Raw genomic sequence first — 114798 nt, 5'->3', positions numbered from 1 at the left:
CGTGCAGGGCGCCGTTGGCCTTGCCGCGACCGCGCGGGGTGCGGATCGCGTCGTAGACGAATGCTTCGGTACTCAAGACAGCTGCCTTTCGAGGGTGGTGGCGCGAGCGTGGTCCGGGAAGCGGGTCAGGCGAGCAGCGAGCGGCCGATGATCTCCTTCATGATCTCGGTCGTGCCGCCGTAGATGGTCTGGATGCGGCCGTCGGTGAACGCCCGGGCCACCGGGTACTCCGCCATGTAGCCGTAGCCTCCGTGCAGCTGGAGGCAGCGGTCGGCGACGCGCTTCTGCAGTTCGGTCGCCCACCATTTCGCCATCGAGGCGTGCACGGCGTCGAGGGTGCCGTCGGAGTGGTCCACGATGCAGCGGTCGAGGAAGGCCCGGGTGACGGCACACTCGGTGGCCATCTCCGCGATCTCGAAGCGGATGTGCTGGAGCTTGGCGAGCGGCCGGCCGAACGCCTCGCGCTCCTTGACGTACGCGGTGGTGATCTCCAGGAGGTGTTCGGCGGCGGCGATCCCGGCGACGGCTATGCCCATGCGTTCCTGGGCGAGGTTGGTCATCAGGTGGATGAAGGCGCCGTCGCGCTCGCCGAGCAGGTTCTCCTTCGGGACGCGCACGTCGTTGAAGAACAGCTCGGCCGTGTCCTGCGACTTCTGGCCGATCTTGTCGAGGTTGCGGCCCCGCTCGAAGCCCTCCGCGCCCCGCTCCGCCACGATCAGCGAGAGGCCCTTGGCGCCGCCCTCCGGGGTGGTCTTCGCGACGACGACCACCAGGTCGGCCAGGATGCCGTTGGAAATGAACGTCTTGGAACCGTTGAGCAGCCAGTGGTCGCCCTTGTCCTCGGCGGTGGTGCGGATGCCCTGGAGGTCGGACCCGGCGCCGGGTTCGGTCATGGCGATGGCGGTGATGGTCTCGCCGCTGCAGAAGCCGGGCAGCCAGCGCCGCTTCTGCTCCTCGGTGGCGAGACCGGTGAGGTACGGGCCGATGATGTCGTTGTGCAGTCCGAGCGCGATTCCGGGGGTGCCGGCCCGGGTGAACTCCTCGGCCAGGACCGCGCTGTAGCGGAAGTCGGGATTGCCGCCGCCTCCGTACTCCTCGGGCACCGCGAGGCCGAGGAGGCCCTGCCGTCCGGCGGCGCGCCACGCCTCGCGGGAGACGATGCCGTCCTTCTCCCACTGCTCGTAGTGCGGAAGGACCTCCTTGGCGAGGAAGGTACGCACGGTCTCGCGGAACGCGTCGTGCTCTTCGGTGAAGATCTGCCGCTGCATCAGGGAGTGGTGTCCTTCCGGGTGGTCCGCAGGCCGGGGACGTCCCAGTCGGCGGCGACGGCTTCGGTGTCCGCGCCCGGCAGGACGGGCCCGCTGCGCACGGACGCGGGCGTGGCCGAGAAGCGGGGCGCGGGCGCGGGCTGGGTGAGTCCGCCGTGCTCCACGAAGGTGGCGCGGGCGGCGAGGTGGGGATGGTGCGGGGCCTCGCGGAGCGAGAGGACGGGCGCGACGCAGGCGTCCGACCCGTCGAAGACCTCGGTCCACTCGGCGCGGGTGCGGGTGCGGAACCGGTCCGCGACGGCGCCGCGCAGTTCCTCCCAGCGGGCCAGGTCGTTCCGGTCGGGGGCGGTGTCCGCGATGCCGAGGAGCTCGACGAACTCGTCGTAGAACCGCTGCTCCAGCGGGCCCACCGCCATGTACTGCCCGTCGGCGGTCTCGTACGAGCCGTAGAACGGGCAGCCGCCGTCCAGCAGGTTGGCGCCGCGCCGGTCCTGCCAGCCGCCGGCCGCGAGCATGCCGTGGATCATCGTGGCGAGGTGGGCGGCGCCGTCCACGATCGCCGCGTCGACCACCTGTCCGGTGCCGCCGGGCGTACGGGCGTGCTGGAGGGCGGCGAGGACGCCGATGACGAGGTAGAGCGAGCCGCCCGCGTAGTCGCCGACCAGGTTGGCGGGGACGGTGGGCGGCTCGTCCGGCCGGCCGATCATGGAGAGGGTGCCGGTGAGCGCGATGTACGCGATGTCGTGCCCGGCGCGCTCGGCGAGCGGCCCGTCCTGGCCCCATCCGGTCATCCGCCCGTAGACCAGGTCCGGGTTGCGGGCCAGGCAGGCGTCGGGGCCCACGCCGAGGCGTTCGGCGACGCCCGGCCGGTAGCCCTCGATGAGGACGTCGGCGCGGGCGGCCAGGTCCAGGACGGTGGCCGGGCCGTCCGGGGCCTTGAGGTCGACCAGCACGGAGCGCTTGTTGCGGTTGGTGAGGTCGCGGGCCGGGTCGATGCCGAGCCCGGCGCCGCCGGGGCGGTCGACGCGCACCACGTCGGCGCCCAGATCGGCCAGGAGCATCGCGGCGAAGGGGCCGGGCCCGATGCCGGCGAGCTCCACCACCCGTAGCCCGTCGAGGGGACCGCGCGGGCCGCGCGGGCCGTTACCTGTACTCGCCATCGAGCCCCCAGCGGTATGACACAACTGATGTAACATCGATGATGCTAAGAACGCACCGCGCTCCGCACAACCCCCTGGGCCGAGCAAGCGCTTAGTTCTTCTCGCGGATACTCATGGATACTCCCCCATGACCCCCTCCCGCCCGCACACCGCCACGGGGGGCCGCGCTAACCTCTGCTCGCTCCGTCCGGCGCCGTCCTCCGTGGAGGCTTTCGTGAACAGGCAGAACGGGCCCGCACGCCCCTATGACGTAGTCCTTTTCGGCGCCACCGGCTTCGTGGGCGCGCTCACCGCCGAGTATCTGGCCCGGCACGCCCCCGAAGGCTTCCGCTGGGCCCTGGCCGGACGCGACCGCGCGAAGCTGGAGAAGCTGCGCGCCCGGCTGACCGCCCTCGATCCGCGCTGTACGGACCTGCCCCTGCTGGAGGCGGACGCGGCCGACTCCGACTCGCTGCGCGTGCTGGCCGAGTCCGCGCACGTGGTGGCCACGACCGTCGGCCCCTACGTCTGGTACGGCGAACAGCTGGTCGCCGCCTGCGCGGAGGCGGGAACGGACTACACGGACCTGACGGGCGAGCCGGAGTTCGTGGACCGGATGTACGTGGCGCACGACACCCGGGCCCGGGAGACCGGCGCCCGCATCGTGCACGCCTGCGGCTTCGACTCCGTGCCGCACGACCTCGGCGCCTACTTCACGGTCCGGCAGCTGCCGGCGGACGTGCCGCTGCGCATCGACGGCTTCGTCCGCAGCAACGCCGTCTTCTCCGGCGGTACGTTCGCCTCGGCCCTCACCGCGATGGGCCGGGGCGCGCAGACGGCGCGCGCCGCGAAGGAGCGCCGGCTGCACGAGCCCCGGCCGGCCGGGCGCCGCGTCCACGCCCCGCTCGGCCGCCCCCGCTTCAGCCCGGAGACGGGCACCTGGGCGCTTCCGCTGCCGACGCTCGACGCGCGGATCATCGCCCGCTCGGCGAAGGCGCTGCCCCGCTACGGCCCCGACTTCCGCTACCGCCACTACGCCTCGGTCAAGCGCCTCCCGGTGGCCCTCGGCGGCACCGCCGCGCTCGGCGTACTGCTCGGTGCCGCGCAGGTGCCGGCCGCGCGGGAGTGGCTGATGGGGCGTTACGAGCCCGGCGCGGGCCCGGACGCGGAGCGCAGGCTGCGCAGCTGGTTCACCGTGCGGTTCGTCGGCGAGGGCGGTGGGCGGCGGGTGTTCACGGAAGTGTCGGGCGGCGATCCGGGGTACGACGAGACGGCGAAGATGCTCGCCGAGTCCGCGCTGTGCCTGGCGCTGGACGAGCTGCCGGCCACCTCGGGGCAGGTCACCACGGCCGCCGCGATGGGCGACGCGCTGCTGGACCGGCTGGTGGCGGCCGGTCTGCGGTTCCGGGTGGCGGCGGTGCGCTGAACGGTCGCGGGGGGGCGGTCGCGGGAGGGGCGGTCGCGGTCTCAGCCGGTCGCCTCGCGCAGGGCCCTGCGGCACAGGGCGTCCGCCCTGCGCGTCGTCTCGGGCTGCCGGAAGTCCCGGGCGAGCGCGAGGGTGTGCGCGACGGCGTTGTCCAGTCCGGTGCGGTGCCCGACCGAGACGTAGACCGGCTTGGTGCCCGCCCGGGTGCGCAGGGCCCGGCCGACCTCCTCCGCCCCGTCCAGCAGCGGCGACTGGTCCCCGCGCTCCGGGCCGGGCTGCTCGTAGGTGAAGGTGAACGGATTCTTCGCGACGCCGATGACCGGGAGCCCCGTGAGGACGCCGAGGTGGCTGGCGAGGCCGAAGCGGCGGGGGTGGGCCCTGCCGTACCCGTCGCAGACGACGAGCCCGGGGTCGGCGGCCAGGTTTTCCAGGGCGGCCAGGACCGTCGGGATCTCGCGGAAGGCCAGCAGCCCCGGGACGTACGGGAAGCTGACCCGGCCGACGGCGGTGGCCTCCTCCACCACCTCCAGCGTCGCGGCGTCGAGCACGACGGCCGCCGCCGCCACGATGTCGCGTTCGTCGTCATAGGCGACGTCGACCCCGGTGACCCGGCCGGTCGCCGGGGGCGGACCCGGCTCATCGAGGATCACCCTGCCGCGCAGGGCGTCCTGGAGGGCACGGGCTTCGGCGGCATCGGAGGGCATGTGGAGCGCTGTCATGGTGCGTCCACCCTAGGCGGTGCCCCCAACACCCCCGCCGGTAGCCTGAGATCATGTTCGTACTTGAGCTGTCCTACACCGCCCCGATGGACCGCGTCGACGCGACGCTGGACGCGCACGTGGCCTGGCTCGACCGGAGTTACGAGGCCGGGGTGTTCATCGCCTCCGGGCGCAAGAACCCCCGGGACGGCGGGGTGATCCTCGCGGTCGGGGACGACCGGGCGGCTATCGAACGGCTGGCGGCCACCGATCCGTTCGTGGTCGAGGGCGTGTGCGCGTACCGGATCACCGAGTTCATCGCCACCAAGACCTCGGACGCGCTCGCCCCTTACCGCCAGCAGCTCTGACGGGTGCTCCGCCCGTAACGGGGCAGGTGAACGGGCAGCGGTGTGCGGTGATACAGCTCACGCCGCTTCCTGGTGCACGGATCGGCGGCTTCCGTCGTCTCTACGGGTGCCGGGAATCGTTCGTCCGGTCGCGAGAGGGAGCAGGTTCGTGTCCACGGTCATCGAACAGTCCGTAGAGGCCCGCATGGTGGCGTCCGCGCCGCAGATGGAGACGCTGCCCGCCGTCCTGAGCTACGACCGGGCGGATCCCTTCGCCGTACGCATGGCGTTCCCGGCGCCGGCGACGCTGGAAGGGACCGAGGTGTCCTGGCAGTTCTCCCGGGATCTGCTCGCCGCCGGGATGGAGGTGCCGTCCGGGCTCGGGGACGTACGGATCAGGCCGTTCGGCTACGACCGCACGGTGCTGGAGTTCCACGCCGCCGAGGGGATCGCGATGGTGCACGTGCGCACCGCGGATCTGCGGCGGTTCCTGCGGCGGGCCCAGGAGCTGGTGCCCTGCGGCCACGAGCACCGGTTCCTGGACCTGGACCGGAATCTGACCGAGCTGTTCGGCCCCCACTGACTCCGTTCCGGGGCGGCCGTTAATTCGATTGCTCCCGCTGCCCGCCCCGCGTACCGTTTCCGGTGTCCTTGTCGTCGTCGAATGGAGCAGGCCGTTGAAGGTCTGAGGTCCCGAGACACCGTGTCGCGTGCCATGACCGGCTTCTGCCGTGTCCGCGCGCCCGAGTGCGACCTCAGCTCTCCGAGCCGTCCTCCGCGACCAGGGCCTTCCCTCCGCATGACCGGGTTTTCCGCCGGAATGCGTCGAATGCCAGTGGCCGGTGTCTCGCCCCGTTGCCCTGTCCTTCCTCGCAACCGGGAGATTCCTCATGTCTACCCCCACCACCCACATCACCTGCTCCGCCCTCTCCCTGGTCTGGCCCGACGGCGGCCGGGCCCTGGACGGCCTCCAGCTCTCCGTGGGCCCCGGCCGCACGGGGCTCATCGGCCTCAACGGGGCCGGAAAATCGACCCTGCTCCGGCTGCTCGCCGGGGAACTCGAACCCACCGCGGGCCGGATCAGCGTCTCCGGTGAAGTGGGCTATCTGCCGCAGAACCTGGTCCTGGACACGGAGCTGCGCGTCGACGCGGCACTCGGGATCGACACGGCCCGCCGGGCGCTGCACGCCATCGAGGCCGGTGACGTCGGCGAGGAGCACTTCGCCGCCGTCGGCGACGACTGGGACGTCGAGGAGCGCGCCCGCGCCACCCTCGACGGGCTGGGCCTCGGCCACATCGGGCTCGACCGCACGATCGGAGAGATGTCGGGCGGCGAGTGCGTGCTGCTGCGGCTGGCCGCGCTGCTGCTGGCCCGGCCCGATGTGCTGCTGCTCGACGAGCCGACCAACAACCTGGACCCGTACGCCAGGCAGCGGCTGTACGCGGCGGTCGACGCCTGGCAGGGGGTGCTCGTCGTCGTCAGCCACGACCGGGAACTCCTGGAGCGGGTCGACCAGATCGCCGACCTGCGGGACTCCACCGTCACCTGGTACGGCGGCAACCTCTCCGCGTACGAGGCCGCGCTGGCCGTCGAGCAGGAGGCGGCCGAACGCATGGTGCGCGTCGCCGAGGCCGACATGAAGCGGCAGAAGCGCGAACTGGCCGAGGCCCAGGTGAAACTGGCCCGGCGCAAGCGGTACGGACAGAAGATGTACGAGCAGAAGCGCGAGCCCAAGATCGTCATGGGGGCGCGCAAGCGGGCCGCCCAGGAGTCCGCGGGCAAGCACCGGATCATGCACGCGGAGCGGCTGGCCGAGGCGAAGGAGCGCCTGGACGACGCCGTCGAGCTGGTCCGCGACGACGACGAGATCCGGGTCGAGCTGCCGCACACCCGGGTCCACCCGGGCCGCGGCGTCCTGGTCCTGCGCGATCTGGAACTCGCGTACGGGGCACGGGTCCGGGGCCAGTACGAGGTGCGCGGTCCGGAGCGCATCGCACTGGTGGGCCGCAACGGGGCGGGCAAGACCACGCTGCTCCGTACGCTCGCCGGTGAGCTGGCACCGGTGTCCGGGGAGGCGGTGACCGAGGTTCCGCTGCGCTTCCTGCCCCAGCGGCTCGACGTGCTGGACGACGGGCTGAGCGTGGTGGAGAACGTGGCGCGGTTCGCCCCGGACGCCACCAACAACCACATCAGGGCGAGGCTCGCGCACTTCCTCTTCCGGGGTGCGCGGGCGGACCGGGCGGCGGGGACGCTGTCGGGCGGGGAGCGGTTCCGGGCGGCGCTGGCCGCGCTGCTGCTGGCCGAACCGGCGCCCCAGCTGCTGATGCTGGACGAGCCGACGAACAGCCTCGACCTGGCGAGCGTACGACGGCTGACCGAGGCGCTGGAGGCGTACGAGGGGGCGCTCGTCGTGGCCAGCCACGACGTGCCGTTCCTGGAATCGCTGGGGATCACCCGCTGGCTGCTGCTCGACGGCGAGCTGCGGGACACCACGGCAGAGGAGGTACGCGCCGGTCTGTGACGCACGAACGAGGGGGTGGGCGCCGGGCCGGGAGCCCACCCCCTCCGCCTCCGATCACGCGGAGTGAGCGGCGCTCGCCCGTTCGGGCTTGGCCAGAGCCTTACCGCCGCTTTAACCTACGGTCTCGTAACCTACGAAGCCGTAGGTAAATCTCCCGTCCCCAGGAGCCCTCGTGACCATTACTTCTCCCCACCTCGGCAGTTCACAGGCGTGGACCGACGCCCATCTCCTGTTCGCCCTGGAAGAGGTGGTCGAGAAGGAGCTCAACCGGCACCTCAAGGTCGCCAAGGACTGGATGCCGCACGAGTACGTCCCCTTCTCGGACGGGCGCAACTTCCCCGGCGTCTTCGAGGACGGCGAGGCGTGGCGGTCCGACCAGTCCAAGGTCACCGACATCGGCAAGATCGCGCTCGTGGTCAACCTCCTCACCGAGGACAACCTCCCCAGCTACCACCACGAGATCGCCACGCTCTTCGGCCGCGACGGCGCCTGGGGCACCTGGGTGCACCGCTGGACGGCCGAGGAGGGCCGGCACGGCATCGTGATGCGGGACTACCTGCTCACCTCGCGTGCCGTCGACCCGGACAAGCTGGAGCAGTTCCGGATGGCGCACATGGCGGAGGGCTTCGAGTCCGACAACCGGCACTCGATGCTGCACTCCGTGGCCTATGTGGCCTTCCAGGAGCTGGCGACCCGCGTCTCGCACCGCAACACCGGACACCAGTCGGGCGACCCGGTCTGCGACCGGATGCTGGCGCGCATCGCGACCGACGAGAACCTGCACATGGTCTTCTACCGCAACCTGCTGGGCGCGGCGTTCCAGCTGGCCCCCGACCTGACGATGCAGTCCGTGCGCGACGTCGTCGTCAACTTCCGGATGCCCGGCCACGGCATGCCCGGCTTCGAGCGGGCCGCCGCGCAGATGGCGATCGGTGAGATCTACAACATGCGCATCCACCACGACGACGTCATCCAGCCGGTGCTGCGCTATCTGAAGGTCCTCGACATCGACGGCCTGGGCCCGGAGGGCCTGAAGGCGCAGGAGGAGCTAGGCCTGTACATGCACGGCCTGGACACCGAGGCCGCGAAGTTCGACGAGAAGCTGGCCGCCCGCAAGGCCCGGATGGCCGCCCGCGCCTAGGCCCGACCGCGCCGAGGTGACGCTCCGGGAGACCGCTCACTCCCGGACCGTCACCTCCGCGTACGCCGCGTCGCGCACCTCCGCCTCCGGGTGGCGCCGCAGCAGCCGCAGCTGGGTCCGCCACGGACCGGTCCACCCCGTGTGCCGCCCGCCGGCTGCGACCAGCCGCACCGCCAGCAGGCCGTGCGCGAGGCCGCCGTCCTCGGCGAGGCGCCCCGCCACCGCGACCAGCGTCGCCGCCCCGTCCTCGCCCTGCGGGTCGCCGTGGTGCGTGGCGTACAGGAGGGCGATGCGGGCGGCGAGCACGGGCCGGCCGGTGAGCAGCAGGGCGATGCGGTCCAGTTCCGCGTGCAGCGCGTCCGCCCCGCTCTCCGGGTCCACCGCCCTGGCCAGCAGCTCCGCGGCCTGCGGTACGTAGTCGCGGTGGCGGGCCAGCCGGTCGCCGGCGGCGGCGAGCACGGAGCGCAGGGTCGCGTCGGGGCGCGCCCCGGCCGCCGAGGCGAGGCGGTTCACCAGGTGCACGGCCCTTTGCCGTTCGGGCCGGTCCCGGTCGCTGCCCGCGTCGTCCATGGCCACGGAGTCCGTGAGGGTGCCCAGCGCGCCCATCAGCGCCCGCGCGGCCTCTCCGGAGGCGGCGGGCGCGGCACCGGCCAGCGCGTCGGCGGCCGAGCGCCAGGAGCGGCGGCGCGCCAGGTCCGTCGTGGCGGCGGCCAGCACCTCGCAGATGCCCGGCTCCCACGGTATCCAGCGGGCCACCACGGCGTGGGCGGCTGCCGCCAGCTCCTCGTCGTCCGTGCCGCACACCTCGCGCACCAGGCGCGCGTAGCCGGTGCGGTGCGCACCGGGCAGGTCCATGGGCCGCACGCGCAGGACGGCGGTGCGCAGCACGGCGGGCCCGGCTGCGGCGTCCGCGAGCAGCCCCCACATCCGCGCGTCCCCGAGCAGCCCGATCGCCCCGGCCACGCAGGCGGCCCGGACGTCCGGGTGCTGGCCGGGGGCCTCGTAGCCCTCGGTGACCAGGTCGGCGGCGGTCTCCCGGGGCAGCCGGGCCACGGCGAGCCGGACGGCCTCCTTGCGGCTGGTGACCTTGCCGGTGCCCGGGGCCAGCCGGGCGCGGAGCATCGGGGCGAGGACTGAGGGGCGGACGTCCTGGGAGGCCCGGCCGGCCGCGAAGACGGCGACCCGGGCGCGGTCGTCCCCGGTGTGCGCGAGCAGCGTGGGCAGCACCTCGGGGGCGCGGTCGGTGTGGCCGAGCGCGGTGAGCGCCGCCTCGGCGAGCACGACGTCGTCGGAGCCGGTCCATTCCCCCAGCGCCTCGGCGCCGGTCCCGGGGATGCGGGCCAGGGCGGCGACGGCGCGCGCCCGCCCGTGCAGCGGCAGCTTCCCGTCGCGCGCCGCGTGGCGCAGGGCGCGTGCGGCGGCGCGGTGCTGGCGGGGCACCCAGCGGCGGATCTCGGGCCCGGGGTGGACGGTCCAGGGGCGGCCGGGGGTCAGGAAGCGGCCGTGCGGCGGCGGGGTCGCGAGGTACGGGTCGAGGAGATCGGTCCGGGTGCGGGTGAGGACCGCCAGCACTTCGGGCAGGGTGCCCGCCGAGGGGTCGAGCGCGAGCAGCCGTTCGACGCGCTCGCCCCGGTCCGTGTCCGGTTCGAGCCACAGCCGGACGGCGGTCCGCGCGGTGGTGACCGAGCCGTAGCGGATCGCCTGCCACAGCAGGTCCTGGAGCTCGGGCAGCCCGGCGGCGCGACGGCCCAGCGCCCGGACGAGCGCGAACGCGAGCCCGTAGTCGCTCTTCTCCGCGCCCGCCTCCAGCCAGGGCCGCAGGGCCTCGAACACGTCGTGCTCCTGGTCCCGGCGCAGGGTGCGGTCGAGCCGGCCGAGGTCGGCGCCGCCGGTGTTGCCGGAGATCCGGACCAGGGTGCGCAGCGACCAGCTGACCAGGCCCTGTCGTCGCATTCCCGTCCGCCCGGCAGACGGGAATGCAGCGTCGGGGCCCGGGGCCCGGCGGCCGGTGGCGACGTGTTCGCGCAGCAGCCGCACGGCGAGGGTGCTCAGGGCGCGGCGGGTGGCGTAGGAGGAGTCCCGGGCCTCGACGGCGTCGGCCGCGATCCGGTCCAGGGCCGGTTCCATGGCCTCGGTGAACAGTGCGGCGGGGATGTCCGCCAGGGCGAGGAGGGCGGCCGAGCGGACGGGGTCCTGCTCGTTGCGGAGCCTCGCCATGTCGTCCAGGAGTACGGCGACGGGCCCGGGCGCGCCGGTGCGCCCGGCGTTGCGGACGAGCAGCGGCCAGACGAGGGCCCGGTCGCCGGCGGCCGGTCTGCGGGTGGCGGCGAGGAGCCGGTCCCACACCTCGGCGGCCGGGAGGTAGGACTGGGCGAGCAGCACGGTGTGCCAGTCCTCGCCGCGTTCGGCGGCCCGGTCCGCCATGCGCCGGGCCTCGTCGGCGACGCCGCTGCGGGGCAGTGCGTCGAGGAGGTCCGCGTCGACGGCGGGGCCGCCCGGGCCGCGCCCGGCGGTGACCGAGGCGTGCACGCCGGCGCGGCGGCCGGGCGGGAGGGCGGCGAGGAGCCGGGCGAGGCCCGCGGAGTCCTGGGCCATGGCGAGGCCCAGCTCCACGACGAGCCCTTCCGGGGCGGTGCGGGCGAGGCGGCGAAGCACGCCGTCGGGCACCCGGCGCGCGCCGTGCTCCAGCATCGGCCGGGTTTCCGGGCGCAACAGCAGCCGGGCGGTCCGGGCCGGGTCGGCGGCGGCGAGGGCGCCGAGGCGGCGGGCGAGCGGCCAGGGCAGGGTGGCGGGGCCGAAGCGGTCGAGCAGTTCGAGGACGCGGGAGGGGCGGGCGGCGGCGGTGGCGGCGATCCCGGGGGCGTACCGCTGCCACCACTCCGGGCGCTGCGGCTCGGGCAGTTCGGCGAGCTGCCGTTCGACGGCGTCCAGGAGGGGACCGGGGTGGCGGCGCCCCAGGCCGCTCCAGCCGCGTACGGCGTACAGCAGCTCGGGCAGCAGCCGGGCCACGGTGCCGGCGGAGCAGCCGGGCAGCAGCACGGCCGCCTCGGCGTCGCCCCAGTCGGCGCGGACCTGGTCGAGGAGCCGGGCGGCGAGGTCGGTGCGCCGGTCGTGGACGACCGCCCGCAGCAGGCGGCGGCGCGCGGCGCGGGGCAGGTCGTCCAGGGCCTGTGCGTACGCCTCGTCGGGGACGCCGAGGCTCCGGGCGACCCGCAGGGCGTGGCCCTGCACGAAGGGGTCCGGGTCGGCGAGGTGCGCCGCGATCCACTCCGCGTCGCCGCCGACGGACGCCGCGACGACGGCGAGGCCCCGCTCGTAGGGGCCGCGCCGGTCCAGCTCGTCCAGGACACGACGCAATTCCCCCGAAGCGGACAGAACGCGGGCCCGGGTGGCGAGTTCGCGCATGCGCCGGGGATACGGAAGCGGGTCGAGGGACTTCAGCAGGGCGTCGGTCATGCGGCGATTCTGCCGTGCGGGGGTGTGCCACCCGGGGGCGGGCGGGGACCGTACGCTGTGCCGGTGAAACCTGTGACCCGCTTCGTTCTCATCGGTGCGCCGCTGGCGATAGCCGTCGCCCTCGTCTTCAACACCGGCGACGACGCCGGGCTTCCCACGGACTCCCCCAAGGCCGCCGAGGCGTCGGCCACCGGGCCGGTGAACCCGGACCCGTTCGCGGCCGCGGACGACGAGGAGCGCGCGGAGATGAACGAGCGGGTCGACGGGGCGCCGGCCGGGCTCGCCGCGCCGAAGATGCGCGAGATCGCGTGGCAGCTGCTGGCCAGCGCGGAGGGCTCGACGCTGGACTGGCGCACCCAGTACGCGACGATCGAGGACAGCGGAGACGGCACCGGATACGCGGCGGGTCTCGTCGGTTTCTGCTCCGGTACGCACGACATGCTGGCGTTCGTCGAGGCGTTCACGAAGGACCACCCGGACAACCCGCTCGCCCCGTACCTGCCCGCGCTGCGCAAGGTCGACGGCACCGGGTCGCACGAGGGCCTGGACCCGGGGTTCACGGGGGCGTGGAAGAAGGCGGCCGGGGACCCGGCGTTCCGCAAGGCGCAGGAGGAGGTCCGCGACAAGCAGTACTTCGAGCCGGCGGTGCGTCTGGCGAAGCTGGACGGGCTCGGCGCGCTGGGCCAGTTCATCTACTTCGACACCATGGTGCTCCAGGGCCCCGGGCACGAGGCGGACTCCTTCTACGGCATCCGGCAGGCGGCGCTGGCCGAGGCGGACACGGTCGCGGAGGGCGGTGACGAGTCGGCGTACCTGGACATCTTCCTGGACACCGCGCGGGCCGTGATGAAGTCGAAGAAGAACCAGCAGCACGACACCTCACGCATCGACACCGCGCAGCGCGTCTTCCTGGAGGACGAGAACTTCGGTCTGGAGCCGCCGCTGACCTGGAAGATGTACGGGGACACGTTCCGCATCCCGTCGTGATCCCGGACCTTCCGCTACACCCGTCAGCCCCGGGCGTCCTGTCTGATCAGTTCGGCGGCCCTCTCGGCGATGGCGACCGTGGGCGCGTGGGTGTGCCCCCGGGTGATGCGCGGCATGACGGAGGCGTCGACCACGCGCAGGCCCCGGACGCCGCGCACCCGGAGCCGGGGGTCGGTGACCGATCCGGGGTCGTCGCCCATCCGGCAGGTGCCGACGGGGTGGTAGAGGGTTTCCGCCCCGGTCCGGATCGCCTCGGCCAGGCGGTCGTCGTCCACCGCCCCGGGGTAGTGGCCCATGGGCGTCGAGGTGTGCGGGGCGAGAGCCGTGTGGGCGAAAAGCCGTTCGGCGTGGCGGACGCCGTCCATCATGCGCCGCAGATCGGTACCGGCCGCGAGGTAGCCCGGGTCGATGCGCAGGGCGGAACGGGGGTCCGGGTGGTCCGAGTCCAGGGTGATGCGGCCGGTGCTCTCGGGCTGGAGCAGGACCACGCCGATCGTGATGCCGTGTTCGGTGGGCGGGGTCAGCCCGTGGTCGATGAACGGGGCCGGGGCGAAGATCAGTTCCAGGTCCGGGGCGGCCGGTGCGGAGGCGCTGCGCACGAAGGCGACGGCCTCCGCCAGGTTGGAGCTGAGCGGTCCGCGCCCGGTGAGCAGGTAGCGGGCGATGTTCACCGGGGTGTCGGCGCCCGTCATGGTGACCGGGCGCGGGCAGCGCAGGGTGACCGCGAAGGACAGGTGGTCCTGGAGGTTGCGGCCGACGTCCGGTGACGCCGCGCGCACCTCGACGCCCGCGCGGCGCAGTTCGCCGGGGTCGCCGATACCCGAACGCAGCAGCAGGTGCGGGGAGCCGATGGCACCGGCGCTGAGGATGACCTCCCGGCGGGCGGTGAGCGTGCCGGAGCTCTCGGTCTCCACCCCGGTGGCCCGGTCTCCCTCGAAGGCGAGGGCGCGGACGCGGGTGTGTGTGAGTATGTCCAGATTGGCGCGCCGGGCGGCAGGTTTGAGGTAGCCGTCGGCCGCGCTCCAGCGCCGTCCGCGCCGCTGGTTGACCGGGGTGAGGGCGACCCCGCTGTGGTCGGGCGCGTTCAGTTCGGGCAGGAACGTCAGGCCGTCGTCGCGGCAGGCGGTGACGAAGTCTTCGGTGAGCGGGGACGGGCTGCGGGGCGGCGCGATGTGCAGCGGGCCCTCGGTGCCGTACACCGTGCCGTCGCCGACCGGGCCGGACCAGCGCTCGGCGCGCCGGAAGTAGGGCACGATCGCGTCGTGGCCCCAGTCCGGCCCGGCGGCCGCCGCCCACGCGTCGTAGTCGTCGCGGTGTCCGCGTACCCACATCATGGCGTTGATCGAGGAGGAGCCGCCCAGGGTGTGGCCGCGCGGCCAGAACAGCTCACGGCCGCCGAGCTCCGACTGCTTCACCGTGCTGAAGTCCCAGTCGAACGGGGTCTTGAAAAGCTGCGGGAAGGCGGCCGGGACGCGGATCTCCTGCTTGCGGTCGGGTCCGCCCGACTCGACCAGCGCGACCCGCACGGTGGGATCCTCGGACAGCCGAGCGGCCAGCACGCAGCCGGCCGAACCCGCCCCGACGACGACGTAGTCGTACTCGCTCAACTCGGCTTCTCCTCCAGGTCGACGCGGGTTCCGTCGCGGTCACGGGGTCCGCGTACGGAAACGGTGGCGGCCGAAGTCTCGCACGTACGGGGCTGTTTCAGGCCCGCTCGCGGCCAACTCTGCGCAGCCGCTCCCGCTCCTTCTCGGACAGGCCGCCCCACACGCCGAAGCGCTCGTCGTTGTCGAGGGCGTACTCCAGGCACGCCTGCCGTCCCTCGCAGGCGTTGCAGAGCTGCTTGGCCTCACGGGTGGAGCTGCCGGGGGCGGGGAAGAAGAACTCGGGGCCCGCCTGGGCGCACAGTGCTGTCTCCTGCCAGGAGAAGGCGGGGTCGGTCGCGGTGTTGATCAGCATGGCGACCACATTGCCCCGTCGCGATAAACGACTGATCAACGCCGCGTCAATGGGGCGTCCGCCGGCCATGATCCGAACAAGAGGCCCTAGCCGTCGTGTCCGGGTACGGTGCCGTCCCGGTCGGCCACGAGGAGCATCCCGCCCATGCCCCGGTCGGCGTGGCTCTGCACGTGGCAGTGGTACATCCAGGCGCCCGCGCCCACGTGTTCGCCCGCGATCACCTGGAAGCCGAAGGAGTCCGCCGGTCCGACGATCTTCGTGTCGACCACCCGGCTCGGGTCGTCGGGCCCCGTGAGCATGCCCGTACGGTTGTCCGCCCAGCGGTGACCGTGCATGTGGAACGTGTGGTAGAAGTCGCCGTGCGTGATCATGACGACTTCGAGCCGGTCCCCGAGCGTGGTCGTGAAGTCCGGGCTCTTCCCGGCCGGGGTGTTGTTGATCGACATGCCGTTGAAGACGATCGTGATGGTCTTGTCCGGCAGGACGTCGCCCCGGCGCCGGACGACCAGCGGCCCGTAGAGCCCGTCGCGGATGCCACCGGTGCCGTGGTCGGAGCCCACGGCGTGGTCGTGGTAGTGCCAGTAGCCGGCGCTCCCCGGCTGCCAGGTGCCGTCGCGGCGCGGGCCGGGGGTGTGGGTGCGCCAGGTGTACGTGCGGGTGGCGCCGGGTTCGACGGTGCTGTGGTTCATCCGGGTGCCGTCGCTGGCGATGTCGTAGTCGACGCCGTGCGCGTGCAGCCCGGCGGGCACGTCCAGGGTGTTCACGAACTCGATGTGCAGGGTGTCGCCCTCGTTGAGCTCGATGAGCGGGCCCGGCACGGTGGCCTTGCCCTTCTCCAGGCCGTAGCCCATCCGGCCGTCCGGGAGCTTCTCCACGTACATCCGGATGTGCCGGACCACTCCCCCGGCGGGTGCTCGCCGTGCCGGGTGGGGCAGGGCGGCGGCGGGTGCCGGGAGGGACAGGGACGCCACCCCCGCCGCCGCCACGGCCCCGCCGCCCATCAGCATCCGCCGGCTGATACTTCTGCGGTCCATGTCGAACTCCCCACTGCTGACGGGTGCTGCCGAGGATGTGGCGACGGGCCGTGACGGACCCGGGAAAATCGCTTACCCACAGTAAGGACAAAGTCCGCCTCAGGGCCGTCAAGGCCGGTGGGCGAGTCGCGGAATGCGTCCGCGGATCAGGTGACCGTCGCCGCGTGCTGCGGCATGTGCTCGCGGCCGCCGGGGTGCCGGTGGCGCCACACCCAGAAGACCGTGCACGAGACCAGCGCCCAGACCCCGAGGACCAGATACGGGAAGACGCGCTGGTGACCCTGGTAGTAGACGGCGGTGTGCTGGGCGTTGACGGAGGCGCCCGGGGGCAGCCAGCGTCCGATGTGGCCGAGGAGCGAGGGCAGCAGCGGCCAGGAGACGGCACCGCCGGACGACGGGTTGCCCAGGAGCACCATGACGCCCCAGGTCGGCAGCATCGCCCAGCGGCCGATCAGGGTGTTGAACATGGTGAAGACCATGCCCGAGGTGAACATCGTGAAGGCGAGGATCAGCCAGGACTCGACGAACGGCAGGTCGACCGCCCCGAGCAGCCAGTCGACCACGGCGGCGATGGCGAAGGCGCCGAGCAGCGAGTAGAGGACCGTGAAGCCGATCCGTTCGGCCGGGATCAGTGCACGGGCGTGCACACTGAGCTGGATGGCGCCCACGAAGCCGACGATGACGGCGGCGAGCGAGATGTAGAAGAGCGCGAGCCCGCGCGGGTCGCCCTTCTGGAGGGGTTTGACGTCCTGCACGGCGACCGGGATGTCCAGCGTGTCCCCCACCTTCACGGCCGACTCGGCCAGCAGCTGGGCGACCGCCGCCCCGGAGGCCGCGGCCACGTCCAGCGACACGCCCCGCTCGCCGGACCGCACGATGGCGAAGACCCGCTGCTCCTCCAGGGCCTCACGCGCGGCGGCCGCGGTCGGGTAGACGTGGATGACCAGGGAGGCGTCGAGGGCCTTGTCCATCGCGGCGACGAACTCCCGGCCGCGCGTGGTGTCCGGCTCCCTGACCACGGCGGTGGGGACGCTGTGCGGGGTGGGGTTGGCCATGGCGTACGTGTAGGAGCCGGCGAAGAGCCCTGCGGCGGCGGACAGGATGAACAGCAGGACGATCGCCGGGAAGTACGGGGACTCCTTGAAGCCCTGCCACTTCTGGCCCCGGGTCAGCGGCCGGCCGTGTGCCCCGTGCTCGGGATCGCTCACGCCTCGTCGTCCTTGTCGCGGCGGGCGCGGCTCGGCTGCACGCGCTTGGGCTCGCCGGGCATTTTCGGGTACTCGGGCGGGTAGGGCAGGTCGCCTGGGCCGCCGTCGCTCGCGTGGCGGTCGGCGAGTTCGAGCAGCGAGTCCAGGCGGAAGGCCTCCTGGTCCATGTCGGCGTGCACGTCGCCGTGTTCCGCGTACCGCACGGGCATGGTGCGGAGGTCGAAGTCGCGGGGCTCGGCGTCGTCCACCTCCTCCCAGCGCAGCGGGGCGGACACCGGGGCGTGCGGGAAGGGCCGTACGGAGTAGGCGGAGGCGATGGTGCGGTCGCGGGCGGTCTGGTTGTAGTCGACGAAGATCCGCTCGCCGCGCTCCTCCTTCCACCAGGCGGTGGTGACCTGGTCCGGCATCCGGCTCTCCAGCTCCCGCCCGACCGCGATGGCCGCGCGCCGCACCTCGGTGAACGTCCAGCGCGCCTCGATGGGCACGAAGACGTGGATGCCGCGCCCGCCGGACGTCTTCGGCCAGCCGCGCAGCCCGTGCTCCTCCAGGACGCCGCGCAGTTCGTGGGCGGCGCGGACCGCGTCGGCGTATCCGGTGCCGGGCTGCGGGTCCAGGTCGATGCGGAGTTCGTCGGGGTGGTCGGTGTCCCCGCCCCGGACCGGCCAGGGGTGGAAGGTGAGGGTGCCGAGGTTGGCGGCCCAGAGGACGGCGGCCACCTCGGTGGGGCACATCTCCCGGGCGGACCGCCCGCTCGGGAAGGCGATCGTGGAGGTGGGGATCCACTCGGGGAGGTTCTTGGGGGCGCGCTTCTGGTAGAAGAACTCGCCCTCGACGCCGTCCACGAACCGCTGGAGGGTGGTGGGCCGGTCTCGCAGGGCGCGCAGGATGCCGGGGCCGACGGCGAGGAAGTACTCGGCGACGTCCCTCTTCGTGTAGCCCTTCGCCGGGAAGTAGACCTTGTCGGGATTGGACAGCCGGACCGCCCGCCCGGCCGCGTCCAGCTCCACCGCTGTGCCCGCTGCTGCCATGTCGGCCACCGTAGGCCGGGCACACATATGCCGCACATCGGGAGACTCCGGTCGCCTTACGGGTCACAATCGGGCCATGGACCTGCCGGTGATGCCACCCGTGAAGCCGATGCTCGCCAAGTCCGTGAAGCGGATTCCGCCGGGCATGCAGTACGAGGCGAAGTGGGACGGCTTCCGGGCGATCGTGCACCGGGACGGTGACGAGGTGGTGATCGGCAGCCGGACCGGCAAGCCGCTCACCCGGTACTTCCCCGAGGTGGTCGATGCCGTCCGGGAGAATCTGCCGGAGCGGTGTGTGGTGGACGGCGAGATCGTCGTCGCGCACGACGGCCGCCTCGACTTCGACCGGCTCAGCGAGCGCATCCACCCCGCCGAGTCCCGGGTGCGGTTGCTGGCCGGGCAGACACCGGCCGCGCTGATCGCCTTCGACCTGCTGGCGCTGGGCGACGACTCGCTCCTTGACACCCCGCAGGCGGACCGGCGCACGGTCCTGGAGGCGGCGCTCGCCGGGGCGTCGGCGCCGGTGCATCTGGCCCCGTCCACGACCGACCCGGCCCGCGCCGAGGAGTGGTTCGAGCGGTACGAGGGCGCGGGCCTCGACGGGGTCGTCGCGAAGCCGCTCGACGCGCCGTACCGGCCGGACGTCCGGTCCATGTACAAGATCAAGCACGAGCGGACCGCCGACTGCGTGGTGGCCGGATATCGCTTCCACAAGAGCGGCCCGGTCGTCGGCTCGCTGCTCCTCGGCCTGTACGACGACGCCGGCGCGCTCCAGCACGTAGGGGTGTGCGCGGCCTTCCCCATGAAGCGTCGCGCCGAACTCGTCACCGAGCTGGAACCCCTGCTGACCGACGCCGACGACCACCCGTGGCGTGCCTGGGCCGAGGCCGAGGCGCACGCGGGTGCCCGGCTGCCCGGCGCCCCGAGCCGCTGGTCCGGCAAGAAGGACATGTCCTGGGTGCCGCTGCGGCCGGAGCGGGTCTGCGAGGTGGCGTATGACCACATGGAGGGCGACCGCTTCCGGCACACCGCCCAGTGGCGCCGCTGGCGGCCCGACCGTACGCCGGACAGCTGCACGTACGCACAGTTGGAGGAGGTCGTCCGCTACGACCTCGCGGAAGTGCTGGCGGGCGGCTGAGCCGTCGTGAACAGGCCTTAGTCCGCCGTGGGGGGCAGGGTGGGGGTGGTGCAGGGTTCGCCGGTCTCCGTGGCGTCCGGTGAGGGTGAGGCGGTGGGCTCGGTGGTGTCGGTCGGGTCGGGCGCCGGGGTGGTCGTGCAGCCCGGGTCCGGCTTCGTCGTGGTCGGGTCCGGGTCGGGGGTGGTGCTCGGGTCCGGGGAGCCGGGAGCCGACGGGTCGGGCGAGGGACCGGTGGTGTCCGTCGGGTCCGGGTCGGGCGTGGTGCTCGGGTCGGGGTCGTGGGTGCCGGGAGTGGTCGGGCGGGTGCTGGTACCGGGCTGAGGGCCGACCTCGATGCCACCGCCGTCGTCCTTGGAACCGGAGCCGCCGACGGGGTGCTTGGGCTTGCTGGGGCTGCCCGCGCCGGGGCTCCTGGGGATGGGGCCCGTGCCGTCGGTGACCGGGTGGATGCCCTTGCGGTAGAACTCCAGCCAGGACAGCACCGTACGCAGGTAGGTCTCCGAGTGGTTGTAGCTGAGGATCGCCCGGTTCGTGTCGGAGGGGATCGACAGATCGCGGGTCCCGGCGCACAGGTAGGCCCCGGCGGAGAGCGCCGCGTCGTACACGTTGTTCGGATCGCGGCGCCCGTCTCCGTTGCCGTCGCGGCCCCAGCGCGCCCACGTCGAGGGGATGAACTGCATCGGGCCGACCGCCCGGTCGTACGTCGCGTCCCCGTCGTAGGCGCCCCCGTCGGTGTCCGCGATGTCGGCGAAACCGGCGCCGTTGAGGACCGGCCCGAGGATCGGCGAGACGGTCGTGCCGTTCCTGTCGACCCGGCCTCCGGCCGCGTGCCCGGACTCGACCTTGCCGATCGCCGCCAGGAGCTGCCAGGGCAGCCGGCAGCCGGGGTCGCTGCGGCCCATCGTGGTCTCGGCCCTGCGGTAGGCGGCGAGCACGGTGGCCGGGATGCCGGCCTCGGCCCAGGACTGCTTGGCCGCGGGGCTCTGCTTCTCGCCCTTCCTGGGCGGCTTCGGGCTTTTCAGGGGCGGGAGTTCGGTGTGGTACGAGTCGTCGTTGGGGACCTCGGACCAGACGACGTCGTCCGTCTTGTGACGCGGCTTCGCGGTCTCCTCGTGCGCGGCGAGCTGGGGTGCCTGCGACGCCGTGAGCGCGGCCATCACGGCGACGGCGGCTGCGGTGCCGCCGAGTCCTCGGCGCATGGTGCCGTTGAACCTCATGCGTGCTCTCCTTGGTGGGGTCGCCTGGGTCACCGGGTGAAGGTGTCGATCGCGGAGATCCGCCAGCTGCCGCCCTTGCGGACCGCGTCCACGCTGAACATGGCGGCGGCGTAGGTGGTCTCCTCGGACTTGCCGGTACGGGTGTTGCGCTGGTCGGCGTAGATCAGCAGCCGGGCCCGGTCGCCGTCGAGCATCTCCACACCGCTGTCGGTGACGGTCGTGGTGAGGACCAGCTTCTGCTTCGGCGCCTGCTCCCGGACCTCGGCGAGCATGTCCGCGTGCTGCTGGACCGCCTTGCCGGTCAGATACTTCGTCACCGCCGCCTCGGCCTTGGTGGGTGAGGCGTAGTCGTACGAGAAGACCGCGCCGACCGCCTCGGTGATCTGGCCCTTCACCTCGCTGGTGCGGCTGATGTCGGTCAGCGCGGTGTTCTGCCTGCTCGGGTCGTCGCGCAGGCTCGCCGCCGACGTGAACGCCCAGGCGGCGACGGCGCCGAGGACGAGGGTGAGGACGCAGAGGACGGCGGGCAGGCTGAGACGCGGCCTGCGCCGGGCGGTGGCCTTCCCGGCCTCCGGCCCGGCCGCCTCCTCGTCCTCCTCGGTCTCCGGCGCGGCCTCGTCCTGCGGGGCGTCGGGCTTCTCCGGGTCCGGGCCGCGTCCGGTGCGGGGGCGGGGCGGGGCGGTCGTCGCGGCGCGTTCGGCGGCGGCCACGGTGGCCAGGCGGCGCTGACGGTTGACCAGGTGACGGGTGGTCGACATGTCCGGGTTCCTCTCGGTGCGGGGGCGGGGGTGTCAGCCGGCGGTGTTGCCGACGGGCGCCTGGCCGAGGGCGCTGAGCTTCCACCCGTCGGGGGTGCGGGTGAGCTGGCCGAGCATCCGGCTCTCCTTCACCGCGGGCTTGCCCTTCGGCGCGGTCACGGTCACCCGGAGCGCCACCATGACCCCGGCCTTCCCGGCCCGGTCGTCCAGTTCGGTGACCGCGCCGGCCAGCACCTTCGCGGTGCTGACGGTCTTCGCCTGCTGGATCTGCTTCACGAACCCGCCCCGTCCGTCGACCAGTTGCTGGTGCAGGTCCCCGGTGGTGGAGTCCTCCCAGCTGTCGAGCCCCTTCTCCAGCTGCGCGTGGTCGAGCGTGTTCATGTTCTGCACGGCCTGCTCCCCCGCCGCCAGCACCTCGTCGCGGGTCTGGGCGTACGCGGCCGAGCTGTCGTGCCCCGCCTGGTACCGGGACACCCCGCCCCAGCCCGCGGCGCCGGCCGCCGCGACCGTCAGCACGATCGCCGCCGCCACCAGCGGATTCCTCGTCATCGCTACCCGTGCCATCGCTGCCTCTCCCTGCCGGCGGTCCCGCCGCGCTGTGCTGTCCGTGCTCGGTGGTGCGGTGGTGCTCCTCGCGGGCTACCGGGAGGTGATCTCCACGATCGTCCAGTGCCCTTCGCGCAGTTGGGCCGTGACGGAGAGCTGCGCGGCCGCCTTGCTCGCCGCCTTGCCCTTGCGCTCGTAGACCTGGTCCAGGAAGACGAGCAGGTGCGCGCTGTCCGGCGTGAGCCGGGTCACCCCGGCGCGCACGACATGGGTGGTGAGCGTGAGCTTCTGGTCCGCCGACTGCTTCTCGACCTGGCCGAACAGCGCCGCGTACTGCTGGAGCGCCTTGCCCGCGAGCAGCTTCTGCGCGGACGCCTTGGTGGCGGCAGTGCCGTCGGGGCTGTACGAGAAGACCTTGCCGAGCGCGTTGGTGACCTCGCCGGCCACCTGGGCGGTCGCCGCGCTGTCGGTGAGGGCCCGGTTGGACGTGGCGGGTGTGTCCCGCAGCTGCCTCCCCGCCACGTACATCACGGCCCCGGCGGCGAGCAGGGCGGCGACGAGGATTCCGGCGAGGACGCGCGGCCACCGGCGGGCCGGGCGGGTGCCGGTGTCGTCGGTGTCCTCGGGCGGCTCGACGGCGGCCTCCGGCTTCTCCTCGACGTCCGTGGTCATGCGCCGCTCCCTATGCCGAGCGCCGTGAGCGCCTTGATCTTCCAGCCGTCCCCGGTCCGGGCGAGCGTGGCCTCGAACCGTTTGCGCTCAGTGCCGGGCCGGCCGGTGCGCGGGGTGACCTCGACGTCGACGGTCGCGATCATCAGCGCGGTGCCGGTCCGCTGGTCGAGCTCGGTGAGCGCGGCGTCGGTGACCTTGCCGCGCGCGGTGGCGCCGGACGCCTTGAGGTCGGCGGCGTCCTTCTTACGGGTCCGCTTCAGCTGGTCGTACAACGGTCCCGTCGCGGACTCCAGCCACCCGGCCAGGCCCGCGTCCACGCTCGTCGCGTCCTTGCCGTCCATGGTGTTGAGCCGGGCCACCGCCTGGCGGCCGTCCGCGAGGGCGGCGTCCCGGCTCTTGGCGTAGGCCAGGTCGTCGTCACCGCGTGCCTGGGCGTAGGACCAGCCGCCGAGGGCGCAGACGAGGGCCGCGATCAGCAGGACGGCCCATCCGCCGAGGCTTCGCGTACGGGGGTTCACTCGCCGTCCTCCTGTCCCAGGCCGAGCAGCCCGGCCATGCCCCGGGCCTCCGGTGCCGCGTCGGCGGCGGCTCCGAGCACTCCGGGCAGCCGGTCCTCCTCGGTGTCCCCGAGGAGGAGCGCGCCGGCCTTCGCCGGTTCGGGCAGCGGGCCGCCGGTCGGGGCGTTGGCGCTGCCCCGGACGTCGATGCCGGTGCCGGGCGAGGCGGAGCAGCGGGCCTTGGTGTTGAGGGCGGGGGCGGGTGAGAGGTCGAGGCCGTTGCGGTAGGTCGTGCCCTCGTAGCCGGCGGTGCAGGGCAGCGGTTCGAAGAAGGTGATCGACATGCCGAACCGGGCCCCGTCCTCGTCCACCGCGCTGGCCCCGGCCGCCGCGACGGCGGGGAGCTTCACGAGCAGTTCCTCCAGGCCGCGCTGGCGGGTGACGGCGACGTCGGAGGTGGTGAGGAGGTTGGCGACGACGACCCCGAAGCTGGGTTCGACGTCCCGGAGCAGTCCGCTGATCTGGTTCGTGGCGTCGGGGGCGGCGGCGATCAGCTTGCGCAGATCGGTGTCGGACCCCTTGAGCTGGGCGGCCAGTTCCTTCGCGCCGGAGGCGAACCCCTTGAGCGCTTCGCCCTGCTCGACCTGGGTGCGCAGGACGGTCTTGCCGTCCTCCATCAGCCGGGTGTTGACGGGCAGCGCGTCGTCGGCGGCGTCCACGAACTCGCTGCCGGTGTCCAGGAGGACCTGGAGGTCGTCGCCGCGCCCGCTGAACGCGGTGCCGAACTCGTCCACGACGGTACGCAGGGACTCCAGGTCGACCGAGGAGGTGAGGTCGTTGACGCTGGTGAGCACGTTGGTCACGGGCGCCGGGACGGTGGTCTCGGCCTGGTCGATGACCGAGCCGTTCGCCAGGTAGGGGCCCTCGGTGCGGGTCGGCCGCAGGTCCACGTACTGCTCGCCGACTGCGGAGAGGTTGGCCACGACCGCCTTGAGGCCGTCGGGGATGCGGGGTGCGGACTTGTTGATCCGCAGCTCGGCCTCGACACCGTCGTCGGTGAGTTCGATGGGCCCGACCCGGCCGACCGAGACCCCCCGGTAGGTGACGTTGGAGTGGGTGAACAGGCCGCCGGTGCGCGGGAGTTGCATCTTGACGGTGTAGTAGTCGCGCATGCCGACGTAATGGCCGAGGTCGGCGTAGCGCACCCCGAGGTAGCCGAGCACCAGCACGGAGATGATGAGGAAGGCGATGTTCTTCAGCCGGATGGCGAGGGTGATCATCAGTTGCTCCCCTTCGAGTCCGTGGGCCGGCTCGTCGTCGGCGCCGAGGTGGCGGGGAGGGGCAGCGGCAGTCCGGCGCCGGCGACCGCCCGGGACTGGGCGGGCGGGGTCTCCGGGTCCGGGTCGTAGGCGGGGATGATCTGGGTGCCGGGTTCGGCCGTCAGGTCCAGGTACACGTTGAGGTAGTCGCCCTTCACGCCGCGCAGCACCTCGTCCGTGAACGGGTAGGTGAGCAGCACCTGGAGGGAGTCGGGGAGGTCGTTGCCGGAGTCGGCCAGGGCCCGCAGGGTCGGGGCGAGGGCCTTGAGGTCGGCGATGGTGTCCGCCTTGCTCCGGTTGATGGTGGTGACGGCGACGCCGGAGAGCGTGTCCAGGGAGCGGAGCATCGTCATGAGGGATCCACGCTGCTTCTCCAGGACCTTCATGCCGGGGCTGAGTTCGGTGAGGACGGTGCCGACCTGCTGTTTGCGGCCGGCGAGCGTGCTGGAGAGCCGGTTGACGCCGTCGAGCGCCGCGGTGATGTCGCCGCGGTGGTCGTCCAGGTTGGTGACGAGCTTGTCGACCCGGTGAAGCATGGACTTGACCTGCGGCTCCTGCCCGCTCAGGGCCTTGTTGAGTTCGGTGGTGATGGTCTTGAGCTGCTGGACGCCGCCGCCGTTGAGGAGCATGGACAGGGCGCCGAAGACCTCTTCGACCTCGGGGTTGCGATTGGTACGGCTGAGCGGGATGCGGTCGCCGTCGGCGAGGGTGCCCTGCTCCTTGCCCTTGGCGGGCGGGCGGAGCTGGACGTACTTCTCGCCGAGCAGGCTGGACTGCTCCAGATGGGCGTAGGCGTTGGCGGGCAGGTCGATCTTCCCGTTCACCTTCATGGTGACCCGGGCCTGCCAGCCGTCGGGCGCCAGCGAGATCTTGGTGACCCGGCCGACCGCGACGTCGTTGACCTTGACCGAGGACTGCGGGGAGAGGCTGAGCACGTCCCCGAAGTCCGCGGTGATCTCGTAGGGGTGGTCGCCGAGGTCGGCGCCGCCGGGCAGCGGCAGGTCCTCGATGCCGGAGAAGTGCGGGGCTCCGCATCCGGTGACGAAGAGGGTGCAGCACAGGCCGAGCGCGACGAGTGCCGGTCCGCCGGCGGTGCCGAGGGCCGCGGGTCTGCGCGGTCGACGGTTCATCGGTTCGCCCCCTTCGTGTCCTTGGCGTCCTTGGCGTCCTTCGGGGTGCCGTAGACCGTGCCCACCGCCGGGAGCGGCAGCGTGGGAAGCGCCCGTTGCCGTTCGGCGTCCACCGGGGAGAGACCCTGGAGGGCGAGGCTCGATTCGAGGAGCGGGCCGCCCATGCTGAGCTCGTTGAGGTTGGTCCGGCCGTTGAGCGTGCGGTGCTCGGGGTCGTACGCGTTGAGGACGTTGCCCGCGGAGAGCGGCAGGACGTCCATCGACTCGGCCAGTGAGGCGCGCTGGTCGACGAGGGCCTGGGTGATCGGCACGAGGGCGTCCACGTTCTTCTTGAGCTCGCCCCGGTTGTCCTTGATGAAGGACTTCACCTGACCGAGCGCGGTGCCGAGTTCCTTGAGGGCGGCGCCGAGGTTCTTCTTGTCGTCGGCGAGGAAGCCGGTGACGGAGTTCAGCTGCTCCTCGGCGGCGCGGACGTTGCCGTCGTTGTCCTTCAGCATGGTGGTGAAGGTCTGGAGGTAGGACAGCGTGTCGAAGAGGTTGCCGCTCGACTTGTCCAGGGTCTTGGTGGCCTTGCCGAACTGCTCGATGGAGTCGCCGATGTCCTTGCCGTTGCCCTTGAGGTTCTTGGCGCCGGTGTCCAGGAGCCCGGCGAAGGCCCCTTCGGCGTTCGCCCCGTCGGGGCCGAGCGCGGTGGAGAGTTCGGTGATGGAGGCGTAGAGCTGGTCCACCTCGACCGGGACGGCGTTGTTGGCGGCGGGCAGCTGGGCGCCGTCCGCCATGGCCGCTCCCCCGGTGTAGGCGGGGGCGAGCTGGACGTACCGGTCGGCGACCAGGCTGGGGGCGACGACGACGGCGTGCGCGTCCTCGGGGACCTGGATGCCCTTGTCGATGTGCAGGACGACCTTGACGTCCTTGCCGCGCGGTTCGACGGATTCGACGCGGCCGACGCGTACGCCGAGTATGCGCAGGTCGGACCCGGCGTAGACGCCGGTGACCTGGTCGAAGTAGGCGGTGACGGTGGTGCCGCCCTGCTCCTCCAGGGCCGAGACCCCGGAGGTGGCGGCGACGGCCACGACGACGAGGCCGGCACCGATGCCGATGACGCGGGTGAGTCTCATCTCAGTGCCCGCCTTCCTGCTTCGGAGGCATGCAGCCGGTCGCCGGGGGTGTGTTCGCGGGCAGGTAGTTCTTCGGGACGACCCCGCAGACGTAGTTGTCGAACCAGCGGCCGTTGCCGAGGGTGTTGCCGACGAGCCGGTTGTAGGAGCCGGCGAGCGCGAGCACCTGGTCGAGGCTCTTGCGGTTCTTCTTGAGGACCGCGGTGACCCGGCCGAGCGCCTTGAGGGTCGGCTTCAGCTGCTTGTTGTTGTCGGAGACGAGACCGGTGAGCTGGGTGCCCAGGTCGCGGGTGCCGGTGAGCAGCAGGTGGATGGAGTCGCGGCGGGCCTGGATCTCGCCGAGGAGCAGGTTGCCGTCGTCCAGGAGGGTTTCGAAGCCGCTCTTCTTGTTGGCGAGGGTCTTGGTGAGCCTCTTGCTGCCCTTGAGCAGGGTGGCCAGCTGGGCGTCGCGTTCGGAGACGGTCTTCGACAGCGCGGAGAGCCCCTGGGCGGCGCTCTTCACGTCGGGCGGGGAGTCCTTGAAGGTGGCGGAGATCGTCTCGAAGCTCTTGGCGAGCTGTTCGGTGTCGATCTCCCCGATGGTCTCGCCCAGTCCGTTGAACGCCTGCGTGACGTCGTACGGGGAGGTGGTGCGGGAGGCCGTGATGCGCTCGTCCGGGTCCTGCGGGGAGTCGCCGAGCGGGTCGACGGCGAGGTACTTCTCGCCGAGGAGCGTCTTGATGGCGATGCCGACGGTGCTGGCGTTGCCGATCCAGGCGTCCTTGACCTTGAAGGTGACCTTGACCTTGGCGCCGTCCAGGGAGACCCCGGTGACCTTGCCGACCTTGACGCCGGCGATGCGGACCTCGTCGCCCTCACCGAGTCCGGCGGACTCGGTGAAGTCGGCGCTGTAGGTGGTGCCGCCGCCGATGAAGGGCAGCGAGTCGGCCCGGTAGGCGCCGAATCCGATGAGGGCGAGCAGGAGCAGGCCGACGATGCCGACGGCGACGGGGTTGCGGTGGCGTATCGGCTTGATCATGACAGGCACCTCGGCTGGGTGATCTCGATGCCGGTCGGCGGGGTGCTGCCGTCGCTGGTCGTCACGCCGCTGACCCTGGCCTCGCAGAGGTAGAGGTTGAGCCAGGAGCCGTACGAGGTGAGGCGGCTGATGGCCTCCATCTTGGCCGGGGTCTTCTGGAGGAAGTTCTCGATCTCCGGGGTGTTGTCGGCCAGGTTTCCGGAGAGCCTGCCCAGCTCCTTGATGCCGTCCTTGAGGGGTTTGCGGCCGTCCTCGAAGAGGTCCGCGGTGACCGTGGTGAGCGCGCCCATCGCGGTGACGGCCTCACCGAGGGGCTTGCGGTCGCCCGCGAAGCCGGTGACGAGGGCCTGGAGCGTGTCGACCAGGTCGTTGAACCCGTTCTCCCGGTCGTTGACGGTCTTCAGGACCGAGTTGAGGTTCTTGATCACCTCACCGATCACCTTGTCCTTGGCGGCGACCGTGCCGGTCAGTGAGCCGACGTGCTGGAGGATGGAGTCGACGGTGCCGCCCTCGCCCTGGAGCACCTGGACGATGGAGCCGGCCAGCTCGTTGACGTCGGGCGGCGAGAGCCCTTCGAAGAGCGGCTGGAAGCCGTTGAAGAGCTGGGTCAGGTCGAGCGCCGGGGTGGTGCGCGACAGCGGGATGGTGGCGCCCGGGGCGAAGCTCTCGCCGACGGGGCCCGCGCCCTGGTCCAGGTCGATGTAGCGCTGTCCGACCATGTTGAGGTATTTGATCGACGCGGTCACGGAGGCCGGGAGCTTCTTGCTCCTGCGGACGCTGAAGGAGACCTCGGCGACCCGGCGGTCCGCGACCTTGACGGACTCGACCTGGCCGACCTTGACCCCGGCGACGCGGACGCTGTCGCCGACGATGAGGCCGGTGGCGTCGGTGAACCGGGCCTTGTACGAACGGGTCTCGCCCACACCGGTGTTGGCGATGGACAGGGCCAGGACCGTGGTGGCCAGGCTCGTCACCACGATGAACACGATCGATTTCGCGAGCGGTCCCGCGACGGAACGGCGCTTCACTTGAGCTTCACCTCCACACCGCGGAAGGCCGGGCCGATGAGCACGCTGCTCCACTCGGGCAGGGCCTGCGGCCGGACTTTCAGGGAGGGAGCGACCAGCTCGTTGACGAGCCGGCTCTCCTGCGGCGAGTTGGGCATGCCGAGCGACGGGTCGGCCGCGGGGACCTCGACCGGCGTGGCCGGGTCCGGATCCGTCCGGGCGGTGTCGGCGGCGGTCCTGGCGTCGGCCGTCGGCACGGTCTGGCCGACGTACGGGATGGAGTAGCAGTGCGGTCCGCCGGTCGCGTTGTAGACCGGGGTGTCCTTGCCCGCGACGTACTTCCCCTTGGACGGCACGGTCTTGAGGGTCACGTGCAGCCCGGGCTCGTCGGTGCCCTTGCCGAGCGCCTTGTCCATGGCCGGGATGAAGTTGGCCACGGTGCGCAGGGTGCAGGGGAACTCCGAGGAGTACTTCGCCAGGGTCTCCAGGGTGGGCCTGCCGCTGGCGGCGAGCCGGATGAGGTTGTCCTTGTTCCGCTGGAGGAAGGCGGTGACGTCGCGGGCGGAGGCGGTGGTGGAGCCGTACACGTTCGCGAGGTTCGCCTGCTGTTCGGCGAGGGTGCCGCTGGTGGTGGTGAAGTCGGTGAGGGCGTCCAGGATCTCGGGGGCGGAGTCCGCGTAGAGCCGGCTCACCTTGACGAGCTCCTTGATGTCCTCGTTGAGCGTGGGGAGTTGGGGGTTGAACTTCTTGAGGTGGGTGTCCAGCTTCACGAGGGTGTCGCCCAGCTTCTCGCCCCGGCCCTCCAGTGCGGTGGAGACCGCGTTGAGGGTGGCGGACAGCTTCTCCGGCTTCACGGCGGTGAGCAGCGGCAGGACGTTGTCGAGGACCTCTTCCAGCTCGATGGCGTTGCTGGACCGGTCCTGCGGGATGACGTCGCCCGCGCCGAGGGTCTTCGCGGAGGGCACAGGGGGCGGTACGAGGGCGACGAACCGTTCCCCGAAGAGGGTGGTGGGCAGCATCTGGGCGGTGACGTCGGCCGGGATGCGGTCCAGCTTGTCCGGTTTGATCGCGAGGGTGAGCCGGGCCCCGTCGCCGTCGGCCGCGATGTTGCGGACCTGGCCGACGACGACGCCGCGCAGCTTCACGTCGGCGTTCTCGTGCATCTCGTTGCCGACGCTCGACGTGTGCACGGTGACGGTCGCGTCGTGCGTGAAGTCCTTCTCGTACACCGCGACCGATACCCAGATGAGGACGGCGGGCACGAGGAAGAGGGCGACCCCGGCGGTTCTGCGGGAGGTGGTGCGGATGGCGCGTGAGGACATCAGCCGGCCACCTTCACCGTCGTCGTGGCGCCCCAGATGGCGAGCGAGAGGAAGAAGTCGGTGACGCTGATCAGCACGATCGCGTTCCGCACGGACCGGCCGACGGCCACACCGACCCCGGCGGGGCCGCCGGTGGCGTGGAAGCCGTAGTAGCAGTGGGCGAGGATCACCATCACGCTGAAGATCAGCACCTTGAGCACCGACAGGAGCACGTCCGCCGGGGACAGGAAGAGATTGAAGTAGTGGTCGTACGTGCCCGCGGACTGGCCGTTGAACAGGACGGTGACGTAGCGGGACGCGACGTACGAGGAGAGCAGCCCGATCGCGTACAGCGGGATGATCGCGACGACCCCGGCGATGATGCGCGTGGTGACGAGGTAGGGCATCGAGCGCACGCCCATCGATTCGAGGCCGTCGACCTCCTCGTTGATGCGCATGGCGCCGAGCTGCGCGGTGAATCCGGCGCCGACGGTCGCGGAGAGGGCGAGTCCGGCGACGAGCGGGGCGATCTCGCGGGTGTTGAAGTACGCGGAGACGAAGCCGGTGAAGGCGGCGGTGCCGATCTGGTTGAGGGCGGCGTAGCCCTGGAGTCCGACGACCGTGCCGGTGGCCAGGGTCATCGCGATCATGACGCCGATGGTGCCGCCGACGACCCCCAGGCCGCCGCTGCCGAAGGCGACCTCGGCCAGCAGGCGCTGGACCTCCTTGAGGTAGCGGCGCAGGGTGCGCGGGATCCAGATCAGTGCCCGCACGTAGAAGGTGAGCTGGTCACCGGATCTGTCGAGCCAGCCGAGCATTGACATGGGTCAGCTCCCCTTCGCGGGGACGATCTGGAGGTAGATCGCCGTGAGGACCATGTTCACGAAGAACAGCAGCATGAAGGTGATGACGACGGACTGGTTGACCGCGTCGCCCACGCCCTTCGGGCCGCCGCGCGGGTTGAGGCCGCGGTAGGCGGCGACGATCCCGGCGATGAAGCCGAAGATCAGCGCCTTGACCTCGCTGACGTAGAGGTCGGGCAGCTGGGCGAGGGCGGAGAAGCTGGAGAGGTACGCGCCCGGGGTGCCGTGCTGCAGGATCACGTTGAAGAAGTAGCCGCCGAGGGTGCCGACGACGGAGACGAGGCCGTTGAGCAGGACGGCGACGAGCATGGTGGCGAGCACGCGCGGGACGACCAGGCGCTGCACGGGCGAGACGCCCATGACCTCCATGGCGTCCAGCTCCTCGCGGATCTTGCGGGAGCCGAGGTCGGCGCAGATCGCGGAGCCGGCGGCGCCGGAGACCAGCAGGGCCACGATGATCGGGCTGGCCTGCTGGATGACGGCGAGGACGCTGGCGCCGCCGGTGAAGGACTGGGCGCCGAGCTGCTGGGTGAGTGAGCCGACCTGGAGGGCGATGACCGCGCCGAACGGGATGGAGACGAGGGCGGCGGGCAGGATGGTCACGCTGGCGACGAACCAGAACTGCTCGATGAACTCCCGCACCTGGAAGGGCCGTCGGAAGGTCTCCCGGGTCACGGTCCCGGCGAGCGCGAACAGCCGCCCGGTCTCGCGCAGCGGCGCGGCGAGCTTGCTGGGGCGCGGGGCCCCGGGCGCCTTCGCGGGCTCCGGGGCGCGGTCCACCGGCTCCGGTTCGCCGGGGGGCCGTACGGGCATGGGGGCGGTCACAGGCGTCCACCGCCCACGGCCGGGCTGTAGCTGTTGAGGATGGCGGTACGGGCGGCGTCCGGCAGCTCGCCGAGCATCGACATGACGCGTTCCCGGCGGCGCAGGGCGCCCTGGCGCACCGGCAGGCCCGGGGAGGGCTCCAGCTGGGGGACGACGGTGCGCGGGGCGTTGGCCGAGCTGATGCCCTGGCTGTAGCCGTTCAGTTCCTCGGCGGCGAGGGTGGCGGCGTCCTTCTCCTCGGACATGCCGATGGGGCCTTCGCAGCGGCCGGCCAGGAACTGGTTGACGACGGGCAGGTCGCTGGTGAGCAGCACCTCCCGGGGCCCGAAGGTGACGAGGTTGCGGCAGAACAGCATCCCCATGTTGTCCGGCACGGTGGAGGCGATGTCGAGGTTGTGGGTGACGATGAGCATCGTCGCGTCGATCTGCGCGTTGAGGTCGACGAGGAGCTGGGAGATGTACGCGGTGCGGACCGGGTCGAGGCCGGAGTCCGGTTCGTCGCAGAGGATGATCTGCGGGTCCAGCACGAGGGCGCGAGCGAGGCCGGCGCGCTTGCGCATACCGCCGGATATCTCCCCGGGGAGCTTGTTCTCCGCACCCAGGAGGCCCACGACGTCGATCCGCTCCATGACGATGCGGCGGATCTCGGATTCCTTCTTGCGGGTGTGCTCCCGGAGCGGGAACGCGATGTTGTCGAAGAGCGACATCGACCCGAAAAGGGCGCCGTCCTGGAACATGAGACCGAAGAGCTTGCGGGTCTCCATGATGTCCCGCTCGGAGCCGTTCACCATGTCGACGCCATTGACGAGAACGCGCCCGCGTTCGGGTTTGAGGAGGCCGATGATGGATTTGAGGAACACCGTCTTTCCCGTCCCGGACGGGCCGAGCATGACACTGACCTCGCCTGCGGGAAGCGTGAGCGACACATCCTGCCAGATGTTCTGCTTGCCGAAAGACTTGGTGAGCCCTTCGACCACTACTTCGATTCCCATCCCACCTCCTGCATGCGCTCACGAAGTGACAGAAGTGCGCCGAGGGGCGCACGTTAAGTTCACCGGCACCGCCAGGACAAGCCCTTGAACAGCCCATTCGCAAAGATCCGGTCCGTTTGTCATCGGATGACAAATTCCGGTTCCGATCTTGTGAAGTACTGCGCACTGCCATCCGTCGGTGCAGGCCGGAACCCCGCGGCCCAGGGGGCCGGACCTGCGTCCGGACTCCCTGCCGACGGGTGAGCAATCTCCGGACGCGCCGGAGGAGTTGCTGACGGAGGTGACGCTACGGGTGGGTAACCTGGGCCGCAATACCAGGTCATCAAGTTTTCGCGCGAGTGCGCGAAGGGGTTGGTTCCTTCTCATCGACTGAGCAGAGCGGCCGGAAAAACTGTCTCCGGGTGACAAGTTCCGGGGCCGGCCGGCAGGACCCGTACGCCGCACGGCGCGTCGAGAAGCGCTCGGGACCGGCTCGAATACACAAGTGGCAGGCGAGATTCCGCATATCTGGCCGGCCGGAGTCACCGCAGGGCCCGCGAGGGTCTGCGCAGGAAGTGACAAGAAGGCCGGATCTCGTACTCATCCCTGACGGAGATGCGCGACCCGTCCATGGATTCTCATACGGCGGCATTGTGTACCTGTGTTTCCCGCCAGTAACCTCACGGCTCGGTGAATGGGATTTCGTATCGGACCCGTCCGGCGCCGTCCCGGCACCCGCATTCCGCATTCCGTGCTCAATTCGCTGCGCACATCGGAAACAAGGGGAAGACATGAGAACCACGAACCGGGTACGTGTGGGGCTGTTGGCCTCCTTCACCGCTCTCGCCGCCGTCGCCTCCATCGGGTCGGCCACGGCCGCCACCACACTGAACGGCGACTGGGCGCCCTTCAGCCGCTGCCCGGTGGACGACCCGGCCATGCTGGCGGCCGACGGGGCGACGGACATCGCCATCTGCGTCACCTCGCACTCGGAGAGCGGCTCCATCAAGCTGGGCAACACCGTGGTGCCCTTCGGCGCAAGCGACCTCCAGATCGGCGTGGTCAACCACCCGGGCGCCGTCTCGACCGTGGTCTCCCCGAAGGGGGGAGCACTCGTCGCGGACTCCGCGAAGGTGCCGGGCGGCCTGCTCGGCCTGATGTGCCCCAGTGACATCCCTGTGGTCACGGGCATCTGCAACACGCTCACCGACGTCGATCTGAACCGGGTGACGGCGACCCTCGAGTCGGTCAACACCCCGACCGGCTTCCAGCTCCTGGCGGGTGCGACCACCGGCAAGCCGATCATCACCCTCCCGGTCCGCATCCACCTCCAGAACCCGCTCCTCGGCGACAAGTGCTACATCGGCTCCGCCTCGGACCCGATCCTGCTGAAGCCGCAGAACCTGACCCAGCCGGCCGTCACCAGCGAGAACTTCGCCGGTGACGGAACCCCGGATCCGAACGGCCCGATGAGCCGGCTCAGCCTCCAGGGCGCCACCCAGACCGACACGACGTACGCGGTCCCCGGCACCAACGGCTGCGGCCTGCTCGGCTCGTTGAACTGGGCGGTCAACCTGAAGACGGGCCTGCCGGCGGCCGCGGGCAAGAACAGCGTCACCCTGAACAACGCGCAGACCGACGTTGCGGCGATGGGCGCCCCGGGTGACATCGCCCCGAACGCGGGCAAGGTCATGTCGCAGTACTGGCACTCGGCGGTGCGGTAGCCGTCCTCGCGTCCGGCGCCCGAAGGGGCCACCTCCCTCGCGGAGGTGGCCCCTTCGGGGTGTGCCGGCCGGGCGGCGGGCTAGGAATTCGGCTTCGTGCCGGGCAGTTCCGCCGGAGGGGGCGGGCAGTAGGAAACCTCGACGTTGGTAGGAATACAGGTCGAAGCCTGGTTCATGAAGACCCGGTTTCCGGGCCCCGAGATCGAAGCGGTGAAGAGCGGATTCAGATCCTCGCCGCCCGTCCCGCAGCCGGTGAAAGGCGGGATGGTGACCTCGCCTTCCAGGCGTCCGCCCACTCCCACGTTCACGTACGCCGCGCCGCCGTTCAATACCACCTTGAACGGCTTCGCTGTCCTGCAGTTGCTGCCCACATCCAAGGGCGTTCCGTTGATCCTGACATCGTGGAGGCGCAGGGACTGGTGGAAGGAGGCCGTGGAGAACGCTTCGGTGCCCACGTTGCCCGTCGAGATGGTGATGGGGCCGTTCTCGAACGACACCTTCGCCGTCACCGGCTGAAAGCCGAAGGCGAGAAAGGTGGACTCGGCATCCGGGAGTTCAAGGTTCGCAAGGTTGTCGATCCGGATGTAATACCCGCCCGCCGCGTCGGGCGGTCGGTTGGTCACGTGCGTCAAGGTCTTCACACTGATGAGTGCAGGATGATCGGCCGGATCATTGATGGTCATGGCCCCGTCCATCTTCCACACGTTGGCCAGACCCGCCGCGTTGGCGCAGCTGGCCTGCGCGTTCGGGTTCTCAAACACCGACACGGGGTCACCCGGCGGGGGCTGCGGTGCATCGCTCGGGTCCTCCACTCCCACCGGCGGTTCGACAGGGCAGTAGTCGGGGTCCTCGCCGTCCTCGGCTGCCGCCGGTTCCACTGCGATGTCCTTGTCCGTCGCCCGCCCGGAGCCACCCACCGGAGTCGTGGGCGTTTCGGGGGTGGCCGACGGCTCGGTGCCGGTGCCGTCGGTCACACGCGTGGTCGCGAGGTGTCCGTTCTCGCCCTCTTTCAACCGGCACGTCACCGTGGTGAGAGGCAGCGAGGTCTTCTCGGGTTCCGCCGTGGCGGACCGCAGCTCGATCGTCAACTCCTCGACGGAGAAATCGACATCACCTGCGGACCCCAGCGTCACGTAGGGGACCTCCCCGGAGTGGACGAGCGCTACGTCACCGTCGGCGGGAAGGGGGGTGCTCGGCGCGTGCAGCTCCCACGGGGCCTTGGTGGATTCGCCGTTCTGGGCGACGTTCACCCTGAGCGCCGCCCGGCTCACGAGCGCCTCGGTACCTTCCGGCAACAGCCCCGCGAGATCCGCCCCCGAGAGGGTGACGGTGAGCGTCACCGGTCCCGGCTGCACCGGACGGCCGACCTCACCGGTCACCGGGACATCCACCGCCACGGCGACCGTGGCCGCCACGGTCGCCGTGCCGCTGTCCTCGGTTCCGCAGGCGGCGGCGAGGCTGACGGGCCCGGTGCTCTCGTCGGCGGCCGAGCCTCCTCCGGACAACAGGCCGGCGAGCAGGGCGAGACCGGCGACGGAGGCGACCCTCACGGAACGCCCCGCACGGGTCACAGGTATCTGAGTGTGCATATCGGGCCTGTCCTCCACGGGGTGCGATCGGTAGTACGGCTGCGGTGGCGCCCGCCCGCGGGCGCCGGGATCAAGCAGACCGGGCCGGCCCGGAGAGCCCCCGCGGTCGGCCCATGCCTGCTCCTTGAGGTCTACGAAACCTTGATCAGCGGCGCCTTGCCGGTCGACGCCATGGCCATGTGCCACGAGGCTTTGAGCGTGACGACGTCGCCGTTGTTGATGAGCCCCATGCAGTTGGCGTTGGACGCGATCAGGCCACCGGACGTGTCACTGATGACGAGGTTGCCGGTGTCGTTCTCGTAGTGCCCGTAGAGGGTGCCCTTCACGTCGGCGACGCAACCGAACCCCGCCCAGTGGGTCGAGACTCCGCTGATCCTGACGTCCACCCAGTTCGCGTGGGAAGGGTTCTGCCCGACGAGGTCGATGGCCCACGCCGTAGCGCTCTTCGTTACGGTGTACTCGATGCCTCCCACGGGGCAACTGGCGACAATGGCGTCAATCGTGCCGACCCTGCTTCCCGTCGCCCCGGTCGCTTCGAGCTTCCCAGCCGTCACGCCGAAGGAGGCACACGTCCAGTACAGGGCCGGGAATCGGAACGTGGGATAGTTGGCTCGTGGGGCCGTGAACGCCCCCGCCGGCGTCACGCTCCACATGCCCGTCGTGGCGGCCGAGGCCGAGGACACCACTGTCCCGAGGGCTGAGGCCAGGGCGGCGGCCACGACGGCGAAACGTCGCGAGCGGAAGTTCACGAACTCACATCCTCAAGATCATGGCGGCGCGTCCGCGCCCCCCAACGAGAAGGCCGGGCCGGCCGCGGAGAGGCTTCGCGGCCGGCCCGTACCCGTGTGCTGCTGGGGCCTTACGGCGTCGTGATCTTCGGCGAGGTGCCCGTCGAGGTCACCTTGACGAGGTACGAGGCCTTGAAGGAGGCCACGTCGCCGTTGTTGATCAGGCCGAGGCAGTTGGCGTTGGACGCCTTCAGCTCCGTGCCCGAGCCGTCGATGACCAGCCTGCCGGTGCTGTTGTCGTAGTACCCGTAGGCCTTGCCCGTGAAGTCGGCGACGCAGCCGAAGCCGGTGATGTGGGCGGAGATACCGGTGACGTTGCCCTTGACCCGGTTGGCGTTGGAGGGGTCCACCCCGGTGACGTTGATCGCCCACGGCGTCGCGGTCATCGAGACGGTGAAGCTGATGCCACCGACCGAGCAGCCGGTGAAGCCGATCGTGCCGATGGTCGCCATGTTGGCCCCCGTGGCGCTGGTCGCGGCGACGTTGCCCGCGGTCACGTTGGAGGAGGTACACGTCAGGGTCGCGGCGGGGACGGTCAGCGTGGGGCTGGTCGCGCTGGCGGTGTACGCGCCGTTCGGGGTCGCCGACCACGAGGCGGTGGCGCCGGCGGAGGCGGTGGTGGCCGCCATACCGAGGGCGGCGCCGGCGGCGGTGGCGATGATTGCGGCTCTACGTGCAAGGGTGTTCACGGAATCCGGTTCCCTTCGAGGGTGTGTGACCTACACCGGGGGGCCACTTCCGGCCGGGTGAGCGGCGCTCCCGGAGTGGGGGGTCACGAGACAGGAATGTGGCAGTCCGGCCTGACGGACTGCTCGACCTCTTGCGTTCGGCGATGACGCTACGGGCGAGTAATGTCGCTCCGCAACATGCTGGAACAAAGAATCTCCACAATCATCGCCCTTCCTCAGAAATTGCTTGCGGGGCGAGTACGGCCCGCCGGTTCTTTAGCGAGAAGTGAGTAGTTTCCCCCGAGCCGACCCCGCCGATTCTGCGCAACCGATGACGGTGCGGCCTCCACCGAGACCCAACGCCCCACGTCACAGCCCTCTCCCCCTCGGCCGTCCCGGCTCCGCCCGCCCACCACCCAGCCGCCCCCTTGACTTCCTCTCGCCGACCCAGTGGAATTCACCGCGAAAAGCGAGAGGGACATTGTCCGGTGGCCGTCGCGAGCGCCGGAGCCATCGCCGCATTACCGGAATCCGCGCCCCCGCGTCAGCACCGCGCGAGTGATCCGCGAGTCGGTCGCGAGTGCGGAGACCCACCGTAGCCATGGCCGAAAACAGTTGATACATGGCCCATACATTTCGTCTTGTCCTGCCTGTGTTCAGAGCCACACACGTGGACTATCTTCGGCAGCCGAAGTTGGTACGCACCTGAGAACGGCTGGGAGCGCTCTCCCGTCCGTCACCCCCCATCGGGCGCCGAAGAGCAAGAAGGGGTCAAGGTATGCCGGGAGTCGCGCAACCCTCGGAGCTGGGAGAGCCGCTGGGACCGCTGCCGCAGGAGTTCGCCACGATCGTGCGGCCCGAACTGCCCAGCCTGATCAAGGAGATCGGCCTTGAGGTGACCCGCGCCTATCCCGAGTACGCGCGACTCCTCGACGGCCCGTACGGCCAGGGCATCCGGGTCGGTGTCGAGCAGAGCATCTCCGTGTTCGTGGACCAGGTCGCCGAGCCGGCCGCCCCCTCCGCGCTGCGCGACGAGATGTGCCGCCGGTTCGGCCGGTTCGAGGCGTACGAGGGGCGCAGCCTGGACCAGTTGCAGGGGGCGTACCGGCTGGGCGCCCGGGTGGCTCTCCGCCGGGCCAAGAAGATCGGCAGGCGCTACAACCTCTCCCCCACCATGATGCTGACGTTCGCGGACGCGCTGTTCAGTTACGTGGACGAGCTGGAAGCCCTGTCGCGCGAGGGGTACTTGGAGGTGAGGTCGGCCTCCGACGACCACACGGACACCCTGCGGCGCAGGCTTCTCCACCTGATCCTCGCCGGGCGCCCCGTGCCCCGGGTGGCCATCGCCGAGCTGTGCGAGCAGACCGGCTGGACGCTGCCGGACGAGGTGACACTCGTGGCCGTGCGGCCGTCCCCCGATCTGGACCGGCTGGCGATCGACCGCGACGTACTGGTCGACTTCACCGACCCGCAGCCGCACTTACTGATCCCGGGGCCCTTCGACGACATGCGAAGACGCATGCTGGAACACGCGCTGCCGGGCGTCCGCGCCGCCATCGGCCTGACCGTCCCCTCGTCGCTGGCCTCGGACTCGATCCGCTGGGCCCGGCGAGTGCTGGAGCTCGTGGACGCGGGCGTCATAGACGACGCGCCGGCCATCCTCTGCGACGACCACCTCATCACCCTGTGGCTGCTCTCCGACCCGGTCCTCCTCGACCAGCTCGCGCGCCGCGAACTCGCCCCGATGGCCAACATCAGCGCCAACCGGCGCGAACGGCTCATCGAAACCCTCAGGATCTGGCTCGACACCCGGGGCACGGCGGCCCAGATGGGCGAGCTGCTCGACGTACACCCCCAGACCGTCCGCTACCGGATGCGCAATCTGGAATCGATCTTCGGCGATCAACTGGTCGATCCGGAGGCGCGGTTCTCGACGGAGACCGTGCTCCGCGCCATGCAGCTGCGCGCCCGCAGCAACGACACACCCATCTGAACAGCGCGCGACGCACCTTCGGCCCGACGAGCACTTCACGCGACGTCAACCTACTTGCAGGTAAGGGGAAATAGCCGGTCATTCCCAAACGGTTGCCACACGGAGACGTACTCAACGAGAAACCAGGAACTGCGTCTCGTTATATGGAGTGGAGTCGGCCCGCCCACCCGGCGGTCCGACGCCCGACCTCCTGGCCACCATCGAGAGGGAACCCCCCATGACCGCCTCACACCTCCTCGTCCCCGTCCCGATCCCGGACCGCATCGCCGCGCTCATCGGCGCCTGCACCCCCGCGCACATCCTCCGGGCCGAGTTCGACGCCGACTGCGCCGCGCGCGAGGTCCGCAGGTTCCGCGGCCCCCGGCTGGGCATCGAGGACCAGGCCGACCGCGAGCTGGCCCTGTCCGAGCTGGCCCGCGCCAACAAGGTGCTCGCCGCCCACCACCCCCGCCTGGTGGTGCGCCCCGGTTCCGCCTGGTGACCCCGGGGAACGCTCCGCGCCACACCTTGCGAAGACACCGCCGCACCCTTACCTTACTCAAAAGTAAGTTTACTCCAGAGTAAGGAACTGGCGTGGCCGACAACAGCAGCGGCAAGGTCACCGACGAACTGGCCGCCCTCGACTTCGCGGCCGTCTCCCCCGAGGAGTTCGCTCGGATCGTGAAGGGGCTGTCCTCCAAGCAGCTCGCCGAGATCATGCACGGGGAGCTGCGCGCCCGCGTGCTCGGCGAGGTCTTCGGCCGGATGAAGCAGCAGTTCCGCCCGGAGGCGGCCGGAGCGCTCAAGGCGCTGATCCGCTGGAAGATCACCGGTGACCCGGAGGTGGTCTACGAGACCTCGATCGCGGACGGCACCTGCACCGTCAGCGAGGGCCGCTCGGACGCGGAGCCGCGTACGACGCTGGTCATGGCGGACGCGGAGTTCCTGAAGCTGGTCTCCGGCAACGGCAACCCGATCACCATGTTCATGATGCGCAAGCTGAAGGTGGCCGGTGATGTCGGCCTGGCCTCGGGCCTCACGCGCTACTTCGACATCCCGAAGGCGTGAGCCGATGAGCTACTTCTCCCTCGCGCTGACCGAGGAGCAGCAGGACCTGCGGAACTGGGTGCACGGCTTCGCCGCCCAGGTGGTGCGCCCGGCGGCGGCCGAGTGGGACGCCCGCGAGGAGACGCCCTGGCCGGTCATCCAGGAGGCCGCCCGGATCGGCCTCTACGGGTTCGAGTCGCTGGCCGACATGTACGGCGACCCGTCGGGGCTCTCCCTCCAGATAGCCAACGAGGAGCTGTTCTGGGGCGACGCCGGGATCGGCATGGCTCTGTTCGGCACCTCGCTCGCCGTCGCCGGGATCTTCGCCTCCGGCACCCCGGACCAGCTGGCCGAGTGGGTGCCCCAGTGCTACGGCGACGAGGACGACCCGAAGGTCGCGGCGTTCTGCGTGTCCGAACCGCAGGCCGGCTCCGACGTCTCCGCGATGACCACGAAGGCCCGGTACGACGAGGCGAAGGACGAGTGGGTGATCTCCGGCCAGAAGGCGTGGATCACCAACGGCGGGATCGCCGAGGTCCACGTCGTCGTCGCCTCGGTGGACCCGGCGCTCGGCGCGCGCGGGCAGGCCGCGTTCATCGTGCCGCCGGGCACGGAGGGCCTGGCGGCGAGCCGCACCATCAAGAAGCTGGGGCTGCGCGCCTCGCACACGGCGGACGTCTTCCTGGACGACGTACGGGTGCCGGGGCACTGCCTGCTCGGCGGCAAGGAGAAGCTGGACGCCCGCCTCGCCCGCGCCCGCGAGGGCACCACCGCCAAGGGCCAGGCCGCGATGGCCACCTTCGAGGTCAGCCGCCCCACGGTCGGCGCCCAGGCGCTGGGCATCGCGCGCGCCGCGTACGAGTACGCGCTGGAGTACGCGGGCGACCGCGAGGCGTTCGGGCGGCCGATCATCGAGAACCAGTCGATCGCGTTCGCCCTGGCCGACCTCCGTACCGAGATCGAGGCCGTACGGCTGCTGATCTGGCAGGCCGCGTGGATGGCCCGCAACGACCGCACCTTCGACGCCGGACAGGGCTCCATGTCCAAGCTCCGCGCGGGCGAACTCGCGGTCGCCGCCACGGAGAAGGCCGTCCAGATCCTGGGCGGCGCCGGATACAGCCGGGAGCACCCGGTGGAGCGGATGTACCGCGACGCCAAGATCTACACGATCTTCGAGGGGACCAGCGAGATCCAGCGCCTGGTCATCGCACGGGCGATCTCGGGGCGCCACATCCGCTGAGCGCGGGGGCGGCGGGCGGGCGCGGGACCGGACCGGCGAGGATGGGCGGGTCCGTACCGCCGCCGCACCCGGGGGAAACGCCATGCCCGCCGTCCCGCGCCCGTCCGTCCTCTTCGTCACCGACCTCGCCTACGAGGCGCGCGGCCGGCGCTACTGCGACGAGGACATCGGGCTGACGGCGCGGCTGCGCCAGGACTTCGACCTCGCGCTCTGCCACCCCCGCGACGCCGCCGCCCTGCTGAACGGATTCGACGCCGTCGTCGTACGCAACAGCGGTCCGGTCCTGCACTACCAGGAGGCGTACGGCGCGTTCCGGGAGCGGGCCCGGGAGCTGGGCACCCGGGTCTACAACCCGCTGACCGGGCGCGGGGACATGGCGGGCAAGCAGTACCTCGTGGACCTGAGCAGTGCCGGATACCCGGTCATACCCACCGTGGACCGGGCGGCGGACCTCGGGCTGCTGCCGGACGCCGAGGGCTATGTCGTCAAGCCGAAGCTGGGCGCGGACTCGGTGGGCCTGCGCTTCGTGACGACGCCGGAGCTCGGCCCGGGCGCCGACGGCACCCTGCTCGTCCAGCCCCGCATCGACTTCCGCTACGAGGTGTCCTTCTACTACGTCGACCACGACTTCCAGTACGCGCTGCACGCCCCGGACCCGGAGCGGCGGTGGGTGCTTGAGCCGTACGAGCCGAGCCCGGCGGATCTGGCGTTCGCCCGGTCCTTCGTGGAGTGGAACACGCTGGACCACGGCATCCAGCGGGTGGACGCCTGCCGGACGGCGGACGGCGGCCTGCTCCTCGTAGAACTGGAAGACCTCAACCCGTATCTCTCGCTGGACCGGGTAGCCGCCCCCGTACGGGAGGCATTCGCCACCCGTATGACGGCGTCGCTGCGGGATCTGCTCGCCTGACACGTCCGGGCGTTCCCCGCATGCGGGTGACACGAGGCGATGTGAGGGTGCAAAGGTGACCACTGCCAGCGAGACCGCCCCCGCCGCGCAGAGTGCCGCCGCGCCGCCCGTGCTCGATCCGCGCCGCCGCAACATCGTCTTCGCCACGATCGTGCTGGGCATCCTGCTGGCCGCGCTGGACCAGACGATCGTGGGCACCGCGCTGCCGACGATCGTCTCGGACCTCGGGGGCGCCGCGCACATGTCGTGGGTGGTCACCGCCTATCTCCTCGCGGAGACCGTGGCGACGGTGCTGGTCGGCAAGTTCGGCGACCTGTTCGGCCGGAAGATCGTCTTCCAGCTCTCCGCGGTCATCTTCATCACCGGTTCGTTCCTCTGCGGGCTGGCGACGAACATGACGCTGCTGATCGTGTGGCGCGGCCTCCAGGGCATCGGCGCCGGCGGTCTGATGGTCACCTCGATGGCGCTGATCGCCGACGTCATCCCGCTGCGCGACCGGGGCAAGTACCAGGGCGCGATCGGTGCCGTCTTCGGTGTGTCCACGGTGATCGGGCCGCTGCTCGGCGGGCTGTTCACCGACCACCTCACCTGGCGCTGGGCGTTCTACGTCAATGTGCCGATCGCGATCGTGGTGGTCATCGCGGCGGCCCGGACGATCCCGTCCGTGAAGGCGGCCGGGCGGCCGGTCATCGACTACCTGGGCATCGCGATGGTCACGATCGGGGCCAGCGCCCTGATCCTGGCCACCAGCTGGGGCGGCAACGAATACGCCTGGGGCTCCGGAGTCATCATCGGCCTGTTCGTTCTCGGGATCGTGGCGCTCGCGCTGTTCTGCCTGGTCGAGTTCCGGGCGAAGGAGCCGATGCTGCCGATGCGGCTCTTCGGCAACCCGGTCTTCACGGTCTGCTCGATCCTCAGCTTCATCGTCGGGTTCGCCATGCTCGGCGCGATGATCTTCCTGCCGACGTACCTCCAGTACGTGGACGGCGACTCGGCGACCCTCTCGGGTGTACGGACACTGCCGATGGTCGTGGGGCTGCTCGCCGCGTCCATCTTCAGCGGCAACGTGGTCAGCAAGACCGGCCGCTACCGGATCTTCCCGATCATCGGCTCGCTGGTCATGGCGGTGGGCCTGTTCCTGCTCTCCCGGATGGGCCCGGACAGCGGGGTCTGGCTGGAGTCGCTGTACATGCTGGTGCTCGGCATCGGCATCGGGCTCTCCATGCAGGTCCTGACCATCGCCGTGCAGAACACCGTGGACTACGCGGACCTGGGCACGGCGACCTCGGGCGTCACTTTCTTCCGTACGCTCGGCAGCTCCTTCGGCACCGCCGTCTTCGGGACGATCTACGCGAACGCCCTCGGCCCGCACCTCAGGGACGGGATCACCGAGGCCGCGCGGGCGGGCGGCGACCCGGCCGTGCTGGCCAAGGCGTCCCAGAGCCCGGAGGGGCTGCACGCACTGCCCGCCGCCCAGTCGGAGCCACTGGCCCAGGCGTACGCGGACACCCTGCACACGGTGTTCCTGTGGACGGTGCCCGTGGCGCTGCTCGGGTTCGTCGTCGCGCTGTTCCTCAAGCAGGTGAAGCTGCGGGACACGGTACGGGCGGGCTCGACGGACATGGGTGAGGGCTTCGCCTCGCCGAACACCCAGGACCCGGCACAACTCCTCGAATTCTCGGTGGCCAAGGTGCTGCGACGGGTGGACCCGGAGACGGCACGGCGGATCGTCGTGGAATCGGACACCCGGCTCGACGTGGCGGGCGCCTGGGCGGTGATGCAGGTCGAGCTGTTCACGCGGATGGTCGGCCACGCGGGGCTCCGGCTGATCGCGTCCCGGCACCGGATTCCGCCGGAGGTCCTGGTGCCGGTCTTCGACCGCATGATCGAGGAGGGCTTCCTCACCGGGGACGGCCATCTGTTCCAGCACACCGCGGCCGGCAGCCGCGAGGCCCGGACCATCAACGACGCCTGGGCGCGCTGGCTCAACGACCAGCTGGGCGAGCACGGAGAGCGCCCGGACGACGCCCGGCTGCGCGCCGCGGTCGACGTGATCGCGAAACGGCTGCTCGCGGAGGACCTGACGCAGGAGCTGGCACCGGTCGCCCCGGCGGGCGCGCCGGTCTGAGGCCCCTGCTTCGGTCCGCTCTCAGTCCGCGAAGACGGCGGTCTCGTACACCCAGGCGCCCTCGTGCCGCACGAAGCGGCTCTTCTCGTGGAGGGAGCCCTGCTGCCCGCCCGCCGTGTAGTGGGCGCGGAAGGTGACCGTGCCGGTGCTGTGGAAGGCGCTGCCCTCCGTGGTCTCCAGGACCTCCAGGCCCTGCCAGCGCTGCCCGGGGTCGAGGTCGAGGACGTCGGGGCGGTGGTCCGGGTGCCAGGTGCGCAGCAGATACCCGGCGTCCCGGACGGCGAACGCGGCGTACCGCGACCGCATCAGCGCCTCGCAGGTGGCCGCCGGAGCCCCCGCGTGCAGCCGGCCGCAGCACTCGGCGTAGGCGGCGGGCAGCCCGCAGGGGCACGGCGAAGCCGCGCTGATCTCCGGGAGAGGGGCGGTGCGGGGGCTCGCGGCGGACGGGCGCCGGGAGCGGGAGGTGCGTCGGGACATGGGTCCATTGTGACGTGCGCGGATGCGCGGGCCCGACGTGAGGGGCGGCTCAGGTCAGCAGGAAGTCGGCCTGACCGGCCTTGGCGCCCTGGATGAAGGCGGCGATCTCGTGGTGGGTGTAGATGAGGGCCGGACCGTCGGGGTCCGCGGACTGGCGCATGGCGATTCTCCCGTCGGCCAGTTTCATGGCCTCGACGCAGTTGCCGCCGTTGCCGCCGCTCCAGGGCTTGTACCAGCCTTCGGAGCCGAGGTCAGCGGCGGGCATGCCGTTGTATATGGGTGTCATCACAGCTCCTTGCGGAAGTCCCGGAGGAGTTCCTTCGTGCGTTGTGCAGTCGCGGCCTGGGCCGCCATGCGGTCCATGACCTCGAGGTAGGAGGCCACCTCCGGTCGCGCGTCGAAGTAGACGGCCCCGGTCAGGTATTCGCTGTAGACCATGTCGGGCAGTTCGGGGACGGCGAACCGGAAGAGCACGAACGGCCCGTACGTTCCCGGGTGGTGACCGGTGGAGAACTCCGCGATCTGCAGGGTCACGTTGGGCATCTCCGTCGCTTCCAGGAGCTTGTCCACCTGGGCGCGCATGATCTCGGCGCTGCCCACCGGACGGCGCAGAACGGTTTCGTCCATCACCACCCACAGGCGCGAGGCGTCCGGCCTGGTCAGCAGGGACTGCCGCTCCATCCGCAGCGCCACATGGCGCTCGATGTCCTCCGGCCGGGTCTGGCCGACGGCTCCGGTGCGCATCACCGTCCGCGCGTAGTCCTCGGTCTGGAGCAGTCCGGGGACGAAGTGCGGCTCGTACATGCGCAGGAGGCTGGCGGCCCCCTCCAGGCTGACGTACATGCTGAACCAGTCCGGCAGCACGTCGTGGAACCGCTGCCACCAGCCCGGCCTGTTGGCCTCCTCCGCGAGCTCGACGAACGCGTCGTTCTCCGCGTCGGAGATCCCGTACGCCTTCAGCAGCGCCTGGACGTAAGGGATCTTGAGCGCGACCTCGGCCGTCTCCATCCTGCGGACCGTCGCCGCGGTCACACGCAGCACCTTGGCGGCCTGGTCCCGGCTCAGGCCGGCCCGCTCCCGCAGTTCCTGCAGACGCTTGCCGAGAACGACCTGGCCCACGGTCGGGGCGGACCGCGGTTCGCTCACTTCAGACCTCCCCCATGCGCTGTATGTGGGTGCAGTGTGCCATGCGCCTGCTTCCAAGGACACAGCCACTCTGGAATTTTCAGAGTGCCCCTTGCCAAGTGTTCGCGACAGGTGGAGAGTTGGGGGGCGAAACCAGTTGACCTGTCGCGCCCTCGGCCTTTTCGAAGATCGCGAAGCGTGACGCAGCCCCCACTGTGAGGATTCGGTCGTGGCACCTGGCAGTGCGCTCATCCCCCGGCTCGCGGAGACCGGCCCGGGGACCGAAGCGCTCCGGTACTGCTTCGCGCTGCCCGCGCGTCCCGAATCGGTCGCCATCGCCCGGCGCCTGACGAAGGCCCGGCTCGGCGAGTGGCGCACCGGCGGCGACGCCCTCGACGCCGCGGTCCTGATCGTGTCCGAACTGGTCACCAACGCGGTCGTGCACACCACCAGCGCACGGGTCCTGTGCGAACTGCGGTGCCTCGGCGGACGGCTGCGCGTCTCCGTTCAGGACCAGGGGAACCAGCCCGACGGACCTCGCCTCGGCAGAGGCGCGGACGACGAGCACGGACGCGGCCTGCTGCTCGTCGACTCCCTGGCCCGCTCGTGGGGTTCGCGCGACGCCGGGGACGGCTCGGGCCGCATCGTCTGGGCAGAACTGCCGCACGGCTCGGAGCACTCATGCTGAAGAACGCCATGAACCACTTCCTCGGACACCGCCGCTCCCGCGAGCCCGGCGGCTCCCCCGGCTCCACCGGCCGGGTCCAGCTGCCGCTGCCCACGACCCTCTCGGCGAGCCTCGGCTACGACGCGGTCGGGGTGCCCGCGCGCCACGGCTTCCGTCTGATGTCCCATCTGCCGCGCACCGGCTGCGTCTTCGCCGACGGCGAGCGCTGGTGGTGGATCGTGCCGGCCGGCTCCGACCTCGACCTGGACTGGCCCGAGCAGGTGGCCTACGCCCGCGGGGCGTGCGTGCCCGCGGTACGCCCCCGGCTCATCCACCAGCCCGACAGCCGCACGCCCTACACCCCGCCGATCCCGCTGTTCCTGATGGTCTGCCAGGTGACGGGCGTGACGCCGTCGTGGACCCAGGCGTACGGGCCCCGGGCCGTCTCCGCTCCCTGATCCGGGCCGCGTCCCCGTCCCCTCCCGCCCCCGTCACCCTGCGTTGTCAGTGGCCGGTTCTACTGTGGAACCACTGATCGAGACCCGTGGAATACGGGGTCAACGGGTGTGAAGGGGGCGGTCCGGTGCGTGCTGTGGAGCCTTTCGAGGGCGGTGCGTCGCAGATCGGGGAGGCGGGGACGGACGAGGACACGTTCGTCTTCCCGGAGGGCTGGCGGCGCCTGGTCCACCCGCGGCGCGGGGGCATCGCGCGGACGCCGGCCCGGGTCGACAAAAAGCTGGTCGACGCGGTCGCGCAGCGGACGGTCGAGGAGCACGCCTGGATCCAGGAGTATCTGGACGCGCCGCGCAGCGACGCCGCGCTGGTCGCCGAGGTACGCCGGCATCTGAGCGGGGACCCCTCACCCGTCGGAGCGGCGGCGGTGGCCGTCATGGTCGGGATGTACGCACCGCCCGGGAACGCGTGGGCGGACAGCTGGGTGCGGCTCCACGGACTGCCGTTCGCCGCCCGCGCCGCGGTGGAGCTGTTCATGATCCGGCCGCACTACATGCAGAGCGGGACGCACCGCTACGACGCCTGGCTGGAGGCGGGGTTCGCGGCGGACGAGACCTCTTCCGGGCACTACGGCCGGATCGCCGCCGACCGGGTGCGGGCCCTGCTCGCCGCCGCGGACGACGAGACGTACCGGGCCACCGTCGACGCGCTCTCCGTGTGCCGCACCGACCCGCACCGGGAGATCATCACGGCCTACCTGGCACCCAGCGAGTCCGGCTGGGTCGCGGAGCTCTGCGCCCGCCCCGAGACGACCGGGAAGCTCGGCTCCGGACTCCTCTCCCTGATCTTCTGCACGCTCGACGCACCGGAGCAGGCCGCGCTCTACCCGCCCGTCCCCGGCTTCGACCGGTCCCCCGCCGTGATCGCCACGGCCGCCGAGGGCATCGGAACAGCGATCGTGCCCATGCTCACCGAGGCGCTGGAGCGGGGTTACTTCTACGCGGACGGGATGAAGAAGCTGGCCGAGGCACTCGCCGAGTTCCCCACCGACGACGCCTTCGGCGCCCTGCTCGCCCACGCGGACAACAAGCAGGTCCGCCCCGCCCTCCTGGACGCGATGGACCGCTTCCCGGCCCGCGCGCTGCGGCTGCTCGCCGCGGACGCCCGCGACCGGGCGGACCTTCCGGCCGCCTCGGCCTCCGGCCTGCTCCGCACGCACATCGCCCGGCACCGCCCCCTCGTGGAGCGGGTGCTGCCGACACTGGACGAGGAGCCGGCCGCCGTCGTGGAGCCCCTGCTGCACCCGGCGGGCCACCTCGCGGACGCGCCCGCCGACGCCCTTCCGGCCGTGCTCACCGCGCCGCCGTGGACCCGGCGGCGGACCGCGGCGCGCCCTCTCACCGTCACCGGTCTGACGCCGGACGAGGGGAAGGCCGTGCTGTGGGCGGCCGGTGAGCGGGAGGAGTGGGCGGCCACCAGCAGCTGGTACACCCGGCGCGAGGCGGTGGACGACTGGGAGCAGACGCTCGACTCGCTGCGCTACGGGCTCGACGCCTCGGACCTGCGCCCCGCCTGGGTCTATGTCCACGGACCCGAGGAGCGCGTCGCGCCCCTGCTCGACACCTGGGACCCGACCGACGTGTGGGAGGCCGCCGACACGCTGAAGCCGGTGGCCGCCCGCTTCGGCCTCGGCGCCCTGCCCCTGCTGCTGCGCGTCGTGCCCCGTCGGCCGAGCTCGCTCGCCCCGCTGCTGATGCCGTACGTCGACGCGCGGGTGGCCCGGCACATGGCCGACTGGGCGGTGCGCCTCAAGTCCACCGCCGCCGTCGCCCGTTCGTGGTTCGAGCGGCACGGCGTCCGGGCGGCGCCGCTGCTCGTGCCGGACGCGGTCGGCAGGGCCGGGGCCGCGCGCCGCGCCGCCGAGCAGGCGCTGCTGCTGATCGCCGGGCTGCACGGCGACGCGGTGGTGCGCGCGGCTGCCGAGGGGTACGGCGAGAAGGCGGCGGCCGCGGTGGCCGGGCTGCTGGCCGCGGATCCGCTGGAGCGGGCGCTGCCCACCACCATGCCGGAGCTCCCCCGGTGGGCGGACCCGGTGCTGCTGCCGCAGCTCGCGGTGGCGTCGGGCGGGGCGCTGCCGGCGGAGTCCGTCCGCCATCTGCTGACCATGCTCGCCGTGTCCGCGCCCGGCGAACCGTATCCGGGGCTGGCCGAGGCGATCCGGGCGGTGGACGCGGCCTCGGCGGCCGAGTTCGCGTGGGCGCTCTTCGAGCAGTGGCGCGCCGCGCTCCTGCCCGCCAAGGAGACCTGGGCCCTGCATGCCCTGGGGGTGCTGGGCGACGACGGCACGGTGCACCGGCTGGCCCCGGTCATCCGCGCCTGGCCCGGCGAGAACGCCCATCACCGGGCGGTGGAGGGGCTCGACGTCCTCGCGGCGATCGGCAGCGACGCGGCGCTGCTCCAGCTGCACACCATCGCGCAGCGCGTGCGGTTCAAGGCCCTGAAGGCGCGGGCCACGGAGAAGATCGCCGAGGTGGCGGCGGGTCTCGGCCTGACGGGCGAACAGCTCGCGGACCGGCTCGTCCCGGATCTCGGTCTCGACGCGGACGGCTCCACGGTCGTGGACTACGGCAGCCGCACGTTCACCGTGGGCTTCGACGCACAGTTGCGGCCCTACGTCCGGGACGGCGACGGCAAGCTCCGCAAGGACCTGCCGAAGCCGGGAGCGCGGGACGACGCGGAGCTGGCCCCGGCCGAGCGGAAGCGGTTCGCGGCCCTGAAGAAGGAGGTGCGGGCGATCGCCTCCGACCAGGTGCGCCGGCTGGAGGCCGCCATGCTGGCGGACCGCTCCTGGACGGCACGGGAGTTCAGGGAGCTGTTCGTCGGCCACCCGCTGGTGTGGCACCTGGTGCGCAGGCTGGTGTGGCTGAGCGAGGCGGACGGGGCGACGACGGCGTTCCGGGTGGCGGAGGACCGCGGCTTCGCCGGTGTCGGGGGCGAGGAGTTCGCCCTGCCCGAGGGGGCGACCGTGCGGCTGCCGCACCCGTTGCGGCTGGGCGAGGCGGTGGCCGGCTGGTCGGAGGTGTTCGCGGAGTACGCGATCGTGCAGCCGTTCCCCCAGCTCGGGCGCCCGGTGTACGCCCTGACCGAGGAGGAGGCCGCCGGACACCGCCTCCGGCGCTTCGAGGGGTTCACGGTGCCCACGGGCAAGGTCCTCGGCCTGGAGCGGTACGGCTGGCAGCGCGGCAATCCCGAGGACAACGGGGTGGAGCGCTGGATCTCCAAGCGGCTGGGCGACAACCGCCACCTGGTGATCGCTCTCGGCGGGGGCATCGCGGTGGGCGCGGTCGACGTCTACCCGGAGCAGACGCTGGAGACCGTCTGGCTCGACGTCGAACCGGACGACTACTGGCACAGCCGCCGTCACGACCTGCGGTTCGGCTCCCTGGACGCGGTGACCGCGTCGGAGCTGCTGGCCGACCTGACCGCGCTCACCGAGGACGCCGCGTCATGACCGTGCGGCCCCCAGATACGCCAGCCCCGGGTGCGCCTTCACATAGCCGTCCACGAGGCGGTGGGCGACGGAGACCGAGTCGACCAGGGGGTGCAGGGCGAAGGCCCGGACCGCGTCCGCGCGCGATCCGCTCCCGGCCGCTTCCAGCACCGCGCGCTCGACGGCCTTCACCGAGGTGACCAGGCCCACCGCGTGGTAGGGCAGGGGGTCGACGGCGACGGGGAGGGCGCCGTTGGCGTCGACCAGGCAGGGGACCTCGATCACGGCGTCCGCGTCCAGCACCGAAAGAGTGCTCCGGTTGCGGACGTTGAGGATCAGGGTGGTCCGCTCGTCCCGGGCGATGGCCCGCATGAGGGCGAGGGCGACCTGTTCGTAGCCACCGGATTCGAGGTCGCTCTCCTCGCGCTCGCCTGCCCCGGCGACGTCCCGGTTCTCCGACATGTAGGTCGCCTCGCGCTCCGCGCGGGTGCGGTCCCAGGTCGCCAGGGCCGGGCTCGCCGGGTCCTTCATCCGGCCGTAGAAGCCCTCCTGCTGCTCGCGGAGGAAGGCGCCCCGGGTCCGCTCGGCCTCCTGGTAGGCGCGGACGGCCTCGCGGTTGAAGTAGTAGTAGTGCAGGTATTCGTTGGGGATCGCGCCCAGCGAGCGCAGCCAGTCGGCGCCGAACAGCCGCCCCTCCTCGAAGGAGCCCAGCAGTCCGGGATCGTCCAGCAGCCGCGGGAGTTCGTCGCGTCCGTCGACGTACAGCCCGCGCACCCACCCGAGGTGGTTGAGCCCGACGTAGTCGACACGGGCCAGGTCCGGATCGGCGCCGAGGACCCGGGCGATGCGGCGGCCCAGGCCCACGGGCGAGTCGCAGATGCCGATGACGCGGTCGCCGAGGTGCCGGGACATCGCCTCGGTGACGAGCCCGGCCGGGTTGGTGAAGTTGATGACCCAGGCGTCGGGGGCCAGCCGCGCGATGCGCCGTGCCAGGTCGACGGCGACCGGCACGGTGCGCAGCCCGTACGCGATGCCGCCGGCGCCGACCGTCTCCTGGCCGAGGACGCCCTCGTCCAGCGCGACGCGTTCGTCGGCGGCCCGGCCCGCGAGGCCGCCGACGCGGATCGCCGAGAAGACGAAGTCGGCGCCGCGCAGGGCATCGTCCAGGTCGGTCGTGGCGTGGACGGCGGGCGCGTCCGGGACGGGCCCGGCCTGCTCGGCGAGGACCCGGGCCACGGCGGCGAGCCGGTCGGTGTCCGTGTCGTAGAGGGTGACGGCCGTGACCCGGCCCTCGGCGTGGTCCGCGAGCAGCGCCCCGTACACCAGGGGAACCCGGAATCCGCCGCCGCCCAGAATTGTCAGCTTCACGCTTCCGCATGGTACGTGTCGCCCCGGGGGCGTCCGGCGGATCTTCGCCGGTCCGCGAGGCCGGGGCGCGGGGCCGACCGGTGGACGGGGCGTCGTGTCCGCCGCCGGCCACCGGTCGGCCGCCCGGCCGGAGCGGGGACCTCAGTCGCCGTTCCACCAGCGGGTCACGACGCGCCAGAGGCGGGCGGGGCCGCCCGGCTTGCGCTGGCGCGGGACCCGGCCGGACAGTGCGTCCGCCGATCCGTCGACCGTCGTGGTCGCCCCGGCCGGGGCGCCGGACGACGGCGCGTGGGCCCCGTCCAGGGGGGCGCGGACCGGGGTCGGGGCGGTGTGGCGTACGGCGGACTGGACCTCCCAGTCCTGGCGGGCCGCGTTGGGCCGGCCCATGGAGGGCGGCTCACGGTCGTCCTGCGGGGAGCGGGGAGCGAATTCCGCGGGGAGTTCCACCAGGTGACGGCTCATGAAGTTGCCGACCCACTGCAGTTCCTTCTCGTCCACCGCGAGTTCGAGGTCGGGGAGCCGCATCAGGAGGGCGTCCACACCGACGTCCGCGATGGCGCGGCCGATGTCCTGTCCGGGGCACTCGTGGGGGCCGCCGCTGAACGCCAGGTGCGAGCGGTTGCCCTCCATGTTGGCGGTGAGGTCGGGGCGGACCACGGGGTCGGTGTTGGCCGGTGCGATGCCGACGATCAGGGCGTCGCCCGCCTTGATGTGCTTGCCGCCCAACTCGGTGTCGCCGACGGCCCAGCGGCCGAAGACGGCGGTGAACGGGGGCTCGTCCCACAGGGTCTGCTCGACCGCCTCGGGGACGGTCATGTGGCCGCCGCTGAGCCGGGCCCGGAAGCGGGGGTCGGTGAGGACCATGCGCAGCACGTTGGCGATCAGGTTGGCGGTGGCCTCGTAGGACGCGATCAGGATGAGCCGCAGGTGCTCGGCGACTTCCTGGTCGTTCATGTTCGCGGGGTGCTCGACCAGCCACGTCGCGAAGTCGTCGGCCGGTTCGCGGCGGCGCCGCTCGACCAGGCGGGTGAGCGCTCCCACCACGTAGGCGTTGCTCTGGACGGCGGTGGCGGTGCCCTTGATCATGTCGCGGGCCGCCTCGACCATCCGGTCGTTGTACTCCTCCGGCATGCCGAGGATGGCGCACATGACCATCATCGGCAGCCGCTCGGCGAACTCGGCGACCAGGTCGGTGCGGCCCTCCCGGCAGAAGCCGTTGACGAGCCGGTTGCTGTACCGGTTGACGTGGCGCCGCACGCCGCGCGTGTCGATGCGGGCCATGGAATCGGTGACGGCACCGCGCTGGCGTTCGTGGGTGGCGCCGTCGGCGAAGACGCAGATCGGCTGCCAGGTGAAGATCGGCGCCAGCGGGTGGTCGGGGGCGACGCTGCCGTCCTGGAGGGCCCGCCAGCGGCGCGAGTCGCGGGAGAACTGCGAGGGCGTACGGGTCATGTGCAGGTTCTCGCTGTGGCCGAGGACCAGCCAGGCGGGCACGTCGCCGTGCAGCAGGACGGGGGCCACCGTGCCGTGTTCGGCGCGCAGTCTCTCGTACAGGCCGTGCGGGTCCTGCTCGGCCTCGGGGCCGTAGAGCCTGCGCAGGCCGCCGGGGCCGATGCCCAGGCCGTGGGCCGGGCACTCGGGGGGCGGAACCTGGCCGTGCTCGTAGGGAAAGGGGGTTGTCACGATCGCTCCAGGGGTCGGGCGGGGTGCCTGACGGTCGGGGGCGCGGTGGGGGCGCGCGGAACGGGTTCGGGAAGGGTGCGCGGGAGGGGTCAGCCGAGCGGGCGGGCGATGCCGTGCAGATAGCGCATCAGGGTCATCAGCACATCGCGGCTGGAGCCGCGCAGCCGGGCGTCGCAGTCGATTATCGGGACCTCCTCCGGGAGGTCCAGGGCTCCGCGCAGCGCCTCCACGGGGTACTTCGGGGCCTCGGGGAAGGTGTTGATGGCGACGACGAACGGCACCCCGCGCTCCTCCAGGCGTCCGATGACGTCGAAACTGGTTTCGAGGCGGCGGGTGTCGACGAGGACGACGGCGCCGAGCGCGCCCTCGAACAGCCCGTTCCAGAGGAACCAGAAGCGTTCCTGGCCGGGGGTGCCGAAGAGGTAGAGGATCAATTCGTCGCTGATGCTGATCCGGCCGAAGTCCATGGCGACGGTGGTGGCGGTCTTGCTCTCCACGCCGAAGTTGTCGTCCACGCCGACGCCGGCCTGCGTCATCGTCTCCTCGGTGGTCAGCGGCCGGATCTCGCTGACCGAGCCGACCATGGTCGTCTTGCCGACCCCGAACCCCCCGACGATCACGACCTTCACCGCGGCGGTGGCCGTGGTGGGCAGGACGTCCTCGCTGCGGGGGCCCGTGATCGTGTCAGAGTTTCTGAAGTCCATGCATCACCGCTTCGAGGAGGGACCGGTCCGGGAGCGTCGCGCGGACGATCGGCGCGCGCGATTCGATCAGACCGGTGGCGAGGAGTTCGGTGAGGAGCGAGGTCACCACGCTGAACGGCAGACTGAGGTAGGCGGAGAGTTCGGCGACTGATAACGGGGCCTGGCAGAGCCGCAGGATCACGGCCTGCTCGGGCTGCACCGTCGGTGACGGCTCCGACTTCGAGACAATCATCGTGACCAGGTCGAGCGCTGCCCGCTCGCTGCCGTCGGGATCGCCGGTGATGACGTAGAGCCTCTCCGGATCGCTCAGCGCCGGGTCGGCCTTGCGGCGTTCTCGTCGGGGAGAGTTCATCCGGCCTGCCCGTCGTGGCGGGGCGGGCTCGTGAGGTGTCCGCCGATGCGTACGACCATGTCGCGCATCCGGGCCCCGACGTGCCCGGCGTCCACCGTCTCCCCGGCGAGCACCGCGAGGTAGGCGCCGGTGCCCGCGGCCATCAGATAGAAGAAGCCGCCGGTGACCTCGATGACGACGAGCCTCATCCGGCCGTCGCTGTACGGGATCTCGGAGGCGACGGCCGCCGCCAGGCTCTGCAGGCCGGCGCAGGCCGCCGCGAGCCGGTCGGCGACGTCGGGGTCGCCGCCGTGCTGGGCGATACGCAGTCCGTCGGCGGAGAGCACGACGATCTGGTGGATGTCCGGGACGTCGTCGGCGAGTTCCTTGAGCATCCAGTCCATGTTGCCCCGCTGCTGGATCACCGCTGATCTCCCTTGTCCCACGCGTCGTCAGAGCCTTCGTCCGCCCTGGGCTCCTGAGGCACGCCGTTGGCGGCCTTGGTGAACGCCTCCAGCCAGATGCCGGGGGGCGGTTCCTTGCTGTTGTCCTGGCCGGGGCCGTAGCTCTGGCCGTGGCCGTTGGTGCGGCCGGCGGTGGGGTCGGCGGCCTGTGCGGGGAGGTTGTGCGAGCCGAGCGGGGCGCGGCCGCGGCTGCGGCGCTGCGGGAGTCCGCCGGCGGTCCACTCGGTCACGATGGGCACGTCGTCCTGCATGGCGACGGCCGGGGTGGGCGGGACGGCCGGGCGGGGCTCGGAGACCACCGGGCCGGTCGCGGGCCGGGCGGCCACCGGGCTGGGCTTGCGGCGCTTGCCGCGGGGCGGCACGACGTGCTTCATGTCATCGAGGTCGATGTCGCTGGTGGGCCGTGAGGTGGCGCCGATGCCGTGGGCGATGCCGGGGGCCGGGCCGGTGGTGATCATGGCGCGGGGCACGATGAGCACGGCGCGAACGCCGCCGTACGCGGACTGCCGCAGCGAGACCTGGAGGTCGTACATCCGGGCGAGGCGGCCGACGACGGCCATGCCGAGACGCGGGGACTCGCCGAGGTCGTTCATGCTGGACCCGGCCTGGGCCCTGGCGAGCATGTTCTCGGCACGGGCGCGGGCCTCCTCGCTGAGGCTGACCCCGCCGTCCTCGATCTCGATGGCGATGCCGGTCTGCACCTCGACCGCGGTGACGTGCACCCGGGTCTGCGGGGGCGAGTAGCGGGTGGCGTTGTCGAGGAGTTCGGCGCAGGCGTGGATGAGCGGTTCGACCGCGGTGCCGATGATTGCGACCTTGGCGATCGAGTGCAGATCGACGCGCGGGTACTCCAGGATGCGCGACATGGCGCCGCGCAACACGCTGAACAGCGGTACGGGCTTGGGCCACTGGCGGCTGGGGCGAGCACCGCCGAGGACCGCGATGGAGTCGGCGAGACGGCCGATCAGCGCGGTGCCGTGGTCGATGCGGAGCAGGTCGTCGAAGACGTCGGGGTTGCGCCCGTGGTGCTCCTCCATCTCCCGGAGCTCACTGGCCTGGCGGTGGACGATCGCCTGGACGCGGCGGGCGACGTTGACGAAGGCGCGCTGCGCGGAGTCCCGGGTCGCCTCCTCGTTGTCGATGATGTCGAGCACCGTGTAGACGAGGGAGCGCTGGGAGTCGGGCAGGTGCCGGTAGACCGGGTCGGAGTCCACCACGTCGCGCAGCACCTCGTCGGGCGAATTGCCCACGCGCAGACGGTGGATGGCCGACGGCAGCAGCTCCTTGCTGATGCGCACGGTCTCTTCGTCGTGGTCGGCGATGCGCCGTTCCAGGACGGTGACGCGCTGTCGGTACTCGGTCTCCCGACGGCGGATCGTCCTGCCGCGCCGGGCGATCTCCACGGCGAGCGCGGCGACCACGACGGTGGCGAAAGCTCCGCACCAGACGACTGGTATCCGCGCGGGCTCGGCAACCAGCGCCGCTGCGGCGGCGGTTGCTCCCGCCATCACGACGACGGGAAGCAACAGGGCGCGGGCGACGGGGGCTTCCCTGCCGGCCGGCGGTGATTCAACACGGGCCATCTGAACCTCTGGCGGTTGATTCGGTAGGTATTCCGGAGATTCGGCGCTTGCATGAACATAGGGAACAAGCGCGCGAATTCACCTCAACTCGGCTTCACTGCGCGTGAGCTTAGTCAGATCGAATCAGCGCTTTCGCACATTCCTCCAACCCCCTGCGCGAGCGCTCCCGCAGGAGTACGCTCACGAGTTTTTGCACGCACCGCCTTCGGGCGTGTGCGGGGAGTGACGGGGCGGAGGAATAAGGAAGAATCGCCCCGCAGGGCGATGGATGGGCACATATGAACGAAGACGCCCGTACGAGTGGTACCGGGGGAGCCTTCCAGGACACCCCTCAGCGGCGGGCGCCGCCGATGCGCCCCTCCAGTTGCACCAGGAGTTCGCTGAGCTGTTCGCTGAGCCGGTCGCGGGACTCGGCGTCGAGGCCGGAGAGCACCGCGCGTTCGTACGCCAGCTGCCGGGGCAGCAGTCCGTCGACCAGATCGCGGCCCTCGCCGGTGAGGCGCACATAGGCGACCCTGCGGTCGCGCTCGTCGCCGCGCCGGGCGATCAGGCCGCGCTCCTGGAGCACCCGCAGCCGCTTGGTGACAGCGGCGCCGGAGGAGAAGGTCTCCCGGGCCAGTTCACCGGGGGTCAGTTCGCGGTCGGTACGGCGTACGGCTCCGAGGAGGTCGAACTCCGCGCGGGTCAGGCCGGCCGCCCGCAGCGGGGCGTCCTCGGCCTGCTGGAGCAGCGCGGAGCAGCGGTTGATCCGGCCGATGAGCTCCATGGGCCCGGTGTCCAGCTCCGGGTTCACGGCCCGCCACTGCCGGACCACCGAGGCGACGATGTCGTCGGTCACACCGCTCCGTTCTCCTGGGCGGGGACCAGCAGCCCCCGCCGTTTCGCTGTCGCCGCGAGCGTACGGTGTCCGGCCTGCTCGGCGGCGAGCACCGCCTCCTGGGACAGCTCCGGCTGCCACCACTCGCCGGCCGCGGCGTCGTCCGCCTCGCGCAGCTCGACCAGTGATCCGGTGAGCCGGCGGCGGGCGGCGTCCAGGGCGGCGGGCGCGGGCTCCGGAGCGGCGAGGGTCTGCACGGCGTGCGCGCGGGCGCGTTCGGCGTCGGCCAGCGCGCGTTCGACGCGGCCGGTGGCGCGGCGGTTGGTGACGAGGACGGCGGCGAGGAAGCCGACGGCGGCGCCGATCACGGTGTCCAGCAGCCGGTCGCCGATCAGCTCACCGGCCGGGTGGCTGCCCGCGTACTCCAGGACGAGGAGGGCCATCGGGGTCACGGCGACGGAGCCGAGCCAGTAGTTGCGGGTGATCAGCGCCTCGGCCGAGAAGGCGAAGAGGAGGCAGAAGCCGATGAGGGCGAGCGGCGCGGTCCGGGCGACCGGGAGGACGGCGGCGAAGACCAGGACGCCGATGAGGTTGCCCAGGGTGCGCTGCAGGGTGCGGTTCCAGGAGAGCGTGACGTTGGCCTGGTAGAGCGATGCGGCGGTGACGATCGCCCAGTACGGGCGGCCGACGCCCAGGGCCGAGCAGGCGTACCCGGCCAGGGCGCAGCCGACGAGCGTGCGCGCGGCGACCGGGAGCAGCGGGGAGCCGGGGGCGAGGCCGCGCAGCAACGCACGGAAGGAACCGCGACGGGCGGTGCGTTCGGCGTCGAGACCGAAGAGGTCGGCGCCGGTGCCCGGGGCGGGCGGCGGGGTGGGCACGGGCCCCCGGGCGCGGGTGAGCCGGGCCCACTCGCGGAGCGGGCCCGCTTCGGCGGGGTCGGGGGTTCCGCCGAGGACCGAGGCCTCGGCGTGGACGACGAGGCGTTCGAGGGCGCGGCGGGCCGGGGTGGGGCGGCCGGCGGCGAGGAGGGTCTGCCACGCGGCGTGCACGGCGGCGACGGCGGCGCGCCGGGTGGCGTGGCCGGGGGCGGCGGCGTGCGCGGCGGCGGCGTTGAGGGCGCGGGCGGTGGCGCGGCGTTCGGGGCCGTCGCGGCGGACGAGCGCGGGGGCGACGACGGCGACGAGCCAGGCGACGGCGCCCGCGCCGAGGGTGAGGGCGAGGTGGCCGGGGACCTGGGCGAGCGTCTGGGGGACGAAGAGGGCGGCGGAGGTCACGAAGGTGAAGATCACCGGCCCGGGCGGGCCGATCCTGGTCGCGTCGCAGAGCAGCTTCTGCCCGGCGGCCAGGAGTGCGCCGACGGCGATGAGCACGGCGGTGGACGTGGTGAGCGAGGCGACGACGAGGGCCGCGCCGAGGCCGGCGGTCATGCCGAGGACGACTCCGGCGACGGTGCCGGCGCGGCGGGCGTACGGAAGGTTGTGGCCGTACAGCGCGCACAGCGAGCCCGCCATCGTGTACATCACCAGGTCGAGCCGGCCGAGGGCGAGCAGCACCAGGTTGGGTATCGCGGTGGCCACGACCACGCTGGTGGCGGGCTTGAACCACATGTCGGACGGCCGGTTCAGACGCAGTGGGCCGGTCAGCGGGAGCCTGCGGACGGCGGGCCTGGGGGACCTGATGGTTGTATCGCTCACTCATTTACTTTAACAGGTATTACACAAGTAAAACACCTGGATCGAGACCGGCCCCCGGACATGACGCCGCCCGCGCTCCCCGGACGGGGGGCGCGGGCGGTCGGACCTACGGGAGCGGGCTCAGCCGAGGCCGCGGGCGTCCTGCTTGAGGGCGGTGTCCACGGTCAGGGCCGTCGCCACCACGAGGCTCAGCAGCGGCTCGGGCAGCTGGTAGTGGATCTGGAGGACATAGTTGTCGGCCGTCGTGAACAGCGTCTTCGCGAGCCCCTCCCAGGTCTTCGTGATCCGGGCGACCTCCTGGTCGTTGTGGTCCACGATCGCGAAGTTCCAGGCGCGCCAGTTCTCGGCCTTGATCGCGCCGATCTGCTGTCCGCCGGCCATGATCGCGAAGTTGATCTTGCCGATGGCGTTCTGCTGGACGATCTCGCCGACCGCCTGGCCGTCGGGGCGCTCCACGATCACCCGGGACTTGATGAACTTCGCGGGGCGGGTCAGCAGCAACTGCGGCCGGCCGTGCGCGTCCCGGATCTCCAGGCGGTGCGTCAGGTACTGGTCGACGCTGGTCAGGAAGCGCAGCACCTTGCGCATGGCGCCCTGGCCGACCTGGACGACCGAGCCGATGGTGTTGCCGTGCTGGTCGAAGACGCTGTACTCGTTCGTCAGCTCGATCAGTTTGGCCTTCTGGTTCACGACCAGGACCTGCTGATCGAAGAGCGAGCCGCCGGGGGCGCCGCCCTGCGGGTGCTGCGGGGGGCCCTGCTGGGGGACGGCCGCGGGCTGCTGCGGCACCTGGGCCTGCTGCTGCGGCTGCGCGGGGACCTGGGCCTGCCCGTCCGCGGGGTGGGTGTGCTCCGTCCACCGGGAACCGTCCCAGTAGCGCAGCAGCTGAGGGGCGCCGTGCGGATCGGGATACCAGCCCGCGGATACGTTCGAGTGCGTGGTCACCGAGGCACACTATCCCGCCATGGCTGGAATCGAACCGCTCGCCCGAGGATCCACAGGTTCACCGCTCCCCCACGCACTGCTTGAAACTTCAACGCGCCGCGTACGATGTGCGGGATGAACAGGGTGAGCGAGGTGGCGGAGCGGCTGCGCGGCACCGGTGCGCCGGTCGTGCTCGCCTGGCTGTTCGTCCTGGTCGCGCTCGTCTCGTGCTGCGCACCCCAGTCCGTACGCCCTCACTCCTCCCCCGAATACGCCCCGGCCTCGGCCCTCGCGACGCTGACCGACCTCACGGTGGTCCGGGTCGTGGTGGCCGACGCCCCCGGCGACCGGGGCGTGGGTGATTCCTGCCATGACGCCCCGGAGCACTCGGCGCCCGTCGTGCTGCCCGGCCAGCCGGGTCCGGCGGCGGTGCCTTCGGCGGCCGTGGCGCTCCTCCCGCACCGCCCCCTGACCGGCGGCGGATCGATCCGGGGCCCCTCCAACGACGCGGTCGGCGAGGTCGACCCCCTGCGCCTTCAGGTTCAGCGGACCTAGGACGGCCGGGAGCCGCCCCGTGCCCTTTCCCGGGTGCGGCGGCTCCCCCTGCCGTAAGCACTCCGTCCCACGATCCGATGAACCGAAGGACCCGTCATGGCTTCCGCCAACAAGCAGAACACCGGCAAGCAGAACACCCCCGCCGCCGCCCGTCGCGCCAAGCTGGAGGAGGCCCGCCGTCAGGAGCGGGCCCGTGAGCGCCGCTCCCGCGTCATCACGCTCTCCGTCGGCGTCCTGGTGGTCGCCGGCCTCGTCGTCGGGGGCGGTTATCTGATGAACGCGGCCGATGAGCAGGACAAGGCCGAGGCGCAGGCCAAGACCTCGCCCGTCACCGGTGAGAAGAGCTGGGACAAGCTCACGCAGAACCATGTGGAGAAGACGGTCGACTACCCGATGAACCCGCCGGTCGGCGGCGACCACAACCCGGTGTGGATGAACTGCGACGGTGACGTCTACACCGAGGCCATACCGAAGGAGAACGCCGTCCACTCCCTTGAGCACGGCGCGGTGTGGGTCACGTACACCGACAAGGCGAAGCCCGCCGACATCAAGAAGCTGAACGAACGGGTGTCGTCCACGCCGTACTCGCTGATGAGCCCGGTCGAGGACCAGGCGGCACCGCTGATGCTCAGCGCCTGGGGGAAGCAGCTCACGGTGAAGAGCGCCGCGGACGCCCGCGTCGCGCAGTTCTTCACGAAGTACGTGCAGGGCCCGCAGACCCCGGAGCCGGGCGCCGCCTGCACCGGCGGGATCGCCAAGTGACGGCCGCCCCGCGCACCTCGCGGCCCCTGGTGCTGGCCGGCGGCGCGGTGCTGCTGCTGGCTCTCGCGCTGATCGCGCTGACCTTCGTACGCCCGTCGACGTCGGCGCCGGCAGCGGCGGCGTCCGCGTCCGCGCCGGCCGAGTCCTCGGCCGATGTGGGGTTCGCGCGGGACATGGCGGTCCACCACCAGCAGGCGGTCGAGATGGCGTTCATCGTCCGGGACCGCACCTCGGACGAGGCGGTGCGCAGGCTGGCGTTCGACATCATCAACACCCAGGCCAACCAGCGCGGCATGCTGCTGGGCTGGCTGGAGATGTGGGGCCGGGCGAAGAGCTCCCCCGGGCCTCCGATGGCGTGGATGGGGCACTCCTTCACCCCGCGCGGTGACGGCGCGCTGATGCCCGGCATGGCCACCGACGCAGAACTGGACGAGCTGCGGGCGGCCAAGGGCAGGGACGCCGAGATCCTCTTCCTGAAGCTGATGACCGCGCACCACAAGTCGGGCGCCGAGATGGCTCGGGCGGCGGCCTCGGCGGCGAAGACCGAGGAGATCAGGAACCTGGCGTCGGGCATGGCCCTGGCCCAGCAGTCCGAGATCGACCTCATGGCGGACATGCTCAAGGAGCGTGGGGCGTCCGCGTCCTGAGGCGGGCCGGGGCCGGGCGGCCCCGGCCCGACCGTACTGGCGTACGGAATCGCATAGGCTCGGGTCCGATATGAAGAGCAACCTCACACCGCTGGGGCCCAAGGCCGACAAGGACACCGTCCGGCGCAGCAATCTGAGCCTCGTGCTGCGGGCCGTCCGCGACGAGGGCGAGGGCGAGGCGACCCGGGCCGGTGTCGCCGCGCGCGTGGGGCTGACCCGGGCCGCCGTGTCCTCGCTGGTCGAGCAGCTGCTCGAAACCGGCTTCCTGACCGAGTCCGGCAAGACGTTCAGCGGGCAGGCCGGCCGCCCCGGGACCGCGCTCAAGACGGCGCGCACCGGGCCGGCCGGGCTCGGGGTCGAGGTCAACATCGACTACGTGTCGGTCTGCGTGGTCGACCTCGCCGGGACCGGCCGGGTCCGACTCACCGAGCACCTGGACAACCGGGGCACCCCGCCCGCCGAGGTGCTGGCCCGGGCGGCCCGGATCGCCGCGCGCACCCTGGACTCGGCGCGGGAGCAGGAGCTCCACCCGGTGGGCGTGGCCCTGGCGCTGCCGGGCCTGGTCTCGGGCGGCGCGGTGCGCCAGGCGCCGAACCTGGGCTGGAACCAGGTCCCGGCCGAGGAGCTGTTCGCCGCCGCCCTGACCTCGGAGCACCCGGGCCACCAGGAGCTGCCGGTCCGCTCGGAGAACGAGGCGAATCTGGCGGCCCTGGCCGAGCTGTGGTTCGGCGGCCTGGAGCGCATCCGCAGCTTCCTCTATCTCACCGGGGAGATCGGGGTGGGCGGTGCGCTGGTCATCGACGGCGAGCTGCTGCGCGGGGCGCACGGCTTCGCCGGGGAGATCGGCCACGTGGTGGTGGACCCGAGCGGTCCGCAGTGCCGGTGCGGTTCCCGGGGCTGCCTGGAGCAGTACGCGGGACAGGCGGCGCTGCTGCGGGCCGCCGGCGTCGACGGGGGCGGCGGGCTCGGGGTCGCGGAGCTGGAGAAGCGGGTGCGGGCGGGCGACGAGCGTGCGGTCGGCGCGGTCGCGGAGGCCGGGCGGATGCTGGGGCGGGTGCTGTCGGGGGCCGTCAATCTGCTGGACCCGGACGCGGTGGTGCTCGGCGGGATCTACCGGAACCTGATGCCGTGGCTGGCCGGGCCGGCCGACGAGGAGCTGACGGGCCGGGTCGTGTCCGGCCTCTGGGCGCCCGGCGGCGGCCGGCTGCGCGCGTCGTCGGTCGCGGGGGACGCGGCGCGCGGTGCGGCGGCGCTGGTGATGACGGACGTGCTGGCCGACCCGGTGGCGTACGCGCGTCCTGCGATGGCCTGAGACGTACACAGCGGGAGAGGGGGCGGACGCAGTGTGCGTCCGCCCCCTCTCCCCTTGCCCGTGGTGTCAGCGGACGCCGAGCAGGTGGTCCATCGCCAGCTGGTCCAGGGCCTCGAACGCCATGCCGCGCTCGGCCGCCGCGTCGACGTCGAACTCCTCGAACGCGGAGCGGTCGGCGAGCAGGCCGGCCACGCCGTCCTCGGCGGTGCGCTGGGCCAGCTCGTCCAGGCGGGAGGCGCGCAGGGCGTCCTGGACGGCCGGGTCGGCGCGGAAGGCGGCGGCGCGCTCCTTGAGGATGAGGTAGTTGCGCATGCAGCCGGCGGCGGAGGCCCAGACGCCGTCGTAGTCCTCGGTGCGCGGCGGCTTGAAGTCGAAGTGGCGCGGGCCGGTGTAGTCGGAGTTCTCCAGGAGGTCGACCAGCCAGAACGCCTGGCGCAGGTCACCGGCGCCGAAGCGGAGGTCCTGGTCGTACTTGATGCCGGACTGGCCGTTGAGGTCGATGTGGAAGAGCTTGCCCGCCCACAGGGCCTGCGCGATGCCGTGCGGGAAGTTCAGCCCGGCCATCTGCTCGTGCCCGACCTCCGGGTTGACGCCGACCATCTCGGGGCGCTCCAGGCGCTCGATGAAGGCGAGGGCGTGGCCGATGGTGGGGAGGAGGATGTCGCCGCGCGGCTCGTTCGGCTTGGGCTCGATGGCGAACTTGAGGTCGTAGCCCTGCTCGGTGACGTAGTCGCCCAGGAGGTCGAAGGCCTCCTTCATGCGGTCGAGCGCGACGCGGATGTCCTTGGCGGCGCCGGACTCGGAGCCCTCCCGGCCGCCCCAGGCGACGTAGGTGGTGGCGCCCAGCTCGACGGCCAGGTCGATGTTGCGCATGGTCTTGCGCAGGGCGTAGCGGCGGACGTCGCGGTCGTTGGCGGTGAAGGCGCCGTCCTTGAAGACGGGGTGCGTGAAGAGGTTCGTCGTGGCCATCGGGACGACGAGACCGGCCGCGTCGAGCGCCTGGCGGAAGCGCTTGACGATGCCCTCGCGCTCGCTGTCCGAGGAGCCGAACGGGATCAGGTCGTCGTCGTGGAAGGTCACGCCGTACGCGCCCAGCTCGGCGAGGCGCTGGACCGAGTCGACCGGGTCGATCGCGGCGCGCGTCGCGTCACCGAAGGGGTCGCGGCCCTGCCAGCCCACGGTCCACAGGCCGAAGGTGAACTTGTCCTCGGGGGTCGGTGCGAAGCGTTCCGTCATGGTGGTGCCGCCTTCGGGGCCGTGGGTCCGCAGCCGGTCGGGCGGCCGAACCTCAATTTGTTCACTGTCATGACTAATCATGCACGGGCAGCCCGGTGAACGTAAAGCCCCTGGAGCCGAGCGGTCCGCACACCGCTGCCGTGATCCAGGAACGGGGCCTGTTCCGGACGGGTTCGATCACGTAATTTGTTTTGCGTACGATCAAATACATCAGCGAATGAGGTCAGCCATGCCGCCGCATACCGTCGTCATCGGTGTGGACAGCTCCACCCAGTCCACCAAGGCGGCGTTCACCGACACCGCCACCGGCCGCCTCCTCGCCGTCGGCCGCGCCCCGCACGTGGTCACCGGCGAGGGCGGTGCGCGCGAGAGCGATCCCGAGGTCTGGTGGCAGGCCCTGCGCGACGCGGTCGCCGCCGGGCTGAAGGAGTCCGGGATCACACCGGCGGACGTGGTGGGCATCGCGGTCGCCGGACAGCAGCACGGCCTGGTCGTCCTGGACGCCGAGGGCCGCCCGCTGCGCCCGGCACTGCTCTGGAACGACACCCGGTCCGCCCCGCAGGCCGCCGCCCTCACCGCCGCGCTCGGCGGCCCGGAGGCCTGGACCGCGCGCACGGGTTCGGTGCCGGTGGCCGCGATGACCGCGTCGAAGTGGCAGTGGCTGCGGGAGAACGAGCCGGAGACCGCCGAGGCCGCCGCAGCGGTGCGCCTCCCGCACGACTTCCTGACCGAGCGGCTGTCCGGGCGGGCCGTCACCGACCCGGGCGACGCCTCGGGCACCTGCTGGTACTCCACCGCGACCGGCGCCTACGACCCGGAGCTGCTGGAGCTCATCGGCCTCGATCCGGCGCTGCTCCCCGAGGTGGCGCCGAGCGGCGGGGCGCGCATCGGTTCGCTGACGGAGGAGGCCGCCGAAGCGCTGGGGCTGCCTGCCGGGATCGCCGTCGCGGCGGGCACCGGGGACAACATGAGTGCCGCCGTCGGGCTCGGCCTGGGCGGCGGCGGGCTGCTGGACCACCCGGTGCTGAGCCTGGGCACCTCGGGCACGGTCTTCGCGGCGTCCCGGACCCGGCCGGCGTCGGCCGCGCTCTCCGGGTTCGCGGCGGCGGACGGTACGTATCTGCCGCTGGCCTGCACGCTCAACTGCACGCTCGCCGTGGACAAGGTGGCCGCCCTGCTGGGCCTGGACCGCAATGACGCCGTGCCCGGCGGCGAGGCGGTGCTGCTGCCGTACCTGGACGGCGAGCGCACCCCGGACCTGCCCACGGCGGCCGGTCTCCTCACCGGACTGCGGCACGACACGACCCCGCAGCAACTGCTCGGCGCCGCCTACGAGGGCGCGGTGGTGACCGTGCTGCGGGCGCTCGACGAGCTGTCGCGGGCCTGCGGTCTGGACCCGGCGGACCCCGAGGTGACGGGCCGTCCGCTGCGGCTGATCGGCGGCGGGGCGCAGGGGCGCATGTGGGTGGAGACCGTACGACGGCTCTCCGGGCGGCCGGTGATCGTGCCGGGGGCCGGGGAGCTGGTGGCGCTCGGCGCCGCGGCGCTCGCCGCTTCGGCGGCGACGGGGGCGGACCCGGTGGCGGTCGCGGCGGGCTGGGACACCGGTGAGGACGTCCTTCTGGAGGCGGTGGAGCGGGATCGGGCGGCGTGGGAGCGCGTCGGCTCCGTACTGGAGCGGGCGGCCGGGCCGCTGCTCGGCGGGGACCGCGAGGGCTGATCGGTCGTCAAGGGCCGCTGTGCGCACGTACAGCGGCCATCAGCCGTTTTGGATAGCGAACTGATGTTCACTACTATCCGGCGATGATCATAAGAAGAAGGCTGACGGTCGGGGTGGGCATCCTGCTCGCCACCCTGACCGCCGGGCTCGGCTCGGCGCTGCCCGCATCGGCCGACGAAACCCCCACGAAGGCCTCCCCGAAGGTCGAGCTGGTCCTCGACGTCAGCGGTTCCATGCGGACCCGTGACATCGACGGCCAGTCCCGGATGAGCGCGGCGAAGCAGGCGTTCAACGAGGTGCTGGACGCGGTGCCGGAGCAGGTGCAGCTCGGCATCCGCACCCTCGGCGCCGACTACCCGGGCGACGACCGCAAGGTGGGCTGCAAGGACACCAAGCAGCTGTACCCGGTCGGCCCGCTGGACCGCACCGAGGCGAAGACCGCCGTGGCCACGCTCGCCCCCACCGGCTGGACCCCGATCGGCCCTGCGCTGCTGGGTGCCGCCGACGATCTGGAGGGCGGCGACTCCACCCGCCGGATCGTGCTGATCAGCGACGGCGAGGACACCTGCGGACCTCTCGACCCGTGTGAGGTCGCCCGCGACATCGCGGCGCGCGGCATCCACCTGGTCATCGACACGCTGGGCCTGGTGCCCAACGCGAAGATCCGCCAGCAGCTGACCTGCATCGCCGAGGCCACCGGCGGCACGTACACCGCCGTCCAGCACACCGACGAACTGTCGGGCCGCGTGAAGCAGTTGGTGGACCGGGCGGCGGAGCCCGTGGTCACCCCGGTCGCCACGAAGGGCGCCGACAGCTGCACGGACGCACCCGAGCTGAAGCCGGGCCTCTACACCGACCGCGAGAAGTTCGCCGAGCACCGCTGGTACAAGGTCGAGCTGCTCGCGGGTCAGGAACTGCGCGCATCCGTCAGCGTGTTCGCCGACCGCGCCGTCAACAACGACTACGGGATGCTGCTGCGCGCGGTGACCACGCACGGCCGCGAGATCGTCCGGGGCTCCGAGTCCGGGACGGGGCGCACGGACGCCATCTCGTCCGGGCTGCGCTACCCGAAGCCCGAGCGGGACGACGACGACGCCAAGCCGGCCGCGGAGACCGTGTGCCTTCAGGTCAGCAACTCGTTCTCGGCCCCCGCCTCGGTGAAGACCACCCCCGGCATGCCGCTGGAACTGACCGTCGACGTGGTGGACGCCCCCGACGAGGCGGCGGACGTCGCCGCGTTCGGCCTGGGCCGCGGCTGGTGGCTGCTGGGCCTGCTCACCCTGACCGGCCTGATCGTGGGTCTGCTCTTCGGGTGGATCTCGCGCTGGCGCATCGCTGTCTGGAGGACCCGCTGATGTCCCGTACGAGACGTGTGCTCGCGGGCGCGCTGCTGACCGGCCTGGCCGTACTGACCGGGGCGGGCGCCGCCGCGGCCGACGACGCGTCGCCGAGCCCCAGCGCCTCCGGCGACGCTTCGGGCCCCACGGAGGCCGGCACCACCTTCCGTACCGCCACGGCCATCCAGCAGGGCGAGACCGCCACCGCCGGGGCCTCGACCGGCGACTACCTGTACTGGGTCTTCCCGGCCGACGCCGGGCAGCGCGCCACGGTGACGGCGAAGGTCACCCTGCCGGAGAGCGCCACCCGGCACGGGGCGCAGACCTGGCAGGTCGACGTGTACGACGGGCTGCGCCGCCGCCAGGCGTGCATGTACGGCAAGCAGACCGGCACCGCCGCGGCCGACGCCGCCACGGTGGAGCTGACGTGTGTGCTGCGTACCGTCCGGGCCAACGCCGAGCCGTGGGCCAACGATCCGCTGCCGGGCAGCTACTACGTGCGCCTCACGGTCGTGGACCTGGCCCAGAACGACCTCGGTCTGCCGGTACGCACCGAGGTGGAGGTCAACTCCAAGGACCAGGGCGGCTCCGCCGACGTGGACGGCAGCCTGTCGAAGCCGCTGGTCCCGGGGGTCTCCTCGGCCGAGCAGGCTTCGGACGACGGCACGGACGCCTCCGCCGCACCGGTCGCGGCGGCCGGTGAGCCGGAGGACGGCTGGTCCTCCGGCTGGTGGACCAGCCGCTGGCTGTGGACGGCCGGCGGCGGCGTTCTCGCCGCGCTGGCGGGCGTCTTCGGCTACTCGGTGACCCGGGGCCGGGGCCGCCCGTCCCACGTGCCGCCGAGCGCCTGACGGCGTGCCCACCGCCGGACCGGTCCCCGCCTCGGGGGCCGGTCCGGCGGCGTTACGGGGCGCACGGCCGGGCCTCACGAACGCCCGAACGCCCCCTCCGCCCCGAAGGCCAGGCGCGCGAAGCGGTCTCCCATGCGGAGGTGGGTGGCGGCGTCGGGGTGGAGGGCGTCGGGGAGGGGAAGCTCTTCCGTGTCCGCGTCGCCGTACAGTTCGCGGCCGTCCAGGTAGTGCAGGTGCGGGTCCTCGGCCGAGCGCCGCTCCACCAGGCGGGCCAGTTCGTCGCGGATGACGCGGAGCGTCAGCTTGCCGGTGGCGCGGCCCTCGGGATCGCCCATCGCCGCGAAGCGCACCCTGCCCTCGCCGAGGCGGCTGAAGTCGGGGACGCTGGGGCCCGGAGTGTCCTCGTGGATGGGGCACAGCACGGCTGAGACCACCAGGAGCGGGGCGTCCGGGTGGCCCTCGCGGATGGTGTCGAGGAAGCCGTGCACCGCCGGTGCGAAGGCGCGGAGGCGCATCACGTCGGCGTTGACGAGGTTGATCCCGATCTTCACGCTGATCAGGTCCGCGGGGGTGTCCCGCATCGCGCGGGCCGTGAAGGGGTCCAGCAGGGCGCCGCCGCCGAGGCCGAGGTTGACCAGCTCGACGCCTCCGAGCAGGGCGGCGCGCGCGGGCCAGGTGGTGGTGGGGCTCGCGGCGTCGGAGCCGTGGCTGATCGAACTGCCGTGGTGCAGCCACACCTTGCGGCCCGTGTCCCGGGCGGGGGCGACGGGCGCGTCGGTGTGCAGGGCGACGAGTTCGGTGCGCTCGTTGTACGGCAGCCAGAGCTCGACGTCCTTCTCGCGGTCCGCGAGGCCGTCGAACCGCACGGACCCGACCGGCCCGGAACGGAAGTCCGTCGACCCGGTGGACATGTCGACATTGAGGACGTTGCCCCCGCTCGCCGATCCCTGACCCGCGAGGACGCCGTCCACCAGCAGGTCGTACAGGCCGTCGGGCCTCGGCGGGACGCCCTCGTAGGCGGTGCGGGTGCGCCGCGCCTCCAGCTCGACCACCGTGGCCCGGGTCCGGAAGGCGAGCCGTACGCCGGAGGGCTGGGCCTCGGCCAGGGCGATCTGGCCGTCCGGTGCCTGGGCGCGGGCGGCGGCGGGCAGGCGGTGCGGGAGCAGCCCGGCGTCGGTGCGCTCCACATCGAGCGCACCGCGCAGCAGGGCCGGGGTGACGGGGGTGGCGAACGGGAGGGATGCGGGCGTGTCGGTGCTCATGGCTCCACCTGGGTCGCGGGGTTACGAGTGGGAGGGCGCGGGCCAGTTGCGCAGGAGGGCGTTCAGCGCGTCCAGGGTGCGTGACCAGGACACCTGCGAATCCGGGGCGCTGTGGCTGAACCCGCCCTGTGCCTCCAGGCTGACGAACCCGTGGAACACGCTGCCCAGGAGCCGTACGGCGTGCGTCTCGTCCGGCTCGGTCAGGTCGTAGCCGCGCAGGATGGCGCGGGTCATCCGTGAGTGCCGCCCGCCCGCACTGGCGGCCGCCGCTTCGGGGTCCAGCTTCATCTGGGCCGCCGCGTAACGGCCGGGGTGCTCGCGGGCGTAGTCCCGGTACACATCGCCGAAGGCGCTCAGCGCGTCCTTACCCGCCCGGCCGGCGAGGGCGGCGGCGCCCCGGTCGGCCATCTCCTCAAGGGCGAGCAGGGCGATCCGGGTCTTCAGGTCGTGGGAGTTCTTCAGGTGCGAGTAGAGGCTCGCCACCTTGACGTCGAACCGCCGCGCCAGCGCCGAAACGGTCACCTGCTCGAAGCCGACCTCGTCGGCCAGTTCGGCGCCCGCCCTGGTCAGACGTTCGGCGGTCAGGCCCGCGCGCACCATGGTCGTCTCCTCGTCCGGGGACGGCCATCATGCTCCCGCCTAATAGCTTTAGGCAAATCCGGAATACCTCAAGGCGATCGGCGGCCCGCGGCACGTTGCCGGATCGATATGTCTGATTTATCGCCATCCTTCCGGCGAACGGTTCAGACTGTCGGAGACTGGTTCCCACCGGCCTCAAGGGGAGGAACACCATGCGTCCGTGCACCGTTCTCACCGCCGCCGTCAGCATCGCCGCCGCCACGGCCCTGACCGCCTCCGCAGCGTCCGCGGCAACCGCCGCCCCCGCGGCGGCCCGAGCGACCGCGTCCTGCCAGGAGCGGGACCTCCGCGTCTCCGCCGGACCGGGGCCGCGGCAGAACACCGCCCGGATCTCCGTGGTCAACGAGGGCGGCCGGGCCTGCGCCGTGGACCGCGTCCCGACCGTCACGTTCCGGGGCCTGGACGGCTCGGCTCAGCCCGTACCGCCGACGACGAGCGGCCCGTACGTGCTGTCCCCGGGCGAGCACGGGTACGCGGCGGTGCGCACGGCCGCCCCGGGGACGACCGAGGGCCATGTGGTGAGCAGCCTCTCCGTGGCGGCGGACCCCGCCCACTACGGGGTGACGTTCGGGGCGGAGGCCCTGGGCATGCCCGACGGGATCCGGGTGTGGGAGCCGGTGACGACGCTCTGGCACACCTCGCGGGGCGCCGCCGACCGGGCGTTGGAGGCGGGCACGCGCTGAGGCGGGGCGGAGGCGGTGCGGCCCCCTCGCGCCGCACCGCCTCCGCACCACCGGTCAGGCGCCCCGCACCGTCACCGTGCCCGCGCCCTCCCCCGCCGCCCCCGTCGCCTCGGCCACCACGCGGTACGGGCGGTCGATGCGTTCGGAGGTGACCGTGAGGGTTCCGCCCTCGCGCACCACCCGGAAGGTGGCGGCGGTGGCGCCCGCGTGGTCCGGCACGGTGACGGTCGTACCGTCCCCCTCCGCGCCGCCGCCGAACACCCGCAGCGTGAGCCCGTCCAGCCAGTCGCCGTCCGGCCGCTGGTCGTCGCCGCCCCAGGGCAGGACCGCGCCGGGGCGGACGAGGACCGGGAGGCTGTCGAAGCCGTGGGTCTCGTGGCGCCAGCCGGGTCCGGTGACCGTCTCGCCGGTGAGCAGGTGCGTCCAGGTGCCCTCGGGGACGTAGTACTCGACCTGCCCGTCCTCGGTGAAGACCGGGGCGACCAGCAGGTCGGGGCCGAGCATGTACTGCCGGTCCAGGGTGCGGGTCGTGGGATCGTCCGGGAATTCGACGAGCATGGGCCGCATCACCGGGATGCCGGTGCGGTGAGCGGTGGCGGCGGCACCGTAGAGGTACGGCATGAGCCGGTGCTTGAGAAGGGTGAACTTCCGGGTGACGTCGACCGCTTCCTCACCGAACTCCCACGGCACCCGGTAGGAGACGTTGCCGTGCAGCCGGCTGTGCGAGGAGAGCAGGCCGAAGGCGAGCCAGCGTTTGAAGACCGCCGGGTCCGGGGTGCCCTCGAAGCCGCCTATGTCATGGCTCCAGAAGCCGAACCCGGAGAGCGACAGGGACAGGCCGCCCCGCAGGGACTCGGCCATCGCCGTGAACGAGGCGAAGCAGTCGCCGCCCCAGTGGACGGGGAACTGCTGGCCGCCGGCCGTCGCCGAGCGGGCGAAGAGCACGGCCTCGCCGTGGCCGCGCTCCTTCTCCAGGAGCTCGAAGACCGTCTGGTTGTAGATCTGCGCGTAGTAGTTGTGCATCCGCTCGGGGTCGGAGCCGTCGTGCCAGACGACGTCGGTCGGGACGCGCTCGCCGAAGTCCGTCTTGAAGCAGTCGACACCCTGGTCGAGCAGCAGCCTCAGCTTGCCGGTGTACCACTCGCGCGCGGCGGGACTGGTGAAGTCGACCAGGGCCATGCCGGGCTGCCACAGGTCCCACTGCCAGACGTCACCGTTGGGGCGGCGGACCAGATGGCCAAGTTCGGCACCCTCCGCGAACAGCGCCGACTTCTGGGCGATGTACGGGTTGATCCACATGCTGATCCGCAGCCCGCGGTCCTTGAGCCGGGCGAGCATGCCCTCCGGGTCGGGGAAGACGTCCGGGTCCCAGAGGAAGTCCGACCACTGGTACTCGCGCATCCAGAAGCAGTCGAAGTGGAAGACGGACAGGGGGATCTCGCGCTCCGCCATGCCCTCCACGAACGAGGTGACCGTCTCCTCGTCGTACGAGGTGCAGAAGGACGTCGTCAGCCAGAGCCCGAAGGACCAGGCCGGGGGCAGCGCCGGGCGGCCGGTCAGCGCGGTGTAGCGGGACAGCACCTCCTTGGGGGTGGGCCCGGCGACGACGAAGTACTCCAGCGACTGGTCCTCGACGCTGAACTGCACCTGCCCCACCGACTCCGAGCCGACCTCGAAGGACACCTTGCCGGGGTGGTTGACGAAGACGCCGTAGCCCCGCGATGAGAGGTAGAACGGGATGTTCTTGTAGGCCAGTTCGCTGCTGGTGCCGCCGTCCTCCTGCCAGATGTCGACGCTCTGGCCGTTCTTCACGTACGGGGTGAAGCGCTCGCCGAGTCCGTAGACGTTCTCGCCTACGTCCAGGGCGAGTTGGGCGATCATGTGGTGGGCGCCGTCGGGGGTGGCGGCGAAGGCGGTCCCCTTGGCGTCGACTCCGGTCAGGCGGCGGCCGTCCGCGTCGAGAAAGGTCAGACCGTACGGGCCTTCGCGGTCCAGCCTCAGGGTCAGCGGACCGCTGGTGAGTTCGGTGATACCGCCGTCCTGCCGGGTGCGGGCGCCGGAGCCGGCCGGGTCGAGCCCGGGGAAGGCGAAGTCCGGGCCCCGGCGGGCCTTTCCGGCGTGGTGTGTGGTGCGGACGCCGATGATCCCCTCGGCCGGGGAGAAGCACTCGACGGTGATGAGCGGGGTGTTGAGGGTGTCGCCGCGCGCGGCGACCCGCTTCACCGCGGCGTACGCGGTGAACCGGTCGTCGCTGACGCGCAGGTCGCGGATCTCGGTCGCGTAGGAGGCGCGTACGCCCTCACGCATGAGCCAGAAGCCGTCGGTGAACTTCATGCGGACTCCTTGCCGGGGGCATCGGGAGGGGGAACGGGGAGGGTGCGGGGCATCACGCGCCCGCCCCGGTGAAGTCGAGCCGGGCCAGCCGGACCGTGCCGCGCAGGGCGATGCGCAGGTCGCCGACGCCGGAGGCCGCCAGACCGGCGTGGCGGACGCGGTGGTCGTACGGTCCGTCCGTGGCGGGCACCGGGACCGTGACGGTGGCGCCGTCGACGGTGATCAGGACGGCGCCCTCGCCGGAGGCAAGGACCGCGACGCCGCTCGTGCCGGCGCCGAAGTCGCAGCGCCGGAAGAGGAGTTCGTTGGCCTCGGCGGTCGCGGTGACCGCGTCGCCGTCCGTCTTCGCCCGGTCCACGATCGCGGTGCCCAGCTGCTCGTCGTAGTCGGCCGCCTCCAGACCTCGGACCAGGACCGGGCGCGGCCCGGCCGGTTCGCCGTCGACGGTGACGACCACGACGCTCCGGATGTCCGTGCTGGAGGCACCCGCCTGGATCTCGTAGGCGCCGGGCTCGACGGTCCAGCGGCCGTGCGCCACGTCCCAGTGGCCCAGCTCCTCGACCGGCACGGTGAACGCGAGGCGCTCGGCGGCCCCGGGTGCCAGGTGGAGCCTCCGGTGCCCGACGAGCTGGCGCAGCGGCCGGGGCACGGAGGGGGCCACCGCCCGTACGTACAGCTGGGCGACCTCGTCGGAGGCGACGGCGCCGGTGTTGGTGACGTCCAGCGAGACGTGCAGCAGGTCGCCCTCGCGTACGGCGGTCAGGTCGCTGTACGTGAAGTCGCTGTAGGTGAGCCCGTGGCCGAACGGATAGAGCGGGGTGCCCTCGTAGTAGAGGTAGGTCTGCCGCGAGCCGATGATGTCGTAGTCCAGCAGGCCCGGCAGCTCGGCGTCGGAGGCGTACCAGGTCTGCGGCAGCCGCCCGGCCGGGGAGACGTCTCCGGCCAGGACGCGGGCGAGCGCGGTGCCCGCCGCCTGGCCGCCGTGCGCGGTCCACAGCAGCGCGGGCAGCGTGGCCGCCGCGTCGGCCAGGGCGTACGGGTAGGCGGAGGTGACCGCGAGGACGGTGCGCCGGTTGGCGGCGTGGGCGGCGCGCCAGAGGCGTTCCTGCTGGGCGGGCAGGTCGAGGGTGGCGCGGTCCTCGGTCTCGCGGCCGTTGATGTGCGGGTCGTTGCCGACGACCACGATCACGGTGTCGGCGGCAGCGGCGGCGCGGGCGACGGCGTCCTCGCCGCGCTCGGTCACCACGGTCTCGAAGACGGTGGCGCGGGCAACGGGATTTTCCTCGTCCGGCGCGGCAACCTTTACGCCGTCGGCGGCGACTGAGACATACCCACCCGTTCCGATGTGCAGAAGGCGGTGACCGCCGGCATGACCTTCCACCGCCTCCCACCGGAAGGTCTCCTGGACGACCCAGCCGCCCGGCTCGTCCGCGGAGGCGCGTACATAGCCGTCCTCGGCGACCGAGAGGTAGCGGCCGTCCGGCTCCCGCAGGGTGATCACACCGCCGCCCCAGTCCACGAGGGCCAGCTCGGACGGGGTGTCGGCGCAGATCAGCGGCGGCAGGTCGGTGCGGCCCGCGAGCAGCGCCGGGTCGAGGGCGCCTTCCGCACCCCGCGCCGCGTCCCCGGCCGGGTCCGCCTCGGGGATGTGCAGCCAGCCGTCCGCGCATTTGACGCGGATGAGGTCGGCGCCCTCGGCGTGGATCACGTGGTCGGCGCCGAAGCGCTCGCGGAGTCCGTCGAGCGGGGTGGACCGGTGGATCAGGGTGCCGCTGTACCAGTCGAGCTTGCAGGCGTCCGCGAGGAGTCCGACGACGGCGACGGTCCGGCCGGCATCCGGGTCGAGCGGCAGCAGCCCGTCGTTCTTCAGGAGCACGACGGCCTGTTCGGCGGCCTCCCGGGCGAGCGCCCGGTGCTCCTCGGTGTCGAGGGCGTCGGTGCCGGCGTACGGGTCGAGGCCGGGGTCGAACTCGCCGAGCGCGAAGCGCATATGGAGCAGGCGGCGGACGGCTGTGTCGATGTCGTGCTCGTCGATGAGGCCGCGCTTCAGGGCGCCCTGTATGCGGGCGGTCATGACGGAGGAGTCCTGGCCGTGATCGGTGAAGCTGTCGACCCCGGCGCGCAGGGCGGCGGCGGTCGCCTCCTCGTGGGTGTCGAAGTAGTGCTCGGAGTCGACCAGGTTGCTCGGCGCTCCGGCGTCGGAGCAGACGGCCAGGGGCTGTTCGGTCCAGCCGCGCAGGTGCTCGGAGAGCAGGGGCGACACATGGTTGGGGCGACCGTTGACCAGGTTGTACGCGGGCATCACCCCGGCCACCGCGCCCGCGCGGACGGCGTCGCGGAAGGCCCTGAGGTCGTATTCGCGCAGCACCCTCGGGCGGACCGAGGAGGACGAGGTGTCGCGGTCGGTCTCGTTGTTGTGGGCGAGCCAGTGCTTGAGGACGGGGGCGGTGCGCCAGTAGTGCGGGTGGTCGCCGCGCAGGCCCCGGGTGTACGCCACCGCGATGGCGGAGGTCAGCCCGGCGTCCTCGCTGTACCCCTCCTCACCGCGCCCCCACAGCGGGTGGCGCAGCAGGTTGACGGTGGGGGCCCAGACGTTGAGGCCGACCCGGTCGTCGTGGGCGCGCTTGGTGCGCACCTCGTCGCCGACGGCCTCGCCGACGCGGCGGACCAGGTCGTCGTTCCAGGTGGCGCCGAGCCCGACGGCCTGCGGGAAGACCGTGGCCTCCCCCATCCAGGCGACGCCGTGCAGGGCCTCCTGGCCGGTGCGGAAGGCGGCGAGCCCGAGCCGTTCGACCGCCGGGGCGAACTGGTGCAGCATCGCGACGCGCTCGTCGGGGGTGAGCCGCCGGAGCAGGTCGTCGACGCGCTCCGCGAAGGGCAGTCGCGGATCGCGGAAGGGCTGCGGTTGTTCCGTCACGTGCGGGTCCTTCGTCAAAGGTGGGAGGTATGGCGGTGCCGGCGCGTCGTGCGGGCCACTGAGCAGCCTCGGACGATCTTTCGAAGCGCTTCGATGCTCGACGGCCAACCCCGCGCATGTCAAGGGCCGGTGGCGGACCTCCGCTTCCGGTTCTCCCGCCCTGCCTCGGGAAACGGTTCGGAAACGCATCGGAGGATTCCGGCAACGAAGTCTTGTGCGACACAGACCCTTCACTTAACCTCGCTGCAACATCGAAGCGCTTCGACATAGCTTCGATGGGGGCGCCCGGCGCCCTGGATTTCCGGGACGGCGACTCGTTCGTCCGCCGCCCAGTTGAACCGCTTCACCTGGGGCCGGTGACACCGGCTCAGCCAGTAACGCTCCACCTCAGACACAGGAACCGAACGGCGGTCGCCCCGCCGCGTGTCGTCCTGGTGCGCCTCGAAGGGTTGACGCAATGACGCCGAATTCCTCCCCCTCCGCCTCGTCCCCGAGCCGGAGAAGCTTCCTCGCCACGGGCGCGGTGGCGGCCGTCGCCGTGGCCGGCGGGGTCCCGCTGCTCGCCGCGTGCGGCGGTTCCGGCTCCGGCGCCGGGAGCAAGGAGGGCACGACCACGGGCAAGGCCCTCAAGAAGGTCGTGCCGAGCTACGTGCCGCTGAACCTGGTCCAGCCCGATGTCCCCGGCGTCAACGGTTCGAGCCCGGGCTTCACCAAGCTCCCCGACCCGCTGGTGGTCTCGGTCAAGTCGGTGCCGGGCAAGGGCTCGAAGTTCCGGGTCATGACCCCGCTCTGGGGCACGGTCCCGAAGAAGAACAACCCGTACTACACGGCCGTGAACAAGGCGGTCGGGGCGACGCTCGACTTCGACCCGCAGGACGGCAACACGTACCAGGACAAGATCGGCGCGGTCCTCGCCGGTTCGGACATCCCGGACGTCATGACGATCCCCGGCTGGAACATGCAGGGGCAGATCCGCAACGCCATCACCGCGAAGTTCGCCGACCTCTCCCCGTATCTCGCGGGTGACGCCGTCAAGAAGTACCCCAACCTGGCCAACATCCCCACCGGCGCCTGGCAGTACTCGGTCTTCGGCGGCAAGCTGCGCGGCCTGCCCATGCCGACACCGATCATCGGGAACGCGATCTTCTACCGCAAGGACCTGATCGGCTCCGGTGCCGTGCCGGCGAGCGCGGACGACCTGCTGGCCTTCGGCAAGGAGTACACCGCCCCCAAGAAGAAGGTGTGGGCCTTCGACGATCTGTGGGTCTGCATCCAGAGGATATTCGGGCTGCTCCCGGACGCGCCGCACTACTGGCAGCTGGAGGACGGCAAGCTGGTCCACAAGGTCGAGACGCAGGCGTACCGGGAGGCGCTGGCCTTCGCCCGCAAGCTCCACGACGGCGGGTACGTCCACCCGGACGCCGAGGCCGGCAAGGACGCCGACTCCAAGATCCGCTTCACCAGCGGACACGTCGTCATGTACAACGACGGCACGGGCGGCTGGAAGGGCATGGTCACCGAACAGGCCACCGCCAACCCGAAGTTCGACATGCAGGCGCTGGACTTCTTCAGCCCCGACGGCGGCAAGCCGACCCTGTGGCAGGACGACCCGGCGGGCATCTTCACCTTCCTCAGCAAGAATCTGTCCAAGGAGAAGATCGAGGAATTCCTCGCGATCGCCGACTACGCGGCCGCGCCGTTCGGCACCGAGGAGTTCATGCTCACCAACTACGGCGTCAAGGGCACCCACTACACCATCAAGGACGGGAGCCCGACGTACACCCCGCAGGGTGTCGAGGAGGCGCAGCCCTCCACGTTCCTGTTCGTGGCCTCGCCGCCCACCTCCATCGCCTACCCGGACCAGCCGCAGCTGGCCAAGGACTACGCCGGCTGGATGGCGCGCCAGGCGCCGCACATCAAGAAACCCCTCTTCTTCGGCATGCAGGTGGTCGAACCGCAGCGCTACGCCTCCCTGTACACCCCCTTCGACGACCTCCAGAAGGACATCCGCCGGGGGCGCAAGAAGGTCAGCGACGTCGAGGACGCCGTGAACACCTGGAAGAAGAGCGGCGGCGACAAGCTGCGCGACTGGTACCAGGACATCCTCGACAAGAACGGCTCCGGCAACTGACGCGTACGTACGAGAACGAAGGGGCCGCCGGGCACCGACAGCCCGGCGGCCGGGGTCAGGAGCACGACATGGGGAGCACAGGGTGAAGGCACGGGCCACGGTCGCGGCCGACCCGGGCGGCACCGCCGGCGGGGCGAGCGCCCCGGCCGCCGGGAGCGGCACCGGGGACGGTGACGGCGAGGAGACGAAGAGCGCGGGCAGGTCGCGGGCCGGGGGCGTCTCCCGACCCCGGAAGGCACAGGGGGGTATCACCTGGCGGCAGCGGCTGCGGCGGGACCGCACCCTGATCCTGATGACGATGCCGGCCATCGCGCTGCTGCTCGTCTTCAACTACATCCCGCTGCTCGGGAACATCGTGGCCTTCCAGGACTACGACGTCTACGACCTGGGCATCACGGGCAGTCCGTTCGTCGGGTTCGACAACTTCACCCGGATCTTCGAGGACTACCGCTTCTGGGAAGTCCTCGTGAACACGCTGGTCATCTTCGTGACCCAGCTGGTCCTGTTCTTCCCCATCCCGATCGCCATCGCACTGCTGCTCAACACGATCATGAGCGCCCGGGTCCGCGCCTGGGTCCAGGCGGTCGTCTATCTGCCGCACTTCTTCTCCTGGGTGCTCGTCGTCACCGTGTTCCAGCAGATGTTCGGCGGAGCCGGGCTGGTCGCCCAGTGGCTGCGCGAGCACGGCCACGAGGGCTTCGACCTGATGACCAATCCGGGCTTCTTCAAGTTCCTGGTCAGCGCGCAGGCCGTGTGGAAGGACGCGGGCTGGGGCGTCATCGTCTTCCTGGCCGCGCTCGCCGCCGTCAACACCGATCTGTACGAGGCCGCGGCCGTCGACGGGGCCGGCCGCTGGCGCCGGATGTGGCACGTCACGCTGCCCGCACTGCGCCCGGTCATCGCGTTGCTGCTCGTCCTGCGGGTGGGCAGCGCGCTCAACCTCGACTTCGAGCAGATCCTGCTCCAGCGCGACCAGGTGGGCGCGGGGGCCTCGGAAATCCTGGACACCTACATCTGGTGGACGGGGATCAAGACCGGCGACTTCGGCTACGCGGCCGCCGCCGGCATCTTCAAGGGGCTGTTCAGCGTCGCCATGGTGCTGGGTGCCAACAAGGTCGCCCACATGCTGGGCGAGCAGGGGGTGTACTCCAAGAAATGACAACTCTCCTGGACCAGCGGGCGGAGCCGGCGCCCCGCACCGAGACACGCCTCCAGCGCGCCCTGCGCATCGAACCGCGCCCCGTGTGGGAGGAGGAGCCGGCGAAGGCCGGGCTCGCCTTCAAGGGCTTCGGGCTCGTCGCGATCTGCGCGGTCATCATCATCCCGATCTGGGTGGTCCTGGTGACCAGCCTCTCGGACACCAGGACCATCAACGACGCGGGCGGACTGGTCGTCTGGCCGAAGCACATCACGTTCGTCGCGTACAAGGAGCTGCTGAGCGGGGGCGCGGTGACCCGCGCGGCCGCCGTCAGCGTCGGTCTCACGGTCGTCGGTACGGCCGTCAGCATGGTCGTCTCGGTCCTCTGCGCCTACGGGCTCAGCCGCCGCGACTCGTACGCGCACCGGCCCCTGCTCATGACGCTGATGGCGACCATGTTCTTCGGCGCCGGGCTCATCCCCACGTATCTGCTGGTCACCGGCATCGGGCTGAGCAACAGCTACTGGTCCATGATCCTGCCCAGCGCGATCAGCGTGTTCAACGTGCTGGTGCTGCGCGGCTTCTTCATGGACACCGCGCCCGAACTGATCGACGCGGCCCGCATCGACGGGGCCGGTGAGTGGCGCATCCTGCTCCAGATCATCATGCCGCTGTCGCGGGCGGTGATCGCCGTGATCTCGCTGTTCTACGCGGTCGGCTACTGGAGCCAGTGGTTCAACGCGATGCTCTACATCCAGGACAGCGACAAGTACCCGTTGCAGATGATCCTGCGTCAGCTGGTCCTCCAGCACCAGGTGCCGCCGGGTGCCATGGGCGCGGCCGTCAGCAACGGCCAGATCAACAGCCTCTCCGTGCAGATGGCGGTGATGATCCTCGCGCTGATCCCGGTCGCGGTGCTGTCGCCGTTCGTCCAGAAGCACTTCCAGAAGGGCATGCTCACCGGCGCCGTGAAGGGCTGACCGGCCGACCCGCTCCTCCCTCCTCCCCCGCTCTCCGGAAGGTGTCCGCCATGCGCGCTTCGTCCGTGCCCACGCCCCGCCGCAGAACCGTGCTCGCCACGACGGCCGTCGTCGCCGCCACCACCACCGCCCTCCCCGCCGCCGGCACCGCGGCGGCCGGAGAGCGCCGTCACGGCGGCCGTCACCAGCCCCACCGGTGGCGGACGGCGGCGATCGGCGGCACCGGGTTCGTCACCGGGCTGCTGTTCCACCCCTCGGTGAAGGGCCTGGCCTATGCCCGGACCGACATCGGCGGCGCCTACCGCTGGGATGCGGTGAAGGCCCGCTGGACCGCGCTCACCGATCACATCGGCTGGGACGACTGGAATCTCCTCGGCATCGAGGCCATGGCCGTGGACCCGGCCCACCCGGACCGTCTCTACCTGGCCTGCGGCACGTACGCCCAGTCCTGGGCCTCCCCCGGCGCGGTGCTGCGGTCCGACGACCGGGGCGCGACCTGGGAACGGGCCGACCTGACCGTGCGGCTCGGCGCGAACGAGGACGGGCGCGGCGCGGGCGAGCGGCTGCTCGTCGACCCCCGCGACAGCGGGGCGCTGTGGCTGGGCACCCGGCACGACGGGCTGCTGCACTCCACGGACCGGGGAGCGACCTGGGCGCCGGCCGGCTTCCCCGCGACCCCGTCGGAGACCGGCCAGGGCGTGACGTTCCTCGTCGCCGCGGGCCGGACGGTCTACGCGGGCTGGGGCGACGACGGCGGCGCGCTCTACCGGACGGACGGCAGGGGCGGCTGGGAGGCGGTCCCCGGACAGCCGTCCGGGAGCGCGGCGGTGAGGGTCCCGGTGCGGGCGGCGTACGACGCCCGGGGGCGGGCGCTGTACGTGACCTACGCGGACGCCCCGGGGCCCAACGGGCAGTCCGACGGCTCGGTCCACCGGCTCGACACGGTGACGGGTGCCTGGAGCGAGGTGACCCCGGTCAGGCCCGACGCCGCCGCCGGGGACGGCTTCGGGTACGGCGGGGTCGCGGTCGACGCGCGCCGGGCCGGCACGCTCGTCGTCACCACCAACAACCGGTGGGCCCGGGTCGACACGGTGTTCCGGTCCACGGACGGCGGCAGGAGCTGGACCTCCCTGAAGGACACCGCCGTCCTGGACGTCTCGGAGACGCCGTTCCTGCGCTGGGGTGCGGAGCCCAAGTTCGGCTGGTGGATCCAGGCCGTCGCCGTCGACCCCTTCGACTCGCACCACATCGTGTTCGGGACCGGTGCGACCGTCTTCGGAACGCGCGACCTCGTCCACTGGGCACCGGAGATCCGGGGCCTGGAGGAGTCCTCGGTACGCTTCCTCGTCGCGCCGCCCGGCAAGGGGGCCCGGCTCCTGAGCGGCCTCGGCGACATCGGGGTGATGTACCACGAATCGCTGACCGCTTCCCCGTCCCGGGGCATGGCGGCGAACCCGGTCTTCGGCACGGCCACCGGCCTCGCGGTCGCCGCGCTGGAGCCCTCGTACGTGGTGCGCACCGGCTGGCCGTCCGGCTCCGACGCGGCCGGCGCCTTCTCCCGCGACGGCGGGCGGAACTGGCAGCCGTTCGCCGCCCAGCCCGCGATCGCGACCTCCGCTCCCGGACCCGTCGCGGTCTCGGCGGACGGCTCGACGCTGCTCTGGTCGTTCGTCCACTGGGACGGCACCAAGTACCCCGCGCACCGGTCCTCCGACGGCGGTGCGAGCTGGGCGGAGGTGGCGACCTTCCCCAAGGGCGGCGCCCCGGTCGCGGACACGCTCGACCCCCGGCGCTTCTACGTGTACGACACCGACACGGGCACCGTCCTTCTCTCCCTGGACGCCGGGGCGACCTTCACCGAGGGCGCGACCGGTCTTCCCTCGGGCGACGCGCAGTTCAGGATGGTGGCGGCACCCGGACGCAGCGGCGACCTGTGGCTGTCCGCGAAGGACAACGGCCTGTTCCGCTCCACGGACGGTGGGCGGACCTTCGCCGCCGTGCCCGGCTGCCAGGCGTCCCACGCGCTGGGCTTCGGCAGGGCCGCGCCGGTACGGGGCCGCAGACGGCCGGGGGCGGGCTATCCGGCCGTCTTCCAGACGGGCAGGGTCGCGGACACGTACGACGGTGTCGCGGTGCTGCGGTCGGACGACGCGGGCCGGTCATGGGTACGGATCAACGACGACTCCCACCAGTGGGGCTGGACCGGCGAAGTGATCACCGGCGACCCCCGCGTCCACGGCCGTGTCTACCTGGGCACCAACGGCCGCGGCATCCAGTACGCAGAACCCCAGTAGGAAACCGGAGACGCCATGCCGTCCCTGCGCGACGCGGCCCGCGGCCGCATCCTCTTCGGAGGCGACTACAACCCCGAGCAGTGGCCCGAGGAGGTGTGGGAGGACGACGTCCGGCTGATGAAGGAGGCCGGGGTCAACTCCGTCACCCTCGGCGTCTTCTCCTGGGCGAAGATCGAACCCCGCCCCGGCGCCCGGGAGTTCGACTGGCTGGACCGGCTGTTGGACCTGATGCACAGCCATGGCATCGGCGTCGTCCTCGCCACCCCGACCGCCTCCCCGCCGCCCTGGATGGGGGCGCGGCACCCGGAGACGCTGCCGCGCGCGGAGGACGGCTCCATCGTCTGGTACGGCTCGCGGCAGCAGTTCTGCCCCAGCTCGCCGGTCTACCGCCGTTACGCCGCCGCGCTCACCGAGGACCTGGCCGCGCGGTACGCGGAGCACCCGGCGCTCACCGTGTGGCACATCAACAACGAGTACTGCACGCACTGCTGGTGCGACGAGACGGCGGGCCACTTCCGCCGCTGGCTGCGCGCACGGTACGGGACGCTCGACGCGCTCAACGAGGCGTGGGGCACGGCCTTCTGGAGCCAGCGCTACGACGCGTGGACGGAGATCCTGCCGCCGCGCAAGGCGCAGTACATGAGGAACCCCACCCAGGTCCTGGACTTCAAGCGCTTCACGTCCGACGCGCTCATGGAGTGCTTCACGGCCGAGCGGGACATCGTCGCCCGGCACACCCCGCACATCCCGGTGACGACGAACTTCATGCCGCTGTGGTCGGGGCAGGACGCCTGGGCGTGGGCGGCCGAGGAGGACGTCGTCTCGGTCGACGTCTACCCGGACCCGCGCGACCCGTGGGGCGGGCAGTACAACGCGATGCTCGCCGACATGACGCGCTCGCAGGCGTCCGGCCCCTGGATGCTGATGGAGCAGGCCGCGGGTGCGGTGAACTGGCGGGGCGTCAACCACCCGAAGCCGGAAGGCCTCAACCGGCTCTGGTCGCTCCAGTCGGTGGCGCGCGGTGCCGACGCGATCTGCTACTTCCAGTGGCGGCAGTCCCGGCAGGGCTCGGAGAAGTTCCACTCGGGGATGCTCGGCCACGCGGGCGAGCAGGGCCGCGCCTTCCGCGAGACCCGGCAGCTGGGCGGCGAGCTGGCAGCGATCGGATCCGCCGTGTCCGGTACGGGCGTGGCCGCCGAGGTGGCCGTCCTGCACGACTGGGACGCCTGGTGGGCGGGCGCCCAGGAGGGCGGCCCGTCCGCGCTGCTCGACTACGCGGAGGTGATCCGGCGCTGGCACCGGGCGCTGTGGGAGAACGGCACACCCACGGACTTCGCCCGCCCCGACGCCGACCTCGGCCGCTTCAAGGCGGTCGTCGTCCCGCACCTCTACCTCCTGGACGACGCGGCGGTCGACAACCTCGTCGCGTACGTCCAGGGCGGCGGGCGCCTGGTGTGCGGCTTCTTCAGCGGCATCGCGGACGCGGACGACCGCGTCCGGCCGGGCGGGATGGACGCACGGCTGCGGGAGCTGTTCGGGATCGAGACGCTGCACGAGTGGTGGCCGCTGGACGCGGACGAGACCGTGGAGTGCGACGGATTCCGGGGCACCCTCTGGTCCGAGGAGCTGGAGGCGGCCGAGGGCACCGAGGTGCTGGCCGCCTACCGCGAGGGCGAGCTCGCCGGACTGCCGGCCGTACTGCGCCGGGGCCGCGCGGTGTACGTGTCGACGCTCCCCGAACCCCCGGCCCTGCGGTCCCTCCTGGCCGGCGTGGTCCGGGAGGCCGGGGTGGAGCCGGTCCTCGCCGGGCTGCCCGACGGGGTGGAGGCGGTGCGCCGGGGCGAGCTGCTGTTCCTGCTGCACCACCGCCGCGAGATGGTCACCGTCACCGTGCCCGGTGTGTACGAGGACCTGCTCACCGGGCGCGCGGTGACGGACCGGATCGCGCTCGGCCGCTACGGCGTCGCGGTGCTCCGGAGATCCGCGCCGTGACCGGGCGCATGGACATCGACTCCACCTGGGAGCCGCGCCCCGCCGCCCGCTGGGAGGACGCCTTCCTCGGCGGCAACGGCCGCCACGGTGCCATGGTGTACGGCGATCCGGCCGACGACCGCGTGATCGTCAACCACCACACCCTGGTCCGGCCCAACGGCAGTCAGCACGTCCGGCCGCCGGAACTGGCGGAACGGCTGGGCCGGGTCCAGAGCGCGCTGCTCGCCGGGGACACCCGGGCCGCCGAGCACTTCGGCGCGGGCCGTCCGCTGGTGTGGGTGCAGCCCTTCCACCCGGCCTTCCAGACCCGCGTCCGGCCGGTGCCCGGGAACGCCGCCGACCCGGCCGCGGCCTACCGTCGGGCGGTCGACTTCGCCACCGGTGAGATCACCGCGGCCTGCGAGTCGTGGCGCAGCCGGGTCTTCGTCTCGCGCGCGGACGACGTGATCGTCCAGCACGTCACCGGTCCGGGGCTCGCCGTGGACGTGACGCTCGACCACGCGCTGCCGGGCGCCCCGCCGCGTCTGGCCGTCGGCCGGAGCACCGTGCTCACCCCGGACGGTGCCCGGCTGTCGCTGCGCGCGGGCTACCCGGACAGCGAGCTCGCGTACACCGGAGCGACGGTGCTCCGCACGGAGGGCGGGCGGGTCTCGGTGTCCGGCGAGGGCGTCCGGGTCGAGGGGGCGAGGAGCTTGTTGCTGCTGACCCGGGTGCGCCGCCACACCGGGTACCTCGACCTCGCGGCGGAGTGCGCCGCCCTGCCGGGTGACGGGTACGCCGCGCTGCTGGCCCGGCATGTGGCGCTGCACCGGCCGGCCTTCGAGCGGGCGGCGCTCACCCTGGACGCGGACCCGGCCGAGCGGGCCCTGCCCGGCTCGGAGCTGGTCCGCCGGGCGGACAGCCCGGCGCTGCTGGAGAGGCTGTGCGCGGCGGGCCGCTACCACCTGCTGTCCGCGTCCGGGGTGCTGCCGCCCCGGCTGACAGGGCTCTGGACGGGCGACTGGGACACCGCCTGGTCGGGGGCTTTCACGACGAACGCCAACCTGAATCTCCAGATCGCCTCGGCCGCGGCGGCGGCTCTGCCGGAGGTGTCCGAGGCCCATGCGGGGCTGGTGTACGGGCAGCTCGCGGACTGGCGGGACAACGCGCGGGCGATCTTCGGGGCGCGCGGCATCGTGGCCCCGTCGCACACGGACGGCGAGTCCGGGCACACCCGCCACTACCAGCGCGCCTACCCGCTGCATCTGTGGACGGCCGGCGCGGACTGGCTCCTGGAGCCGCTGATCGAGCACGCGGAGACGACGGGGGCCGAGGACCCCCGGCTGACCGCCGCCCTGCACGAAACGGCCCTGTTCTACGAGGACTTCCTCACCCGGACCGGCCCGGACGGGCGGGTGGCCGTCGTGCCCTCGTACTCGCCGGAGAACCGTCCGGCCAACGCGAGCTGGGGCACGGTCGACGCGACGATGGACCTCGCGGCGGCCCGCCACGCGCTCACCGTCTCGGCCGACCGCACCCCCGACGCCCTGGTCGCCGAGCGCCGCCGGGCACTGGCGGACCGGCTCGCCGACTACCGGGTCAACGAGGACGGCGCGCTCGCCGAGTGGGCGTGGCCGGGCCTGGCGGAGACGTACGACCACCGCCACCTCAGCCACCTGTACCCGGTGTGGCCGCTGGACGCGGTCAACCCGTACGACACGCCCGGTCTGGCCGCCGCCGCGCACCGGGCGCTGGAACTGCGGGGCGCGGAGAACGACTCGGCCCACGGCCATCTGCACCACGCGCTGATCGCGGCCCGGCTGCGCGACGGGGTCCGGGCCTCGGCCGCGGTCCGCTCGGTGCTGGCGGGCGACTTCTTCCACGACTCGCTGATGAGCGCCCACTACCCGGGGCGCGATGTCTACAACGCGGACGCTGCGCACGCGCTGCCCGCGGCCGTGATCGAGTCGCTGATCCAGTCGACCCCGGACCGGCTGGTCCTGCTGCCCGCACCGCTCGCGGGCTGCCCGGCCGGTGAACTGCGCGGTGTGCGTACGCGGTTCGGGGCGACGGTGGACCTCCGCTGGTCGGATGACGGCACCGCGACGGCGGTGCTGCGGCCGGAACGGAACGCCCGCGTCGATGTCCGTACGGGCGAGACGCGCGCCCTCACCGAAGCCTCCGCCGGCTCCCCATCGGCTCCCCTGGAGCTGACGGCCGGCATGGACCGACGGCTGGAACTCCGGCCGCGGTAGCACTCCCCCCACCCACCATGGAAGGACAACCATGGCACGACGCACCCGCACCCTCACCAGGCTCGCCCTGACCCCTGCGGTGGCCCTGGCGGCCCTCGTCGGCTTCGCCTCCGCCCCGGCCCAGGCGGCCGTCTGGTCCACGTCGGACCAGTGGGGCACGTACACCACGTCCGACAACTACATCCTCTACAACAACATCTGGGGCTCCGGCGCGGGCGCCCAGACCATCTGGGCCAACTCCTCGTCCAACTGGGGTGTCTGGGCGGACCACCCGAACACCGGCGGCATCAAGTCGTACCCGAACGCCAAGAAGGTGGTGAACAAGCCGATCGGCTCGCTGTCGTCGCTCACCAGCACCTACGACGTCACCGTCCCGTCGTCCGGCGCGTACAACACCTCGTACGACATCTGGGACAGCGACTACGACTACGAGGTCATGCTCTGGGTCAACTACAACGGCGCGGTGGGCCCGTTGGGCACCTCGCAGGGCAATGTGACGCTGGGCGGGCACACCTGGACCGTCTACAAGGGCGACAACGGTGCCAACCAGGTGTTCTCGTTCCTGCGGACCTCGGACTCCGCCTCGGGGACGGTCAACATCCTGCCGATCCTGAAGTGGATCAAGGACACCAAGGGCTGGTGGGGCAACGAGACCATCGGTGACGTGCAGTTCGGCTACGAGATCACCTCGTCGGCCGGCGGCCTCGACTTCCGTACGAACGGATTCGGCGTCTCCGCGAGCTGACCCGCACCGCACTGTGAGCCGGCTCCCTCGCGGGGCCGGCTCACACGGTCACCGGGGAGCGGGCCCGGTGCTCTCACGCACTGTCAGTTCCGGTGCCAGCAGCTCGACTTCGTCGGTGCCGCGGCCGGACAGCTTGGCGACGACGTGCTCGACGGAGCGGCGGCCCATCTCCTGCGCAGGTATGGCGACGGAGGTCAGCCGCACCGATGCCTGGGTGGCCACCTGCTCGGGGCAGATCGCCACCACCGACACGTCCTCGGGGACGGCCCTGCCCTGCTGGCGCAGCAGGTTGAGCAGCGGCTCCACGGCCGCCTCGTTCTGGACGATGAAGCCCGTGGTGCCGGGGCGCTCGTCGAATATCCGGGACAGGGTCTGGGCCATCGCCGCGTATCCGCCCTCGCAGGGGCGGTGCAGGACGCGCACGCCGGTCTCCCGCGCCTTGGCGCGTACGCCGTCGACGGTCCGCTCGGCGAAGCCGGTGTGCCGCTCGTAGACCGCGGCGGCCTCGCCGATGACGGCGATCTCGCGGTGGCCGAGACCGGCGAGGTGTTCCACGCAGAGCGCGCCGGTCGCCTCGAAGTCGAGGTCCACGCAGGTCAGTCCGGTGGTGTCGGCGGGCAGGCCGATGAGGACGGCGGCCCGGTCGGTCTCGCGCAGCAGCGGAAGGCGCTCGTCGTGGAGTTCGACGTCCATCAGGATCATCGCGTCGGCCAGCGAGCTGCCGGCGATCCGGCGCACCGCCGCGGGCCCCTCCTCGCCGGTGAGGAGCAGGACGTCGTGGCCGTGGGTGCGGGCGGTGGTGGCGACCGCGATGGCGATCTCCATCATCACGGGCACGTACATGTCGGTGCGCAACGGCACCATCAGCGCGATGATGTTCGACCGGCTGCTGGCCAGCGCCCGGGCCCCGGCGTTGGGGTGGTAGCCGAGCTGCTGGATGCTCTGCTCGACCCGCTCGCGGGTGGCGACGGAGATGGAGCGCTTCCCGCTGAGGACGTAGCTCACCGTGCTCGCTGAGACTCCGGCGTGCTGCGCGACCTCGGCCAGGGTGACCATGCGCTCTCCCTCACGGTCAGATGTGGCGAAGCGCTTCGACTCCGCTCTCCCCACCCGTGACGTGGAGAGACAGCGCGAGCCTAGCCCTGCCATGACGGCATGTCCAGACCACTGTCGAAGCGCTTCGACACAGATGGCGGCGTCCGGCTACCGCAACGATATGCCCGCCGCCCGCCGCCCGGTCACACCGGCTCAGCGGTCGAGCAGGACCGGGAAGGACTCCATGTCGTTCTGCGTCATCACCGGGAGGTTGCGCAGCTCGGCGTCGGGGACCGCGAGGCGCAGGTCCGGGAAGCGCGCGAAGAGCGCCGGGAGGGCGATGCCCGCCTCGACCCGGGAGAGCGCGGCGCCCGGGCAGATGTGCGGGCCGTGCCCGAAGGTCATGTGCCGGATCGGGGTGGGCCGCGTGATGTCGAAGGCGTCGGCGTCCGGGCCGTGCTGCTCGGGGTCGCGGCCGATCACCCGGTACGAGATCACCACGCCCTCTCCCTTGGCGATGACGGCGTCGCCGACCTGGATGTCCTCGGTGGCGAACCGCATGAGCAGATGGGTGGTCGGGGTGTCCCAGCGCAGGGTCTCCTCGATCACGGTGTCCCAGGAGACCTCGCCGTCGAGGACCATCCGGAGCTGGTCGGGGTGGGCGAGCAGGGCGCGCACGGCGTTGAGGATGAGCCCGATCGTGGTCTCGTGCCCGGCGGCGACCATGGCCTTGAGGTTGCCGATGACCTCCTCCTCGGTCAGCGGCTCGCCGCCCTCCTCGGCCAGGATCAGCGCGGAGGTCAGGTCGTCGGTGGGGTGCGCGGTCTTCTCGCGCACGAGTCCGGCGTAGAAGACGTCCAGGTCGGCGAGGAGCGCGAGCCGCTCGTCCTGTGGGGTGAGCATGGAGAAGAACTTCTTGTACTGACGGGTCAGCATGGCGTTCTCCGCCGGGTCGACCCCCATCAGCATGCCGACGACCCGCATGGGCAGCGGCTGGGCGAACACCGACTTGAGGTCCACGACGGCGCCGTCCCGGCCGCCCTCCTCCAGCGCGTCCAGCAGTTCGGCGGTGAACTTCTCGATGTCGGGGCGCACCGCCTCCAGGCGGCGGGGCGTGAGTGCCTGGGAGGTCTTGGTGCGCAGCCTGCGGTGCTCCGCGCCGTCCACGGTGAACATGGACCGTCCGGCGTCGATCATGCCGATGAGCGGCCAGGCGTGCGTCACCTCGCCGCTCTGCCAGAGCCCCCAGGCGTCGATGTCCTTGACCAGGCGCGGGTCGACCAGGAGCCGCCGGGCGTCCGCGTGCCGGGTGAGGGTCCACGCGGGCACGCCGAGGAGTTCGATCCGGGCCAGCGGACCGGCCTCGCGCAGCCGTTCGGTCTCACCGTCGAGATCCCGGACCATGGGGTCGATGACGACGGTGGCACCCTGGTGGGCCGCGGCCTGGGCGGCATGGGGGCAGGTCACGAGAATTCTCCTGTCATGCGTACGGGGGTGAACCGGACGGGGAGCGTGGTGTTGCCGCGCAGGAAGGGGGACGACCGCCGCACGAGGTCCTCGACGGGGACGTCGAGCCGGAGGTCGGGCAGCCGGTCGAGCAGCACCTCGATGCCGGTCCTGGCGATGATCTCGGCGATCTCCTGGGCGGGGAAAGGGCACCGGTACTCGCCGTGGCTGAAGGCGAGGTGCGCGCCGTTGCCGCCCTGGGCGGGCCCCGTGCCGCCGGCGAGGCCCTGGCGGATCAGCGGATCGGTGTTGGCGGCGCCGAGCCCGAGGAGCAGCATGTCCCCGGCACGGATCCGCTGCCCGCCCAGCTGGGTGTCACGGACGGCCCAGCGGCCGGCCAGGATCTGGGTGGGGGTGTCCTCCCACAGGACCTCGTTCATGGCCTCGCCGATGCTGCGCCGGCCACCGGCCATGGAGTCGGCGAACTCGTCCTCGGTGAGCATCAGCCGGACGGAGTTGCTGATCCAGTCGGCGGTCGGCAGGTGCCCGGCGGCCGTGATGGCCATCAGGTCGAGCGTGTATTCCTCGTCGGTGAACGACTCGGGGTGGTCGAGCATCCGCGAGGTCACGTCGTCCCCCGGCTCGGCCCGCTTCGCGGCGAGCAGCCGCGCCATGTGCTCACCGAACCGCTGATGGGCACTCTGTGCGTCGGGACCGCCGTCCGCGAGGTCCTTCAGCACGCGCGCGATGGCGGCGCCCTCCTCGTCGGGGAATCCGACGAGCCGGGCGAGGACGAGCACGGGCAGCGGTTCGCAGAACTCGGCGACGAGGTCGGCGGTGCCCCGGGCGCACACCGCGTCGATGAGCCGGTCGGCGAGCTGCTCGCAGTGCTGCCGGATGCGGAAGGGGTCGGCGCCTTCGAGGGCGGGGGTGACCATGCGGGCGTGCCGCAGGTGCTCCTTGCCCGCGCTGAAGTAGATGGACGGCAGGGGCCGCCCGACCATCGGCAGCAGGGGCCAGTCGTCGGGGACGTTCGGCCACTGGTTCCACAGGCCGACGTCGCGCGGGAACAGCGCGCCGTCGCTGGTGACCCGGTGGAGCTCCCGGTAGCCGATGACCAGCCAGGCCGGGAAGCCGCCGAGCAGCTCGACGGGGACGACCGGCCCGTGCTCGCGGCGCATCGCGCGGTAGACGCTCTGGGGCTCGGCCTGGAAGCCGGGTCCCCAGAGCGGCACGGCACCGGCGTGTGCGGGGCAACCGGGAGGGGCGTCCGGGGACACCGGCGCGGACTCGGCCGGGGAAGGGCGCGTCATGAATCCTGACTCCTGTGGCGAACGACGGCACGCGTCAAGATCACGCGGTCAACTCTCGTTCACTATAAGGATTTTATGTGCCTCAGGACGGTCATTCACGATCAGTCCCGAACCGTGGACGGTCACCGCGACCGGCCCGCGTGGGGTCTCACCCGGTTCGCAGACCCGGATCGCTCACCCCGGGCACCCCCGTCTCGACGTGCCCGGCGAAGCGTCGGAGGAAGGTGTCGTCCGCGTCGCTCGTGACGGTGACGTCGTACCAGCGCCTGCTCCGGCGCAGGTCGAGCGTCTGCCGGACGGTCTGCCCCGGACGTACGGTGACCGTCCGCACCTCTCCCCCGTAGGCGGCGGCGCTGCGCAGGGTCAGCCGGACGGAGCCGGTGCCGGTGTGGGTGAGCGTGAGTTCGAGGCTTCCGTCAGCGGCAAGGTGACGAGCCGTCACTTCCGGCCCGGCGGCCTTGCCGGGGTTGCGGAACGAGCGCAGGAAGCCGTTCGGGCCGTGGACGGTGAGGTCGGTGACGCCCCGGGAGTACGCGGTGTTCCAGGTGTCCCCGACCGAGGCACCCGCGTGCGTGGTGTAGGTCCAGGGCCCGTCCGTGCGGTTGCCGGACGTCACGAGGAACTGCGCACCGGCCGCCGGTCCCGCGCCGAAGGTGAGCCGGAAGGTGCCTGCGGCCGGGTCGGCGGCGCCGTCCACCAGCGGCGCGTAGGGCAGCGGGCGGGTGGGGCGCGAGCCGCGCTCCTGCTTCGGGACCGCTCCGGTGGCGGGCGGGACGGGGACGTAGTCGGGGTGCCGGTCGCCGTCCGGGGGCTCGTAGGCGGCGGTGGGCGGAAGCGCGGGCGCGGCGGGGTCGGTGCGTCCGAAGTCGAAGGCGGAGGTGAGGTCGCCGCAGACGGCACGCCGCCAGGGCGAGATGTTCGGCTCGCGCACCCCGAAGCGCCGCTCCATGAACCGGATGACGGAGGTGTGGTCGAAGACCTCCGAGCAGGCGTAGCCGCCGGTGCTCCACGGCGACACCACGGTCATCGGCACCCGCTGGCCGAGCCCGTACGGACCCGCCGCGTAGCGCAGGTCGCCCGGGAAGTAGTCGGCGGCGGTGTCCACGGTGGACAGCCCCTGCGCGGGCCCCGACGGGACGTACGGCGGCACGACGTGGTCGAAGAACCCGTCGTTCTCGTCGTACGTGATGAAGAGGGCCGTACGCCCCCAGACCTCCGGGTCCGCGGTGAGCGCGTCCAGCACCTGCGCTATGTACCAGGCGCCGTAGTTCGCCGGCCAGTTGGGGTGCTCGCTGTACGCCTCGGGCGCCACGATCCAGGACACCGAGGGCAGCGTCCCGGCCGTGATGTCGGCCTTCAGGTCGTCCAGCAGACCGCCCCCGTTCTTCAGGTCGCTGCCGGTGCGGGCCTTGTCGTAGAGGGCGTCGCCGGGCTCGGCATCGCGGTAACTGTCGAAGTACAGCAGCGAGTTGTCACCGTAGGTGCCCCGGTAGGCGTCACCGATCCAGCCCCAGGACCCGGCGGCGTCGAGCCCGTCGCCGATGTCCTGGTACACCTTCCACGACACCCCGGCCTCCTCCAGCCGCTCCGGGTAGGTCGTCCAGCCGTATCCCCGCTCGTCGTTCCCCAGCTCGGGCCCGCCGCCCGCGCCGTCGTTGCCGGTGTAACCGCTCCACAGGTAGTAGCGGTTGGGGTCGGTCGAGCCGATGAACGAGCAGTGGTACGCGTCGCAGACGGTGAACGCGTCGGCGAGCGCGTAGTGGAAGGGAATGTCGTCCCGGGTGAGGTGGGCCATCGTGGTCGCCGTCTTGGCGGGCACCCACTGGTCGTAGGCCCCCTTGTTGAACGCCCGGTGACCGCCCGCCCAGTCGTGGTTCAGGTCCTGGAGGAACTGCATCCCGAGGGCGTCGGCGGGCGGCCGGAACGGCAGCACCTCCCGGCCGGCCGCGTCCGCCTGGTGCCACACCGGTTTACCGCTGGGCAGCGTGACGGGACGCGGGTCGCCGTAGCCCCGGACGCCCTTCATCGTCCCGAAGTAGTGGTCGAAGGAACGGTTCTCCTGCATCAGGACGACGATGTGCTCGACGTCCTCGATGGTCCCCGTGCGCCCCCGTGCCGGAAGGGACGCGGCGCGGGCGATGCTGCTCGACAGGGCGGTGAGGGCGACGGAGCCCCCGGCGAGCTTCAGGAGCCGGCGGCGGTCGATTTCTGCCATGGGTGGAAGCCTTCGCGGTGGGGGGATGTGGGGTGGAAAGCGACTGGAGTGTTCCAGACCCGGCGGCCTCCGCGTAAGGCCCTTGCAGTGTGCACGGAGTGACGCCGGGCGGAACAGTCGGCGAACCTACCCACCGGGGCCGTATCCATTCCCCGGACCACCCGGCAGACTGCCCGGACCGGGCAGGAACGCGTCCGCGGCTTTGCCGACTCCACGCCTGGCGGGCCCGCACCCGCTTCCCGGAAGCTGTGGTCGCAGCAGGCACCGCCGACAGGACGCGAGGGACGCCAGGTGGGACACAGACCCTTCTTCCGCTGGATCCTGGCCCTCGGCCTCCTGCTCGTCACCGGCTCGGCACTCGCGTACGCGGCCGCGCCGGGGATGCCGGAACTCCGTCAGCTCGACCTGACCGTGCTGAGCGAGAAGCGGGACGGGACGTGCACGGTGCGGTGGACGGACCCCTACGAGCACCGCGTGCGTGAGGGCGCGTACCAGTGCGACCCCGACCGTGATCCGATGCTGAAGGCTCCCTCGTACGACCCGGAGACCGGGCACGGCTGGACCTCCGGCTTCGTGGTCGCGGAAGGCCCGGACAAGGGCGAGCTGTACGCGCTGGGCCAGGACGACGAGGTCTACGACGCACGCATCGCGCTCTCCGACAGGCTGATCATGTTCGGGCTGCCCCTGCTGACGGTGGGCCTCGTCGGCGGGAACGTCCGCGCGGCGGCCCGGCTGGGCGGTGTCCGCCCGGGCTTGGTGGACCGCGCCTGGCGGCTGGCCGGAGCGGCGGCCGCGGTGGAGGAGGACCGCACCCGGGCCGTCGAGGCGGTGCGCGAGGCGTGGGCGTCACTGCGGGAGGAGCGGGTGCGCGAGGAGCTGGGCCGGGTGCCCGTGACCCGGCTGCGGGACGACGAGCGGCGCCGGTTCCGGACGAAGGAGTGGGAGAAGGCGGGCGTGCGCACCGTGCGCGATGTGCTCGACGCGGGCGTGTGGGAGCTGGGCGGACTGCCCGGCGTGGGACGGCTTACGGCGGAGCAGGCGGTCGCCGCCGCCACGCGGACCGCCGACACGGTCGGCGCGGACATCGTGGTCCGCCTCTCCGCCGACCGGTCCGGCCCCCGGACGACCGCCCTGGTCACCGCGCTGCACGTACTGGTGGCGGCCGGGCCGGAGGGGCGGGACGCGGCGGAGGCGGCCGAGGCGTTGGCCGCCCGCCTCGAACCACTGCTGGCGGACGCCGGCCCCGCGTCCGGCCGCGCGACCATGCTGCGGGCGGCCCCCGGGGAACGCCGCCGGGCCCGGTCCGCCGTGGCCGGGCTCCGGCAGGAGCTGGCGGCGGCGGAGCGCGACGGCCTGACCGCCCGCTTCGGGCAGACCTCGGTGGACCTGCTGCGGGCGCCGGACGGGGAACTGGACGCGCTGTCCGCCTGGACGGACTTCGAACAACGGCCCCGGGCCTACTACGACGTGCTCGCGGAGGTCACGCGCGGCACCGGTGCCGTGGACCGTCACCCGGCGGCGGGCTGAGCGGCGAGGTGTACGTGCCGCCCGTGGTGATCCCGGAGGCCGCCATGTGGTCGTACGCGGCCAGGACGAGGTCCTTGGTCCGGTAACTGCCGTACCGTGCCTCGTCCTTGCGCCGGACGATGGGGAAGGTGTCCAGGATGTACGCGGTGTCGGCGCGGCCGACCCCGTACAGGTGGAAGAAGAACGCGTCGAGCTCCGCCCTCATCTGGCGGCGGCGGGCCTCGTCCCAGCGGAACGGGCCGCCCGTATCGCCCAGGTCGGCTGCGAAGTGGGCCATGTCGTGTGCGGTGCAGGTGAGTTCGAGGACGCGCGGGGTCAGGAACTCCGCGTGGAGGTGGACGGTCTCCGGTGGCAGAACGGGGATCTGGCGGACGTAGAAGAAGTTGAGGTTGAGCCCCGCGGCCTTCTGGCGGGTGACGTAGTCGTAGACGAAGGAGTTGAAGTGGGCCACCAGGGCCGCGCTGTCACGTGCGCTCCTGGTGTGCAGCAGGAAGACGGAGTCGCCGATCGCCGCCGGGGGCAGGATCGCGGAGATCATGGTGCGCCGGTTGGTGGGGCTGCTGACGCGGAGGAAGGCGAGGCGGCCGGGCGGGGTGTGCGGTGGTGTGTCGGCGCGGTCCACCCAGCTGCCCGGGACGGCCAGGCGGGACGCGGAGGCCCAGGCGTCGGCCGTCAGATAGGCGGGCTGGTTCTGGCGCTTGACGGCGGTGGCGCTCTTGACCACGTCGGCCGCGCGGTGGTTGTAGGCGTCGACCATCTTGGCCTCGTACAGCGGGAGCATGACGCGGTCGCCGTTGACGAAGTGGTTTCCGGCCGCCTGCCAGCCGGTGGCCGTCAGCTCCTCGCGGGTGCGGAAGCGGTGCGAGTCGTTGGCCATGTGGAACATCGTGCCGAAGGCGACGCCCCACGGGTTGCCCTTCGGGTCACCCTCCCTGATCAGGACGGGGAGCCGTGCGTAGATGCCGAGGGTGATCTCGGCGTCGCGGCGGCTCCGGAAGACCGGGCAGGTGCCGGTGTTGGGGTTGAGGAGCGCGATCTCCTCGGGGGTGAGTGCGAACACCCGCCCCTCGTCACGGAGTTCTGCCGGGTCGCGGAGGAAGAAGGCGAACCGCGCGGCCGGTTCGCGGATCGCGCGGCCGGCCAGGGCCAGGATGCTGAACTTGAACGAGCGGTGGACGTCGGGGAAGACGGGCGCGGCGTTCTCGAAGTCGTACAGGGCGGCGAGCGCTCCCCCGTCGACCAGGTCCTTGAAGTAGAAGCGCGTCGTCGCGTCCGTGGCGATGCCCGTCGGAACGATCATGCCCATCCGGCCGCGCGGGCCGGTCAGCTCACGGCCCATCTCGGCGAACACGGCGTACGTGTTGATGTCGCCGCGCCCGGTGAGCGGATACCGTCCGCCGTCGCGCAGGAAGTGGCTCGTCCCCTCCGCCGTGCGCTTGGCCGCCTCGAACGCCGTGTGCAGGGCGGCCCGCTCCGGGGCCTCCTTCAGGGCCGCGATCAGGCGTTTGCGGGCGGCGGCCGTCCGGGCGGCGGCGATCTCCGCGTCGTGCTGGGCGAAGAACTCCTGCTCCTGGAGTTTGATGCGCTCCCAGGGCGGGTTGCCGAGGACGCAGTCGAAGCCGCCGGTGCCGTCCGGGCCGAAGACGTCCGGGAACTCCAGGTGCCAGTGGAAGAACCGGTAGTGGTCCCGCAGCCGCGCGATCTCCTCGTGGGTGGACCGCGGCGCGCCCGCCAGGTCGCGGAGGACCGCGTCGGTCACCGCGGGCGGGGCGTCCGCCGCCCTGCGCCACAAAAAAGCGGCGCACCAGGCGTCGGCGGCCGCCCGCCCGGGTGCGACGCCCCGGCCGCCGGAGGCCCCCCGCTCGGCCCGGTTCCGCTTCTTCAGGGCCCTGGCGTGCGCGCGGTCGTCGCCCGTCGTCGGGGTGAACGCCGCGTCCGGGACACCGCGCCGCAACAGCTCCGGCGCCGCACCGATCAGGGCGTTGCCGTGCTTGACGCGGGCGTCGAGGAACGTGAGCGGCCGCCCGGGCTCCGGGGCCTCCAGCCACAACGCCATCCTGGCCAGTTCGACGGCCATCGGGTCGAGGTCCACGCCGTGCACGCAGTGGGCGACGACCTCGCGGAGGGCGTCGCGGTACGGCTGCGCCCCGCGCACGTCCGCGAGGCGCCGGGCGATGCGGCGGGCCGCCGCCACCAGGAAGTGGCCGGAGCCGCAGGCCGGGTCGCAGACGGTGAGGGCGAGCAGTTCCCGGGCGGCGGCCTCGCCCGGGTCGGCGGCTCCCGACGCCCCGGCGCGTGCGACGGCGGCGTCGATGACCGGATCGAGGGCGGCGTCCAGCAGGCACTCCACGAGGGCGGCCGGGGTGTAGTAGGAGCCCGAAGTCTTACGGGCGTTGCCGGGGAGCCCGACCAGCGTGAAGGCCCGGTCCGCCGCGTCGATCCGGGGGACGAGCTGGAGCAGCGACTCGTGGACCGAGCCCAGTTCCTCCGCTTCGAGGTGCCCGAAGTCGACCGGACGGGCCCGCCGGGTGCCCGGGTCCGGGGCCTCGGTCAGCCGGCGCACCGCGCTCAGCAGGTCCTCGTCGGCGAGGGCGAGCCCGTGCAGCGGGGCATCGGCCTCCGTGGGGGCGAAGATGCCGCGGAGGCCGGGCAGGCCGAGGCTCGGGTCCCCGTCCGCGCTGCCGAGGGCGTCGAGTACGGTGCGCAGCGCCGCGTAGAGCTCGCTGTCCTCGGCGGAGCCGCGCGCGCTGGCGCGGAGGCGGGCCGTCGAGAAGCGCTCCGCGTACCGCGCCCTGGCGCGGGCGGTCGCGTCCGGGGACAGCAGGGCGTCGCGGTCCTCGGTGACGAAGAGGAAGAGCAGCCGGAAGACGAGGCGCAGCAGGGCGTTGTGCAGGGCGGCGGCGTCCGCGTTCGCGCGCAGGGCGGTGTTGGCGGGGTGGCGCAGGAACCCGGTGCCGAGGGTGGTGAGCGCGGCGCGTACCCCCTTGCGGAGCCGGTCCGGGTTCCGGCTGCTGGGAAGGTCGGACATCAGGCGGGCTTCCCGGCGGTGACGGTGGGGAGCGGAGACGGGAGCGAAATCGTATCCGAGGCGCTCGGCGTCCGGGACGCCGCTCGCCCGGCGTTGGCTATCCTGACGACCGTTGCGGATGCGGCGACAGGGGCCGGGGGGCCACGGGCGCGGACGGCGTGCCCGGCGAGGGGAGAGTCACGTGCAGGGTGCCGCGAGCCGGGGGTCGGCCAGGAAGGCCGAGCAGGCGTGGAACCAGGGGGTGGCCCTCATGCGGCAGGGCGACAACGCGGGGGCCGCCGCGCAGTTCGCGCTCGCCACGCACCACGACCCGAGTGCCGCCGACGCCTGGCTGGGGCTGCATGTGACCGGCACGGACCAGAAGGCGGCGCTGGACGGCATGCTGCGCGGTTCGGCGCAGTTCGGGGCCCTGCGGTCGAAGTACCAGGCGCCGTTCCGGTCCACCTTCCAGATCGGCCACTACGTCACGTTCCGGCTGGAGAACGCCCGCGATCTGTGGCTGGCGGCCATGTCGGCGTTCCTGGACGACCGGCGGCTCGAAGAGGCGTGGAAGGGGCTCTCCACGGCGCTGCTGGACTGCGACGAGACCCGGTTCGTCTGCACCCGGTACGCGTTCCTGAAGGAGGACTGGCCGCTCGTCCTGAAGTTCGCGCCGGGGATCGGTGACGCCTTCCTGCGCGACGAGGCGCAGTTGTACGTGGGCGGGGCGCTGTTCGCGCAGGGGGTCTGCCACGAGTCGCTGAATGTGCTGTCCGCGCTGCCGGGGAGGCTGGAGGCGGGCAGCAGGTTCGACGCCGAGGTGAAGTACTTCATGGGGCGGTCGCTGGAGGCGCTGGGCCGCGAGGAGGAGGCGCTGAAGCGGTACCAGTACGCGTTCCGGTGCGCACCCGACCTGCTCGACGTGGAAGCACGCGCCCAGGCACGCCCGGTGAGCAGGCCCGCCCCGGCGCCTGCCGCCCCGGTCGCGGCGACAGCGGGCGGGGGCCCGTCCCGGGCCGGGTCCGGTGGCGACGGCGCGGGCGACGGCGGGCTGTCCGCCGACGAGCGGGCCCGGGTGCTCGCCGAGGCACAGAGCGCGCTCGACGCCATGATCGGGTTGCAGCCGGTGAAGCGCCAGGTGCTGACGCTGCTCGCACAGTTGCGGATGTCCGCGCTGCGCGAGGAGCAGGGCCTGCCCGGCGGGGCCCGGCCCCGGCACTTCGTCTTCGCGGGGCCGCCCGGCACCGGCAAGACGACCGTGGCCCGCATCATCGGCCAGGTCTTCGCCGGGCTCGGGCTGCTGAGTTCGGGGCATGTGGTGGAGGCCCAGCGCGCCGACCTGGTCGGGCAGCACCTGGGGTCGACGGCCCTCAAGACGAACGAGGTCATCGACTCGGCGCTGAACGGGGTGCTGTTCATCGACGAGGCGTACGCGCTGTACAACACCGGGACGAGCGGCGGCGACGCCTTCGGCAAGGAGGCGCTTCAGGTGCTGCTGAAGCGGGCCGAGGACGACCGGGACCGGCTCGTCGTGGTGCTCGCCGGATACCGGGACGAGATGTCGGGGCTGCTCGCCACCAACCCCGGACTGGTCTCCCGGTTCAACACCCGGGTCGACTTCCCCTCGTACTCCGCGGAGGAACTGGTCCTGATCGCCCGGTCGGTGCTGGCCTCGCAGGGCGACGAGCCGGACGCGGGCGCGCTCGACGTCCTGAACTCGCTGTGCACGGCGATCGTGGACGGCGGAAAGGCCGACCTGGTGGGCAACGCCCGGTTCGCCCGCGAGCTGTGCGCGAAGGCGTCGGCGCAGCGCGATCTGCGGCTGTACTCCGCGCACACCGACTCCACCCCGACCCGGGAGGAGATGGTCACCGTCCTCGCCTGGGACATCGTCGCCGCGCACGACGAGCTGATGGAGGCGCACCGGGACGCGGGCACGGCATAGGGCCTGTCTACGATCGATCGCGTGTGCGCACATGTGATCGTTGCCGAAGACGACGAGAACCAGGCCGAACTCCTCCGCCGCTATCTCGAACGCGAGGGCCACCGGGTGACCGTCGCGCCCGACGGCCTCGCGGCGCTCGACGCGGTCCGGCACCGGGAGCCCGATCTGCTGGTCCTCGACGTGATGATGCCCCGCGCCGACGGCCTCGACGTCGTACGCGTGCTGCGCGCGGAGCACCGGGAGCTGCCGGTGCTGATGCTCACGGCCCGCACCACGGAGGACGATCTGCTGCTCGGACTCGATCTGGGCGCCGACGACTACATGACCAAGCCGTACAGCCCGCGTGAGCTGATGGCCCGGGTGCGCACGCTGCTGCGCCGCAGCCGTCGGGGCGCGGGCGGCGGGCCGGAGGACGCCGGGGTGCTGCGGGTGGGGGCGCTGGTGGTCGATCCGGTCCGGCACGTGGTGACGGTGGAGGGGCGGCCCGTGGAGTGCACCCCGGGTGAGTTCCGCATCCTGGCCGCGCTCGCCGCCGAGCCGGACCGGGTGTTCTCCCGGCAGCAGCTCCTCGGCGAACTGCACGGCTTCGACCGCTACATCAGCGACCGGACCGTCGACGTGCATGTGATGAACCTGCGCAAGAAGATCGAACCGGCCCCGCGCCGGCCCGTCCGGCTGCTCACCGTCTTCGGGGTCGGCTACAAGCTGACGGATCCGGCGAAGGCGGCGGCCCGTGCGGCGACTTCGTAGCGTGCGCCGCTCCCCCGGTGCCGGTGCGCGGCGGACCGTACCCCTGCGCAAGAGCCTGTTCGCCCGGCTCCTCGCGGTCTCCGCGCTGGTCGCGGCCTGTTCGGTGGCGGCGACCGCCTGGCTCGCCGTGCAGACGACCTCGGGGGCGATCCGGCAGGAGCAGGGGCAGAATCTGGCCGCCGATGCCCGGATCTACCACCGGCTGCTCGGTTACGCGGCGGCTCATCCGACCTGGGACGGTGTCGGGGCCACGGTGCGCGAGCTCGCGGAGCAGTCCGGGCGGCGGATCGCGCTGACCACCCAGGGCCGCGCCCCGCTGGCCGACTCGGCGGCCCCGGGCGCGGCGGCGCTCCCGGCCCAGGCGTCGGCGGTGGTCGATCCGCTGTCCGTGGACACCGCGCTGTCGACGGGGGCCGGGGCGACGGGCGGCACCACCACGGACCGCGTCGACCCGCGCGCGGTGGGGCCGTTCCGGCTGCCCGCTGCGGAGCGGACCCGGCTGCGGAGGACCGCGGACCGAGGTGTGGCCTGCCTGGGCGACTTCGGGATCGCCGCCGATGTGGTGGCCGGGGCGAGCGGGCGCCCGCTGATCCAGGTGGTGGGCGGCAACGAGCCGGAACGCATCCGGGGCACCGGCTGCGCCGTGGACGCGCTGGACACCCCCACGGCCACGGAGCGGAAGGCGCTGAAGGCGCTCAACCAACTGGCCGACGCCTGTCTGGAGCGCCAGGGCCGCGACGGAGTCCACCTCAGCCTGGGCCTGTCGTGGGGTCAGGCCGCCGAACCCGTTCCGGCGGAGGCGGTGCCGGTGCCCGCGGCGCCGATGGCCACGATGCCGCCGACCGCCGAGCCGAGCGCGGTCCCGACCGAGATGCCCCGCACGCAGCCTCGTGAAGAGCCCAGCGCGGTGCCGGGCCCGGGCGACCAGCAGGCGGCGGCCACCAGCGAGAACGACCGGGCCGTCGCCTCCTGCGTGGGCACGGCCCGCCGGGAGCAGCTGAGTTCGTACGTGGCCTCGCCCGCCCTGCTCTTCATCGGCGACCCGGGTGGCGCGACCGTGCCCGGCTTCGACCTCTCCCCGGCGAACACCGCGCGGATCGCGGGCGCGGCGGCCCTGGTGCTGGCCCTGACCGTGGGCACGTCGGTGCTCGTCGGCGCCCGCCTCGTACGCCCGCTGCGGGCGCTGACGGGGGCCGCCCAGCGGATGCGTGACGGGGAGGACGGCGCGCCGGTGGTGGTGGCCGCGGACAACGAGATCGGGCGCCTCGCCGCCACGTTCAACGACATGTCCGCCCACCGCGCCCGCCTGGAGGCGCAGCGCAAGGCCATGGTCAGCGACGTGGCCCACGAACTGCGCACCCCGCTCAGCAACATCCGGGGCTGGCTGGAGGCGGCGCAGGACGGGGTGGCCGACCCGGACCCGGACTTCATCGCCTTCCTGCACACGGAGGCGGTCCAGCTCCAGCACATCATCGACGACCTCCAGGACCTGGCGCAGGCGGACGCGGGCGCGCTGCGGCTGCACCCCGAACCGGTGGACGTGGCCGAGCTGTTGGGGCAGGTCGCCGCCGCGCACCAGGCCCGGGCGGACGCGGCGGACGTCGCGCTGGGCGTCCGGCCGCCGGACCGCCCGCTGCCGCCGCTGACGGCCGACCCGGTCCGGCTGCGCCAGGCGGTGGGGAACCTGGTGTCGAACGCGGTGCGTCACACCCCGGCGGGCGGGACGGTGACGCTGCGGGCGTACGGCTCCGCGGACGGGGACGCGGTGCTGGTGGACGTCGCCGACACGGGCAGCGGCATCCCGGCCGACGACCTGGCCCGGGTCTTCGACCGCTTCTGGCGCGGCGAGAAGTCCCGGTCCCGGCGGACGGGCGGCAGCGGGCTCGGGCTGGCGATCGTGCGGAAGCTGGCGGAGGCGCACGGCGGTACGGCGACGGCGGTGAGCACTCCGGGCGAGGGGGCGGTGTTCACGCTCCGCCTCCCGGCGGGCGAAGCGGCCCCTGGTGCTCCGGACGACCCTGATGCGATGAACACAACGATCTGACAGCTTCCTCACAACTTGGCGCGAGCCTGTCCGCATGCCTCGCGCCGCGGTGCGCATCCGCACCGCGGCCGCCCCTGAGGCCCATCCGGATCGGAGCCCTGCCCATGCCCCTGCGCACCACCCTGCGTACCGCCCTCCTCGCCGCCGTCGCGGCCGGTGCGGTCTGCGTACCGGCCACCGCGGCCTTCGCCGACTCCTCGGCCGAGCCGTCGGCCGCGGCGACCGAGCCGTCGACGGCGCAGTCCGCCGAGCCGACCGAGGCGCCGTCCGCCGAACCCTCCACCGTGCCCTCGGCCGAGCCGACGGAGGCGCCCTCGGCGGTCCCGTCCGAGGCGCCGCGCGGCGGCGTCGCCGCCGGTGAGCAGCCCGCCGGTGCGGGCAGCGGCACAACCGTCCTCGCGGGCTCGGCGGCCGCCGCGCTGCTGCTCGGCGGCGCCGGAACGTTCGTCGTGCGCCGCCGCACCGCCCGCCGCGACGGCTGACCCGTCCCGCACCCGATGAGCCGCAGTGGCGCCGCCCTTACGAACCGGGCGGCGCCACTGCCGTACGTACGACCCCTGGAGCCCTGTCCCATGCCCCGCACCACCCGTCCGCTCGCCGCGGCCCTGACCCTCGCCGCGCTCGCCGCCCTGACCGGCTGCTCCGGCGACCCCGCCCCGCAGCCCTCGAAGGCCCCCGCGTCGGCGGCGGCCCCCGAGGCACCCGCCCCCAGCACCACTGCCACCGCCGAGCCGCCCGCCCACGTCTCCATCCCGTCCCTGGGCGTGGACAGCGACATCATGCGCCTCGGCCTCAATCCGGACCGCACGGTCGAGGTGCCGCCGGCCGACAAGGGGATGACGACCGGCTGGTACACGGGCAGCGCGGTGCCCGGCGAGCCCGGCGCGGCGGTGCTGATCGGCCACAACGACACCCGCTTCGGCCGGGCCGTCTTCCACGACCTGAAGAAGATCGCCAAGGGCGCGGAGATCGTGGTCCGGAACGCCCGGGGCAAGGACGCCCGCTTCGAGGTCACCGCCCTGGAGACGGTGAGCAAGAACGCCTTCCCGACGGCCCGCGTCTACGGCCGCACCACGGAGCGCGCCCTGCGCCTCATCACCTGCGACGGCGCCTTCGACACGGCCGGGCACCCGGTGGACAACCTGATCGTGTACGCGAAGCGGAAGTAGGCGGGCGCTACCGGCCCCCGCGCTTCGCCAGCCGCTGCCGCCGTGCCTCGTACAGCACGATCGACGCCGCGTTCGACGCGTTGAGGGAGCTCGCCGAGCCCGTCATCGGGATGCTGATGACGTGGTCGCAGCGGTCGCGCCAGGCGGTGCTGAGGCCCGCCGTCTCGTTGCCGATGAGCAGCAGGACGGGCTGGGTGAGGTCGAACTCCGAGGCGTCGCACTCGCCGTCCTCGTCGGTGCCGACGACGACCACGGGGCGCCCCCGGTCGCGCTCCGCGTCCAGCCAGGCGCCGACCTCGTGGTGGGAGGGGGTGCGGACGACGGGGAGGGCGAAGAAGGAGCCGGTCGTCGCGCGGACCGCCTTCGGGTCGTACGGGTCGGCAGCGTGCCCGGTCACGATGAGGCCGCGGGCGCCGAAGGCGTCGGCGGAGCGGATGATGCTGCCGATGTTGCCGGGCTGCGTCGGGCGGTCGAAGACGAGGCCGAGGAAGTCCTCGTCGACGCGGAGGCGGCTCAGGTCGTCCGGCTCCATCCCGACCACGGCCAGGACCTCGGGGGCGCCCTCCGCCTTCTCGCTCAGCTCGGCGAGCAGGTCGGGGGCCATGGCGATGCGTTCCGTGGTGATCCCGCGCACCAGTTCCTCCGCCCAGCGGGAGAGCGGCCGGCTCGCGTCGTACAGGAGGGAGCGGATCGTCCAGCCGTGCTCGACGGCCATGGTGATCGGCCGGACGCCCTGGACGATGAACTCGCGGGCGCGGCCGCGCTTGGTCCGGTTGGTGAGCAGCGTCTGGAACTGCTGAAAGCGGGCATTGCGGGTGGTGATCCGCTGCACAGCCACCGGGGCTCCTCCAAGGGGTGATCGGCTCCTCCGGGGGCGGCACGGGGGCCGTCCCGGAAACCAGAAATTCCCACGGTTCGTGATGAACCGTGGGAACTGGATGAGTGTCCGAGGGGGGACTTGAACCCCCACGCCCGATAAAGGGCACTAGCACCTCAAGCTAGCGCGTCTGCCATTCCGCCACCCGGACCAGGTGATCCGCCCCGGTTTCCCGCGGCGACAAAGAAAACAATACCAGGGGTTCGGGGTGCCTCTCACCTGCATATCCGGTGGCCGGGCAGTGGACATTGCGCTGGTCAGTGCGGTGCGGGCGCGACGGGGAGCCATTTCGTGGATGCTTCCCGGCACTCATGTACGGACGGTTCCCAGGCAGGTACGGAACGTGCTGCCGGAGGGTCGGCGGCGGGGTCCACCGGCGGCCGGGCGGGGCGGGTTACGTTCGCCACCATGAGTGATCGCGGCTCCCGTCCTCCCCGCGCGCTGTCGCCGCTGCGCGAGCATCTGCGCGAGACCTTCTGGTTCGCCCCGGCCATGACGCTCGTCGTCGCCTGCGTGCTGTGGTTCGCCGCCTCGGCGCTGGACGAGCGGCTCGTCTCGTACCTGCGCGAGGAGCAGGCGTACGAGGACATCCAGGATCTGGTGAAGGTCGCCGAGGACACCAAGCAGATCGTGGTCACGGTCAGCTCGGCGATGATGACCTTCATCGGTGTGGTCTTCAGCATCTCGCTGGTCGCGGTGCAGATGGCGAGCGGCCAGCTCACACCCCGGGTGGTGCGGATCTTCGTCCGGAGCCGGATCAGCAAGCTGACCCTGTCGGTGTTCCTGGCGACGTTCGTGTTCTCGCTGCTGGTCCTCAGCTCGTACGAGAGCGAGACCGACCCGCGCCGGGTCACCTCGCTGCCGTTCGTGCAGAGCGTGCTGACCGCCCTGCTCGTCGGACTGAGCCTGCTGCTGTTCATCGCGTACGTGAGCTCCACGCTGCGCCTGATGCAGATCGGGCCCGTCCTCGACCACATCACCCGGGACACCTTCCGGGTGCTGGCCCGGATGCCCGCCGGCCGCCCCGGCGAGGGGCCGCTGCCCGAGGAGACCGGGCAGATCCTGTACGAGGGACGGGCGGGGGTCCTCCGCGATGTCAATGTGGCGCGGCTGGTCCGGGCCGCCCGGCGCCAGGGTGTGGTGCTCCGCCTGGTCCCCCGGCTCGGGGACTTCGTGGTGCCCGGGACGCCGGTGCTCGCCGTGCACGGCGGGGCGGCTCCGTCCCGGCACGCGCTGCGTTACACGGTGTCGGTGGGCGTGGAGCGCACCCTGCACCAGGACCTGGCGTTCGGGCTGCGCCAGTTGTCGGACATCGCGTTGCGGGCGCTGTCCGCCGCGACGAACGACCCGACGACGGCCGTGCAGTGCCTGGACCGGATCGTGCAGTTCCTGGCGGCCGCGGTGCGGTTGCCGCTCGGCACCGTGCACCACCGGGACCGCAAGGGCGCGGTCCGGCTGGTGCAGGAGGTTCCGTCGTGGGAGGACCTGGTGGACCTCGCCTTCGAGGAGGTACGCCGGTGCTCGGCGCCCGCCCCGCAGGTGACGCGGCGGCTCCTCGCCGGGATCGACGACCTGATGCCGCTGGCCGGGCCGGACCGGCGGGAGCCGCTCGTCCGGCACCGCGCGCTCGTCGTACAGGCGGTGGAGCACGCGGTGCCGGGCCCCGCCGAGCGGGAGTTCTCGCTGCTGCCCGACCGGCAGGGCATCGGCTGAGCGGGCCCCGGTGCCGGGCGGTCGCTCAGTCCTTGCCGCCGAACGCCGCGTCGAAGGAGGCGCTCGGCGGGTCGAAGTCGTACCGCTTCAGGGACGCCAGCGCCTCCGGTGCCCCCGCCAGCCGGTCCATGCCGGCGTCCTCCCACTCCACCGACACGGGGCCCTCGTAACCGATGGACCGCAGCATGCGGAACACGTCCTCCCAGGGCACGTCCCCGTGGCCGGCGGAGACGAAGTCCCAGCCCCGGCGGGGGTCGCCCCAGGGCAGATGGGAGCCGAGGCGGCCGTTGCGGCCGTCGAGGCGTTTGCGGGCCTCCTTGCAGTCCACGTGGTAGATCCGGTCCCGGAAGTCGTACAGGAAGCCCACCGGGTCCAGGTCCTGCCAGACGAAGTGGCTCGGGTCGAAGTTCAGGCCGAAGGCGGGGCGGTGGTCCACCGCTTCGAGCGCGCGGTGCGTGGTCCAGTAGTCGTACGCGATCTCGCTGGGGTGCACCTCGTGGGCGAAGCGGACGCCCTCCGCGTCGAAGACGTCCAGGACCGGGTTCCAGCGCTCCGCGAAGTCCTCGTAGCCGCGCTCGATCATGTGCGGCGGGACCGGCGGGAACATCGCGACCAGGTGCCAGATGGACGAGCCGGTGAAGCCGATGACGGTGTCCACACCGAAGGCGGCCGCGGCCCGCGCGGTGTCCGCCATCTCGGCGGCGGCCCGGCGGCGCACCCCCTCCGGCTCGCCGTCGCCCCAGATCCGGGCGGGCAGGATGCCCTGGTGGCGTTCGTCGATGGGGTGGTCGCAGACCGCCTGGCCCACCAGGTGGTTGGAGACCGCCCAGCACTTCAGGCCGTACTTGTCGAGCAGGGCCCGGCGGCCGTCCAGGTACGCCGGGTCCGCGAGGGCCTTGTCCACCTCGAAGTGGTCGCCCCAGCAGGCGAGTTCGAGGCCGTCGTAGCCGAAGTCGCGGGCGTACCGGCAGACCTCCTCCAGAGGGAGGTCGGCCCACTGACCGGTGAAGAGGGTGAAGGGACGGGGCATGGGGACAGGACCTCCTAGAGGGTTACGGGGGTGAGGACGGAGTTCTTCGCGGCGCTCTCCTCCACCGCGGCCAGCACCCGCTGCACCTGGAGGCCGTCCGCGAAGGACGGCAGCGCCGGGCCGGCTCCCCCAGCGATCGCGCACACCACGTCCCGGGCCTGGTGGACGAAGGTGTGCTCGTAGCCGAGGGCGTGGCCCGGCGGCCACCACGCCTCCAGGTAGGGGTGCTCGGGCTCGGTGACGAGGACGCGCCGGAAACCGGCCGTGGCCGCGGATTCGGTGTGGTCGTGGAAAGACAGTTCGTTGAGGCGTTCCAGATCGAAGGCGAGCGAACCGCGCTCCCCGTTGATCTCAAGACGCAGGGCGTTCTTGCGGCCGGCCGCCATCCGGGTCACCTCGAAGGACGCGAGGGCGCCGGACGCGAGCCGGCCGGTGAAGGCGGCGGCGTCGTCCACGGTGACCGGGCCGGTGTCCCCGGCCGCCGCCCCGCCGCCGAGCCCCCCGGACGGTCCGGCGGGCCGGGGCCGTTCGCGTACGAAGGTCTCGGTCAGCGCCGACACCGCGACCAGCGACTCCCCCGCGAGGTACTGCGCGAGGTCCACCACGTGGGCCCCGAGGTCGCCGAGTGCGCCCGAGCCCGCGCGGTCCTTGTCGAGGCGCCAGGTGAGCGGGGACGCGGGGTCGGTCAGCCAGTCCTGGAGGTAGACGGCCCGCACATGGCGCAGGGTGCCGAGGCGGCCCTCCGCGATGAGCCGGCGGGCATGGGCGAGGGCGGGCACCCGGCGGTAGTTGAAGCCGACGAAGGCCGACCGGCCCCGGGCGGCGGCGCGCCCGGCCGCCGCCGTCATGGCCTCCGCCTCGGCGACGGTGTTGGCGAGCGGCTTCTCGCAGAGGACGTGCTTGCCGGCCTCCAGGGCGGCGACGGCGATCTCCGCATGGCTGTCGCCGGGGGTGCAGATGTCGACCAGGTGCACGTCGTCGCGGGCGATCAGGGCGCGCCAGTCGGTCTCGGCGGCGGCCCAGCCGTGCCGCCCCGCTGCGGCCTCGACCGCCGTCCGGTCCCGCCCGCAGACCGCGGCGAGGACCGGCCGCATCGGCAGGTCGAAGACGTGTCCGGCGGTGCGCCACCCCTGGGAGTGGGCCGCGCCCATGAACGCGTATCCGACCATGCCGATCCCGAGCGTCGGCGGTGCTGCCGTCTCCTGCTGCGTCTGATCCCTCTGGGCCATCCGGGCTTCCTCCTCGTCGGTGGTGCGGCACGTACGGGCGCTGGGCAGGTCAGTTGAAGCCCGTCGGCAGGTACTGGTCGACGTTGTCCTTGGTCACGACGGCGGAGTACAGGGTGAGGCTGGTGGGGATCTCCAGTTCGGAGAGGCCGGACACCCCCTTGGACTGGCCGAGGGCGCGGGCCAGGTCGATGGCGGAGGCGGCCATGGTCGGCGGGTAGAGGACGGTGGCCTTCAGGACGCTGTCGCCGGCCTTGATGGCGTCCATGGCGGACTTGGCCCCGGCGCCGCCGACCATCAGGAACTCGTCGCGCCCGGCCTGCTGGATCGCGCGGAGGGCACCCACGCCCTGGTCGTCGTCGTGGTTCCACAGGGCGTCGAACTTCTTCTGTGCCTGGAGGAGCTGCGCCATCTTCGCCTGGCCCGACTCCACGGTGAAGTCGGCCGCCTGACGGGCCACCAGTTCGATGTTGGGGTAGTTCTTCAGCGCGTCGGCGAAGCCCTTGCTGCGCTGCTTGGTGAGCTCCAGGTTGTCGATCCCGGCGAGCTCGACCACCTTGGCGTTCTTCTTGTCCTTGAGCTGTTCGCCGATGTACGTACCGGCGTTGAGGCCCATGCCGTAGTTGTCGCCGCCGACCCAGCAGCGGTATGCCTGCGGCGAGGCGAAGACGCGGTCGAGGTTGATGACGGGGATGCCCGCCCGCATGGCTTCCAGGCCGACCTGGGTGAGGGCCTTGCCGTCGGCGGGCAGGACGACCAGGACGTCGACCTTCTTGTTGATGAGGGTCTTGACCTGGCCGATCTGGGCGGCGGTGTCGTTGGAGCCCTCGGTGGTCTCCAGGGTCACTTCGGAGTACTTCTTGGCCCGGGACCTGGCGTTCTCGTTGATGGCGTTGAGCCAGCCGTGGTCGGCCTGGGGTCCGGCGAAGCCGATGGTGACGGGCTTGCCCGGCTTGTCGTCGGCGGCGGGCGCCCCGCTCTGCGCGGGGGCGTCCTTCTCCTTGGGCTCGTTGCTGGTGCAGGCGGTGAGCAGGGCGCCGGCGGAGACGGCTGCGGTGCCGAACAGGAGCCCTCTGCGACTGGTTTGAGGCATGGCTGTGGAACCCTTCATCCGGTGGGTGGGCGTGCGGGAGGCGAACGGGCCGGGCCGGTCAGGTCTCGGTGCGGGTGGTGCGGCCCTGGACGAGGACGGCGGCGACGATGATCGCGCCCTTGGCGATCTGCTGGACGTCGCTCTGCAGGTTGTTGAGCGCGAAGATGTTGGTGATCGTGGTGAAGATCAGGACGCCGAGGACGGAGCCGGTGATGGTGCCGCGTCCGCCGCTGAGGAGGGTGCCGCCGATGATCGCGGCGGCGATGGCGTCGAGTTCGTAGAGGTTGCCTGCGGTGTTCTGGCCCGAGCCGGACAGGATGATCAGCATGAAGGCGGCGATCCCGCAGCACAGCCCGGACAGCAGGTAGAGGTAGAGCCGCTGCCTGCGGACGTCGATGCCGGCGAGCCGGGCCGCTTCGGCGTTGCCGCCGATGGCGACGGTGCGGCGGCCGAAGGTGGTGCGGTTCAGCAGCAGCCAGCCTGCGGCGGTGACCGCGGCGAAGATCAGGACGAGCGGCGGGATGCCGAGGACGTAGGAGTCGGGCAGGCCCAGGTCCAGGACCGCGTCCACGGTGACGATCTGGGTCTTGCCGTCGGTGATCATCAGGGCGACTCCGCGCGCCGAGGCGAGCATCGCCAGCGTCGCGATGAACGGCACCACCCTCCCGTACGCGATGAGCACCCCGTTGACCAGGCCCGCGCCGACGCCGACGAGCACGGCGGTGAACAGGATGCCCGCGAGCCCGTACTCCTGGGTGGCGACGGTGCTCGCCCAGACGGAGGCCAGGGCGACCATGGCGCCGACCGAGAGGTCGATGCCGCCCGAGGTGATGACGAAGGTCACGCCGACGGTGACGACACCGATCACCGACGCCTGGGTCAGGATGAGTTGGAGGTTTCCGGTGTCCAGGAAGGCGTCGGGTTCGGTGAATCCGCCGACGGCCACCAGCACGGCGAGGATGCCGAGGAGGGACAGGGTGTGCAGGTCCAGGCGCAGCCCGAGGGCGCGCGGAGGTCCGGGCTTCTTCAGGGTCACGGGGGCGGGGCCCTGGTCCGGACCGCTCTGCCGCGCCGTGGGAACGGGGTGGGTCATGGCGTCGGGCTCCCTTCCATCACGAGGTCGAGTACGCGGTGCTCGTCCAGGTCCGCGGCGTCGGCGGTGTGCACCACACGCCCCTCGCGCAGGACGAGCACCCGGTCGGCGAGGCCCAGGACTTCGGGCACTTCGCTGGAGACGAGCAGGACGGCCAGCCCTTCACCGGCCAGCCGGCGGATCACGGCGTAGAGCTCGGCCCGGGCGCCGACGTCGACGCCTCGGGTCGGTTCGTCCAGCAGCAGCACCCGGCAGCCGCGCAGCAGCCAGCGGGCCAGGACCGCCTTCTGCTGGTTGCCGCCGGAGAGGTTGCGGACGGGGGTGTCCGGGTTGTCGGGGTGCAGCGACAGGACCCGGGTGGCCTCGACCGCCGCCCCGCGCTCCGCGACGCGGTCCAGCCAGCCGGCCCTGGAGTAGCGGGACATGGTGGAGAGCGAGACGTTGCGGGTGACGGATTCGAGCATCAGCAGCGCCTGGGCCTTGCGCTCTTCGGGGGCGAGGCCGATGCCGGCGGCGACGGCGGAGCGCACGCTCCCGGGCCGCAGCACCTTCCCGTCGACGGTGACCCGGCCCGCGGTGGCCCGGCGGGCGCCGTAGACCGTCTCCAGGATCTCGGAGCGCCCGGACCCGACGAGCCCGGCGAGGCCGACGATCTCGCCGGGCCGCACCTCCAGGTCGACCGGGGCGAACTCCCCCTCCCTCGTGAGCCCTTCGACGGTGAGTACGGGGGCGGCCCCGGCGCGCCCGGCCGGTGGCGGTGTGCGGGGTGGGAAGACGTACTCCACCTCGCGGCCCGTCATCAGCGCCACGATGTCGTGCGTCGGCGTGGTCTCTGCCGGCAGCCCCGAGGCGACGGCCCGGCCGTCCTTGAGCACCGTCACCCGGTCGCCGATGCGGCGGATCTCCTCCAGGCGGTGCGAGATGTAGACGACGGCGACGCCCTCGGCGGTGAGCGAGGCGATGATCCGGAAGAGGTTGCCGACCTCGTCGGGGTCGAGCGCGGCAGACGGTTCGTCCATCACGATGAGGCGGACGTCGTGCGAGAGGGCCCGGGCCATGGACACGATCTGCTGCTGGGCGGCGGAGAGTTCACCGACCGGGCGGGCCGGGTCGATCTCCGGGTGCCCGAGCCGGGCCAGGAGGGCGGCGGCCTCGGCGCGGGCGCGGCGGGATCGGACGACGAAACCGGCGCTGGTGAACTCGTGGCCCAGGAAGACGTTCTCGGCGACCGACAGGCCCCGGACCAGGTCGAGTTCCTGGTAGATCGTGGCGATGCCGAGGCGCATCGCGGCCATGGGCGTCCTGAGTTCGGCGGGCGCTCCGCGCCAGGTGATCTCGCCGTCGTCGGGCTGGTGTGCCCCGGCGAGGACCTTGATGAGGGTGGACTTCCCGGCCCCGTTCTGGCCGAGGAGGCAGTGCACTTCGCCGGCCTGGACCTCCAGGTCGACGCCGTCGAGGGCGCGGACACCGGGGAAGGACTTGGTGATGCCGGACATGGTGAGCAGCGGTGGTTGCGGAGCCATGACGAATCCCCTCGGCGGACGAGGTGTGGGTGTGTGGGGCCGGCCGCATGGGCGTGCCGGGCGGGTCAGGCGGGTGAGAACAGGTGGTCGCTGATGAGCCTGGCCGCACCGGTGACTCCGGCGGCGGGTCCCAGCTCGCCCAGGACGATCGGCAGGTTGCCGGTGGCCAGCGGCAGGGAGCGCCGGTAGACCTGGGCCCGGACGGCGGCCAGCAGGGTGTGGCCGAGTCCGGTGACGCCGCCGCCGATCACCACCAGGGCGGGGTTGAAGAAGCTGACGAGGCCCGCGATGACCTGGCCGACGCGATTGCCGCCCTCGCGGATCAGAAGGAGCGAGGTGGCGTCCCCGGCGGCCGCGGCGGCGGCCACGTCCGCGCCGGTCAGCCGGCCGGAGGCCTCCAGGCGGGCCGCCAGCTCCTCGGACCGTCCGGCGCGGGCCGCGTCCTCGGCGTCGCGGGCCAGGGCGGCGCCGCTGAAGTGGGCTTCCAGGCAGCCCCGGTTGCCGCAGGCGCAGAGCCGGCCCCCCGGTTCGACCTGGATGTGGCCGATGTCGCCGGCGCTGCCCGTCGCGCCCCGGTGGACGGTGCCGCCGACGACGATGCCGCAGCCGATGCCCGTACCGATCTTGACGCAGAGGAAGTCGCCCACGGAACGGGCGACGCCCGCCTGCTGCTCCCCGAGGGCCATCAGGTTCACGTCGTTGTCGACCATGACCGGGCAGCCCAGCTCCTGGCTGAGTGCCTCGCGGACCGGGAAGCCGTCCCAGCCGGGCATGATCGGGGGTGCGACGGGGACGCCCTCGGGGAAGCGGACCGGTCCGGGGACACCGATCCCGGCGCCGTCGAAGCTGTCGGCGAGCCCGGAGTCCCGGAGCTTCGCCGTCATGGACAGCACCTGTTCGAAGACCGCGACGGGCCCTTCGCGTACGTCCATGGGGTGGTTGAGGTGGCCCAGGACCTCCAGCTCCGCGTTGGTGACCGCCACGTCGACGGAGGTGGCGCCGATGTCGACGCCGAGGAAGCGCAGGTGCGGGGCGAGCCGGATGTTGTGCGAACGGCGGCCGCCCCGGGAGGCGGCCAGCCCGTCGGCGACGACGAGTCCGGTCTCCAGCAGCCGGTCGACCTCGACGGCCAGCTTGGACCGCGAGAGGTCGACCTGATCGCCCAGCTTCGCCCGGGAGTTGGGCCCACCGTCGCGCAACAGCTTGAGCAGTCGCGCCTGGTGGGCGTTCGCGGGTCGTGCCGTCATACGTCTCACGCGCCCCTCCCGCCTCGTCGGCCTGTCCGTCGGGCTTGGGAGGGGAACGTAGCAGCGGTTGCCGGGACTGGGAAGAAGTCGCGCAGGAATCCGGCGAACTTTCTCCTGCCTGAGGACAAAGACCGGCCGCTCCCCGGGCTCACGGGCAGCTGATCACCTGTCCCGCGTAGCTGAGGTTGCCGCCGAAGCCGAAGAGGAGGACGGGCGCACCGCTCGGGATCCGGCCCTGTTCGACCAGCTTGGACAGGGCCATGGGGATGGAGGCGGCGGAGGTGTTGCCGGAGTCGACCACGTCGCGCGCGACGACGGCGTTGACCGCGCCGATCTT

The 114798-nt window shown here is 72.1% G+C and carries 96 protein-coding genes and 1 tRNA gene (2 of these 97 running past the window's edge); 39 read left to right on the top strand and 58 right to left on the bottom strand.

Annotated elements, in window-relative coordinates; genetic code table 11:
- The 3 genes in view from ACZ6C6_RS29080 to ACZ6C6_RS29070 are tightly spaced (at most 49 nt apart) and all read right to left on the bottom strand, a layout consistent with a single transcriptional unit that may run on beyond the window.
- A protein-coding gene (locus tag ACZ6C6_RS29080; RefSeq protein ID WP_469206894.1) for an acetyl-CoA C-acetyltransferase crosses the window boundary here: on the bottom strand, positions 1-76 show its 5' end (the start). Its footprint begins 1139 nt before the window's first position; the window shows 76 of its 1215 coding nt (coding positions 1-76); it begins with the start codon at positions 74-76; its stop codon lies beyond the left edge, outside the window.
- Between the two features lie 49 nt (positions 77-125).
- Complete coding sequence (locus tag ACZ6C6_RS29075; protein ID WP_469206892.1) at positions 126-1268, bottom strand: acyl-CoA dehydrogenase family protein; 1143 nt, start codon at positions 1266-1268, stop codon at positions 126-128.
- Complete coding sequence (locus ACZ6C6_RS29070; RefSeq protein WP_469206890.1) at positions 1268-2428, bottom strand: CaiB/BaiF CoA transferase family protein; 1161 nt, start codon at positions 2426-2428, stop codon at positions 1268-1270. The genes ACZ6C6_RS29075 and ACZ6C6_RS29070 overlap by 1 nt, the downstream gene beginning before the upstream one ends.
- Positions 2429-2642: 214 nt before the next feature.
- Between ACZ6C6_RS29070 and ACZ6C6_RS29065 the strand changes: the two genes are divergently transcribed.
- A complete protein-coding gene (locus ACZ6C6_RS29065; protein WP_469206888.1) occupies positions 2643-3833 on the top strand; it encodes a saccharopine dehydrogenase family protein in 1191 nt (396 codons plus the stop codon).
- A gap of 41 nt (positions 3834-3874) precedes the next feature.
- Here the strand turns inward: ACZ6C6_RS29065 and ACZ6C6_RS29060 are convergent, their stop codons facing one another.
- Complete coding sequence (locus ACZ6C6_RS29060; RefSeq protein WP_469206917.1) at positions 3875-4537, bottom strand: endonuclease V; 663 nt, start codon at positions 4535-4537, stop codon at positions 3875-3877.
- Between the two features lie 68 nt (positions 4538-4605).
- Between ACZ6C6_RS29060 and ACZ6C6_RS29055 the strand changes: the two genes are divergently transcribed.
- From ACZ6C6_RS29055 to ACZ6C6_RS29040, 4 genes are all read left to right on the top strand, one after another.
- A complete protein-coding gene (locus ACZ6C6_RS29055; protein WP_469206886.1) occupies positions 4606-4899 on the top strand; it encodes a YciI family protein in 294 nt (97 codons plus the stop codon).
- A 148-nt stretch (positions 4900-5047) separates the two neighbouring features.
- Entirely contained in the window at positions 5048-5461 is a 414-nt protein-coding gene (gene ssgD / locus ACZ6C6_RS29050; protein ID WP_469206884.1) for a spore wall synthesis regulator SsgD, read from the top strand.
- A gap of 307 nt (positions 5462-5768) precedes the next feature.
- The gene (locus ACZ6C6_RS29045; RefSeq protein WP_469206882.1) at positions 5769-7400 is read left to right on the top strand and encodes an ABC-F family ATP-binding cassette domain-containing protein; all 1632 of its coding nucleotides are present in this window, start codon (positions 5769-5771) and stop codon (positions 7398-7400) included.
- Between the two features lie 172 nt (positions 7401-7572).
- Entirely contained in the window at positions 7573-8541 is a 969-nt protein-coding gene (locus ACZ6C6_RS29040) for an acyl-ACP desaturase (RefSeq protein ID WP_469206880.1), read from the top strand.
- A 36-nt stretch (positions 8542-8577) separates the two neighbouring features.
- Here the strand turns inward: ACZ6C6_RS29040 and ACZ6C6_RS29035 are convergent, their stop codons facing one another.
- Entirely contained in the window at positions 8578-11997 is a 3420-nt protein-coding gene (locus ACZ6C6_RS29035; RefSeq protein WP_469206878.1) for a hypothetical protein, read from the bottom strand.
- A 72-nt stretch (positions 11998-12069) separates the two neighbouring features.
- Between ACZ6C6_RS29035 and ACZ6C6_RS29030 the strand changes: the two genes are divergently transcribed.
- On the top strand, positions 12070-12984 hold the full coding sequence (locus ACZ6C6_RS29030; protein WP_469206916.1) for a chitosanase: 915 nt from the start codon (positions 12070-12072) through the stop codon (positions 12982-12984).
- 23 nt (positions 12985-13007) lie between these two features.
- Here ACZ6C6_RS29030 and ACZ6C6_RS29025 read toward each other — a convergent pair whose 3' ends face one another.
- The 5 genes from ACZ6C6_RS29025 to ligD form a co-directional block, all read right to left on the bottom strand.
- On the bottom strand, positions 13008-14591 hold the full coding sequence (locus tag ACZ6C6_RS29025) for a GMC family oxidoreductase (RefSeq protein WP_469206876.1): 1584 nt from the start codon (positions 14589-14591) through the stop codon (positions 13008-13010).
- Between the two features lie 97 nt (positions 14592-14688).
- The gene (locus ACZ6C6_RS29020) at positions 14689-14943 is read right to left on the bottom strand and encodes a WhiB family transcriptional regulator (protein WP_018100193.1); all 255 of its coding nucleotides are present in this window, start codon (positions 14941-14943) and stop codon (positions 14689-14691) included.
- Positions 14944-15029: 86 nt separating this feature from the next.
- On the bottom strand, positions 15030-15977 hold the full coding sequence (locus ACZ6C6_RS29015) for a multicopper oxidase domain-containing protein (protein WP_469206874.1): 948 nt from the start codon (positions 15975-15977) through the stop codon (positions 15030-15032).
- A 146-nt stretch (positions 15978-16123) separates the two neighbouring features.
- Positions 16124-17185, bottom strand: coding sequence for an ABC-2 transporter permease (locus ACZ6C6_RS29010; RefSeq protein WP_469206872.1), 1062 nt, complete (start codon positions 17183-17185; stop codon positions 16124-16126).
- The gene (gene ligD, locus ACZ6C6_RS29005; RefSeq protein WP_469206914.1) at positions 17182-18192 is read right to left on the bottom strand and encodes a non-homologous end-joining DNA ligase; all 1011 of its coding nucleotides are present in this window, start codon (positions 18190-18192) and stop codon (positions 17182-17184) included. Before ligD ends, ACZ6C6_RS29010 begins: the two co-directional genes overlap by 4 nt.
- A gap of 97 nt (positions 18193-18289) precedes the next feature.
- On the opposite strand from ligD, the gene ACZ6C6_RS29000 reads away from it, so the two are divergent.
- Positions 18290-19351, top strand: coding sequence for an ATP-dependent DNA ligase (locus ACZ6C6_RS29000; protein ID WP_469206870.1), 1062 nt, complete (start codon positions 18290-18292; stop codon positions 19349-19351).
- Between the two features lie 17 nt (positions 19352-19368).
- On the opposite strand, the gene ACZ6C6_RS28995 is transcribed toward ACZ6C6_RS29000, so the two are convergent.
- From ACZ6C6_RS28995 to ACZ6C6_RS28930, 14 genes are all read right to left on the bottom strand, one after another.
- Positions 19369-20568: a lytic transglycosylase domain-containing protein gene (locus ACZ6C6_RS28995; protein ID WP_469206868.1), complete on the bottom strand. Its 1200-nt coding sequence runs from the start codon at positions 20566-20568 to the stop codon at positions 19369-19371.
- Between the two features lie 29 nt (positions 20569-20597).
- Positions 20598-21326 carry a hypothetical protein gene (locus tag ACZ6C6_RS28990; RefSeq protein ID WP_469206866.1) on the bottom strand — a complete coding sequence of 243 codons (729 nt, stop codon included), beginning with the start codon at positions 21324-21326 and terminating at the stop codon, positions 20598-20600.
- A gap of 33 nt (positions 21327-21359) precedes the next feature.
- On the bottom strand, positions 21360-21890 hold the full coding sequence (locus ACZ6C6_RS28985) for a nuclear transport factor 2 family protein (protein ID WP_469206864.1): 531 nt from the start codon (positions 21888-21890) through the stop codon (positions 21360-21362).
- 75 nt (positions 21891-21965) lie between these two features.
- Positions 21966-22544: a hypothetical protein gene (locus ACZ6C6_RS28980; protein WP_469206862.1), complete on the bottom strand. Its 579-nt coding sequence runs from the start codon at positions 22542-22544 to the stop codon at positions 21966-21968.
- Entirely contained in the window at positions 22541-23062 is a 522-nt protein-coding gene (locus ACZ6C6_RS28975; protein ID WP_469206860.1) for a hypothetical protein, read from the bottom strand. Before ACZ6C6_RS28975 ends, ACZ6C6_RS28980 begins: the two co-directional genes overlap by 4 nt.
- Positions 23059-24321: an MCE family protein gene (locus ACZ6C6_RS28970; RefSeq protein WP_469206858.1), complete on the bottom strand. Its 1263-nt coding sequence runs from the start codon at positions 24319-24321 to the stop codon at positions 23059-23061. The genes ACZ6C6_RS28975 and ACZ6C6_RS28970 overlap by 4 nt, the downstream gene beginning before the upstream one ends.
- Positions 24321-25490, bottom strand: coding sequence for an MCE family protein (locus ACZ6C6_RS28965; RefSeq protein ID WP_469206856.1), 1170 nt, complete (start codon positions 25488-25490; stop codon positions 24321-24323). The genes ACZ6C6_RS28970 and ACZ6C6_RS28965 overlap by 1 nt, the downstream gene beginning before the upstream one ends.
- Positions 25487-26608: an MCE family protein gene (locus ACZ6C6_RS28960; RefSeq protein WP_469206855.1), complete on the bottom strand. Its 1122-nt coding sequence runs from the start codon at positions 26606-26608 to the stop codon at positions 25487-25489. Before ACZ6C6_RS28960 ends, ACZ6C6_RS28965 begins: the two co-directional genes overlap by 4 nt.
- A gap of 1 nt (position 26609) precedes the next feature.
- Complete coding sequence (locus ACZ6C6_RS28955) at positions 26610-27626, bottom strand: MCE family protein (RefSeq protein WP_469206853.1); 1017 nt, start codon at positions 27624-27626, stop codon at positions 26610-26612.
- Positions 27623-28654, bottom strand: a complete 1032-nt coding sequence (locus tag ACZ6C6_RS28950; RefSeq protein ID WP_469206851.1) for an MCE family protein — start codon at positions 28652-28654, stop codon at positions 27623-27625. The genes ACZ6C6_RS28955 and ACZ6C6_RS28950 overlap by 4 nt, the downstream gene beginning before the upstream one ends.
- Positions 28651-29955: an MCE family protein gene (locus ACZ6C6_RS28945; RefSeq protein WP_469206849.1), complete on the bottom strand. Its 1305-nt coding sequence runs from the start codon at positions 29953-29955 to the stop codon at positions 28651-28653. Before ACZ6C6_RS28945 ends, ACZ6C6_RS28950 begins: the two co-directional genes overlap by 4 nt.
- Positions 29955-30758, bottom strand: a complete 804-nt coding sequence (locus ACZ6C6_RS28940) for an MlaE family ABC transporter permease (RefSeq protein ID WP_469206847.1) — start codon at positions 30756-30758, stop codon at positions 29955-29957. The genes ACZ6C6_RS28945 and ACZ6C6_RS28940 overlap by 1 nt, the downstream gene beginning before the upstream one ends.
- Before the next feature lie 3 nt (positions 30759-30761).
- On the bottom strand, positions 30762-31622 hold the full coding sequence (locus ACZ6C6_RS28935) for an MlaE family ABC transporter permease (RefSeq protein ID WP_469206845.1): 861 nt from the start codon (positions 31620-31622) through the stop codon (positions 30762-30764).
- On the bottom strand, positions 31619-32614 hold the full coding sequence (locus ACZ6C6_RS28930) for an ABC transporter ATP-binding protein (RefSeq protein ID WP_469206843.1): 996 nt from the start codon (positions 32612-32614) through the stop codon (positions 31619-31621). Before ACZ6C6_RS28930 ends, ACZ6C6_RS28935 begins: the two co-directional genes overlap by 4 nt.
- A gap of 770 nt (positions 32615-33384) precedes the next feature.
- Between ACZ6C6_RS28930 and ACZ6C6_RS28925 the strand changes: the two genes are divergently transcribed.
- A complete protein-coding gene (locus tag ACZ6C6_RS28925; RefSeq protein ID WP_469206841.1) occupies positions 33385-34317 on the top strand; it encodes a hypothetical protein in 933 nt (310 codons plus the stop codon).
- An 80-nt stretch (positions 34318-34397) separates the two neighbouring features.
- Here ACZ6C6_RS28925 and ACZ6C6_RS28920 read toward each other — a convergent pair whose 3' ends face one another.
- The 3 genes from ACZ6C6_RS28920 to ACZ6C6_RS28910 all read right to left on the bottom strand — a co-directional run bounded on the left by ACZ6C6_RS28920 (position 34398) and on the right by ACZ6C6_RS28910 (position 37383).
- Positions 34398-35867 (bottom strand): DUF6801 domain-containing protein, encoded by a 1470-nt coding sequence (locus ACZ6C6_RS28920; RefSeq protein WP_469206839.1) that lies wholly within the window; start codon positions 35865-35867, stop codon positions 34398-34400.
- A gap of 170 nt (positions 35868-36037) precedes the next feature.
- Positions 36038-36655 (bottom strand): hypothetical protein, encoded by a 618-nt coding sequence (locus ACZ6C6_RS28915; RefSeq protein WP_469206837.1) that lies wholly within the window; start codon positions 36653-36655, stop codon positions 36038-36040.
- 110 nt (positions 36656-36765) lie between these two features.
- Positions 36766-37383 carry a hypothetical protein gene (locus ACZ6C6_RS28910; RefSeq protein ID WP_469206835.1) on the bottom strand — a complete coding sequence of 206 codons (618 nt, stop codon included), beginning with the start codon at positions 37381-37383 and terminating at the stop codon, positions 36766-36768.
- Positions 37384-38140: 757 nt separating this feature from the next.
- Here ACZ6C6_RS28910 and ACZ6C6_RS28905 point away from each other — a divergent pair.
- The 6 genes from ACZ6C6_RS28905 to ACZ6C6_RS28880 all read left to right on the top strand — a co-directional run bounded on the left by ACZ6C6_RS28905 (position 38141) and on the right by ACZ6C6_RS28880 (position 44659).
- The gene (locus ACZ6C6_RS28905; RefSeq protein ID WP_073965746.1) at positions 38141-39355 is read left to right on the top strand and encodes a PucR-like N-terminal domain-containing protein; all 1215 of its coding nucleotides are present in this window, start codon (positions 38141-38143) and stop codon (positions 39353-39355) included.
- Positions 39356-39572: 217 nt separating this feature from the next.
- Positions 39573-39836 carry a hypothetical protein gene (locus tag ACZ6C6_RS28900; protein ID WP_469206833.1) on the top strand — a complete coding sequence of 88 codons (264 nt, stop codon included), beginning with the start codon at positions 39573-39575 and terminating at the stop codon, positions 39834-39836.
- 92 nt (positions 39837-39928) lie between these two features.
- Positions 39929-40402 (top strand): SCP2 sterol-binding domain-containing protein, encoded by a 474-nt coding sequence (locus tag ACZ6C6_RS28895; protein WP_469206831.1) that lies wholly within the window; start codon positions 39929-39931, stop codon positions 40400-40402.
- A gap of 4 nt (positions 40403-40406) precedes the next feature.
- Positions 40407-41621: an acyl-CoA dehydrogenase family protein gene (locus ACZ6C6_RS28890; protein ID WP_469206829.1), complete on the top strand. Its 1215-nt coding sequence runs from the start codon at positions 40407-40409 to the stop codon at positions 41619-41621.
- An 82-nt stretch (positions 41622-41703) separates the two neighbouring features.
- Positions 41704-42531: an ATP-grasp domain-containing protein gene (locus tag ACZ6C6_RS28885; protein ID WP_469206827.1), complete on the top strand. Its 828-nt coding sequence runs from the start codon at positions 41704-41706 to the stop codon at positions 42529-42531.
- A 55-nt stretch (positions 42532-42586) separates the two neighbouring features.
- Positions 42587-44659 (top strand): MDR family MFS transporter, encoded by a 2073-nt coding sequence (locus ACZ6C6_RS28880; RefSeq protein WP_469206825.1) that lies wholly within the window; start codon positions 42587-42589, stop codon positions 44657-44659.
- 21 nt (positions 44660-44680) lie between these two features.
- Here the strand turns inward: ACZ6C6_RS28880 and ACZ6C6_RS28875 are convergent, their stop codons facing one another.
- From ACZ6C6_RS28875 to ACZ6C6_RS28865, 3 genes are read right to left on the bottom strand one after another with little or no spacing between them, the layout of a single operon-like run.
- The gene (locus ACZ6C6_RS28875) at positions 44681-45136 is read right to left on the bottom strand and encodes a YchJ family protein (RefSeq protein WP_469206823.1); all 456 of its coding nucleotides are present in this window, start codon (positions 45134-45136) and stop codon (positions 44681-44683) included.
- Positions 45137-45185: 49 nt separating this feature from the next.
- Positions 45186-45422: a DUF397 domain-containing protein gene (locus tag ACZ6C6_RS28870; RefSeq protein ID WP_073965751.1), complete on the bottom strand. Its 237-nt coding sequence runs from the start codon at positions 45420-45422 to the stop codon at positions 45186-45188.
- Positions 45422-46282 carry a helix-turn-helix domain-containing protein gene (locus tag ACZ6C6_RS28865; RefSeq protein WP_469206820.1) on the bottom strand — a complete coding sequence of 287 codons (861 nt, stop codon included), beginning with the start codon at positions 46280-46282 and terminating at the stop codon, positions 45422-45424. Before ACZ6C6_RS28865 ends, ACZ6C6_RS28870 begins: the two co-directional genes overlap by 1 nt.
- Positions 46283-46490: 208 nt before the next feature.
- On the opposite strand from ACZ6C6_RS28865, the gene ACZ6C6_RS28860 reads away from it, so the two are divergent.
- From ACZ6C6_RS28860 to ACZ6C6_RS28850, 3 genes are all read left to right on the top strand, one after another.
- Positions 46491-46949 carry an ATP-binding protein gene (locus ACZ6C6_RS28860; protein ID WP_469206819.1) on the top strand — a complete coding sequence of 153 codons (459 nt, stop codon included), beginning with the start codon at positions 46491-46493 and terminating at the stop codon, positions 46947-46949.
- On the top strand, positions 46943-47386 hold the full coding sequence (locus ACZ6C6_RS28855; RefSeq protein WP_469206817.1) for a hypothetical protein: 444 nt from the start codon (positions 46943-46945) through the stop codon (positions 47384-47386). The genes ACZ6C6_RS28860 and ACZ6C6_RS28855 overlap by 7 nt, the downstream gene beginning before the upstream one ends.
- Positions 47387-47511: 125 nt before the next feature.
- Positions 47512-50892, top strand: coding sequence for a DUF4132 domain-containing protein (locus tag ACZ6C6_RS28850; protein ID WP_469206815.1), 3381 nt, complete (start codon positions 47512-47514; stop codon positions 50890-50892).
- Here the strand turns inward: ACZ6C6_RS28850 and ACZ6C6_RS28845 are convergent.
- The 9 genes from ACZ6C6_RS28845 to ACZ6C6_RS28805 all read right to left on the bottom strand — a co-directional run bounded on the left by ACZ6C6_RS28845 (position 50887) and on the right by ACZ6C6_RS28805 (position 60460).
- Positions 50887-52239 carry a 6-phospho-beta-glucosidase gene (locus ACZ6C6_RS28845; protein ID WP_469206813.1) on the bottom strand — a complete coding sequence of 451 codons (1353 nt, stop codon included), beginning with the start codon at positions 52237-52239 and terminating at the stop codon, positions 50887-50889. The genes ACZ6C6_RS28850 and ACZ6C6_RS28845 overlap by 6 nt on opposite strands.
- A 141-nt stretch (positions 52240-52380) precedes the next feature.
- Entirely contained in the window at positions 52381-53922 is a 1542-nt protein-coding gene (locus ACZ6C6_RS28840; RefSeq protein WP_469206812.1) for a cytochrome P450, read from the bottom strand.
- Between the two features lie 89 nt (positions 53923-54011).
- Positions 54012-54626, bottom strand: coding sequence for a GTP-binding protein (locus ACZ6C6_RS28835; RefSeq protein ID WP_469206811.1), 615 nt, complete (start codon positions 54624-54626; stop codon positions 54012-54014).
- Positions 54607-54978 carry a DUF742 domain-containing protein gene (locus ACZ6C6_RS28830; protein WP_018100233.1) on the bottom strand — a complete coding sequence of 124 codons (372 nt, stop codon included), beginning with the start codon at positions 54976-54978 and terminating at the stop codon, positions 54607-54609. The genes ACZ6C6_RS28835 and ACZ6C6_RS28830 overlap by 20 nt, the downstream gene beginning before the upstream one ends.
- Positions 54975-55382: a roadblock/LC7 domain-containing protein gene (locus ACZ6C6_RS28825; protein WP_143619359.1), complete on the bottom strand. Its 408-nt coding sequence runs from the start codon at positions 55380-55382 to the stop codon at positions 54975-54977. The genes ACZ6C6_RS28830 and ACZ6C6_RS28825 overlap by 4 nt, the downstream gene beginning before the upstream one ends.
- Positions 55379-57004, bottom strand: coding sequence for a sensor histidine kinase (locus tag ACZ6C6_RS28820; protein ID WP_469206809.1), 1626 nt, complete (start codon positions 57002-57004; stop codon positions 55379-55381). The genes ACZ6C6_RS28825 and ACZ6C6_RS28820 overlap by 4 nt, the downstream gene beginning before the upstream one ends.
- A 331-nt stretch (positions 57005-57335) precedes the next feature.
- Positions 57336-57842 carry a MarR family winged helix-turn-helix transcriptional regulator gene (locus ACZ6C6_RS28815; RefSeq protein ID WP_469206807.1) on the bottom strand — a complete coding sequence of 169 codons (507 nt, stop codon included), beginning with the start codon at positions 57840-57842 and terminating at the stop codon, positions 57336-57338.
- Positions 57839-59515: an FUSC family protein gene (locus ACZ6C6_RS28810; RefSeq protein WP_469206805.1), complete on the bottom strand. Its 1677-nt coding sequence runs from the start codon at positions 59513-59515 to the stop codon at positions 57839-57841. Before ACZ6C6_RS28810 ends, ACZ6C6_RS28815 begins: the two co-directional genes overlap by 4 nt.
- Before the next feature lie 120 nt (positions 59516-59635).
- On the bottom strand, positions 59636-60460 hold the full coding sequence (locus ACZ6C6_RS28805; RefSeq protein ID WP_469206803.1) for an LURP-one-related family protein: 825 nt from the start codon (positions 60458-60460) through the stop codon (positions 59636-59638).
- A gap of 114 nt (positions 60461-60574) precedes the next feature.
- Between ACZ6C6_RS28805 and ACZ6C6_RS28800 the strand changes: the two genes are divergently transcribed.
- The 4 genes from ACZ6C6_RS28800 (at position 60575) to ACZ6C6_RS28785 (ending at position 63715) form a co-directional block, all read left to right on the top strand.
- Positions 60575-60994, top strand: coding sequence for a hypothetical protein (locus tag ACZ6C6_RS28800; protein ID WP_469206802.1), 420 nt, complete (start codon positions 60575-60577; stop codon positions 60992-60994).
- A gap of 96 nt (positions 60995-61090) precedes the next feature.
- A complete protein-coding gene (locus tag ACZ6C6_RS28795; RefSeq protein ID WP_469206800.1) occupies positions 61091-61756 on the top strand; it encodes a DUF3105 domain-containing protein in 666 nt (221 codons plus the stop codon).
- A complete protein-coding gene (locus ACZ6C6_RS28790; protein WP_469206798.1) occupies positions 61753-62403 on the top strand; it encodes a DUF305 domain-containing protein in 651 nt (216 codons plus the stop codon). Before ACZ6C6_RS28795 ends, ACZ6C6_RS28790 begins: the two co-directional genes overlap by 4 nt.
- A gap of 70 nt (positions 62404-62473) precedes the next feature.
- Entirely contained in the window at positions 62474-63715 is a 1242-nt protein-coding gene (locus ACZ6C6_RS28785; RefSeq protein WP_469206797.1) for an ROK family protein, read from the top strand.
- Between the two features lie 66 nt (positions 63716-63781).
- Here the strand turns inward: ACZ6C6_RS28785 and xylA are convergent, their stop codons facing one another.
- Entirely contained in the window at positions 63782-64951 is a 1170-nt protein-coding gene (gene xylA, locus ACZ6C6_RS28780) for a xylose isomerase (RefSeq protein WP_469206795.1), read from the bottom strand.
- 229 nt (positions 64952-65180) lie between these two features.
- Between xylA and xylB the strand changes: the two genes are divergently transcribed.
- The 3 genes from xylB to ACZ6C6_RS28765 all read left to right on the top strand — a co-directional run bounded on the left by xylB (position 65181) and on the right by ACZ6C6_RS28765 (position 68859).
- Positions 65181-66671 (top strand): xylulokinase, encoded by a 1491-nt coding sequence (gene xylB / locus ACZ6C6_RS28775; RefSeq protein WP_469206793.1) that lies wholly within the window; start codon positions 65181-65183, stop codon positions 66669-66671.
- An 83-nt stretch (positions 66672-66754) separates the two neighbouring features.
- Entirely contained in the window at positions 66755-68026 is a 1272-nt protein-coding gene (locus ACZ6C6_RS28770) for a VWA domain-containing protein (RefSeq protein ID WP_469206791.1), read from the top strand.
- Positions 68026-68859: a hypothetical protein gene (locus ACZ6C6_RS28765; protein ID WP_469206789.1), complete on the top strand. Its 834-nt coding sequence runs from the start codon at positions 68026-68028 to the stop codon at positions 68857-68859. Before ACZ6C6_RS28770 ends, ACZ6C6_RS28765 begins: the two co-directional genes overlap by 1 nt.
- A gap of 74 nt (positions 68860-68933) precedes the next feature.
- Here ACZ6C6_RS28765 and ACZ6C6_RS28760 read toward each other — a convergent pair whose 3' ends face one another.
- Both ACZ6C6_RS28760 and ACZ6C6_RS28755 read right to left on the bottom strand, forming a co-directional pair.
- Entirely contained in the window at positions 68934-70121 is a 1188-nt protein-coding gene (locus tag ACZ6C6_RS28760; protein WP_469206787.1) for a GDSL-type esterase/lipase family protein, read from the bottom strand.
- Positions 70122-70142: 21 nt separating this feature from the next.
- Positions 70143-70721 (bottom strand): TetR/AcrR family transcriptional regulator, encoded by a 579-nt coding sequence (locus ACZ6C6_RS28755; RefSeq protein ID WP_469206785.1) that lies wholly within the window; start codon positions 70719-70721, stop codon positions 70143-70145.
- 191 nt (positions 70722-70912) lie between these two features.
- Between ACZ6C6_RS28755 and ACZ6C6_RS28750 the strand changes: the two genes are divergently transcribed.
- A complete protein-coding gene (locus ACZ6C6_RS28750; protein ID WP_469206783.1) occupies positions 70913-71443 on the top strand; it encodes a DUF4232 domain-containing protein in 531 nt (176 codons plus the stop codon).
- A 54-nt stretch (positions 71444-71497) separates the two neighbouring features.
- Here the strand turns inward: ACZ6C6_RS28750 and yicI are convergent, their stop codons facing one another.
- The gene (gene yicI / locus ACZ6C6_RS28745) at positions 71498-73777 is read right to left on the bottom strand and encodes an alpha-xylosidase (RefSeq protein ID WP_469206781.1); all 2280 of its coding nucleotides are present in this window, start codon (positions 73775-73777) and stop codon (positions 71498-71500) included.
- A 52-nt stretch (positions 73778-73829) separates the two neighbouring features.
- A complete protein-coding gene (locus ACZ6C6_RS28740) occupies positions 73830-76694 on the bottom strand; it encodes a glycoside hydrolase family 3 C-terminal domain-containing protein (RefSeq protein WP_469206779.1) in 2865 nt (954 codons plus the stop codon).
- Between the two features lie 523 nt (positions 76695-77217).
- On the opposite strand from ACZ6C6_RS28740, the gene ACZ6C6_RS28735 reads away from it, so the two are divergent.
- From ACZ6C6_RS28735 to ACZ6C6_RS28705, 7 genes are all read left to right on the top strand, one after another.
- Positions 77218-78825, top strand: coding sequence for an extracellular solute-binding protein (locus ACZ6C6_RS28735; protein ID WP_469206912.1), 1608 nt, complete (start codon positions 77218-77220; stop codon positions 78823-78825).
- A gap of 82 nt (positions 78826-78907) precedes the next feature.
- Positions 78908-79984, top strand: coding sequence for an ABC transporter permease (locus ACZ6C6_RS28730; RefSeq protein WP_469206777.1), 1077 nt, complete (start codon positions 78908-78910; stop codon positions 79982-79984).
- Positions 79981-80943, top strand: coding sequence for a carbohydrate ABC transporter permease (locus ACZ6C6_RS28725; protein ID WP_469206775.1), 963 nt, complete (start codon positions 79981-79983; stop codon positions 80941-80943). Before ACZ6C6_RS28730 ends, ACZ6C6_RS28725 begins: the two co-directional genes overlap by 4 nt.
- 50 nt (positions 80944-80993) lie before the next feature.
- Positions 80994-83237, top strand: a complete 2244-nt coding sequence (locus ACZ6C6_RS28720) for a 1,4-beta-glucanase (protein WP_469206773.1) — start codon at positions 80994-80996, stop codon at positions 83235-83237.
- Positions 83238-83252: 15 nt separating this feature from the next.
- The gene (locus tag ACZ6C6_RS28715) at positions 83253-85229 is read left to right on the top strand and encodes a beta-galactosidase (protein WP_469206771.1); all 1977 of its coding nucleotides are present in this window, start codon (positions 83253-83255) and stop codon (positions 85227-85229) included.
- Entirely contained in the window at positions 85226-87463 is a 2238-nt protein-coding gene (locus tag ACZ6C6_RS28710) for a glycosyl hydrolase family 95 catalytic domain-containing protein (protein WP_469206769.1), read from the top strand. Before ACZ6C6_RS28715 ends, ACZ6C6_RS28710 begins: the two co-directional genes overlap by 4 nt.
- Before the next feature lie 31 nt (positions 87464-87494).
- A complete protein-coding gene (locus ACZ6C6_RS28705) occupies positions 87495-88208 on the top strand; it encodes a glycoside hydrolase family 12 protein (RefSeq protein ID WP_469206767.1) in 714 nt (237 codons plus the stop codon).
- 48 nt (positions 88209-88256) lie between these two features.
- Here the strand turns inward: ACZ6C6_RS28705 and ACZ6C6_RS28700 are convergent, their stop codons facing one another.
- The 4 genes from ACZ6C6_RS28700 to ACZ6C6_RS28685 all read right to left on the bottom strand — a co-directional run bounded on the left by ACZ6C6_RS28700 (position 88257) and on the right by ACZ6C6_RS28685 (position 94217).
- Positions 88257-89264: a LacI family DNA-binding transcriptional regulator gene (locus ACZ6C6_RS28700; RefSeq protein ID WP_469206765.1), complete on the bottom strand. Its 1008-nt coding sequence runs from the start codon at positions 89262-89264 to the stop codon at positions 88257-88259.
- A gap of 192 nt (positions 89265-89456) precedes the next feature.
- The gene (locus tag ACZ6C6_RS28695; protein WP_469206763.1) at positions 89457-90710 is read right to left on the bottom strand and encodes a cytochrome P450 family protein; all 1254 of its coding nucleotides are present in this window, start codon (positions 90708-90710) and stop codon (positions 89457-89459) included.
- Positions 90707-92002: a cytochrome P450 gene (locus ACZ6C6_RS28690; protein WP_469206761.1), complete on the bottom strand. Its 1296-nt coding sequence runs from the start codon at positions 92000-92002 to the stop codon at positions 90707-90709. The genes ACZ6C6_RS28695 and ACZ6C6_RS28690 overlap by 4 nt, the downstream gene beginning before the upstream one ends.
- A 148-nt stretch (positions 92003-92150) precedes the next feature.
- The gene (locus ACZ6C6_RS28685) at positions 92151-94217 is read right to left on the bottom strand and encodes a phosphocholine-specific phospholipase C (protein ID WP_469206759.1); all 2067 of its coding nucleotides are present in this window, start codon (positions 94215-94217) and stop codon (positions 92151-92153) included.
- A 291-nt stretch (positions 94218-94508) separates the two neighbouring features.
- Between ACZ6C6_RS28685 and ACZ6C6_RS28680 the strand changes: the two genes are divergently transcribed.
- The gene (locus tag ACZ6C6_RS28680) at positions 94509-95744 is read left to right on the top strand and encodes a hypothetical protein (protein ID WP_469206757.1); all 1236 of its coding nucleotides are present in this window, start codon (positions 94509-94511) and stop codon (positions 95742-95744) included.
- Here ACZ6C6_RS28680 and ACZ6C6_RS28675 read toward each other — a convergent pair.
- Positions 95698-98772: an Eco57I restriction-modification methylase domain-containing protein gene (locus ACZ6C6_RS28675; protein WP_469206755.1), complete on the bottom strand. Its 3075-nt coding sequence runs from the start codon at positions 98770-98772 to the stop codon at positions 95698-95700. The two genes, ACZ6C6_RS28680 and ACZ6C6_RS28675, sit on opposite strands and share 47 nt — an antisense overlap.
- Before the next feature lie 181 nt (positions 98773-98953).
- Between ACZ6C6_RS28675 and ACZ6C6_RS28670 the strand changes: the two genes are divergently transcribed.
- From ACZ6C6_RS28670 to ACZ6C6_RS28650, 5 genes are all read left to right on the top strand, one after another.
- Positions 98954-100696, top strand: a complete 1743-nt coding sequence (locus tag ACZ6C6_RS28670) for an AAA family ATPase (protein WP_469206753.1) — start codon at positions 98954-98956, stop codon at positions 100694-100696.
- A 21-nt stretch (positions 100697-100717) separates the two neighbouring features.
- Positions 100718-101446, top strand: coding sequence for a response regulator transcription factor (locus tag ACZ6C6_RS28665; RefSeq protein WP_469206751.1), 729 nt, complete (start codon positions 100718-100720; stop codon positions 101444-101446).
- Position 101447: 1 nt separating this feature from the next.
- Positions 101448-103490 carry a sensor histidine kinase gene (locus ACZ6C6_RS28660; RefSeq protein WP_469206910.1) on the top strand — a complete coding sequence of 681 codons (2043 nt, stop codon included), beginning with the start codon at positions 101448-101450 and terminating at the stop codon, positions 103488-103490.
- Positions 103491-103594: 104 nt separating this feature from the next.
- Positions 103595-103972, top strand: coding sequence for a sortase-dependent protein (locus ACZ6C6_RS28655; protein WP_469206749.1), 378 nt, complete (start codon positions 103595-103597; stop codon positions 103970-103972).
- A 90-nt stretch (positions 103973-104062) separates the two neighbouring features.
- Positions 104063-104659, top strand: a complete 597-nt coding sequence (locus ACZ6C6_RS28650; protein ID WP_469206747.1) for a class F sortase — start codon at positions 104063-104065, stop codon at positions 104657-104659.
- Between the two features lie 7 nt (positions 104660-104666).
- On the opposite strand, the gene ACZ6C6_RS28645 is transcribed toward ACZ6C6_RS28650, so the two are convergent.
- Positions 104667-105491: a TrmH family RNA methyltransferase gene (locus ACZ6C6_RS28645; RefSeq protein ID WP_469206908.1), complete on the bottom strand. Its 825-nt coding sequence runs from the start codon at positions 105489-105491 to the stop codon at positions 104667-104669.
- A gap of 111 nt (positions 105492-105602) precedes the next feature.
- Positions 105603-105687 (bottom strand) — tRNA-Leu (locus ACZ6C6_RS28640).
- Between the two features lie 257 nt (positions 105688-105944).
- On the opposite strand from ACZ6C6_RS28640, the gene ACZ6C6_RS28635 reads away from it, so the two are divergent.
- Complete coding sequence (locus tag ACZ6C6_RS28635) at positions 105945-107249, top strand: DUF2254 domain-containing protein (protein WP_469206745.1); 1305 nt, start codon at positions 105945-105947, stop codon at positions 107247-107249.
- Positions 107250-107274: 25 nt separating this feature from the next.
- Here ACZ6C6_RS28635 and ACZ6C6_RS28630 read toward each other — a convergent pair whose 3' ends face one another.
- The 7 genes from ACZ6C6_RS28630 to ACZ6C6_RS28600 form a co-directional block, all read right to left on the bottom strand.
- Entirely contained in the window at positions 107275-108279 is a 1005-nt protein-coding gene (locus ACZ6C6_RS28630) for a sugar phosphate isomerase/epimerase family protein (RefSeq protein WP_469206742.1), read from the bottom strand.
- 14 nt (positions 108280-108293) lie between these two features.
- Entirely contained in the window at positions 108294-109508 is a 1215-nt protein-coding gene (locus ACZ6C6_RS28625) for a Gfo/Idh/MocA family protein (RefSeq protein ID WP_469206741.1), read from the bottom strand.
- A 49-nt stretch (positions 109509-109557) separates the two neighbouring features.
- On the bottom strand, positions 109558-110598 hold the full coding sequence (locus ACZ6C6_RS28620; RefSeq protein WP_469206739.1) for a substrate-binding domain-containing protein: 1041 nt from the start codon (positions 110596-110598) through the stop codon (positions 109558-109560).
- A 58-nt stretch (positions 110599-110656) separates the two neighbouring features.
- Complete coding sequence (locus tag ACZ6C6_RS28615; protein ID WP_469206737.1) at positions 110657-111691, bottom strand: ABC transporter permease; 1035 nt, start codon at positions 111689-111691, stop codon at positions 110657-110659.
- Positions 111688-113214, bottom strand: a complete 1527-nt coding sequence (locus tag ACZ6C6_RS28610) for a sugar ABC transporter ATP-binding protein (RefSeq protein ID WP_469206735.1) — start codon at positions 113212-113214, stop codon at positions 111688-111690. The genes ACZ6C6_RS28615 and ACZ6C6_RS28610 overlap by 4 nt, the downstream gene beginning before the upstream one ends.
- A gap of 65 nt (positions 113215-113279) precedes the next feature.
- The gene (locus ACZ6C6_RS28605) at positions 113280-114461 is read right to left on the bottom strand and encodes an ROK family protein (RefSeq protein WP_469206733.1); all 1182 of its coding nucleotides are present in this window, start codon (positions 114459-114461) and stop codon (positions 113280-113282) included.
- Between the two features lie 148 nt (positions 114462-114609).
- A protein-coding gene (locus ACZ6C6_RS28600; RefSeq protein WP_469206731.1) for a beta-ketoacyl-ACP synthase III crosses the window boundary here: on the bottom strand, positions 114610-114798 show its final stretch. 762 nt of this gene lie beyond the right edge of the window; the window shows 189 of its 951 coding nt (coding positions 763-951); its start codon lies off the right edge, out of view — the gene reads right to left on this strand; its stop codon occupies positions 114610-114612.

Source organism: Streptomyces sp. NPDC041814 (genome assembly GCF_055590565.1).
This window is presented reverse-complemented; position numbering and strand designations above follow the sequence as displayed.

What these genes read in the sequence shown, in the direction of transcription:
- ACZ6C6_RS29075 (WP_469206892.1), bottom strand. Translation starts at nt 1,268, where the DNA reads ATGCAGCGGCAGATCTTCACCGAAGAGCACGACGCGTTCCGCGAGACC.
- ACZ6C6_RS29070 (WP_469206890.1), bottom strand. Translation starts at nt 2,428, where the DNA reads ATGGCGAGTACAGGTAACGGCCCGCGCGGCCCGCGCGGTCCCCTCGAC.
- ACZ6C6_RS29060 (WP_469206917.1), bottom strand. Translation starts at nt 4,537, where the DNA reads ATGCCCTCCGATGCCGCCGAAGCCCGTGCCCTCCAGGACGCCCTGCGC.
- ACZ6C6_RS29055 (WP_469206886.1), top strand. Translation starts at nt 4,606, where the DNA reads ATGTTCGTACTTGAGCTGTCCTACACCGCCCCGATGGACCGCGTCGAC.
- ACZ6C6_RS29045 (WP_469206882.1), top strand. Translation starts at nt 5,769, where the DNA reads ATGTCTACCCCCACCACCCACATCACCTGCTCCGCCCTCTCCCTGGTC.
- ACZ6C6_RS29035 (WP_469206878.1), bottom strand. Translation starts at nt 11,997, where the DNA reads ATGACCGACGCCCTGCTGAAGTCCCTCGACCCGCTTCCGTATCCCCGG.
- ACZ6C6_RS29020 (WP_018100193.1), bottom strand. Translation starts at nt 14,943, where the DNA reads ATGCTGATCAACACCGCGACCGACCCCGCCTTCTCCTGGCAGGAGACA.
- ACZ6C6_RS29015 (WP_469206874.1), bottom strand. Translation starts at nt 15,977, where the DNA reads ATGGACCGCAGAAGTATCAGCCGGCGGATGCTGATGGGCGGCGGGGCC.
- ACZ6C6_RS29000 (WP_469206870.1), top strand. Translation starts at nt 18,290, where the DNA reads ATGGACCTGCCGGTGATGCCACCCGTGAAGCCGATGCTCGCCAAGTCC.
- ACZ6C6_RS28995 (WP_469206868.1), bottom strand. Translation starts at nt 20,568, where the DNA reads ATGAGGTTCAACGGCACCATGCGCCGAGGACTCGGCGGCACCGCAGCC.
- ACZ6C6_RS28990 (WP_469206866.1), bottom strand. Translation starts at nt 21,326, where the DNA reads ATGTCGACCACCCGTCACCTGGTCAACCGTCAGCGCCGCCTGGCCACC.
- ACZ6C6_RS28985 (WP_469206864.1), bottom strand. Translation starts at nt 21,890, where the DNA reads ATGGCACGGGTAGCGATGACGAGGAATCCGCTGGTGGCGGCGGCGATC.
- ACZ6C6_RS28980 (WP_469206862.1), bottom strand. Translation starts at nt 22,544, where the DNA reads ATGACCACGGACGTCGAGGAGAAGCCGGAGGCCGCCGTCGAGCCGCCC.
- ACZ6C6_RS28970 (WP_469206858.1), bottom strand. Translation starts at nt 24,321, where the DNA reads ATGATCACCCTCGCCATCCGGCTGAAGAACATCGCCTTCCTCATCATC.
- ACZ6C6_RS28965 (WP_469206856.1), bottom strand. Translation starts at nt 25,490, where the DNA reads ATGAACCGTCGACCGCGCAGACCCGCGGCCCTCGGCACCGCCGGCGGA.
- ACZ6C6_RS28960 (WP_469206855.1), bottom strand. Translation starts at nt 26,608, where the DNA reads ATGAGACTCACCCGCGTCATCGGCATCGGTGCCGGCCTCGTCGTCGTG.
- ACZ6C6_RS28955 (WP_469206853.1), bottom strand. Translation starts at nt 27,626, where the DNA reads ATGATCAAGCCGATACGCCACCGCAACCCCGTCGCCGTCGGCATCGTC.
- ACZ6C6_RS28945 (WP_469206849.1), bottom strand. Translation starts at nt 29,955, where the DNA reads ATGTCCTCACGCGCCATCCGCACCACCTCCCGCAGAACCGCCGGGGTC.
- ACZ6C6_RS28940 (WP_469206847.1), bottom strand. Translation starts at nt 30,758, where the DNA reads ATGTCAATGCTCGGCTGGCTCGACAGATCCGGTGACCAGCTCACCTTC.
- ACZ6C6_RS28930 (WP_469206843.1), bottom strand. Translation starts at nt 32,614, where the DNA reads ATGGGAATCGAAGTAGTGGTCGAAGGGCTCACCAAGTCTTTCGGCAAG.
- ACZ6C6_RS28925 (WP_469206841.1), top strand. Translation starts at nt 33,385, where the DNA reads ATGAGAACCACGAACCGGGTACGTGTGGGGCTGTTGGCCTCCTTCACC.
- ACZ6C6_RS28905 (WP_073965746.1), top strand. Translation starts at nt 38,141, where the DNA reads ATGCCGGGAGTCGCGCAACCCTCGGAGCTGGGAGAGCCGCTGGGACCG.
- ACZ6C6_RS28900 (WP_469206833.1), top strand. Translation starts at nt 39,573, where the DNA reads ATGACCGCCTCACACCTCCTCGTCCCCGTCCCGATCCCGGACCGCATC.
- ACZ6C6_RS28890 (WP_469206829.1), top strand. Translation starts at nt 40,407, where the DNA reads ATGAGCTACTTCTCCCTCGCGCTGACCGAGGAGCAGCAGGACCTGCGG.
- ACZ6C6_RS28885 (WP_469206827.1), top strand. Translation starts at nt 41,704, where the DNA reads ATGCCCGCCGTCCCGCGCCCGTCCGTCCTCTTCGTCACCGACCTCGCC.
- ACZ6C6_RS28875 (WP_469206823.1), bottom strand. Translation starts at nt 45,136, where the DNA reads ATGTCCCGACGCACCTCCCGCTCCCGGCGCCCGTCCGCCGCGAGCCCC.
- ACZ6C6_RS28870 (WP_073965751.1), bottom strand. Translation starts at nt 45,422, where the DNA reads ATGACACCCATATACAACGGCATGCCCGCCGCTGACCTCGGCTCCGAA.
- ACZ6C6_RS28855 (WP_469206817.1), top strand. Translation starts at nt 46,943, where the DNA reads ATGCTGAAGAACGCCATGAACCACTTCCTCGGACACCGCCGCTCCCGC.
- ACZ6C6_RS28835 (WP_469206811.1), bottom strand. Translation starts at nt 54,626, where the DNA reads ATGGACTTCAGAAACTCTGACACGATCACGGGCCCCCGCAGCGAGGAC.
- ACZ6C6_RS28830 (WP_018100233.1), bottom strand. Translation starts at nt 54,978, where the DNA reads ATGAACTCTCCCCGACGAGAACGCCGCAAGGCCGACCCGGCGCTGAGC.
- ACZ6C6_RS28820 (WP_469206809.1), bottom strand. Translation starts at nt 57,004, where the DNA reads ATGGCCCGTGTTGAATCACCGCCGGCCGGCAGGGAAGCCCCCGTCGCC.
- ACZ6C6_RS28800 (WP_469206802.1), top strand. Translation starts at nt 60,575, where the DNA reads ATGAACAGGGTGAGCGAGGTGGCGGAGCGGCTGCGCGGCACCGGTGCG.
- ACZ6C6_RS28795 (WP_469206800.1), top strand. Translation starts at nt 61,091, where the DNA reads ATGGCTTCCGCCAACAAGCAGAACACCGGCAAGCAGAACACCCCCGCC.
- ACZ6C6_RS28785 (WP_469206797.1), top strand. Translation starts at nt 62,474, where the DNA reads ATGAAGAGCAACCTCACACCGCTGGGGCCCAAGGCCGACAAGGACACC.
- xylA (WP_469206795.1), bottom strand. Translation starts at nt 64,951, where the DNA reads ATGACGGAACGCTTCGCACCGACCCCCGAGGACAAGTTCACCTTCGGC.
- xylB (WP_469206793.1), top strand. Translation starts at nt 65,181, where the DNA reads ATGCCGCCGCATACCGTCGTCATCGGTGTGGACAGCTCCACCCAGTCC.
- ACZ6C6_RS28770 (WP_469206791.1), top strand. Translation starts at nt 66,755, where the DNA reads ATGATCATAAGAAGAAGGCTGACGGTCGGGGTGGGCATCCTGCTCGCC.
- ACZ6C6_RS28765 (WP_469206789.1), top strand. Translation starts at nt 68,026, where the DNA reads ATGTCCCGTACGAGACGTGTGCTCGCGGGCGCGCTGCTGACCGGCCTG.
- ACZ6C6_RS28760 (WP_469206787.1), bottom strand. Translation starts at nt 70,121, where the DNA reads ATGAGCACCGACACGCCCGCATCCCTCCCGTTCGCCACCCCCGTCACC.
- ACZ6C6_RS28755 (WP_469206785.1), bottom strand. Translation starts at nt 70,721, where the DNA reads ATGGTGCGCGCGGGCCTGACCGCCGAACGTCTGACCAGGGCGGGCGCC.
- ACZ6C6_RS28750 (WP_469206783.1), top strand. Translation starts at nt 70,913, where the DNA reads ATGCGTCCGTGCACCGTTCTCACCGCCGCCGTCAGCATCGCCGCCGCC.
- yicI (WP_469206781.1), bottom strand. Translation starts at nt 73,777, where the DNA reads ATGAAGTTCACCGACGGCTTCTGGCTCATGCGTGAGGGCGTACGCGCC.
- ACZ6C6_RS28725 (WP_469206775.1), top strand. Translation starts at nt 79,981, where the DNA reads ATGACAACTCTCCTGGACCAGCGGGCGGAGCCGGCGCCCCGCACCGAG.
- ACZ6C6_RS28720 (WP_469206773.1), top strand. Translation starts at nt 80,994, where the DNA reads ATGCGCGCTTCGTCCGTGCCCACGCCCCGCCGCAGAACCGTGCTCGCC.
- ACZ6C6_RS28715 (WP_469206771.1), top strand. Translation starts at nt 83,253, where the DNA reads ATGCCGTCCCTGCGCGACGCGGCCCGCGGCCGCATCCTCTTCGGAGGC.
- ACZ6C6_RS28705 (WP_469206767.1), top strand. Translation starts at nt 87,495, where the DNA reads ATGGCACGACGCACCCGCACCCTCACCAGGCTCGCCCTGACCCCTGCG.
- ACZ6C6_RS28700 (WP_469206765.1), bottom strand. Translation starts at nt 89,264, where the DNA reads ATGGTCACCCTGGCCGAGGTCGCGCAGCACGCCGGAGTCTCAGCGAGC.
- ACZ6C6_RS28690 (WP_469206761.1), bottom strand. Translation starts at nt 92,002, where the DNA reads ATGACGCGCCCTTCCCCGGCCGAGTCCGCGCCGGTGTCCCCGGACGCC.
- ACZ6C6_RS28685 (WP_469206759.1), bottom strand. Translation starts at nt 94,217, where the DNA reads ATGGCAGAAATCGACCGCCGCCGGCTCCTGAAGCTCGCCGGGGGCTCC.
- ACZ6C6_RS28675 (WP_469206755.1), bottom strand. Translation starts at nt 98,772, where the DNA reads ATGTCCGACCTTCCCAGCAGCCGGAACCCGGACCGGCTCCGCAAGGGG.
- ACZ6C6_RS28655 (WP_469206749.1), top strand. Translation starts at nt 103,595, where the DNA reads ATGCCCCTGCGCACCACCCTGCGTACCGCCCTCCTCGCCGCCGTCGCG.
- ACZ6C6_RS28650 (WP_469206747.1), top strand. Translation starts at nt 104,063, where the DNA reads ATGCCCCGCACCACCCGTCCGCTCGCCGCGGCCCTGACCCTCGCCGCG.
- ACZ6C6_RS28635 (WP_469206745.1), top strand. Translation starts at nt 105,945, where the DNA reads ATGAGTGATCGCGGCTCCCGTCCTCCCCGCGCGCTGTCGCCGCTGCGC.
- ACZ6C6_RS28630 (WP_469206742.1), bottom strand. Translation starts at nt 108,279, where the DNA reads ATGCCCCGTCCCTTCACCCTCTTCACCGGTCAGTGGGCCGACCTCCCT.
- ACZ6C6_RS28625 (WP_469206741.1), bottom strand. Translation starts at nt 109,508, where the DNA reads ATGGCCCAGAGGGATCAGACGCAGCAGGAGACGGCAGCACCGCCGACG.
- ACZ6C6_RS28620 (WP_469206739.1), bottom strand. Translation starts at nt 110,598, where the DNA reads ATGCCTCAAACCAGTCGCAGAGGGCTCCTGTTCGGCACCGCAGCCGTC.
- ACZ6C6_RS28615 (WP_469206737.1), bottom strand. Translation starts at nt 111,691, where the DNA reads ATGACCCACCCCGTTCCCACGGCGCGGCAGAGCGGTCCGGACCAGGGC.
- ACZ6C6_RS28610 (WP_469206735.1), bottom strand. Translation starts at nt 113,214, where the DNA reads ATGGCTCCGCAACCACCGCTGCTCACCATGTCCGGCATCACCAAGTCC.
- ACZ6C6_RS28605 (WP_469206733.1), bottom strand. Translation starts at nt 114,461, where the DNA reads ATGACGGCACGACCCGCGAACGCCCACCAGGCGCGACTGCTCAAGCTG.